The organism is Aciduricibacillus chroicocephali, assembly GCF_030762805.1.
GTDB classification, from domain to species: Bacteria; Bacillota; Bacilli; order Bacillales; family Amphibacillaceae; genus Aciduricibacillus; species Aciduricibacillus chroicocephali.
On the sequence record NZ_CP129113.1, the window covers coordinates 285,343 to 400,685 of the forward strand.

At 42.6% G+C, this 115,343-nt stretch carries 109 protein-coding genes, 1 tRNA gene, 1 pseudogene, 3 riboswitches and 1 other annotated feature (2 of these 115 only partly in view); of the genes and pseudogenes, 69 read left to right on the forward strand and 42 right to left on the reverse strand.

The features are described from left to right. Positions 1-670, reverse strand: the 5' portion of a protein-coding gene (locus QR721_RS01570; protein ID WP_348028505.1) for a catalase. It extends 914 nt beyond the left edge of the window; 670 of the gene's 1,584 nt are visible here — the first part of the coding sequence; its start codon is at positions 668-670; the stop codon falls past the left edge of the window. 195 nt (positions 671-865) lie between these two features. Here QR721_RS01570 and QR721_RS01575 point away from each other — a divergent pair, with 195 nt between their 5' ends. Both QR721_RS01575 and QR721_RS01580 read left to right on the forward strand, forming a co-directional pair. Continuing rightward, positions 866-1,315, forward strand: coding sequence for a MarR family winged helix-turn-helix transcriptional regulator (locus QR721_RS01575; RefSeq protein ID WP_348028507.1), 450 nt, complete (start codon positions 866-868; stop codon positions 1,313-1,315). Next, positions 1,315-3,888 carry an MMPL family transporter gene (locus tag QR721_RS01580; protein WP_348028509.1) on the forward strand — a complete coding sequence of 858 codons (2,574 nt, stop codon included), beginning with the start codon at positions 1,315-1,317 and terminating at the stop codon, positions 3,886-3,888. Before QR721_RS01575 ends, QR721_RS01580 begins: the two co-directional genes overlap by 1 nt. A 21-nt stretch (positions 3,889-3,909) precedes the next feature. Here the strand turns inward: QR721_RS01580 and QR721_RS01585 are convergent, their stop codons facing one another. Next, positions 3,910-4,275, reverse strand: coding sequence for a winged helix-turn-helix transcriptional regulator (locus QR721_RS01585; protein ID WP_348028511.1), 366 nt, complete (start codon positions 4,273-4,275; stop codon positions 3,910-3,912). A gap of 151 nt (positions 4,276-4,426) precedes the next feature. On the opposite strand from QR721_RS01585, the gene QR721_RS01590 reads away from it, so the two are divergent. Both QR721_RS01590 and cypC read left to right on the forward strand, forming a co-directional pair. After that, the gene (locus QR721_RS01590) at positions 4,427-5,026 is read left to right on the forward strand and encodes a nitroreductase family protein (protein WP_348028513.1); all 600 of its coding nucleotides are present in this window, start codon (positions 4,427-4,429) and stop codon (positions 5,024-5,026) included. Positions 5,027-5,115: 89 nt separating this feature from the next. Beyond that, positions 5,116-6,381, forward strand: coding sequence for a CYP152 family fatty-acid peroxygenase CypC (gene cypC, locus QR721_RS01595; protein WP_348028515.1), 1,266 nt, complete (start codon positions 5,116-5,118; stop codon positions 6,379-6,381). Between the two features lie 68 nt (positions 6,382-6,449). Here cypC and ribH read toward each other — a convergent pair whose 3' ends face one another. The 6 genes from ribH to QR721_RS01625 all read right to left on the reverse strand — a co-directional run bounded on the left by ribH (position 6,450) and on the right by QR721_RS01625 (position 11,153). Then, positions 6,450-6,917, reverse strand: coding sequence for a 6,7-dimethyl-8-ribityllumazine synthase (ribH, locus tag QR721_RS01600; protein WP_348028517.1), 468 nt, complete (start codon positions 6,915-6,917; stop codon positions 6,450-6,452). Between the two features lie 28 nt (positions 6,918-6,945). Further along, on the reverse strand, positions 6,946-7,560 hold the full coding sequence (gene ribB / locus QR721_RS01605) for a 3,4-dihydroxy-2-butanone-4-phosphate synthase (RefSeq protein ID WP_348028519.1): 615 nt from the start codon (positions 7,558-7,560) through the stop codon (positions 6,946-6,948). A gap of 3 nt (positions 7,561-7,563) precedes the next feature. Next, positions 7,564-8,229 (reverse strand): riboflavin synthase, encoded by a 666-nt coding sequence (gene ribE, locus QR721_RS01610; protein WP_348028521.1) that lies wholly within the window; start codon positions 8,227-8,229, stop codon positions 7,564-7,566. A 147-nt stretch (positions 8,230-8,376) separates the two neighbouring features. Then, a riboswitch (FMN riboswitch) is annotated at positions 8,377-8,524 on the reverse strand. Between the two features lie 63 nt (positions 8,525-8,587). Further along, entirely contained in the window at positions 8,588-9,538 is a 951-nt protein-coding gene (gene corA, locus QR721_RS01615; RefSeq protein WP_348028523.1) for a magnesium/cobalt transporter CorA, read from the reverse strand. Between the two features lie 215 nt (positions 9,539-9,753). Further along, entirely contained in the window at positions 9,754-10,326 is a 573-nt protein-coding gene (locus tag QR721_RS01620; RefSeq protein WP_348028525.1) for a MerR family transcriptional regulator, read from the reverse strand. A 122-nt stretch (positions 10,327-10,448) separates the two neighbouring features. Beyond that, positions 10,449-11,153: a phosphatase PAP2 family protein gene (locus QR721_RS01625; RefSeq protein WP_348028527.1), complete on the reverse strand. Its 705-nt coding sequence runs from the start codon at positions 11,151-11,153 to the stop codon at positions 10,449-10,451. Between the two features lie 161 nt (positions 11,154-11,314). On the opposite strand from QR721_RS01625, the gene QR721_RS01630 reads away from it, so the two are divergent. Continuing rightward, positions 11,315-13,039 (forward strand): ABC transporter ATP-binding protein, encoded by a 1,725-nt coding sequence (locus QR721_RS01630; RefSeq protein ID WP_348028529.1) that lies wholly within the window; start codon positions 11,315-11,317, stop codon positions 13,037-13,039. After that, positions 13,036-14,853 carry an ABC transporter ATP-binding protein gene (locus QR721_RS01635; RefSeq protein ID WP_348028530.1) on the forward strand — a complete coding sequence of 606 codons (1,818 nt, stop codon included), beginning with the start codon at positions 13,036-13,038 and terminating at the stop codon, positions 14,851-14,853. Before QR721_RS01630 ends, QR721_RS01635 begins: the two co-directional genes overlap by 4 nt. 138 nt (positions 14,854-14,991) lie before the next feature. On the opposite strand, the gene QR721_RS01640 is transcribed toward QR721_RS01635, so the two are convergent. Further along, positions 14,992-16,332, reverse strand: a complete 1,341-nt coding sequence (locus QR721_RS01640; protein WP_348029762.1) for an Nramp family divalent metal transporter — start codon at positions 16,330-16,332, stop codon at positions 14,992-14,994. Positions 16,333-16,619: 287 nt separating this feature from the next. Between QR721_RS01640 and QR721_RS01645 the strand changes: the two genes are divergently transcribed. Continuing rightward, a complete protein-coding gene (locus QR721_RS01645; protein WP_431189510.1) occupies positions 16,620-17,963 on the forward strand; it encodes a TrkH family potassium uptake protein in 1,344 nt (447 codons plus the stop codon). A gap of 115 nt (positions 17,964-18,078) precedes the next feature. Beyond that, entirely contained in the window at positions 18,079-18,912 is an 834-nt protein-coding gene (locus QR721_RS01650) for an STAS domain-containing protein (RefSeq protein ID WP_348028534.1), read from the forward strand. Positions 18,913-18,914: 2 nt separating this feature from the next. Here the strand turns inward: QR721_RS01650 and QR721_RS01655 are convergent, their stop codons facing one another. Then, positions 18,915-19,598: a DUF3298 and DUF4163 domain-containing protein gene (locus QR721_RS01655; protein WP_348028536.1), complete on the reverse strand. Its 684-nt coding sequence runs from the start codon at positions 19,596-19,598 to the stop codon at positions 18,915-18,917. A 38-nt stretch (positions 19,599-19,636) separates the two neighbouring features. Further along, on the reverse strand, positions 19,637-20,437 hold the full coding sequence (gene pdxK, locus QR721_RS01660) for a pyridoxine/pyridoxal/pyridoxamine kinase (protein WP_348028538.1): 801 nt from the start codon (positions 20,435-20,437) through the stop codon (positions 19,637-19,639). A gap of 457 nt (positions 20,438-20,894) precedes the next feature. Here pdxK and qoxA point away from each other — a divergent pair, with 457 nt between their 5' ends. From qoxA to qoxD, 4 genes are read left to right on the forward strand one after another with little or no spacing between them, the layout of a single operon-like run. Beyond that, on the forward strand, positions 20,895-21,827 hold the full coding sequence (gene qoxA / locus QR721_RS01665) for a cytochrome aa3 quinol oxidase subunit II (protein WP_348028540.1): 933 nt from the start codon (positions 20,895-20,897) through the stop codon (positions 21,825-21,827). A gap of 52 nt (positions 21,828-21,879) precedes the next feature. Further along, positions 21,880-23,841 carry a cytochrome aa3 quinol oxidase subunit I gene (gene qoxB / locus QR721_RS01670; protein ID WP_348028542.1) on the forward strand — a complete coding sequence of 654 codons (1,962 nt, stop codon included), beginning with the start codon at positions 21,880-21,882 and terminating at the stop codon, positions 23,839-23,841. Then, the gene (gene qoxC / locus QR721_RS01675; protein WP_348028544.1) at positions 23,831-24,427 is read left to right on the forward strand and encodes a cytochrome aa3 quinol oxidase subunit III; all 597 of its coding nucleotides are present in this window, start codon (positions 23,831-23,833) and stop codon (positions 24,425-24,427) included. The genes qoxB and qoxC overlap by 11 nt, the downstream gene beginning before the upstream one ends. 1 nt (position 24,428) lies before the next feature. Then, on the forward strand, positions 24,429-24,719 hold the full coding sequence (gene qoxD, locus QR721_RS01680; RefSeq protein WP_348028546.1) for a cytochrome aa3 quinol oxidase subunit IV: 291 nt from the start codon (positions 24,429-24,431) through the stop codon (positions 24,717-24,719). A 50-nt stretch (positions 24,720-24,769) separates the two neighbouring features. Here qoxD and QR721_RS01685 read toward each other — a convergent pair whose 3' ends face one another. Continuing rightward, positions 24,770-25,954 (reverse strand): YflT domain-containing protein, encoded by a 1,185-nt coding sequence (locus tag QR721_RS01685; protein WP_348028548.1) that lies wholly within the window; start codon positions 25,952-25,954, stop codon positions 24,770-24,772. A 148-nt stretch (positions 25,955-26,102) separates the two neighbouring features. On the opposite strand from QR721_RS01685, the gene QR721_RS01690 reads away from it, so the two are divergent. Then, positions 26,103-26,249 carry a hypothetical protein gene (locus QR721_RS01690; protein WP_348028550.1) on the forward strand — a complete coding sequence of 49 codons (147 nt, stop codon included), beginning with the start codon at positions 26,103-26,105 and terminating at the stop codon, positions 26,247-26,249. Positions 26,250-26,297: 48 nt separating this feature from the next. On the opposite strand, the gene QR721_RS01695 is transcribed toward QR721_RS01690, so the two are convergent. Both QR721_RS01695 and QR721_RS01700 read right to left on the reverse strand, forming a co-directional pair. Next, entirely contained in the window at positions 26,298-27,476 is a 1,179-nt protein-coding gene (locus tag QR721_RS01695) for a CynX/NimT family MFS transporter (RefSeq protein ID WP_348029763.1), read from the reverse strand. A 427-nt stretch (positions 27,477-27,903) separates the two neighbouring features. Beyond that, positions 27,904-28,698: a carbonic anhydrase gene (locus QR721_RS01700; RefSeq protein ID WP_348028552.1), complete on the reverse strand. Its 795-nt coding sequence runs from the start codon at positions 28,696-28,698 to the stop codon at positions 27,904-27,906. A 243-nt stretch (positions 28,699-28,941) separates the two neighbouring features. Here QR721_RS01700 and yfkAB point away from each other — a divergent pair, with 243 nt between their 5' ends. Then, entirely contained in the window at positions 28,942-30,069 is a 1,128-nt protein-coding gene (gene yfkAB, locus QR721_RS01705; protein WP_348028554.1) for a radical SAM/CxCxxxxC motif protein YfkAB, read from the forward strand. Between the two features lie 41 nt (positions 30,070-30,110). On the opposite strand, the gene QR721_RS01710 is transcribed toward yfkAB, so the two are convergent. Together QR721_RS01710 and QR721_RS01715 are read right to left on the reverse strand one after the other, a co-directional pair. Then, on the reverse strand, positions 30,111-30,281 hold the full coding sequence (locus QR721_RS01710) for an asparagine synthase (RefSeq protein ID WP_348028556.1): 171 nt from the start codon (positions 30,279-30,281) through the stop codon (positions 30,111-30,113). Positions 30,282-30,366: 85 nt separating this feature from the next. Then, positions 30,367-31,134, reverse strand: coding sequence for a DUF3891 family protein (locus QR721_RS01715; protein ID WP_348028558.1), 768 nt, complete (start codon positions 31,132-31,134; stop codon positions 30,367-30,369). A gap of 139 nt (positions 31,135-31,273) precedes the next feature. Further along, positions 31,274-31,529 (forward strand) — a binding site (T-box leader). Between the two features lie 69 nt (positions 31,530-31,598). On the opposite strand from QR721_RS01715, the pseudogene QR721_RS01720 reads away from it, so the two are divergent. Continuing rightward, positions 31,599-32,723: pseudogene (locus QR721_RS01720) on the forward strand (2-isopropylmalate synthase); the annotation flags it as partial. A gap of 83 nt (positions 32,724-32,806) precedes the next feature. Here the strand turns inward: QR721_RS01720 and QR721_RS01725 are convergent. From QR721_RS01725 to QR721_RS01735, 3 genes are all read right to left on the reverse strand, one after another. After that, entirely contained in the window at positions 32,807-33,433 is a 627-nt protein-coding gene (locus tag QR721_RS01725) for a MarC family protein (protein ID WP_348028560.1), read from the reverse strand. Positions 33,434-33,499: 66 nt separating this feature from the next. Next, the gene (gene splB / locus QR721_RS01730) at positions 33,500-34,528 is read right to left on the reverse strand and encodes a spore photoproduct lyase (protein ID WP_348028562.1); all 1,029 of its coding nucleotides are present in this window, start codon (positions 34,526-34,528) and stop codon (positions 33,500-33,502) included. Continuing rightward, positions 34,521-34,781, reverse strand: coding sequence for a transcriptional regulator SplA domain-containing protein (locus tag QR721_RS01735; protein WP_348028564.1), 261 nt, complete (start codon positions 34,779-34,781; stop codon positions 34,521-34,523). The genes splB and QR721_RS01735 overlap by 8 nt, the downstream gene beginning before the upstream one ends. A 104-nt stretch (positions 34,782-34,885) precedes the next feature. On the opposite strand from QR721_RS01735, the gene QR721_RS01740 reads away from it, so the two are divergent. Continuing rightward, positions 34,886-35,290 (forward strand): VanZ family protein, encoded by a 405-nt coding sequence (locus tag QR721_RS01740; RefSeq protein WP_348028566.1) that lies wholly within the window; start codon positions 34,886-34,888, stop codon positions 35,288-35,290. 29 nt (positions 35,291-35,319) lie between these two features. On the opposite strand, the gene QR721_RS01745 is transcribed toward QR721_RS01740, so the two are convergent. After that, the gene (locus QR721_RS01745; RefSeq protein ID WP_348028568.1) at positions 35,320-35,817 is read right to left on the reverse strand and encodes a QueT transporter family protein; all 498 of its coding nucleotides are present in this window, start codon (positions 35,815-35,817) and stop codon (positions 35,320-35,322) included. Between the two features lie 8 nt (positions 35,818-35,825). Then, a riboswitch (PreQ1 riboswitch) is annotated at positions 35,826-35,870 on the reverse strand. Positions 35,871-35,971: 101 nt separating this feature from the next. Between QR721_RS01745 and QR721_RS01750 the strand changes: the two genes are divergently transcribed. Then, positions 35,972-36,376 carry a DUF1259 domain-containing protein gene (locus QR721_RS01750; RefSeq protein WP_348028570.1) on the forward strand — a complete coding sequence of 135 codons (405 nt, stop codon included), beginning with the start codon at positions 35,972-35,974 and terminating at the stop codon, positions 36,374-36,376. 51 nt (positions 36,377-36,427) lie between these two features. Here QR721_RS01750 and QR721_RS01755 read toward each other — a convergent pair whose 3' ends face one another. Continuing rightward, complete coding sequence (locus QR721_RS01755; RefSeq protein WP_348028572.1) at positions 36,428-37,291, reverse strand: alpha/beta hydrolase; 864 nt, start codon at positions 37,289-37,291, stop codon at positions 36,428-36,430. A 323-nt stretch (positions 37,292-37,614) separates the two neighbouring features. Here QR721_RS01755 and QR721_RS01760 point away from each other — a divergent pair, with 323 nt between their 5' ends. Then, positions 37,615-38,211 carry an integrase gene (locus QR721_RS01760; protein ID WP_348028574.1) on the forward strand — a complete coding sequence of 199 codons (597 nt, stop codon included), beginning with the start codon at positions 37,615-37,617 and terminating at the stop codon, positions 38,209-38,211. 94 nt (positions 38,212-38,305) lie between these two features. Beyond that, positions 38,306-40,009 carry a methyl-accepting chemotaxis protein gene (locus QR721_RS01765; RefSeq protein WP_348028576.1) on the forward strand — a complete coding sequence of 568 codons (1,704 nt, stop codon included), beginning with the start codon at positions 38,306-38,308 and terminating at the stop codon, positions 40,007-40,009. Between the two features lie 206 nt (positions 40,010-40,215). Here the strand turns inward: QR721_RS01765 and QR721_RS01770 are convergent, their stop codons facing one another. Next, positions 40,216-40,455: a YkuS family protein gene (locus QR721_RS01770; RefSeq protein WP_348028578.1), complete on the reverse strand. Its 240-nt coding sequence runs from the start codon at positions 40,453-40,455 to the stop codon at positions 40,216-40,218. A 274-nt stretch (positions 40,456-40,729) separates the two neighbouring features. Between QR721_RS01770 and uraD the strand changes: the two genes are divergently transcribed. From uraD to QR721_RS01820, 10 genes are all read left to right on the forward strand, one after another. Continuing rightward, positions 40,730-41,233, forward strand: a complete 504-nt coding sequence (gene uraD, locus QR721_RS01775; RefSeq protein WP_348028580.1) for a 2-oxo-4-hydroxy-4-carboxy-5-ureidoimidazoline decarboxylase — start codon at positions 40,730-40,732, stop codon at positions 41,231-41,233. Between the two features lie 102 nt (positions 41,234-41,335). After that, on the forward strand, positions 41,336-42,271 hold the full coding sequence (gene pucL, locus QR721_RS01780; RefSeq protein WP_348028582.1) for a factor-independent urate hydroxylase: 936 nt from the start codon (positions 41,336-41,338) through the stop codon (positions 42,269-42,271). A 267-nt stretch (positions 42,272-42,538) separates the two neighbouring features. Next, positions 42,539-43,519, forward strand: a complete 981-nt coding sequence (gene pucL / locus QR721_RS01785) for a factor-independent urate hydroxylase (protein WP_348028586.1) — start codon at positions 42,539-42,541, stop codon at positions 43,517-43,519. Between the two features lie 256 nt (positions 43,520-43,775). Further along, positions 43,776-44,756 carry a factor-independent urate hydroxylase gene (gene pucL, locus QR721_RS01790; protein ID WP_348028589.1) on the forward strand — a complete coding sequence of 327 codons (981 nt, stop codon included), beginning with the start codon at positions 43,776-43,778 and terminating at the stop codon, positions 44,754-44,756. A gap of 416 nt (positions 44,757-45,172) precedes the next feature. Continuing rightward, positions 45,173-46,150 carry a factor-independent urate hydroxylase gene (gene pucL / locus QR721_RS01795; RefSeq protein ID WP_348028591.1) on the forward strand — a complete coding sequence of 326 codons (978 nt, stop codon included), beginning with the start codon at positions 45,173-45,175 and terminating at the stop codon, positions 46,148-46,150. 362 nt (positions 46,151-46,512) lie between these two features. Continuing rightward, complete coding sequence (gene pucL / locus QR721_RS01800) at positions 46,513-47,496, forward strand: factor-independent urate hydroxylase (protein WP_348028593.1); 984 nt, start codon at positions 46,513-46,515, stop codon at positions 47,494-47,496. Between the two features lie 143 nt (positions 47,497-47,639). Continuing rightward, positions 47,640-48,080, forward strand: coding sequence for a nucleoside deaminase (locus QR721_RS01805; RefSeq protein ID WP_348028595.1), 441 nt, complete (start codon positions 47,640-47,642; stop codon positions 48,078-48,080). Positions 48,081-48,393: 313 nt separating this feature from the next. After that, a complete protein-coding gene (gene uraH, locus QR721_RS01810) occupies positions 48,394-48,747 on the forward strand; it encodes a hydroxyisourate hydrolase (RefSeq protein ID WP_348028597.1) in 354 nt (117 codons plus the stop codon). Between the two features lie 298 nt (positions 48,748-49,045). After that, positions 49,046-50,392 (forward strand): nucleobase:cation symporter-2 family protein, encoded by a 1,347-nt coding sequence (locus tag QR721_RS01815; protein ID WP_348028599.1) that lies wholly within the window; start codon positions 49,046-49,048, stop codon positions 50,390-50,392. Between the two features lie 183 nt (positions 50,393-50,575). Continuing rightward, positions 50,576-51,412, forward strand: coding sequence for a sugar phosphate isomerase/epimerase family protein (locus QR721_RS01820; RefSeq protein ID WP_348028601.1), 837 nt, complete (start codon positions 50,576-50,578; stop codon positions 51,410-51,412). Positions 51,413-51,509: 97 nt separating this feature from the next. Here the strand turns inward: QR721_RS01820 and QR721_RS01825 are convergent, their stop codons facing one another. After that, positions 51,510-53,162: a PucR family transcriptional regulator gene (locus QR721_RS01825; protein WP_348028603.1), complete on the reverse strand. Its 1,653-nt coding sequence runs from the start codon at positions 53,160-53,162 to the stop codon at positions 51,510-51,512. Between the two features lie 347 nt (positions 53,163-53,509). Here QR721_RS01825 and allC point away from each other — a divergent pair, with 347 nt between their 5' ends. From allC to QR721_RS01840, 3 genes are all read left to right on the forward strand, one after another. Beyond that, a complete protein-coding gene (gene allC, locus QR721_RS01830; protein ID WP_348028605.1) occupies positions 53,510-54,742 on the forward strand; it encodes an allantoate deiminase in 1,233 nt (410 codons plus the stop codon). Positions 54,743-54,775: 33 nt separating this feature from the next. Further along, positions 54,776-56,014 (forward strand): pyridoxal-phosphate-dependent aminotransferase family protein, encoded by a 1,239-nt coding sequence (locus QR721_RS01835; RefSeq protein WP_348028607.1) that lies wholly within the window; start codon positions 54,776-54,778, stop codon positions 56,012-56,014. Positions 56,015-56,102: 88 nt separating this feature from the next. Then, positions 56,103-57,365 (forward strand): M20/M25/M40 family metallo-hydrolase, encoded by a 1,263-nt coding sequence (locus QR721_RS01840; protein ID WP_348028609.1) that lies wholly within the window; start codon positions 56,103-56,105, stop codon positions 57,363-57,365. A gap of 43 nt (positions 57,366-57,408) precedes the next feature. Here QR721_RS01840 and QR721_RS01845 read toward each other — a convergent pair whose 3' ends face one another. Next, a complete protein-coding gene (locus tag QR721_RS01845) occupies positions 57,409-57,843 on the reverse strand; it encodes a hypothetical protein (RefSeq protein ID WP_348028611.1) in 435 nt (144 codons plus the stop codon). 137 nt (positions 57,844-57,980) lie between these two features. Between QR721_RS01845 and QR721_RS01850 the strand changes: the two genes are divergently transcribed. Continuing rightward, a complete protein-coding gene (locus QR721_RS01850; RefSeq protein ID WP_348028613.1) occupies positions 57,981-58,901 on the forward strand; it encodes a DMT family transporter in 921 nt (306 codons plus the stop codon). Here QR721_RS01850 and QR721_RS01855 read toward each other — a convergent pair. Together QR721_RS01855 and QR721_RS01860 are read right to left on the reverse strand one after the other, a co-directional pair. Next, entirely contained in the window at positions 58,887-59,342 is a 456-nt protein-coding gene (locus tag QR721_RS01855; RefSeq protein ID WP_348028615.1) for a YaiI/YqxD family protein, read from the reverse strand. The two genes, QR721_RS01850 and QR721_RS01855, sit on opposite strands and share 15 nt — an antisense overlap. A 36-nt stretch (positions 59,343-59,378) precedes the next feature. Continuing rightward, on the reverse strand, positions 59,379-60,296 hold the full coding sequence (locus tag QR721_RS01860; RefSeq protein WP_348028617.1) for an urea transporter: 918 nt from the start codon (positions 60,294-60,296) through the stop codon (positions 59,379-59,381). A gap of 88 nt (positions 60,297-60,384) precedes the next feature. Between QR721_RS01860 and QR721_RS01865 the strand changes: the two genes are divergently transcribed. The 8 genes from QR721_RS01865 (at position 60,385) to QR721_RS01900 (ending at position 68,102) form a co-directional block, all read left to right on the forward strand. Next, positions 60,385-61,233 carry a DUF72 domain-containing protein gene (locus QR721_RS01865; RefSeq protein WP_348028619.1) on the forward strand — a complete coding sequence of 283 codons (849 nt, stop codon included), beginning with the start codon at positions 60,385-60,387 and terminating at the stop codon, positions 61,231-61,233. Positions 61,234-61,446: 213 nt separating this feature from the next. Continuing rightward, on the forward strand, positions 61,447-62,733 hold the full coding sequence (gene uraA, locus QR721_RS01870) for a uracil permease (protein ID WP_348028621.1): 1,287 nt from the start codon (positions 61,447-61,449) through the stop codon (positions 62,731-62,733). 199 nt (positions 62,734-62,932) lie between these two features. Beyond that, complete coding sequence (gene metA, locus QR721_RS01875; RefSeq protein ID WP_348028623.1) at positions 62,933-63,841, forward strand: homoserine O-acetyltransferase MetA; 909 nt, start codon at positions 62,933-62,935, stop codon at positions 63,839-63,841. A gap of 97 nt (positions 63,842-63,938) precedes the next feature. Then, positions 63,939-64,499, forward strand: a complete 561-nt coding sequence (locus QR721_RS01880) for a chromate transporter (RefSeq protein ID WP_348028625.1) — start codon at positions 63,939-63,941, stop codon at positions 64,497-64,499. After that, positions 64,496-65,026: a chromate transporter gene (locus QR721_RS01885; RefSeq protein ID WP_348028627.1), complete on the forward strand. Its 531-nt coding sequence runs from the start codon at positions 64,496-64,498 to the stop codon at positions 65,024-65,026. The genes QR721_RS01880 and QR721_RS01885 overlap by 4 nt, the downstream gene beginning before the upstream one ends. 183 nt (positions 65,027-65,209) lie before the next feature. Continuing rightward, complete coding sequence (locus QR721_RS01890; protein WP_348028629.1) at positions 65,210-66,199, forward strand: ABC transporter substrate-binding protein; 990 nt, start codon at positions 65,210-65,212, stop codon at positions 66,197-66,199. Positions 66,200-66,324: 125 nt separating this feature from the next. Next, positions 66,325-67,305 (forward strand): ABC transporter permease, encoded by a 981-nt coding sequence (locus QR721_RS01895; protein WP_348028631.1) that lies wholly within the window; start codon positions 66,325-66,327, stop codon positions 67,303-67,305. A 2-nt stretch (positions 67,306-67,307) separates the two neighbouring features. Beyond that, positions 67,308-68,102: an ABC transporter ATP-binding protein gene (locus QR721_RS01900; protein WP_348028633.1), complete on the forward strand. Its 795-nt coding sequence runs from the start codon at positions 67,308-67,310 to the stop codon at positions 68,100-68,102. Between the two features lie 55 nt (positions 68,103-68,157). Here the strand turns inward: QR721_RS01900 and QR721_RS01905 are convergent, their stop codons facing one another. Beyond that, complete coding sequence (locus QR721_RS01905; protein WP_348028635.1) at positions 68,158-69,381, reverse strand: AI-2E family transporter; 1,224 nt, start codon at positions 69,379-69,381, stop codon at positions 68,158-68,160. A 193-nt stretch (positions 69,382-69,574) separates the two neighbouring features. On the opposite strand from QR721_RS01905, the gene QR721_RS01910 reads away from it, so the two are divergent. From QR721_RS01910 to QR721_RS01920, 3 genes are all read left to right on the forward strand, one after another. Further along, positions 69,575-69,961 (forward strand): GntR family transcriptional regulator, encoded by a 387-nt coding sequence (locus tag QR721_RS01910; RefSeq protein WP_348028637.1) that lies wholly within the window; start codon positions 69,575-69,577, stop codon positions 69,959-69,961. Next, positions 69,961-71,079, forward strand: coding sequence for a DUF1648 domain-containing protein (locus tag QR721_RS01915; RefSeq protein ID WP_348028639.1), 1,119 nt, complete (start codon positions 69,961-69,963; stop codon positions 71,077-71,079). The genes QR721_RS01910 and QR721_RS01915 overlap by 1 nt, the downstream gene beginning before the upstream one ends. Before the next feature lie 94 nt (positions 71,080-71,173). Continuing rightward, positions 71,174-72,370 carry a class I SAM-dependent rRNA methyltransferase gene (locus QR721_RS01920; protein ID WP_348028641.1) on the forward strand — a complete coding sequence of 399 codons (1,197 nt, stop codon included), beginning with the start codon at positions 71,174-71,176 and terminating at the stop codon, positions 72,368-72,370. Positions 72,371-72,418: 48 nt separating this feature from the next. Here QR721_RS01920 and thrB read toward each other — a convergent pair whose 3' ends face one another. From thrB to QR721_RS01935, 3 genes are read right to left on the reverse strand one after another with little or no spacing between them, the layout of a single operon-like run. After that, on the reverse strand, positions 72,419-73,315 hold the full coding sequence (gene thrB, locus QR721_RS01925) for a homoserine kinase (RefSeq protein WP_348028643.1): 897 nt from the start codon (positions 73,313-73,315) through the stop codon (positions 72,419-72,421). After that, positions 73,312-74,385: a threonine synthase gene (gene thrC / locus QR721_RS01930; protein ID WP_348028645.1), complete on the reverse strand. Its 1,074-nt coding sequence runs from the start codon at positions 74,383-74,385 to the stop codon at positions 73,312-73,314. Before thrC ends, thrB begins: the two co-directional genes overlap by 4 nt. Further along, complete coding sequence (locus QR721_RS01935) at positions 74,382-75,686, reverse strand: homoserine dehydrogenase (RefSeq protein ID WP_348028647.1); 1,305 nt, start codon at positions 75,684-75,686, stop codon at positions 74,382-74,384. Before QR721_RS01935 ends, thrC begins: the two co-directional genes overlap by 4 nt. Before the next feature lie 196 nt (positions 75,687-75,882). On the opposite strand from QR721_RS01935, the gene QR721_RS01940 reads away from it, so the two are divergent. Beyond that, a complete protein-coding gene (locus tag QR721_RS01940) occupies positions 75,883-76,350 on the forward strand; it encodes a low molecular weight protein-tyrosine-phosphatase (protein ID WP_348028649.1) in 468 nt (155 codons plus the stop codon). Positions 76,351-76,385: 35 nt separating this feature from the next. Then, the gene (locus tag QR721_RS01945; RefSeq protein WP_348028651.1) at positions 76,386-76,988 is read left to right on the forward strand and encodes a DedA family protein; all 603 of its coding nucleotides are present in this window, start codon (positions 76,386-76,388) and stop codon (positions 76,986-76,988) included. Positions 76,989-76,991: 3 nt separating this feature from the next. Here the strand turns inward: QR721_RS01945 and QR721_RS01950 are convergent, their stop codons facing one another. After that, the gene (locus QR721_RS01950) at positions 76,992-77,771 is read right to left on the reverse strand and encodes a phosphatidylserine decarboxylase (RefSeq protein WP_348028653.1); all 780 of its coding nucleotides are present in this window, start codon (positions 77,769-77,771) and stop codon (positions 76,992-76,994) included. Between QR721_RS01950 and pssA the strand changes: the two genes are divergently transcribed. Then, positions 77,770-78,369: a CDP-diacylglycerol--serine O-phosphatidyltransferase gene (gene pssA, locus QR721_RS01955; RefSeq protein WP_348028655.1), complete on the forward strand. Its 600-nt coding sequence runs from the start codon at positions 77,770-77,772 to the stop codon at positions 78,367-78,369. The genes QR721_RS01950 and pssA overlap by 2 nt on opposite strands. Before the next feature lie 46 nt (positions 78,370-78,415). On the opposite strand, the gene QR721_RS01960 is transcribed toward pssA, so the two are convergent. Then, on the reverse strand, positions 78,416-79,576 hold the full coding sequence (locus QR721_RS01960; protein WP_348028657.1) for an MFS transporter: 1,161 nt from the start codon (positions 79,574-79,576) through the stop codon (positions 78,416-78,418). Between the two features lie 352 nt (positions 79,577-79,928). Here QR721_RS01960 and QR721_RS01965 point away from each other — a divergent pair, with 352 nt between their 5' ends. Then, positions 79,929-80,753: a squalene/phytoene synthase family protein gene (locus QR721_RS01965; RefSeq protein WP_348028659.1), complete on the forward strand. Its 825-nt coding sequence runs from the start codon at positions 79,929-79,931 to the stop codon at positions 80,751-80,753. 31 nt (positions 80,754-80,784) lie between these two features. Further along, on the forward strand, positions 80,785-81,252 hold the full coding sequence (locus tag QR721_RS01970) for an acyl-CoA thioesterase (protein ID WP_348028661.1): 468 nt from the start codon (positions 80,785-80,787) through the stop codon (positions 81,250-81,252). Positions 81,253-81,298: 46 nt separating this feature from the next. Here the strand turns inward: QR721_RS01970 and QR721_RS01975 are convergent, their stop codons facing one another. Beyond that, the gene (locus QR721_RS01975) at positions 81,299-83,281 is read right to left on the reverse strand and encodes a methyl-accepting chemotaxis protein (RefSeq protein WP_348028663.1); all 1,983 of its coding nucleotides are present in this window, start codon (positions 83,279-83,281) and stop codon (positions 81,299-81,301) included. Between the two features lie 211 nt (positions 83,282-83,492). Between QR721_RS01975 and ytxJ the strand changes: the two genes are divergently transcribed. From ytxJ to QR721_RS01995, 4 genes are all read left to right on the forward strand, one after another. Beyond that, on the forward strand, positions 83,493-83,831 hold the full coding sequence (gene ytxJ / locus QR721_RS01980; protein ID WP_348028665.1) for a bacillithiol system redox-active protein YtxJ: 339 nt from the start codon (positions 83,493-83,495) through the stop codon (positions 83,829-83,831). A 108-nt stretch (positions 83,832-83,939) separates the two neighbouring features. Next, positions 83,940-84,677, forward strand: a complete 738-nt coding sequence (locus tag QR721_RS01985; protein WP_348028667.1) for a MerR family transcriptional regulator — start codon at positions 83,940-83,942, stop codon at positions 84,675-84,677. A 104-nt stretch (positions 84,678-84,781) separates the two neighbouring features. Further along, positions 84,782-85,501 carry a class I SAM-dependent methyltransferase gene (locus QR721_RS01990; RefSeq protein ID WP_348028669.1) on the forward strand — a complete coding sequence of 240 codons (720 nt, stop codon included), beginning with the start codon at positions 84,782-84,784 and terminating at the stop codon, positions 85,499-85,501. Between the two features lie 130 nt (positions 85,502-85,631). Next, positions 85,632-87,035, forward strand: coding sequence for an MDR family MFS transporter (locus QR721_RS01995; RefSeq protein WP_348029764.1), 1,404 nt, complete (start codon positions 85,632-85,634; stop codon positions 87,033-87,035). 167 nt (positions 87,036-87,202) lie between these two features. Here QR721_RS01995 and QR721_RS02000 read toward each other — a convergent pair whose 3' ends face one another. The 8 genes from QR721_RS02000 to QR721_RS02035 all read right to left on the reverse strand — a co-directional run bounded on the left by QR721_RS02000 (position 87,203) and on the right by QR721_RS02035 (position 94,927). Beyond that, positions 87,203-87,697 (reverse strand): HPP family protein, encoded by a 495-nt coding sequence (locus QR721_RS02000; RefSeq protein ID WP_348029765.1) that lies wholly within the window; start codon positions 87,695-87,697, stop codon positions 87,203-87,205. A gap of 384 nt (positions 87,698-88,081) precedes the next feature. After that, positions 88,082-88,154: transfer RNA gene (locus QR721_RS02005), tRNA-Ala, on the reverse strand. A 196-nt stretch (positions 88,155-88,350) separates the two neighbouring features. Then, positions 88,351-89,316 carry an ornithine carbamoyltransferase gene (gene argF, locus QR721_RS02010; RefSeq protein WP_348028671.1) on the reverse strand — a complete coding sequence of 322 codons (966 nt, stop codon included), beginning with the start codon at positions 89,314-89,316 and terminating at the stop codon, positions 88,351-88,353. Positions 89,317-89,350: 34 nt separating this feature from the next. Beyond that, complete coding sequence (gene argD, locus QR721_RS02015; RefSeq protein WP_348028673.1) at positions 89,351-90,502, reverse strand: acetylornithine transaminase; 1,152 nt, start codon at positions 90,500-90,502, stop codon at positions 89,351-89,353. Beyond that, on the reverse strand, positions 90,499-91,281 hold the full coding sequence (gene argB, locus QR721_RS02020; RefSeq protein ID WP_348028675.1) for an acetylglutamate kinase: 783 nt from the start codon (positions 91,279-91,281) through the stop codon (positions 90,499-90,501). The genes argD and argB overlap by 4 nt, the downstream gene beginning before the upstream one ends. A 13-nt stretch (positions 91,282-91,294) precedes the next feature. Continuing rightward, complete coding sequence (gene argJ, locus QR721_RS02025; protein WP_348028677.1) at positions 91,295-92,497, reverse strand: bifunctional ornithine acetyltransferase/N-acetylglutamate synthase; 1,203 nt, start codon at positions 92,495-92,497, stop codon at positions 91,295-91,297. Positions 92,498-92,530: 33 nt separating this feature from the next. Further along, entirely contained in the window at positions 92,531-93,568 is a 1,038-nt protein-coding gene (gene argC / locus QR721_RS02030) for an N-acetyl-gamma-glutamyl-phosphate reductase (protein ID WP_348028679.1), read from the reverse strand. Between the two features lie 333 nt (positions 93,569-93,901). Next, positions 93,902-94,927, reverse strand: a complete 1,026-nt coding sequence (locus QR721_RS02035) for a YeiH family protein (protein ID WP_348028681.1) — start codon at positions 94,925-94,927, stop codon at positions 93,902-93,904. Between the two features lie 105 nt (positions 94,928-95,032). Between QR721_RS02035 and QR721_RS02040 the strand changes: the two genes are divergently transcribed. The 14 genes from QR721_RS02040 to metE all read left to right on the forward strand — a co-directional run bounded on the left by QR721_RS02040 (position 95,033) and on the right by metE (position 111,609). Further along, positions 95,033-95,932 (forward strand): LysR family transcriptional regulator, encoded by a 900-nt coding sequence (locus QR721_RS02040; protein WP_348028683.1) that lies wholly within the window; start codon positions 95,033-95,035, stop codon positions 95,930-95,932. Positions 95,933-96,046: 114 nt separating this feature from the next. Then, on the forward strand, positions 96,047-97,033 hold the full coding sequence (locus QR721_RS02045) for a diaminopimelate dehydrogenase (RefSeq protein ID WP_348028685.1): 987 nt from the start codon (positions 96,047-96,049) through the stop codon (positions 97,031-97,033). A gap of 271 nt (positions 97,034-97,304) precedes the next feature. Further along, positions 97,305-97,469 (forward strand): YezD family protein, encoded by a 165-nt coding sequence (locus QR721_RS02050; protein ID WP_348028687.1) that lies wholly within the window; start codon positions 97,305-97,307, stop codon positions 97,467-97,469. A 30-nt stretch (positions 97,470-97,499) separates the two neighbouring features. Beyond that, positions 97,500-98,105 carry an adenylyl-sulfate kinase gene (gene cysC, locus QR721_RS02055; RefSeq protein WP_348028689.1) on the forward strand — a complete coding sequence of 202 codons (606 nt, stop codon included), beginning with the start codon at positions 97,500-97,502 and terminating at the stop codon, positions 98,103-98,105. A 53-nt stretch (positions 98,106-98,158) separates the two neighbouring features. Further along, positions 98,159-98,857, forward strand: coding sequence for a phosphoadenylyl-sulfate reductase (locus QR721_RS02060; protein ID WP_348028691.1), 699 nt, complete (start codon positions 98,159-98,161; stop codon positions 98,855-98,857). Between the two features lie 52 nt (positions 98,858-98,909). After that, positions 98,910-100,739 (forward strand): assimilatory sulfite reductase (NADPH) flavoprotein subunit, encoded by a 1,830-nt coding sequence (locus QR721_RS02065; protein WP_348028693.1) that lies wholly within the window; start codon positions 98,910-98,912, stop codon positions 100,737-100,739. A 24-nt stretch (positions 100,740-100,763) separates the two neighbouring features. After that, positions 100,764-102,485 carry an assimilatory sulfite reductase (NADPH) hemoprotein subunit gene (gene cysI, locus QR721_RS02070; RefSeq protein ID WP_348028695.1) on the forward strand — a complete coding sequence of 574 codons (1,722 nt, stop codon included), beginning with the start codon at positions 100,764-100,766 and terminating at the stop codon, positions 102,483-102,485. Between the two features lie 19 nt (positions 102,486-102,504). Then, the gene (sat, locus tag QR721_RS02075) at positions 102,505-103,653 is read left to right on the forward strand and encodes a sulfate adenylyltransferase (protein WP_348028697.1); all 1,149 of its coding nucleotides are present in this window, start codon (positions 102,505-102,507) and stop codon (positions 103,651-103,653) included. Between the two features lie 54 nt (positions 103,654-103,707). Further along, on the forward strand, positions 103,708-104,475 hold the full coding sequence (gene cobA, locus QR721_RS02080) for a uroporphyrinogen-III C-methyltransferase (protein WP_348028699.1): 768 nt from the start codon (positions 103,708-103,710) through the stop codon (positions 104,473-104,475). Between the two features lie 20 nt (positions 104,476-104,495). Then, positions 104,496-105,248 carry a sirohydrochlorin chelatase gene (locus QR721_RS02085; RefSeq protein ID WP_348028701.1) on the forward strand — a complete coding sequence of 251 codons (753 nt, stop codon included), beginning with the start codon at positions 104,496-104,498 and terminating at the stop codon, positions 105,246-105,248. An 8-nt stretch (positions 105,249-105,256) separates the two neighbouring features. After that, positions 105,257-105,901 (forward strand): precorrin-2 dehydrogenase/sirohydrochlorin ferrochelatase family protein, encoded by a 645-nt coding sequence (locus QR721_RS02090; RefSeq protein ID WP_348028703.1) that lies wholly within the window; start codon positions 105,257-105,259, stop codon positions 105,899-105,901. Positions 105,902-106,037: 136 nt separating this feature from the next. Next, positions 106,038-106,145: riboswitch (SAM riboswitch) on the forward strand. Positions 106,146-106,247: 102 nt separating this feature from the next. After that, the gene (locus QR721_RS02095; protein ID WP_348028705.1) at positions 106,248-107,378 is read left to right on the forward strand and encodes an aminotransferase class I/II-fold pyridoxal phosphate-dependent enzyme; all 1,131 of its coding nucleotides are present in this window, start codon (positions 106,248-106,250) and stop codon (positions 107,376-107,378) included. Further along, positions 107,375-109,237 (forward strand): bifunctional homocysteine S-methyltransferase/methylenetetrahydrofolate reductase, encoded by a 1,863-nt coding sequence (locus QR721_RS02100; protein ID WP_348028707.1) that lies wholly within the window; start codon positions 107,375-107,377, stop codon positions 109,235-109,237. Before QR721_RS02095 ends, QR721_RS02100 begins: the two co-directional genes overlap by 4 nt. An 80-nt stretch (positions 109,238-109,317) precedes the next feature. After that, the gene (gene metE, locus QR721_RS02105; RefSeq protein ID WP_348028709.1) at positions 109,318-111,609 is read left to right on the forward strand and encodes a 5-methyltetrahydropteroyltriglutamate--homocysteine S-methyltransferase; all 2,292 of its coding nucleotides are present in this window, start codon (positions 109,318-109,320) and stop codon (positions 111,607-111,609) included. 36 nt (positions 111,610-111,645) lie between these two features. Here the strand turns inward: metE and QR721_RS02110 are convergent, their stop codons facing one another. Next, complete coding sequence (locus QR721_RS02110; RefSeq protein WP_348028711.1) at positions 111,646-112,089, reverse strand: YueI family protein; 444 nt, start codon at positions 112,087-112,089, stop codon at positions 111,646-111,648. 274 nt (positions 112,090-112,363) lie between these two features. Here QR721_RS02110 and ilvE point away from each other — a divergent pair, with 274 nt between their 5' ends. Beyond that, positions 112,364-113,272, forward strand: coding sequence for a branched-chain-amino-acid transaminase (ilvE, locus tag QR721_RS02115; protein ID WP_348028713.1), 909 nt, complete (start codon positions 112,364-112,366; stop codon positions 113,270-113,272). A 622-nt stretch (positions 113,273-113,894) separates the two neighbouring features. Beyond that, positions 113,895-115,343: the 5' portion of a biosynthetic-type acetolactate synthase large subunit gene (gene ilvB / locus QR721_RS02120; protein WP_431189528.1), read on the forward strand. The gene runs 270 nt beyond the window's last position; the window shows 1,449 of its 1,719 coding nt (coding positions 1-1,449); the start codon lies at positions 113,895-113,897; its stop codon lies beyond the right edge, outside the window.

Here is a 115,343-nt window from a genome sequence, read left to right on the forward strand (position 1 = left end):
CGAGAACACCCTCGCCGTCTTTATTTACCCATTTATATGTGTTTACGCCTGACCCTTGCATTTGGCGATAGTTCGCAGGAATGCCCCAAGGTGAATAGATGAACGTCACCATATGGAAGGATTCAGGAGAATTCGCACAGAAATCGAAGAAACGCTCTGCATCCTGAATGTTTGTAATCGGGTCTGGCTTAAAGGCATGGATCATATCTGGGAACTTGATCGCATCGCGGATAAAGAAGATTTTCAGGTTGTTACCAACTAGATCCCAGTTGCCATCTTCTGTGTAAAATTTCACCGCAAAACCGCGGGGATCACGTAATGTCTCGGGAGAATGCCCGCCATGAATAACGGAAGAGAAACGCACAAATACAGGTGTTTGTTTGCCTTTTTCCTGGAATAATTTTGCTCTTGTATATTTGGAGACAGGCTCATCACCGACTGAACCATATGCCTCGAAGTAGCCATGTGCCCCTGCACCTCGTGCATGTACAACACGTTCTGGGACGCGTTCTCTATCAAAATGGCTCAGTTTCTCAAGGAAGTGGTAGTTTTCCATTGTTGCGGGACCGCGATTGCCGACAGTTCTAAGATTCTGGTTGTTCGTAATAGGGTGTCCCTGTCTGTTTGTCAACTTCTGCTCATTGTTTTTATTGCCTTTATGATCAGCCATTTATAGATTGCCTCCTAAGACATACAGAATTTTTGCCTAGGAATACTATTTCCAAGTATTGGTTTTAACAAACGTCCATTGGGGGAAAACATTGAGTTTGTAACAAAAGATTTACTTTCAAAACCTTTGACTTTAATATAACTTAGTACTAAGCTAAAATAAGTTGGAAGGTATTGGATGAGGAGGCTGAAGACGATGGATGAGCAAAGAAGGAAGGATCTGATCGAGATTCAGGAGCTGTTCAATGCCCTTACAAAGAATGCAGCATTGGATTGGCATCACCATGATGAGACAGGTCTCTCACTCAATCAGGTATTCATACTGGAACTTCTTGAAAGAGAAGGGCAGACACGGCCTTCTGATCTTGCTTCAGTTATGCAAATTACGACTGGTGGGATTACAAGTCTCTGCCAAAGGCTTGTTGAGAAACAATTTATCGTAAAAGTGGCGGATCAGGAAGATCGCAGGGTTATCCGCCTCGCTGTTACAGAAAAGGGAAAAGAAGTGCTTAAGAAAGCGTTGCTTGCCCGGGATATGATGGTTGATCGGCTTTTTGGATCACTTGAAAAGTCTGATATTGATTACTTGAAGAGAATTGGGAAGCAATTACTTCGCGCTTCTCATGTAAGGGAGGAAAGCAACTGATGAGACAGGTCATCCGTTTTCGCTGGTTTTTCGCCGTATTATGGATTGCGCTAGCAGCGGGTCTTTTCCTGCTCGCTCCAAATCTGCAGGATCTTGTCCGTGACAAGGGGAATATACAGGTTCCGGAAGAGTACAATTCACAACAGGCTGATAAATTGCTTGAGAAAATCAGCGGTGATAAGAGCGAGGATACGGCAAGTGCCGTGCTTGTTTTCAATGACAAGAACAAGCTTGGCAATGGAGAGAAGAAAGATATTAAGAGGATCATTGACAAGCTTGAAAAAAACAAAGATAAGCTTGGAGTATCAGACATTCTAGATTATACAAAGGATCAGCAGATTGCTGATCAGACTGTTTCCAAGGATGGCAAAACAGTCCTCGTACCGTTCAATGTCTCGCTGAAGAACCAGGATATTGGCGAAACACGGGAAAAAATCGAAAACGAGGTAAAGGATGCAAAGGTAGATCATTACCTTACGGGTCAGCAATATATCGAGCAGGATATCATTTTGAATTCTGAAGAAGGGCTTAAGAAGACTGAATTGATCACCGTCGGATTGATTCTCGTCATTCTCTTTATTGTTTTCCGTTCATTTGTTGCACCATTCATACCGCTTCTTACTGTAGGGGTCAGCTATCTTGCTGCACAGTCAGTTGTAGCGATACTGGCAAATACAGTGAATTTCCCGCTCTCTACATTTACTCAGATTTTCATGGTCGCGGTCATGTTCGGCATCGGAACGGACTATTGCATTCTGATCATCAACCGCTTCAAGGAAGAATTGGGCAAACATGATAATGCGAAAGAGGCTGTGCTAACGACTTACCGTTCAACGGGGAAGACATTCATGTTCGCAGGTCTCGCTGTTCTGATTGGTTTCTCGGCCATTGGACTCTCAACATTCTCACTTTATCAGTCTGCCGTCGCAGTTGCGGTTGGAGTTGCGGTCATGTTGCTAGCTATTTTGACACTTGTACCGTTTTTCTTGGCAACACTCGGTTCCAAGCTATTCTGGCCATTCCATAAAAATGTTGCTCATAAGGAGAGCGGCATTTGGGGAACGATGGGCAAGTATGCCTGGAAACGCCCGATGGTAGCAATTTTAATCGTCGCTGTAATTACTATTCCATTCTTACTAACATACAGCGGTTCAAAATCTTATAACAGTCTTGATGAAATCGGTAATAGTTATCCATCGGTAAAAGGATTTAATCTCATTGCTGACAGCTTTGGAGCAGGACAGATCATGCCGATGACTGTTGTTTTGCAGACGAAGGATCACAAAGTAAGTTCAACAAAGGATTACCAGGATATTGATCAAATTACAAATGAACTTTCCAAAATAAAGGGTGTGCACAGTGTTAGAAGTGCAACCCGTCCAGCTGGAAAGATCATTGATGATTTCCGTCTGAAAAACCAGGCGAAGAAGCTTGCTGAAGGGCTTGATAAAAGCGGAGAAGGTCTGAACAAGATCCAGCAAGGGCTTGGTAATGCATCCGGCCAGCTGCAACAAGCCGGTCCAAGTCAGGAACAGCGAGTACAAATGGAGCAAATGCAACAGGCACAAGCAGCACAGCAAGCTTCAGGAACTCAAGGTGGGCAGGCGGCACAAATGCAGCAAGCTCAGATGCAACAAGCGCAAACTCAGATGGAGCAGCTCGGTCAATTGCAAAAAGGCCTAGGAGAAAGTGCTAATGGCCTTGGGGAAATTGGCAAAGGACTCGACCAGACGCAAGCCTATTTGGAAGAGATCAGCAAGAACGCCGATCCTTCTTATGTTTATATTCCAGAAGATGCAATTAAGGACAAAGGTTTTAAGCAAGGGACGGAAATGTATCTTTCCAATGATAAGAAAATCACCAAATTTGAAGTGATTCTTGATTATAACCCTTACTCCAAAAGTGCGATGAATCTTGTTGGAAAGGTTAAAGACAGGGTAGACACAACGAAAAAAGGAACTGTGTTTGCCGATAGCAAGACGAAAATCGGTGGTGTCAGCAGCATGAACCATGATTTGCAGCAAATATCTGATGAGGATTATTCACGTACAGCGGTGCTTATGATTGCTGGAATCTTTATTATCCTTGTCATCTTGTTGAAATCACTCGTCATGCCACTATACTTAATCGGTTCATTATTGCTCACTTACTTCACTTCAATGGCAATTGGAGAAGTGATTTTTACAGATATCATGGATTACAGTGGTATGACATGGGCAATTCCATTCTTCGCTTTTGTCATGCTCGTAGCACTTGGAATTGACTATAGTATTTTCCTCATGGGTCGCTTTAATGAAACGAGAACAGGCGATATCATGAATACATTCCTGCAATCGATGAAAGATATGGGGACTGTCGTCATCTCGGCAGCTGTCATTCTTGGCGGGACATTTGCAGCAATGCTGCCGTCAGGTGTCCTCTCGTTGCTTCAGATTGCAACAGTTGTCATCACAGGGCTCTTCTTGTACGCCTTAATCATTTTGCCTCTATTCATTCCGGTTATGGTCCGCCTGTTCGGTCCATTCAACTGGTGGCCATTCAAACGAGAATCAGGCAAGAAGCAGACAGAATAAAAAAACAGCCGTTCTTCCATATTAGGAGGAACGGCTGTTATCTGTTTCAGTTTCTTTGCTTGCCATATGGGCAAGATGGTTTGCACCCCATTCGTGCATCGCTTCCAGGATGGGTCCGAGTGTCTTACCGTATTCTGTAATGGAATATTCGACTTTCGGTGGAACTTGAGCATACACTTCGCGATGGATAATATCCTGCTCCTCAAGCTCGCGCAAATGCATCGTTAGCATACGCTGTGTAATATCAGGGATGTTGCGGCGAAGTTCATTAAAGCGATAAGGTTTGCCTGACAAAAGTATATGCAGTATGACCGGCTTCCATTTGCCGACAATTGCATCCAGGGCGACTACAGTTTGACATTGCATCGGGTTTTTGTCATTTTTCATCTGAAAGGCCTTCTTTCGGTATATTTTTTGATACTATATAACAAAAAACTGCCTACTTTTATTTTTGATATGCAAGGATATAATAAGTATATAGTTGTTTATGTGACACTGAATAAGCATAACATATTTTTTAAAAGAGAGAGGGCAAAAAATGAATTTGCATTTGGACGAAGCAATCAAAAATAGAAGATCATTCTATGGCCTCAGCAAAGAAGCTGTAGCTACAGATGAAAAGATAAAGGAAGTAATCGAATTTGCGGTTGCAAATGCACCAACAGCATTTAATTCCCAAAGCGGACGCGTTGTTGTCCTCCTAGGTTCCGAGCATGATGCATTCTGGGGTCTTACTTCAGATACATTGAAAGAACTCTCTGGAGATAAAGACTTCTCCCAGACTGAATTGAAGATGCAGGCTTTCTCTGCAGGTTATGGAACAGTCCTTTTCTTCGAAGACATGAATGTTGTAAAAGGTTTGCAGGAACAATTCCCTTCTTATAGCGAAGCATTCCCTGGTTATTCTCTACAGTCTTCAGGCATGTTGCAATACATTGTCTGGACTAGCTTGGAATCTCTTGGCTTTGGAGCTTCTTTGCAGCATTACAACCCACTTGTTAACGCTGCAGTCCAGAAAAAATGGGATCTTCCTGAGAGCTGGGAACTAATTGCCCAAATGCCATTCGGCAAGCCAACAGCTCCAGCTGGGGAGAAAGATGTCCAGTCATTGGAAGGCCGAATTAAAGTATTCAAATAATCATCTCTAAAACGCTTTGCATCAATTATGATGCAAAGCGTTTTTTCATTTGGCTTTAAGGCAATAATCAATGTATTAACAAAAAAAGGGTGAGTGTCTTGAAACAGCAGAATTGGATGCCGGAAGAAGAGGGAATCGACCATACGGCAGGAGTCATCAGAGAAGGTTATATGTATATTCCGAATCGGATTCGCAGTTACCAGACACCTGTTTTCAAAACAAAGATTCTGGGAGCCGATGCAATTTGCATGAGCGGACAACAGGCGACCGAGCTTTTCTATGATACGGAGAAGTTTGAACGCAGTAGTGCCGCGCCTCAGCGTGTGTTGAAAACACTATTCGGTAAAGACGGTGTCCAAACACTCGATGGAGACGAGCATCGTAATCGGAAAGAGATGTTTATGTCTCTGATGACGAAGGAGCGGTTAGAGAAGCTCCGGCAATTGACGACCCTTAGATTTGAGGAGAAATTAAATGATTGGAGCTACAAAAAGGAAATTGTTCTGTATGAAGAAATGAAGAAGATGCTTACGCGCATTGCCTGTGAGTGGGCTGGCGTACCACTTTATGCAAGTGAACTTGAAAATCGGACAAATCAACTTGCCAAGCTGTTTCAAGATGCAGCTTCAATCGGCATTGGGTATCAAAAATCGGTCAAGAGCCGATCCTCTGCTGAAAAGTGGATTCGCGGACTAATCGAAGATGTAAGAGAGGGGAAATTGAACCCTGAAGATGAAACCGCACTAGCTGTCATGAGTCGTCATAAAAATCTTAATGGTGAGCTGCTTGAGACTCAGACAGCTGCAGTAGATCTACTAAATATTTTGCGACCGATCGTAGCAATTTCAATTTTTGTCAATTTCACTGCACTGGCAGTCTACCATTACCCGGAAGAAGCAGAGAAGCTATATGATGGCAATGAAGATAAGCTTCAACGTTTTGTCCAGGAAGTACGGAGATTCTACCCGTTCTTCCCATTTATACCGGCGAAAGTCCGTCATGATTTTTCATGGAAGCAATTTGAATTCAAACAGGGGACACTCGTCTTGCTTGATGTATATGGAACGAACCATGATCCTACACACTGGGATAACCCAAGTTTATTCAAACCGGATCGTTTCAAAGAGTGGGAGGATAGTCCGTTTGGATTTATCCCTCAGGGAGGGGGAGATTACTCGTTCGGACACCGCTGTGCCGGTGAATGGGTCACAACCGAGATTATGAAAGTTTGTCTCGATTTCCTTGCGAACAGAATGACATTCGACGTACCAAAGCAGGATCTGTCATTCAGCTATGTAAACATGCCTAGCATCCCGCGCAGTAAAGTCGTTCTAACGAATATCCGGAAAAAATGAAGCGCCAAGCCTTAAATAGGCTTGGCGCTCTTTCTGTAACTGGACTATCTAAATCTAATAATGAGGACTTAACTAAATTGCTTCAGCAAATTAGCCATTTCGATTGCGGCTGTTGCAGATTCCCCGCCTTTATTACCGGCTTTTGTACCAGCACGTTCAATAGCCTGTTCAATCGTTTCAGTTGTTAGCACACCGAAGATGACAGGTGTTCCACTTGCAAGTGCTGCATTGGATGTCCCTTTAGCCGCTTCATTGCAAACATAGTCAAAGTGAGGTGTTGCCCCGCGGATAACTGTACCTAATACGATAACAGCATCATAGCGACCGCTATCAGCCATCTTTTTTGCGATAATAGGCAATTCAAATGCGCCTGGAACCCAGGCGACGTCAATGTTTTCTTCTTGTACACCATGTCGCTTCAAAGTATCTTCTGCACCTGAAAGCAGTCTGCTTGTAATGAAGTCATTGAACCTCGCTACGGCAATGCCGATTCTTAAGTCTGTCCCAACAAGATTTCCTTCAAAAGTTTTTCCCATATCTATTCTCCTCCTACAGGTTCGCCGCTCAGTATGCTGAGATGGCCTGTTGTTTTTTATAATTCACGAGTTCTTCTATTGTAACTAGCTTCAAGTCCCATTCAGACGCCAGCTTCATTAAATCAGGGAGTCTAGCCATGGAGCCGTCTTCCTTTATAATTTCACAAATAACCGCTGCTGGTGCTGCATTGCTTAATTTAGCAAAATCGACTGCGGCTTCCGTATGGCCTCGTCGTTCGAACACACCTTCGTCCTTGGCAATCAAAGGAAAAACATGTCCCGGACGTTTGAAATCTTCTGGCAAGCTTTGCGGATCAGCGAGTGCTCGAATCGTGAGTGCTCTCTCATCTGCACTGATGCCGGTCGTTGTACTTGCATGATCAACACTAATAGTAAAAGCTGTACCGAGCGGATCTGTACTGTTCTCAGTCATCATGGGCAGGTTCAGGTGTTTTGCGATCTGGCTATTGATAGCTGTGCATACGAGGCCTTTGCCATGAGTAATCATGAAATTAATCATCTGTCTGTCAATTCGGTCGGCAAGCGCAATGAAATCTCCTTCATTCTCTCGATTTGCATCATCCGCGACGATGATTGCTTTACCTTTTTGCAAATCAGCAATTGCTTCCTCAATCGTATTCATCTTCTACAGGCCTCCTTCAAGAAATCCGGCTGCGGCAAGATTTTGACGGGTAATCGTGCTATCTGATTCTTGAGAATGCTGTCGGTCAGTCATTTGCCAAACATGTTTTGCCAGCATGTCACATTCAATGTTGACGATATCACCTTTTCGTTTGCTTCCGAGCGTCGTTTCAGCCGCTGTATGAGGGATGATCGAGATGCTGAATGAATCAGGATCTACATGGAACAGGGTAAGGCTGATACCATCGACTGCAACCGAACCTTTTCGTAGAAAGTATTTCGCAAATCCATCTGGAATGGAAATATTGAATATAATGGCGTTTTCTAATGGTTGTTTATCGAGAATCTTAGCAGTGCCATCTACATGCCCTGAGACGAAGTGGCCGCCAAATCTACCATTCGCAGACATTGCGCGCTCAAGATTCACTTCTGAACCGGAAATAAGTTTTGCCAAATTCGTAGCATGATAGGTTTCCGGCATTATATCTGCCTTGAAAGACGCTTGATCAAATGCTGTAACGGTAAGACATACACCATTAATGGCGATGCTATCACCGAGAGAAATGTCCTCCATAATGCGCTTTGCTCCAATTTCAATTTCATAGGCGTGCGCTGAACGCTGTACAAGACGTCGCACAACACCTTTCTCTTCAATAATTCCTGTAAACAAAAGTATCCACTCCCTTATGTTGAAACTCAAAAAGCCCTTGAAGTCGGCTTCAAGGGCATAAGGGCAGAATATTTCAAAAGAATGAATGCTGAAAAACACAAACAAACCACAGAAAATAGTGATTTTTGCGTACGCAAACAAGCTTTTCAAATCCTTCTCCCATCCAGACTTTAACTGTCGGCTCCGGAATTGCACCAGATCCACCGCTTGGCATAAAGCCGCACGGGTCACGGACTAAGAAGCACATGGCTTCATCACCGCCGGTTGGGAATTACACCCGACCCCGAAGGAATAAACGTGTATGAAATTGTACATCTAAACCTTAAATGAATTGTTCAGAAATGTCAAATGCAATCATTCAGCCAAACCAGCCTCGTTTTTTGAAAATGACAATCATGACTACTGTAATAAACAGCATCGCAATCATGGCAATTGGATAGCCGTAATGCCAATGCAGTTCTGGCATATTTTCAAAATTCATGCCATAAATACCGGCTATGAAAGTTAGTGGCGCAAAAATAGAAGTGATAACAGTTAGTACTTGAATTACCTTATTCTGTTGATAAGAGTTAATTGAAATAAAGTTATCTCTTATGTCATTTGTAATTTCACGATTAGAATTTGTCATATCTGCCAACCGCAAAAGGTGATCATAGATATCCATGAAATATTCGCGCCGATCTTGTATGCCTTGTAATCTGTGGGAGTAAAGAATTCTGTAGAATAGATCACTCAAAGGGTTGATCGCATGCCGTAATTCAAGCAACTGATGACGCAATTCAAATAAACGCTCCAATAATTGATCCATTGGCTCTTCATTCGGGTTCTCTTCGACGAGGTTGATTTCATCCTCCAAATGGGCAAGTATAGGGAAATAATCATCAACAACATTGTCCATTATTTCATAAAAGACTTTGTAGGTATCCCATTGTCCGATATTCTTTAGCGCCTGCAGTTTTTTCCATGTTTCATTCACTTCTTCAAGGTCTTCATAATGGAAGGTGACGATATAATTCTCACCGAGGAAGAAGTCGATTTCATATTCGTTGTAGGCCTCGGGGCCAGGAAGATGGGTGACAAAGAAGGAGAAGTCGTCATAATAATCAAGCTTCGGACGCTGCATGCTGTAAACGCAGTCTTCAATGGCTAGCGGATGGAAGTGAAGAGAATTTCTCAATTCCTGTGTTTCAGCTTCACTCGGTGAATTGAAGTCAATCCAGCACCATTTGTAATCTTTAATGTTCAAGTTATGTATTGTTAAATTTTCAACTAAACAGTCATTACTGTCTATTGCTGCTATGCGAATCATTCGTTTTTCTCCTTGCTTGCATTTGTTTCTCACATGATAGCATGATTCTCGTATTGAATCATGAAAGGCCTCATGAAAAAGCATGAGGCCTCCGACGGACATGTCGCATTTCAGCTTCAGTTGCTTACATTGTCTACTATGGATTGGAGCTTGCTTGTGACAGAGTACTCCATTTATTGTTCCACAATGCGATTCAATTCAAACAGGGTGTCACTTTAGTTGATTCGTCGTATATTCTTAATCCGGTAATACTTCCTCTCTACGCTTGTGAGGGAACGGTTCATGCTTTTTGCGATATCTTCTAATGGTTTGTTGGATTTCATCTGTTCCAGCAGTTGCCGTTCTTCCTGGATCGTCCAAGGTTTATAGCGGGTTTCTTTCCGTTGCATGCGAAGTGGTTCAACCCAACCTGGCTCAGGCGGAAGGGCATGACGTTCAATTTTTGAAAAGTCTACTTTTTCTTTGTAATCATAAGCCCATTCCCAGAAATCGTTTGTATCAACGAAGTAAAATGTTTTCTCTCTTTTCGTCTTTCGTTTTTGGTAAGGCAGGCCATAACGATCAGCCCAATGTTTTACTGTATTTCTATCAACGTTGAGAAGACGAGCTAATTCTCCCATTGTCATGAGGCCGACCTGATCGCGTGTATTGGCAATTCCCATTCTTTTCATCTTCAGCTCCACACTAATGACAGTCCTATTCAGCTTTTTTGCGATAGAATCAATACGCGTCATTCCTGCTTGCTGTGCCAAGTATGCTTCTTCTTCCCTCGTCCAATTTCTCCGCAATGTCATTACCTCCCCATTGATGCCTGATATTGACCCATTCCCGGAATTGTCAAGAAGTATGCGCTTACAAGTAAAGACAAATAAAAAGATGCTGTCGTTAAATACGACAGCATCTTTTTCGGTTAACTGACATGACGTGAAGGCTCTGTTTTCAAGCTTTCGTCTTTCAAATTAAACTTTATAAGCAAATTATGCAGTGGTTTACGCGCGTACAGATATACGCTAATAGAGATGAACACTGAAGCGGAACCGAAACAGAAACCTGCAAGGACATCTGTAGGGAAATGAACACCAAGGTAAATACGGGTCGCCAGAATGAACCAAATAAAGCAGAACGCAACGAGACCGATTACAACTCGCTTCAAAACAGTTCTTGCCGCTAGGAAAAGAGCGAGAGCAATCATGCCATAGAATACTGTTGTGCCTGTTGCGTGACCGCTCGGGAAGCTTTCGCTAGTTTTTGAAACAAGTTGATGAAATTCAGGACGATCTCGATTAATTGCCGATTTTAGCAATTTAGTGGCAATTGCACCGCAAAATAGAATTGTACCGCCGAACCAAAGGCCGTCAGCGAATCGTTTTTTTATAAATAGCACAATCGCAATCACGATTGTAAGGGCGATGACAAGGCGCATATTGCCAAGTTCTGTCGCAACGAGAATAAAGGATGTTGTACCTGATGAAATATGTGACTGGATGGCATCAATCCAGTAAAGGTCAAAAGTCTTAACCCAGGCGGAATTCGTTACTACACCAAAACAGATGATGCAGAACAGAGCCAGGAAGACGAGGCCGATCAGCAATAGGGAATTTGATTGTTTTCTCATGTGCTTGTTAATCCTCTCTTGGTTGAAATCTATTCTTCATCATAACAATTTGTGGAGGACATGCAAGCAAAATAATGCGAGTATGACCTTCAGATTCGCGAAAACAGGACTGCTTTGCTAATCTGATAATAGAGATTTATTGAGGAAAGGAGACCAAGTGCATGTTGCGGATTTTCAGACGGCTTAAGGTTTATAAATGGTTTGTACTCGGCAGTTTTTTATTCATTTTCATTCAGGCGATGACAGATTTATTCCTGCCAACTTTAATGGGTGATATCGTCGACAACGGTGTTGTGAAAGGCGATGTCGCTTATATATGGAGAATAGGAAGTATCATGCTGGGTATCGCGGCTGTTGGAATCTGTGCCTCCATTACAGCTAGCTATTGTTCTTCCAAGGCAGCAATGGGACTTGGTCGGGATTTGCGGCGCAATGTTTTTACTCATGTCGAAAATTTTTCTCTTGAAGAGTTCGATGAAATTGGTACAGCTTCATTGATTACTAGAAATACGAATGATATTACTCAAATTCAGCAAGTAACCATTATGGTTTTGCGGATGGTCGTCATGGCTCCGCTCATGTTTGCCGGAGGGCTAATCATGGCTGTATCTAAAGATGCCAAGCTTTCACTCGTTATTCTTGCCATTACTCCATTCCTTGCTGGAGGTATTTTGCTTATTCTGAAAAAAGGTGTGCCGTTGTTCAGAATGGTACAGAAGAAGCTTGATGCGCTTAATTTGGCGATGCGTGAGAATCTCACTGGAATCAGAGTCATCCGAGCCTTTAACAAGGAAGACTATGAAAAGAAGCGTCTAAGGAAGGCCAACGGTGAGCTCACAGATGTATCAATTCGTGTGAATAAGCTGATGGCCTTCATGATGCCGCTTATGATGCTGATCATGAACTTGACGACTGTGCTCATCATTTGGTTCGGCGGTATTCGTATTGAAAGTGGTGGTATGCAAATTGGGGATCTGATGGCATTTATCCAGTATGTAATGCAAATCATGTTCGCCCTTATTATGGCTTCAATGATGTTCATTGTTATTCCACGTGCAAGTGTTTCGGCCAAACGAATTAATGAAGTCCTTGACTTGCAGCCTGGTGTAAAAGATAGCGGTACAGAAAAAGCCAGTGAGGAACACGGTACATTGGAATTTGAACATGTTTCATTCAGCTATCCGGGGGCAGAGGCACCAGTAATATCTGATATTAGTTTCCGTGCAGAACCAGGTGAAGTAACAGCAATTATTGGAGGAACTGGATCAGGTAAAACAACACTCGTTCAGCTCATTCCGAGATTTTTTGATGTTACGAGTGGAGCAGTTCGGGTAAATGGCCGGAATGTGAAAGATTATGAACAGGGAGCTTTACGCTCTATGATCGGCTATGTGCCTCAAAAGGCACTGCTTTTCAGCGGAACGGTTGCCGACAATATCCGTTACGGTAAGGAGGGTGCGACAATTGAAGAAGTCCAGCATGCTGCAGAGGTTGCCCAGGCATCTGGCTTTGTAGAGGAAATGGAGCAAGGTTATGAAACACATATAGATCAAGGTGGTAAGAATGTATCCGGAGGACAGAAACAACGTCTTTCAATTGCACGGGCAATCGTCCGCAAGCCGGATCTCTATATATTCGATGACAGCTTTTCGGCATTGGACTATAAGACGGATGCCAAGCTGCGCCAATCGTTGAAAGATGAGACGAAAGAGGCGGCAGTACTCATTGTCGCTCAACGCGTCAATACAGTTCAGCATGCTGATCAGATCATCGTTTTGGATAAGGGGAAAATAGCCGGAATCGGTACGCATGAACAGTTGCTTGAGAACAATGGCGTATATCAAGAAATCGTCAAATCGCAAAACGGAGAGGAGGGGATTGCATGAGTCCGAGAGGCGGAGGTCATGGAGGCATGATGATTCAAGGGCGGAAACCGAAGAATTTTAAAGGTACGCTGCGTCGTCTGCTTTCATATCTCAAACCAAGGCGCAAGAGGATTACTGCTGTTTTCATCGCAGCGATTTTCAGTACTCTTTTTGCCATAATTGGTCCTAAAGTGATGGGGGAAGCGATCACCGTCCTTTTCGAAGGTGCGTATGCAAAATTTCAGGGAAATGGTACAGGAATCGATTTTGGTAAAGTCGGTCGTCTCCTCGTCATTCTGGTGATCCTTTATGTATTTAGCAGTCTTTTCAACTTCCTGCAGCAATATTTGATGGCAAGTGTTGCACAGCGTACAGTATATGACTTGCGCGAGGCGGTTTTTGCCAAGCTTGATCAATTGCCAATCCGCTATTTCGACGAGCACTCCACAGGGGACACATTGAGCCGTGTTTCAAATGACATCGATACAATCGGCACAACATTGCAGCAAAGCCTTACTCAGCTTGTCACTTCCATTGTGACAATTGTCGGTATCATCGTCATGATGCTGACAATTAGTCCATTGCTGACTTTGATTGCAGTAGTCAGTCTGCCGCTGTCCATCTTTGTCATCCAACCGATTCTGAAGCGCTCACAGCGACAGTTTGCTAAGCAGCAAAAGACTCTTGGCGAACTGAATGGGCATGTGGAGGAAATGTACACCGGACACCAGGTTGTTAAGGCTTTTGGCAGAGAAAAGCAGGCAATCGATAAGTTTGACAGTGTGAATGAGCAGTTGTATGACGCTGGGAGAAGGGCACAGTTCATCTCTGGGGTAGTACAGCCTATCATGACTTTTATTGGAAACCTTAGCTATGTCCTTATCTCTATAGTTGGCGGAATCCTCGTAACGAAGCGAGCGATTTCCATTGGAGATATACAGGCGTTCATCACATATTCGAAACAGTTTAATCAGCCCCTTAGTCAGACGGCGAATATTGCCAATATCATTCAATCAACGATTGCAGCGGCGGAACGGGTCTTTGAACTCCTTGATGCGGAGGAAGAGCAGCCTGCTCCAAAAGAGGAGAGTACTGGGAGAATAAGTGGCTCAGTCGAATTTGAACATGTCGCTTTCGGTTACGGCGATACAATGCTCATGAAGGATTTGAACATCCATGTTGCATCAGGCCAGACAGCGGCAATTGTTGGACCGACGGGAGCGGGAAAAACAACGCTGATTAATTTGCTCATGCGCTTTTACGACGTAAATAGCGGAACAATTAGTATTGATGGTAAAGACATTCGTAAAATGAGCCGGATTGACTTGCGTAGGCATTTCGGAATAGTCCTGCAGGATACATGGCTTTTCAAAGGAACGATACGAGACAATATTGCTTACGGTAAGGAAAATGCGGCAGAAGAAGAAATTAAGCAGGCGGCAGAAGCAGCACATGCAGACCATTTCATCAGGACATTGCCAGAAGGCTACGATACTATTCTAAATGAAGAGGGTACGAACCTTTCCCAAGGACAGAAACAGCTGCTTACCATTGCCCGGGCAATACTGGCGGACCCTGAAATCATGGTTCTTGATGAAGCAACATCAAGTGTTGATACAAGAACAGAGCTGTATATTCAACAGGCAATGAATCATTTGATGGAGGGACGAACGAGCTTCGTCATCGCCCATCGTCTATCAACCATTCAGAATGCCGATCTTATACTCGTCATGGATAAGGGAGATGTGATCGAGCAGGGAACGCATGAAGAGCTGCTAGAAAGAGGCGGATTTTATGCAGATTTGTACAACAGTCAATTTGAAGATGCCGGATAAATTAAAAACCTTGGAGAGCTGACTTTATATCAGCCCTCCAAGGTTTTTAATTTACTAGCTTTGCACTTCTATAAAAAATGTTTTACTTCACCAAAATTATAAAAGAGCTGTATCAAAAGCGATACAGCTCTTTTATAGTTATCCAATGTCGTGCCCAGTCACTACGATATAAGCAACAAGGAAAATATTCAGCATGATAATTACAGCGGTAATGAGCCATGCGATAATCTGTGCAGGAATCTTATTGGCGAATTGCCCCATTTTCTTCTTACTGCTAGTGAACAGGACAAGGGGGACTACAGCAAATGGCAGTTGCAAGCTAAGAACGACCTGACTCCAGAGCAACAGCTCGCCTGTCCCTTTTGAGCCGGCAATCCAAGTTACGACCAAAGCTGGAATAACAGCAATTAAACGTGTAATTAGACGGCGCAGCCATGGGGAGATTCGCAGTTTAACGAAACCTTCCATGACAATTTGTCCAGTCAAGGTGCCGGTGATCGTTGAATTCTGGCCTGAAGCCAGTAAGGCAACTGCGAAAAGTGTACTCGCAATACCTACACCAAGTGTCGGGCTAAGCAGCTTATAGGCTGCTTCAATTTCAGATACATTCAAATTCGTTCCATAAAACGCAGCAGCACCAAGAATAAGGATTGCTGAGTTGATCAGAAAAGCAGCTGTAAGAGATAGCGTAGAATCCAAATAAGAGAACTTCAATGCTTCTTTTTTTCCAGAATCTGTTCTCTTATACTGCCTTGTCTGGACAATGGATGAGTGTAAATACAGATTGTGAGGCATAACGGTAGCACCAAGAATACCTAGAGCGATAAACAGCATACCGGGGTCTGTCACAATCTCAGCATGAGGCACATAACCTTTGAAAACGTCTGCTACAGCTGGTTTGGAAATAAATACTTCAAAAGCAAAAACGACGAATATGGTCGTCATCAGAACGATAATGATCGACTCGATGATCCGGAATCCTTTTCTCTGCAGCAAAAGGAGAAGAAGAACATCAAGAGTTGTAATAGCAATTCCGGCAACGAGTGGAATGCCGAAAAGCAGACTTAGGGCAATGGCTGAACCGATTACTTCCGCAAGGTCTGTTGCGATGATAGCAAGTTCTGTAAGAATCCAAAGAAATACAGAAAGCTTTTTGCCAGTTGCGTCTCTTGTTGCCTGTGCGAGATCACGTTCAGTCACAATGCCAAGCTTGGCCGACAAAGATTGAAGGAACATGGCCATCAGATTGGCAATGAGAATGATGGAAAGAAGCAGATAGCCGTATCTGGCTCCCCCTGCTATGGAGGTCGCCCAGTTGCCGGGGTCCACATAACCGACAGCGACGAGTGAACCTGGCCCTGCAAAGGCGAGGAACTTGCGCCAGAATCCTGCCCCTTTTGGGATGCGTACGGTACTATTCGCCTCTTCCAAGCTGATATTAGTGCTTTTTTGAAGCCAGCCGCCAGCCTTTTCCTTTATAGACTCATGGCTCTGTGTTTCATTAATATTTTTATTATTTACCAAGGTGTTCACCTCTTTGACGAGTTGGAATTCTAATATGTTTTAGGAAAGATCCGATTTAATATGGATACCTTCATCATAATAGCTCTAACGGAATAAAATCAAACGAAAAGATAGCCAAAGGAACTTATTTTTTACTTGCGCAAATTAAAAGGTTTTTATTTACAAATCAAAATTTAAATTGACACTTGCCAACAAGGGGCGTAAATTATGTTTACTAATTAACTGAAGCTTCTGGCAAGGAGATGAAATGCCTTATGAAAGGCAAATGGCAGAGAAATATGATTCGGCTCAGTCCGCCCCAGCTACTCGCGGCCGGTTTTATGCTTATGATTCTGATCGGTGGGTTGTTATTAAAGTTACCCGCTGCCGGAACAGAACATGTTTCATGGATTGATGCTTTTTTTACTGCAGTATCTGCTACGACAGTAACCGGTCTTGGTACAGTTGATATTGGAAGTACTTTCAGTTTATTTGGTGAGATTATCATTATGGTGCTTGTACAGCTTGGTGGATTAGGCCTTATGACTTTCGCAGTCATGGCTCTCATCATGCTTGGACGAAAAATTGGTCTTAAACAGCGCCTGCTTGTCCAAGAGGCATTTAATCAGACATCAATTGGCGGTATTATCCGGCTCGTCAGGACACTATTTCTCTTTTCCATTATCATTGAGGGAATTGCTTTTCTTTTGCTTTCAGAACGTTGGGTTCCGGAATATGGCTGGAGTAAAGGAATGTACTATAGTCTGTTTCATACGGTTACAGCTTTTAATAATGCAGGATTCTCTCTTTGGCCGGACAATTTAGCCCGATATGTCGGTGACCCGGTTGTCAATATTGTCATTAGTGGTCTTTTCATTATTGGGGGATTGGGTTTTACAGTGCTAATCGATTTGTGGAGGAAACGGGATTTCCGTTCCTTGACATTGCATACGAAATTAATGCTTGTCGGTACATTTATTATAAATTTATCGGCAATGGGTTTGATCTTTGTAATGGAATATGGAAATCAGCGTTCATTTGGCGGCCTGTCATTGCATGAACAGCTGTTTGGCTCCTTGTTCCAGGCAGTTTCACCTCGTACTGCAGGGTTCTTAACAATCCCGACATCTGATTTGACGGTATCTTCAATTTTACTTATCATGGTTCTTATGTTTATCGGAGCCGGAAGTGCATCCACTGGGAGCGGGATCAAGCTGACGACATTTATTGTCGTTTTGCTTACAACCATTTCATTTCTGAAGGGGAAGGATGAAGTCGTCATATTCAGAAGAACGATCAGAAAGGCGACAATTCTCCGTTCTCTTGCGATCATTGTAGTGAGTCTATTGTTCGTTCTTGTAAGCCTATTTTTACTTACGATGACGGAGAATAAACCATTTTTGTCATTGCTTTTCGAGGTGTTGTCAGCTTTTGGAACGGTTGGTCTGACTTTGGATCTGACACCTCACCTTACTACTCCGGGCAAAATCATTATTATGGGTCTTATGTTTATTGGACGTGTCGGACCATTGGCTTTCGCTTTTATTTTTGCAACAAGAAAGTCATCAGCGGTAAAGTATCCAGAAGAAGATATTTTCACAGGATGAAACAGCGGATCTCCGTAATTTTGTTTGTTATAGCTTTTTAAGGAATATATTTAGTTAAATGGGGTATAAGAAACTATTCGGAAGATATTATCTTAAACTGCTAGGAGAAAAGACGATGAATTGCGATACTAAATTATACGAATATATATTGGATAAATCTTGGCAATTGACAGAGGAATGGTATACTTCCATAAATAAAGAAGAGACGGCAGGGGTTTATTTATCGGAAAATCCAGCGGCTGTTGAGCGTTTGAAGAAACAGAATAATGAATTCCATAAAAAGTTTGCAGAAATTTTTATTAAACAGGATACAGAGTTTCTTGAAATTTTTGAAGAGTGGGTTATTGGTCTTGTTCATGATGAGGGACACTTAGAAACACCATCTTATTTAATAACGGGAGAGTTTTTCCGAACACAGAAGCAGTATATGACCCTTGTCGATGAATTCTTTGAAATTTGCGAGGGCTGCACGAATGAAGACTTGAATAGATGGAAGAACATGATTGGTGAGGGGATAGGAAGAGTCATCAGCTGGTTTTTGAAAGAGCAGCATGATTTTACAAACCGGCAAAGCCGCGAGCAGCAGCAGACGATCAATAAACTCAGTTCGCCCATTATTTTGTTAAATAAACGGGTTGGCCTACTGCCGCTTATCGGCAAAATTGATGATGTGCGTGCGGAATTCATGTTGGAAAACACGCTTGAAGTGTGCAGCAATAGAGGATTGCGACAATTGCTAATCGATTTGTCCGGGGTAGTGACTGTCAATACTTTTGTCGCTCATAAAATATTCGAGCTAATTGATGCTCTTGCTCTTATTGGGGTAGATGCTATTCTTTCAGGTATTCGTCCTGAGATTGCTCAAACAGCGGTACAATTCGGTGACCGTTTCAGTCGCATGACAATCGTTACGAACTTGGAAAAAGCGATCGACCTTTATTTGAAGTGACATCAAATACCACTTGATAATGTGGCGAGGGGCCCGTCTTGATTAAGAATTGGCTCGAGAGAATATGCAGGAAGCGGAAAAGTAGGCAGTCCCGCATAGCCTGGAGCTATTTCGTAAGCTTGGAAGTAAATGACGAGTGTCTGATCGGCTAAATAAAAATCTTGGTTTTTCCGGACGTTGATTTTATCATTTAGGAGTGGTATGTTTCGGATGGAGGCCTGTTTTTCAATTAGAAGAGACAGGTAACTTTCGTAATTGATATCGGAGCGAAACAGATTGTTTAGATTGTATAGTTTTCCGTTGTCAATTGAGAAGGTGAGCGATTTTGCCAAGTTGAGTCCATGTGCGTGTTTTGGCGCATAGGCATAATTGGTGAAGACAATGCTTAAGATGCCACGCTGGTTATTTTTCACCTCAAATGTTCCGAGCATCTCCTGGAAGTAAGGAGCAGGATCCTGCTCCGCGTGTTGTGCTTCAACGAGCTCGCTGACAACGGATCGGATTAGGCTGTTCATATGATTTTGAGCGGTTGTATTGGAGAGCCCATAAACAACAGGATACATAATTGTTGTGTTTCCTTTTTCTATACGTGCAACTCGGATAGGGGCGTATGCATTCTTAACCATGAGATCAGCTTCTTTCACTTTTTCACAATAGCCTATTCGAGCAACTGCATTCGTGTACATACAAAAAACGCTGCGTATAACTACGCAGCGTTTTGTTTTTAGCGGTTGTTATTGTATGCACCATGCATGACGGGACCGACAAATTCATTCAATTTCCAGCCGTGCTTAATTGCAGCAGACACGAAATCTTTTGCAGCAGATACAGCATCTTTTACAGATTTGCCATGTGCCAAATTCGCTGTTATTGCCGCAGCAAACGTACAGCCGGCGCCATGATTGTAATTTGTATTGATTTTATCACTTTCAAACAGCGTATACTCCTTGCCGTCGTAGAATAGGTCGGCTGCTTTCTCGTGTTCAAGATCACTGCCACCTTTGATGACGACATTTTTTGCGCCTAGTTCAATAATTTTGGCAGCTGCTTCTTTCATTCCGTGAACAGTCTTAATTCTCCCTGTACCAGCAAGCTGTCCTGCCTCAAACAAATTCGGTGTTGTAATGAGTGCACGCGGAATAAGCAATTCGCGCATAGCATCTGTATTCTCTGGCTGCAAGACTTCATCTTCACCTTTGCAAACCATGACCGGATCGATTACAACGTTCTTCAAGTTGTATTCGTCAATTTTCTTTGCACCAAGTTCGATGATCGGAACAGAACCGAGCATGCCTGTTTTCATGGCATCAATTCCGACAGAAAGAATCGTATTCAGCTGTTTTTCAACAATTTCCGTGTCAATTGGATAAACGCCATGGCTCCAGTTATTGGCGGGATCCATGGTTACAATGGATGTGAGGGCTGTCATGCCGTATACGCCATATTCCTGGAAAGTCTTCAAATCCGCTTGAATGCCTGCACCGCCGCTTGAATCGGAACCGGCGAGCGTCAATGTTTTTTTCATTTTTTTGAACCCTCCAGCTATAAAGTATTTTTTTTAGATTAACGTATTATGCCGATTCTGAAAAGTAAAATGCGTAAATTCGACAGCATTCCGAACATTCCATGCTTGCTCGCTTGCCGATATGACTGATAATTACGAATCTTAGTGTTGGTTTAGAGAATCGTACATGTTTGTCGGTAAGTGGGGAAATATGAGAAAAGAGTTTAAAACGAAAGGGAAATGAAGCTGTTTTTATAATGGATTGAATAGCCGGAATTTTCGTCCATTTTCCGTCACATTCTGTACACAAATTCATTAAAAAAAGCCGTCATTTAACCTTTCTATATTGTGTTTCAATGTGCACAGTTTTAAAATGTAAATTGTAATTGTGATAATCCTCACATTATTAATTGAGGGGATTACAAACGGCTGTTTGTCCAATTCAATCACCAGGAAACATACTGAAAGGGGTAGCCTAATGAGGAAGAAATGGTTTTTGGCTTTGCTTGGGGTTCTGATTGTACCAATGCTTTCAGGCTGTAATCTGCTTGTTCTGAATCCGCAAGGCCCAGCAGCAGCGACGCAAGCAAAGGTCATTATAACTTCAATTGTGACAATGGCATTTATTTTGCTCGTTGTATACTGTCTTTTTATTTTCATGCTTGTCAAATACCGGGCATCAAAACAGGAGCCTGGTTATAAGCCGCCTCATATTGAGGGGAGCAAGGTACTTGAGACAATCTGGATCGTTATTCCAGTTTTGATCGTTACATTCCTTTCCATCGTGACAATCAAGTCTACAAGTGATGTTGAGGCAACACCTAAGTCATTGAAGGATGAGAAGCCGCTCATCATCTATGCTGCTTCTTCTAACTGGAAATGGCATTTCAGTTATCCGGAAGAGGATATTGAAACAGTGAACTACGTCAATATCCCGACGAACCGTCCTGTTGAGTTCAAATTGTATTCCTTCAATACAATGACGAGCTTCTGGGTACCACAGCTTGCAGGTCAGAAGTACGCCATGGCGAACATGGTTAACACACTTCACCTTGCAGCGGACCATCCAGGTTCATACTTCGGCCGTAACTCCAACTTCAGTGGCGCAGGATTCGCTGAAATGGAATTCGAAGTACAGGCAATGAGCAAGAAAGATTATGCCAAGTGGGTATCTGACGTTCATGCCACAGCAAAACCTTTGAAAGAAAAAGAATTCAACAAGCTGCTTGAAGATGGACATCTTGGTCGTAAGACATACACTGGAACTCACCTTGGTTTCAACCCAGCGCCAATGAGTCACCAACATAGTGGTGGCCATGAGCAAGGTGATATGACAAAAGAAGAGATGAACCATCACAAGAACGATAAAGAGAAACATGAAGACATGCCAGGAATGGAGCACGGAGAGTAATTCTCTTTGCTCCGCATGACTTACAAAATATCAAGAAAAGAAGGGTTGCAACATGAAGGAGTACTTCTCCAGATTTGCGCTAGAGAATGGCGATGACCCAATGATCATCGGTTCGCAAATTGCGATTGCTGTAGTTTCGATTGCAATCATTGTCGGCCTTACGTACTTCAAGAAGTGGGGCTATCTGTGGCGCAACTGGCTCACTACAGTTGACCATAAGAAAATCGGTATCATGTATATCCTCGCAGCGCTGCTCATGCTCTTCCGTGGGGGAGCTGACGCAATACTAATGCGTGCACAAACAGCTGTTCCGAATAATGGATTGCTGGATGCGCAGCATTATAACGAAATTTTCACCACACACGGGGTTGTCATGATTTTGTTCATGGCGATGCCATTTATCATCGGTTTGATGAACGTTGTTACTCCTTTGCAGATTGGTGCAAGAGACGTCGCATTCCCGCGTTTGAACGCTATCAGTTTCTGGCTGTTCTTCTTCGGAGCGATGCTGTTTAACCTTTCATTCGTAATCGGTGGTTCACCTGATGCCGGCTGGACAGCCTACTTCCCGTTGGCGAGCAATGACTTCAGCCACACAGTAGGGATTAACTATTATGCAATTGCAATCCAGATTGCAGGTATCGGTACTCTGATGACAGGTATCAACTTCATTACGACAATCATGAAAATGCGTGCCCCTGGTATGACATTGATGAAGATGCCAATGTTTACTTGGTCTATCTTGATCACGAACTTGATTATCGTATTTGCATTCCCGGTACTTACAGTAGCGCTTGCACTCATGACCATGGACAGACTGTTCGGAACAAACTTCTTCTCTATTGCCAATGGCGGTATGGATATGCTTTGGGCGAACTTGTTCTGGGTATGGGGACATCCGGAAGTTTACATCGTTATTCTCCCGGCATTCGGTATCTATTCCGAAATCATCTCCACATTTGCACAGCGTAACTTGTACGGTTACAAATCAATGGTATTCAGTATGGTTGCCATCAGTGCCCTTTCATTCCTTGTATGGACGCACCACTTCTATACAATGGGTCACGGTGTAATGGTTAACGGAATCTTCTCTGTCACAACAATGGCGATAGCCGTGCCGACGGGGGTTAAGATATTCAACTGGCTGCTCACGCTTTACAAAGGAAGTATTAAATTTACAGTGCCGATGCTTTGGGCAATGGCATTTATTCCAATTTTCACAATCGGTGGTGTAACTGGTGTCATGCTTGCAATGGCAAGTGCCGACTATCAGTATCACAACACAATGTTCCTAGTAGCTCACTTCCACTATGTATTGATTCCAGGTACAGTGTTTGGTGTGCTTGCCGGCTTCACATTCTGGTGGCCAAAGATCTTCGGCTTCAGCCTTAATGAGAGAATTGGTAAATGGGCATTCTGGTTCATCGCTATTAGCTTTAACGTTGCCTTCTTCCCATTGTTCCTTTCTGGTTTGAATGGACAGGCACGTCGTATGTACACTTATTCCGAAGCTTCTGGATTCGGTATTTACAACTTGATTTCGTTCATCGGTGCAATCGGTCTTGCGATTGGATTCCTGTTGATTGTTTATCAAATCTACTGGAGCACTCGCTACGCACCACGTCATGTGGATGGAGATCCTTGGAATGCACGTTCGCTTGAATGGGCTACACATAGTCCAGTTCCGGAATACAACTTCGCAATTACGCCGACAGTTGATTCCATCGAAGCTTTCTGGGATAAGAAAGAGCATGGCAAAGAAATCTTCAAAGGCAAGATTGAAGAAATTCACATGCCAAATAACAGCGGCTTGCCAATCATCATGAGTGCGATCTTCTTCGTATTCGGCTTTGCGCTTGTCTTCTCAATGTGGATCGTCGCTATTGTGTCATTGATCGGTATCTTCGTATGTATGGCTTACCGTTCGTTTGAAATTGATCATGGTCACCATATCCCTGTCGAGAAGATTAAGGAAACTGAAAGAAAGAGCGGGGTGACTTTTAATGAAGATTGATCATTCAGTCCCTAAAGAGTATGCAACTGAGGAAAACAGACTGAAAATCTTCGGTTTCTGGATTTTCATCGGTGCTGAAGTTGCCTTGTTCGGAACGCTTTTTGCCACATTCTTCACCCTGGTGGACCATACAGCTACTGGTCCAACAGGGCATGAAATATTCGAACTGCCACCTGTTTTGATTGAAACGTTTGTCCTTTTGACATCAAGTTTCACAATTGGCCTTGCAGTTAACGCGATGCGTCTTGGTGCCAAGAAGGCGATGCTCGTATTCATGGGTATTACACTTCTTCTTGGTCTTGGGTTCTTGAGTGTTGAGATTTATGAATTTACAACATATGTTCATGAAGGAGCGAGCTTGCAGACAAGTGCCTTTACTTCTGCATTGCTCACATTGCTTGGAACGCACGGAGCACACGTTACACTAGGTTTCTTCTGGGGCTTGTTCATCATGATTCAAGTTGCTAGACGTGGCATTACACCAGAAACAGCGAATAAGTCCTTTATCTTCTCGTTGTACTGGCACTTCCTAGACGTTATCTGGATTTTCATCTTCAGTTTCGTCTACTTGAAAGGAATGATGTAAGATGACTTTTAAAGAACTGTTTCCAACGAAGCACCTTACAGGATTCATTTCTTCGCTAGTCCTTACAGGTGTTGCCCTTCTGGTATTGTACCTTGATGTCTCCATGAAGACAGGTGTCGTAATCCTTCTGATTACCGCATTCATGCAGGCTGGCATTCAGCTAGTCATGTTCATGCATGCTGGTGAATCTGAGGATGGTACAGCGATTTATACGCATACGTACTATGCAGTATTTATTGCGCTTGTCACTGTACTCGGTACATTGCTTACAATGGTCTGGGGTTACCAGTAAAAATAAATGCCCGTCAATCCATAAAAGGGATTGACGGGCATTTTATTTATTTAAATGGAATTGTCATCTTTTAGACGATGGTCAAGTTCCTGGTCATTTTCTTTCCTCTTTTTAGCCATTTCTTCTGATAGCCGATCACCGACCTGCACATCTTCCTTATCAACCCATTCGCCTGAAGCGGCTTTCTTCAAAGTACTGTCATCATGAGTAGAAACTTGGTTGTTTGCTGTTTCATAGTTGGTTGTAAGCCTGTGATCAAGTTCTTCGCCTTGTTTGTTTTTATTGACCATCTCTTCAGAAATACGATCCCCAGCTTGGACATTTCGCTTATCGACCCATTCACCAGCCGCTGCCTTTTTCAAGTTGCTGTCATCGCGAGTTGAGAGATTGCGTCCTGTTTCAGTATTTGTCGTCAGTCTATGATCAAGTTCTTCGCCTTGTTTGTTTTTATTGATCATCTCTTCAGAAATACGATCTCCAGCTTGAACGTTCTGCTTGTCGACCCATTCGCCTGCAGCGGCCTTTCTTAATGTATCATTGGCTGGATTTGTATTAATATCGGCTCTGGTTTCGGCTGTGCTCGTGGTCAATCTATGGTCTAAATCTGCATGGTGATTTCTGTCTGATTCAATTACTTTTCGAGATATATCGTCTCCAGTATTTACTTTATTCACTGGAACTCGCTCACCTGAAGCAGCCCTTTCAAGTGTATCCTTATTGCTTTTCACAAGATGCGGACGAGTAGTGCCATTGTTTAAATCAAGATTTTCATGATTTAAAGCAGTAGCTGGCTCAGCTCCTACGTTCGTTTTAAAGTAGTCCTCATCAGAACGGTACGGAGAAACTCCCAGCTCCTTATTAAGGTGCTTATTGTTCTTTCCAGCATGATTTCGCATATCAAGCTCTCTGTCAATGAAGAGAAGCATGCCGCCTTTTTTGGCTTCAGCATAATAGCGGTTCGCTTGTTCCTGAGAATAGCCCATTTTTTCAAAAGCACCTGTTACAGGCTCTTCTCCCATGATGAAATGTTTAACCTTTTCAAGCCAGTTTTCATCTCCTGCTGATTCTACTTCAGCATCTGTACGACCGCGGATCATACGGATATCTTGTTCATCATTTGTAACAACATACATGTCTTTCTCTGTGTGACCTTGTTTCTTCAATGCATCCATTGCTTCAAGCAATTCTCTTTGACTATAGAAAGTTCCCATATATTTTTTGTCTGGTGTTGCCATGTCAAAAGATGCCTCCTTTAAGAATATTGGTCCTTGAATATTTCCCGTATGCACTGACTTTCAAACGGAAGTCCGCATTGGAGCAGTATAGGAGTCGACAATAATCGGCAAACTATAAAGGATCAGCGTATGGGAGGAGGAAGCGAATTTGAGCAAACAGGATCGATTCAACAACCAGTTCAAAGAGCGCGAGAACAGTGGCGAAAAGCGTAATGGACGAAAGGCGCAATATAAAAATCATAATGCAGAAGGCGGCAACACGCCGAACGAATATATAAGCAGAAAAGAAGATTAAAAAAACGGCCCTGTATGCTTTCGAAACATACAGGGCCGTTTTTTTAAACTATTGTGCTTTTGCATGATTGTGCACTTTTCCCGGCTTGGCAGCACCAAGTCCTGCATAGAAGAACACGAGAATATTGACAAGCAGCATGATAATGGGGACTGTCCAATTGTGTGTAAGGTCATGGAGAGCGCCGAAAAGAACTGGTCCGAGAGAAGCGAGCAAGTAACCGAATGATTGTGCCATTCCGGAAAGCTCTGCCGATTCACCACTATTATCCGTACGCAGTGTAAAGAACATCATGGAAAGACTGAAAGCACTACCGCTTGCAATCCCAATGAAGATAACACAGATTATAGTTAGCACCTGATTCGTAAACAGCAGTCCACCGATTCCACAAAAATAAAAAGCAGCTGTAATGATCGCTAGAGGCTGTTGGTTCTTCATCCGATCAGCAATGACAGGAATGAAAAAGGTGACGGGAATCAATGCGAACTGCATGAGAGAAAGCATCCAGCCAGCTGCATTATTACTATAACCACGTAACTGCAACAATTCAGGAAGCCATGTCATCATTGTATAGAAGATGAGAGACTGAGCTCCCATGAAAATTGTCACTTTCCATGCAAGAGGCGATTTCCAAATGCTTTCACTTTCAAACGCTGCATCCTTCCAATTACGTGGCTTCGGTGCTTTGACGAGTTGAGGAATCCAAATGATAATCGCAATTACAGCGAGTAAGACCCAAAAAACGAGAGCGCCTTTCCAGCCAAACCCATGCCATTCAGATAGCGGTACACTAATTCCGGACGACAAGGCTCCGAAAAGATTCATGGCTACAGAATAGATTCCGGTCATGATGCCGACACCACGCGGGAATTTTGTTTTAATAAAGCTAGGCAATAGGACATTACTGACTGCTATGGCACAGCCAATAAGAATCGTACCTGCGAACAAAAGAGTAATGCCGTTCAATGAACGAAGAATCATACCCGCGGCGAGGAGGAATAAGGAAAGGAAGATTGCCTGCTCCATGCCCCGTTTCTTAGCGAGTTTCGGTGCGAGAGGGGATATTAGGGCAAAAGCAAGCAGGGGAACAGTTGTGATTGTACCAGCTATAGCATTTGAAAGATGAAGATCGGTGCGAATATTGGCGATTAGCGGTCCGACAGCTGTGAGGGGAGCACGCAGATTGGCTCCGATGAAGATAATTCCAAGCAGAAGCAATATTGTATTCATAACAGTTTTTCTTTTAAATGAAGCACGATACAATTCCACAGTAGGACCTCCGTTCTCATGATGTATTAATCCCTGCTTTTAGTATTACCCATTAATTGTGACAAAAAAGCAACAATCCCCATTAGAAAAGGATACCACTCTGATTAAAAGCCTGTAAAGAATTGGGGCTTGAAAGAACTTGAAAAAAGTCTAGCAAACGAATCTGGAATATCCACTTTAGAAACTACTGTGTAAAAATGGGGGGAATTCCCTTTTTTTTAAAGGTTCGATTACAATTTGCGGAAGGGTTAATTTCTATAGTCCGGGCGGGTTAGTTGTTGTGCAGGTTTTTTTGTAACGAAGTTAAATGGGAAAGTAAATAAAAAATATTAAATCTCAAAAGGCCTCGTTCATAAATGACGAGACCTGAAGGTTGTTGAAAATACATTTATTTAGCTGTTGAATGTTCCAAAACCGGCCTATCTCCAATTGGCTGAATGTCACGATTGTTGTCATTGTAATAAGTACCGAATTTTTTAATTTGTGCAGCCGAAACTTCTACTGGTTGGTTCAATACATACCACTCTACATTTTCACTTAATGGAGGTGTCGTTAATGAACCTAGATAATGATAATAGTCTTGTTGATTATTTGGCAGCATTTCTGCAATATTAACTTTCTCCGTCTTCTCGACCTTTTTGCCTTTTTTAATGTTTTTCAATATATCTCCAAAAGCTTTGTTTTCTTTACCTTCTTTAAAGAAGACACCGATAACTGCTAGACGACCATTTGTAGATTGATGTACAAAATGGGCTTCTAAAGGAAAATGCTTTCCTTCTAATGTGTGTTCACTTTCAGCGTGAAAATGCACTTGTTTAAAATCGAAAGTGCGTCCGTTAATCTTGGCTGCTCCCTTACCGCCAACTTGTATGCTATGTCCATTATCTTCTATGTAGGATACAACCGGGTCAAACTGTAACTTCAATTTCCCTTGTTCTGTCATTTTTTGCACGGTCTTGGAACGTAAGTCGATGGGAGATTGCATCTTACCTGAATCCATCGGCCACTTTTTCTGTTCTTCATAGTTCCAGTTGTCGTCTTCTTCAATTTTTTTTCCTTTGGCAGTTTCCTCTTTATTTTGCTTTTCTTTCGTTGGTTCAGCAGATCCACATGCAGATACAGTTAACACGGTAGCTAAACAAAGCAAAGCAATAACGCATTTCCGAAAGCTTGATAGAATCATTTGATATTCCTCCTAAGAATTGTTTTCTCGTTCATCTTAGCATAATTTACCAAAACAATTAACTAAAGTTATACAAAAATATGCATAACTATTAATATTTGTTCCTACACAGAAATGCTGCCGGAATTATATGATTTCGACGGTTTTTCTAATTATTTCATAGATTTCTGCATGCATTTCAATCTGATAAACTATTATAGTGAATAGGCATGATTGTGTCTGGTCTAGAAAGGATTTGTTTTAATGCATACTAAAGATAGCTTAGAAGAAATTACTCCAACGTACGACCCTTGGGAAGCTTATATGGATGTTGAAGAGTTTGGAAAGATGACGCTGACGAATGTAGAGTTTACAACGACAACACTTTGCAATATGCGCTGTGCTCACTGTGCAGTAGGATACACGCTACAAATGAAAGATCCGGATGCTTTGCCAATAGAGCTTATGATAAAAAGGCTTAACGAAATCCCTCATTTGCGCACACTCTCTATTACAGGGGGAGAGCCAATGATGTCAAAGAAGTCTGTACGTGAATATGTAGTACCTTTGCTACAATATGCTCATGAGCGCGGTGTGCGGACCCAAATTAATTCAAATCTCACTTTGCCATATAGCCGCTATGAAGAGATTATTCCGTACTTGGATGTCCTTCATATTTCTCATAACTGGGGGACAGAAGAAGAGTTTGCCGAGATTGGTTTTGCACGCATGGAAAAGAAGCCTACGGAAGAAAACAGGAAGAAATTCTTTGAGCGGATGGTGGAAAACTCACAGCGACTTTCTGCAGAAGGTGTGATGGTCTCTGCTGAAACAATGCTTAATCGGCGTACTTTCCCGTACTTGGAGAAAATACATCGGCACGTATTGGAAATGGGGTGCAGACGGCATGAAATCCATCCAATGTATCCGGTAGATTTCGCCAGCGCTCTTGAAACGTTAAGTTTGGAAGACATGAGGACAGCCATCACACGTCTGCTTGATGAAAGAGATGAATCGACATGGATGCTTTTTGGTACCTTGCCTTTTTATCCTTGCAGTGGTGCTTCTGAAGATCTTTCTTTGCTGCAGCGTCTGTATAAAGAGAAAAATGTTACAGTTCGCAATGACCCTGATGGCCGTTCACGATTAAATGTAAATATTTTTAATGGAGATATCATCGTCACAGATTTTGGTGATGATGGACCGGCGCTTGGCAATATTCAGGATACGAAGCTTCAGACTGCCTATGAACGGTGGATGGATTCTGCTACAGCCAAGTCAATTAACTGTCATTGTCCGGCAGTCAAATGTCTTGGGCCGAATATTCTGGTGAAAAATACATATTATCAGGATACTGATTTTACAAAACGAAAATCCAATCTTTCATTATAATGAAAAAATCCCTGCACAATACTGTACAGGGATTTTTCTTACTATCTGTGCTGAATAAGATCGATGACTCCTAGGACTACATGCCCCAGCCCAAAGCCGACAAGTGTATCAGCGACCATATGGTTTGAATCGTCTTTCTGCTTCATCAGATAGCCTGTTGCGGTAACAGCTGAACCTAGTGCAGTCGGGATGACACCTTCACGAATAATCATGATTGAACCACTCCACTTCCCGGTTATTTGTTATATTGCAACATGAATAGCTTGCACAAAAAAATAACATTCATACACCTGGGTTTTATTCAACAAAAGAGGCGTGTATGTTCTTGGGTTCAGTTTCCAAATAGCTCTTAATTAGACCTTTTTTTCTAATCAAATCTTTTGGTAAGATGCGTTGCCTTAGTGCGAAAGGTGTTTCTGTCTTAAAGGGGAAAGGTGACAACTTGACCTTGTTATCATCAATCCATTCCAAATTGAATTTATTATGATCAAGTATTTTTAAGTCACCAGGAATTGGAATGCCATCTTTGAACAAAGGATGTTCCTCTTCTTTACTTGTTCCTGGTTCATTCAGACAAACAAATAGTGAAAAATTGTCACATATAGCTAACAGGGCATAATGATATTCGAATAATTCCGCAACGAATCCTTCAATTTCTTTAGCGAGACGTTCACGCCGTTCTAGCTCATTATTGATAAATGTCTTCGCTTCCTCATACTCGGAGTCTCCAATTACAAGATGAGAGTAATGCCTGCTCGCAAGCATGCCTGCATACGGGTTCAAATTTTCGAGCTCATCAATACCGTTCTTATAAAAAACAAGTTTCGGAATGGAAGGGAAATCCATGAAATTGTAGGGTGCGTTTGTTTCATCGTTCCAAAATGGCATTTTGTCGAATTCTTTCCATCCAAAATCGTGGTTTGTAATAGCATATCGGATAGCGTCGGTGAATTGATCACCCCGCAGTAATTCATCCTTCCAATTGGCAAAACAGTCCCCGGAAATGACTGAGTGATCTGCTTGCTCAATCATAACGTATTCGTTTTCACGTTCTCTAATAATCATGAATCAATGCCTCCTAGCAGAAATCCTATTGCCTTATATTACCCGTAACAATGATTTACTAAAGGTGATTGACTAAATAAATTAGAATCTATTGACAATTCGTTTTCCTTCGGTTAGGATTGTAAACAATATTCAGAAGTCAACGGCTGTGACAAGGACCAGGCTGGAGCTTACGATCTTACAGAGACAATACGGTGCTGAGAGTATTGGATCGCCTCCTGCCAACTCCCCTTGTAGCCGGTTTCCTGAAATTTTAAGTAAGGAAACCCGCACACCCTGCGTTATGAGGGTATTAATGAAGACTCTTCGCTGATTATGTCCTTATTTGGATTTATTCATGTACAGAGTGAATTAGGGTGGTACCGCGTCAGAAGCAAACTCCTGTCGCCCCTTGCTTATTTGCAAGTGGCGACAGGAGTTTGCTTTTTTGTCTGTCATAAAAAATATAGAGAGGGGATGGCAATATGAGAAAAGTGGATATTTTTGAAACAACTTTACGTGATGGCGAGCAATCACCGGGGGTTCATTTGACACTGGAAGAGAAAGTGGAGATTGCGAAGCAGCTGGAGAATCTTGGTGTTGACCGGATAGAAGCAGGGTTTCCAATTGCGTCACCTGGAGAAGTGAAAAATGTGCAGGCCATTGCAAGAGCAGTTCGCAATACGAGCATTGCTGCCTTGTCAAGGGCCCGCCAGAAGGATATTGATGCTGCGCTTGAAGCATTGCAAGGTGCTGCAACACCTTGCTTGCATATTGTTCTTGCGACATCACCAATACATCGCAAATATAAACTAAAGATGTCCAAAGCGCAAGTTGTCGAAGCCGCTGTGGATGCAATCCGCTATGGAAAACGAAAATGCACAGAGCTTGAGTTTTCTCTTGAAGATGCAAGCCGTACGGAGCCTGAATTTATGTACGAAGTGGTGGAAGAGGCGATAAAAGCTGGAGCAACAGTAATTAACTTGCCAGACACTGTTGGATTTGCCACTCCAGAAACGTTTGGCGACATGTTCCGTGGAGTGAGAGAACATGTTCCTGCGGCAGATCGTATTAAATTAAGTACGCACTGTCATAACGACTTGGGCATGGCTACAGCAAATACTCTTGCTGCTATACGTGGAGGAGTCGACCAGATTGAAGGAACAATCAATGGCATTGGCGAACGTGCGGGCAATACAGCAATAGAAGAAGTTGCACTTGCTTTGGCCACAAGGCCTGATGTGTATGGGGCAGAGACAAATATAAATTTTGAAGAAATTTACCGTACAAGCGCAATGGTACGTGAGATGACCGGGGTTGTCGTCCAGCCGAATAAGGCAATTGTCGGCTCAAATGCTTTTGCTCATGAATCTGGGATTCACCAGGACGGAATGCTTAAGAATCCAGCAACATATGAAATCATTCGACCAGAGACAATTGGTGCACCTGGGACTTCCATGGTATTAGGGAAACACTCCGGTCGACATGCATTGAACAAAAAGTTGGAGCAGCTCGGGTGTGAAGTCGGTGAGGAACAGCTTGCTCGCATCTTTGAAAACTTTAAAAAGGAAATTGATAAGAAGAAGCATTTGACTGATGAAGAGTTGAGGGATTTGGCTGTTTATGGAACACCATGGTTCGCTTAATAAAAAAGGGATGCTCACGTGTTTGTAACGTGAGCATCCTTCTTACGTTAATGGAACATTGTTGGAAATAGTCCGTGAATACCTTCTGCAATCATTTGAATTGCCATGACGGCAAGTATAAGACCCATAAGGCGGGAAATGACATTCAAACCGCTCTTGCCAAGACGCTTCAAGATGATACTGGAGTAACTGAACAAAATGAATGTCGCGGCCAATATAATTGTATAGCTGATAAAAATGCCAAACATTGCACTTGGAGTGTTTGCTGAATGAGACATCACAGTAGCGATCGTCCCAGGACCAGCAATAATTGGGAGTGCGAGCGGTGTGACCGAGATATCATCTTTTTGCTGGGCTTCTGCACGTTCATCACCATGAGGGTGCTGAGCACCTGTTGGCTTTGCGTGAAGTAGGCCATAGGCAATTCCGAAAATGAGTATGCCGCCTGCAATTCTGAAAGCATGAATTGTAATTCCGAATGTTGAGAAAATAATTTTGCCGACAAGCAGGAATACAGTCAGGATAATGAGTGAGATAAAGGTAGCCTTGCGCGCAGCAGCTTTTCTCTCTTTATCTGTATAATCACTTGTCAGTGAGATGAAAATTGGAATATTCCCGAGCGGGTTCATGACCGCAAAAAGGGAAACTGTCAATTTAATGATTAATCCGATCATGGGCAACACCTGTCTTTGTTTTTTGTTAGAAGTGTTCCCGGCATGCCGAAAAGAAAACCATTCATATTACGTGAAGTACTCAATACGAGCTTCGGGGAAGAGCTTATTGATATAACCGCCAAGTGTATCTTTAATATCCTCCTGCTGATCATCCTGGTATACATATTTGCCAATCCCATAACGTCCCCATTTCCACTTGCGCTTAGTTTCGTCAAGCTCAAGCTTCGTCATCGGGTAGTTCTCCTGTATAACACGCTTAGCAGGTTTTGTGAAACGATGTTGGATCATTTCAAACGTAAGGTCCTTACGGGCAAAGGCAGGGAGTTCAGCTTCAAGACGTTCGAACATTTCCTTATATCCTTCTTGCCAGCCATCATGCAAATAAATCGGTGCGACTATGAAGCCGAGCGGATAGCCTGCCTCTGCAACTTTTACCGCAGCTTCAATTCTTTCCTTCAAACGAGAAGTTCCCGGTTCAAAATATTTGATGATGTAGTCATCGTTGATGCTGAAGCGGAAACGGGTACGACCTTTATGCTCTGCATCAAGCAAGTGGTCGACATGAGCGAACTTCGTCACAAAACGAAGCTGGCCGTATTTAGATTTCCCGAAATGTTCAATAGCGTGCTTCAATGTATGTGTTAGATGATCTACACCGACGATGTCAGAAGTACAAGATGCCTCAAAGCGAGTCATTTCAGGAGCGCGCTCCTCCATATACTGATCTGCCGCATCGAAGATCTCTTCGACATTTACATATGTACGAATATATGGCTTGGAGCCCATTGTTGTCTGGAGGTAGCAATAATGGCAATGTCCCATGCAGCCAGTTGCGAAAGGGATTGCATACTCTGCGGATGGTTTGGATGTATCGAATTTCAATGTCTTTCTTAAACCTATGACTAAGGTCGATTTTGCCATGCGATATTTCTGGAAGTGATTATCACCGGGCAGATTGCGAATTTGATTATGGGATGTTGTCTGTCGAATTTCGATACCCATATCGGTGAATTTATTGACCAGTTTTTTCCCGAGCGGGTATTCAAGTGCTTTTGGCTCTACATAGACGAGCTGGGGGACGAATGGCTTAACCATAGAAATCCTCCCTGTCCTCGGCAAGGCCAAACGCGTCCTGGTATGCAGCTTCAGCTTCGGCTTCTGTCGGATAAATCGCGAATTCGTCAGTCAGTGGATAATACGTTTCGTATAGAAACAGTGCGAGGCCGTCCGGATTACTTGGATCTTGAACAACAGCAGCGTGTTGAACATTTGCGACATCCTGGGCGTGGGGATTCCGAATAATGCAATAAACGATATCTCCCGGATTGTATTGTTCATGGATGGACATATCTTCACCTTGCTTTCATTATGATACTCTTAAGCATTGCCGGATTGTCTGCTTTTCATAACAGTGTTGAGTTTGTATAATGAAAGGATGAAAGCGGGGGGAACATGAAGAGAATCTTATTTATCATCGCGGCCATCGCTATTTGCGTCGGAATTTTCCTTGTGACAAAGTCGCCTGCTGCGACTGGCGGAAATACATATGAGTGGATTGCCCATAAGCTTCCTGTCACAGCAGATCAAGTCCCTTGGGTGAACTATTTCTTCAGGAAGGGGATGCATTTGCTCTCTTTCAGCTCACTTGCAGTCCTGCTAGCGCTGTTCCTGCCGAAGCGGCCATATCTTTTTGCATGGCTCTTTGTAACTGCATATGCAGCAACAGATGAGTGGCATCAGCTTCATGTGCCGGGACGGACGGGGTCTATAGCGGATGTAATGCTTGACTCTTGCGGAGCCTTGATTGGACTTGGGTTACTTTACTTAATTAAGAGGAAAAGAGGCATCCGCCATTAAGACGGATGCCTCTTTTCGAATTATAACAACTATATAAGGTCCTTGAAGTGAAGACGCTTGTCCAACGCATACATAATTGGAATGCCGATTGCCATAACGATGAATTCCCCTGCCGCGAGAATACCCCAAAGTGGCATGAAAGCATCATTTGCAACGTTATGCATATTGACAAGAACGATTTCCCAGGCAATGATGACCATTGTAGCTGTGAAAATTAGTGTATTCACAGTCATCAGTTGCAGTTTGTTCTTAATGAAAAGACCTATGAGCATTGTAAGAGCTAGAGCGATAATGGATTGGCCCACTCCAAAGAAAAGGTCCAGTACACCGTTCGGCGAAAATAGATTCGTGATGAAAACACCGATGACTATACCATAGAAGTATTTATTATTATAGACAATGAGCAAGTTAAGCATTTCTGGAATCCTTAACTGTACAGGCCCATATGCAAGTGGTTGAATCATAAAAGAAACGGCAATATAAAGAGCTGCGAGCAGTCCATTTGCAACAAGTGTTCTAGTATTCATTTGAATTTCTCTCCTTAGTTTTTTATCGTGGGATGGTTTCGAACCACGTTTGTGCAACTCTCATATTATATAGAGGACTGGAAAGAAAGGCAATATGAACATGATGGGGTTGCCTGCGTATTGTAATTACAGAATGCAATATGGAGGGATGAATTTGGACCACTCATCAATTTGCAGGAAGTTCGGTGAAGTCTTCGGAGCGAAAGCGAAGTATGAAAAAGGTGTTTGTATGGTTCAATTGGTACGGAATTTTGATGTTCATTTAATGGGAAAGAAAAGCAATTCGGCAAAGGGAAACGCAGTGTTTTTTGAATCATTGGATGAGAAGGGGGATGCACTTAATCTCTCTGAAACGGTTATCGAGGAGCGGGAGTTGCCAGCTTTTACTCAGGCAATAACTAAACAAGGGCTGATCATTGGTGCTATACACAATCATTGGATTTATGACAATCCAAAACTTATGTATGTTCATGTTCAATCTGTTGAACCGCCACTTAAGTTTGCAAGAAAAATGGCATATGCTTTTTCTAAACTTGCAAGCAAGCCGATGCCAAAATGATTAGAACCGGCGTGCTTTTCGCTTTTCATTAGGCATACCGGTTCATTCAATCTATAGATGCATCTTTAGAAAATCAAGCACTTCAATGAATGTTTCTTTAACTTCTGGCTTGTCCATCTCAAGGTCGAATTGATGGGCGCCATCTGGAATTGTAATCAAACTGCTGTCAACGCCGAGTTCTTGAAGTTTCTCATTCATGTTAACTGATTCGGAATACGGTACATCGTCATCAGCATCTCCATGCAGGAGCAGTGTAGGCGGGTAAGAAGTATCTGCAAGATCTATTGGACAGTATTGTTTCAAGCGATTCATTTCAAGAATTGGGCTCATACCGGTCACGTAGTCGAGCCATTTGCCTTGTTGCCGGCAGAATAGATAGATGCCATAGCGCTTTTCTATCGGAGCCTCCGAAATTGGTTGATTTCCAATTAATTGGCGAGCAAGAGGTTCGGGGACCTTTTTGTCCTTATTGAAATAACGGCTTGGCATACGGTACCAGCCACCAAGAATATTGCCGTAGCCATAGAATGAAATAATCGCTTTCGGCTTTACGGGAAACGTGCCGCTTAGTAAAGAAAGGTAGCCACCTGCAGAACTGCCGATTACAGCAACGCGTTCACGGTCGTAGTTCATTTCAGCCGGAGCATCTTCTTGAACCCAACGCATACAGTCGGCAAGATCTGTTGCAATTTCTGGCAACTTTGTTTCGGGAGCAAGTCGATAATTGATCGAGAATACATTATATCCGGCTTCATTATATAGATGAAGTTGTTCATTATTCAGATCTTTCTTTGATCCCCAAATTAGTCCGCCTCCATGAATATATATGAGGAGTGGGGCATTTTTTGATCTGGCAGGATAAAAGTCTCCAGTAATTTCAAAACCGGAGTTCGTCTTATAAGTAAATGTTTCCATATTATAATAGACCCCTTTTAATAATCATTAAGATACCAATAATATTGTTGATAAGTATAATTATACAGGTAATTTAATGACTTCACAAAAAGTCCAAAAATCCTTTAAGCCTTTACTTATAGCCAGTCGGAAAAGGATAAAGACGGAAAGTTCATGTTTTAATAAAAAAGACTGTTGTCAAAACAAGGTTTAAACACATATAATACCGTTATTAAGAAATATGACACTATATCACTTTCGATCTACTATAATATCCCCTAATACCACATCTACCCGTCATTTTTCCAATTCAAACTAATTTATTGAAGAAAGAATGATGATAGTTGAGTAAAAGAATTGAAAAAAAGAGAATCCGAAAGCTTATCGAAAATACTATTAAGACAGTTCAAATGAAAGTTCCAACAGGGATACAGAGAACGGGCGTTAACATGAGCTATGATTATATTGAGGATCGTGTTTATGTTGATTGCGAACGCGTTACCAAGGCGCATTCAGAAATGAAAGCCCCTGTACTTCTTGAGGAATATATAAAAACACTTACTATTCATGAGCTCGGCCACGCGATAGATCGTGATTCGCTGTTGTCCTCCATGAACAGAATGATTGAGATTGCCAAGCTGAAGAGAAAACATGCTTTTATTGAACGGCGCGAAAAGCTTGAACTTTTTTCCGTTGATATTGAAGCTCATGAAATGGACATTGAATTCGAAAAAACGGCTTGGAACAATGCACGCCTATTAAATAAGAAGTATCACGTTGTAAGTGAGGAAGTTTTTGATCAGATTGAGGCTCACAGTATGTCCAGCTACATGAATTTTTACGAGAAGGATCTAATTACGTATAAGAGACTTGTCGCTGCAGAAAGAATGAAAGAAAGACCAATAGAAACAATTGAAATAACAGGGCAAATTCCAGTATGAAGCATATGCATCTTACTGGAATTTGCTTTTTTTCTACATCTTTTTCAGAAATTGACGATAATAGTAAAAACAATGTAAATAAGGAGGAAAATCTTTGGGTAAGTCTGTTGGTAAGAAACTTGGTATTATATTTGCTGTTTTCATGATTGTCATTTTACTGATCAGCGTTGTCGGAATCATCAGCACATATAAGCTGAACAGCAACGCCAGGGAAATGAGCGAGAAAGTGTTGCCAAAACTTCAGCTTGCAGAGAATCTGGAAAAGAAAGCAAGTGACATGCTATCTCTTGTACAGCGTCATATTCTCTCAAAAGATGCTGAATTTGAACAGAAGTACGAGGCACAGATTGATGAAACGGTAAATGATTTGGATAAAACTTTTACAGATTATAGCAGACTCGTTTCAACTGATAAAGAAAGAACATTGCTTCAGGATGCTGAGAAATCGTGGAATGAGTATCAGAATCAAATTGGTTCTATAATTGAAAAAAGCCGTGCTGATAATGACAAGCTGGCAATAGAGCAGAACTATGATGCAGCAGTACTACTTGATAATCTGGAAGCATCCGTAGGAGAATTGAGCAAACTTCATCAGAAAGATACTGATGATGCAGCTGCCGAAGGGGATGCTATTTATAGAATAGTACTATGGATACTAGGTGTGAGTGCAATTGTCGGTCTTAGCATAGCGATCATTATGACACGTTTCCTCCGCAATACGATTCAAAAGCCGATCGTTATCCTATCTGACAGATTTCAAAGTATGGCACAGGGCGACCTTTCTGTTGAACCGGTTAAGATTGTTACAAAAGATGAAATTGGCAATTTAGGTGAGCATTTTAACTATATGCTTGATCGGTGGAGATATCTGATTCATTCCTTGCATGTTCATATCGAAACAGTTGCCTCAACATCAGTTGAACTTACTACAAGCGCTGAAGAAACAAGCAAAGCGGCAGAGCAAATTGCTGAGTCGATATCCTCTGTCTCGGAAGACGCATCCGAACAGATGACGAGTGCACGGACGAGTCATTCCATTATTGAAGATATCGCAAAAGGGATGGAGCAGACTGCCTCTTCCATACATTCCGTATCAGAACTGTCCAATTCAGCGACGGAGTTCACCAATACTGGTAAAAAACTTATGGACGACACGATTGAAAAGATGTCCGAAGTTCAGCATTCAACTGAAACGACATCTAGCGTTGTACATTCGCTAAGCAGCAAGTCACAAGAAATCAGCACAATCGTCTCGCTGATTACGAATATTGCCAACCAGACGAATCTCCTTGCACTAAATGCATCCATTGAAGCAGCAAGAGCGGGAGAGCAAGGCAAAGGCTTTGCAGTTGTAGCCGGGGAAGTCGGAAAACTTGCTGAAGAGTCCGGAAAAGCAGCTCATCACATTAGTGAATTGATTGAATCAATTCAAAAAGAAGTTGAGGAAGCTATAGATGCAATGGATATTTCCAAAGGCTTCGTTGATGAAGGACTAACACTAATGAAGGAATCTGGTGAGCGATTCTTTGAGATATCGGGGAAAGTAGATACAGTATCTGAAGAAGCGGGAGAAATATCTACTATTGCAGTACAAATTAACAATAGTACGCAAAATGTTAAACAGCTTGTGGATGAGTTTGTTAAAATGTCTGAAAACACAGATGAACAAGCACAGTCTGTTGCAGCGGCTGTTGAAGAACAGAATGCAACAATGCATGAAATGGCCTCTGGATCCGCCAAATTGCAATCCATGTCTGAAGAATTAAAGAATCTAATCGACGAATTTAAGCTCGATTAATACAAAAAACCCCGAACTTCTACAGAAGTCGGGGTTTTTCACATGTTGTTCATAAAGTTGCTCACATCTTATTAACAAGCTGTGTACTGATATATAAGGTCTAAAGTAAGTTATCAACATTATCCACAGACATATCAACAATTTTCCACACTTTTATGAACATTCACTCTGGATATATGGCTATTGTGGATATTTTTTTGTATGAATTAGTTGAAACGACTCAGACGCTGTTCGACTTCATTCACAACATCGTCGACAGATTTCCCGTGAGCGATTACAAACGGCACTTCTGAATCTCCTTCATCAAACTCATTCATATGACGGACGACACCGAGGTCCACATTTTTAATTTCATTATTATCAATGAACATTTTTACTTCATGACCCTTTTCCTCAAGGGCTTTCTGAATATCATCGAACGGTTCTTCAACAGCGATTTTAGCCATTTCACATACCTCCTATAAGTTTTGTGCACAGTTATTCTTCCCTTTTTGTGCGGAAAAAAACATCAGCTTTTCAAGTGTAAATTTTTAAAGAGTGGGAACATTATTTATGTGTGAGTGCTGCATTCCACCTTTTGTTGAGAGAAGAGCAGAAAATGCATTCTTTCAAATTTTGTTATACAATAGATAGGTAATGTTGCGAATTGCCGGAATAAAGTTCGGCCCAGCATTAAAAATCTATTGTAAAGCATCGGCTTTGAAAGGGTGGAGTTTAGGAATGGCATACACTTTGGAAGAATTGAATCAGAAAGATCAGCAAGGATTCGTTGATGCAATCGGCTCAATTTGGGAGCACTCTCCTTGGGTTTCAGAACAAGCTTGGGGCAAGCGTCCATTCTCTTCTGTAGATGAGTTGTTCAACGCAATGGAAACAGAAGTAGATGAAGCTCCGATGCAGAAGAAACTTGATCTATTGAACGCTCACCCAGACTTGGGTGGTAGAGTAAAAATGACAGACGAATCTGTGCAGGAACAAAAAGGTGCAGGCCTTGACCAGTTGTCTCCGGAAGAGCATGCAGAGTTCCTTGATTTGAATAAGCAGTACACAGAAAAGTTCGGCTTCCCGTTCATCATTGCAGTTAAAGGACACAACAAAGATAGCATCAAAGCTGCTATGCAAGAGCGTGTCAAAAATGACCGTGACACTGAACTAGAAACTGCACTGAAGGAAATCTACAAAATAGCTCGTTTCCGTTTGGACGATCTGGTTGAAGCTGCATAAGCAAATTTATTTGCAAAAAATCCATAATCCCTGATTTCAGAGAGTATGGATTTTTTATATGCAAACCGGTATTGCCGGAAAACAATCAGGAGGTTGATCATCATGTCAAACAGCAAACGCCCAATTCAGCATTATGGTAAGAAAGATGTGTTCGTATATCGCACTTATGCGAAACCGCTCACTGTAGATAAGATTCCGGAATCTGATTTTACAAAGAGAAACAACACACTGCTTGGAATTGACATTCAAGTAGCTTTACACGGTGAAGCTTTCTTAAAGAACTATACTGATGGCGACAACACAGATCTTATTGCAACAGACTCGATGAGAAACTTTATTGAATTGCATGCGGCAAAACTTGAGTATTCAACTATTGATGGCTTTCTTACAGAAGTGGCGAAACGCTTCCTTGAAAAGTATCCGCAGATTGAGCAGGTGGATATGGCCGGCCAATCAGTGAACTTTGGTGAAGTAGCGGTTGATCAAAACGGGACGATTAAGGATAGCGGAATTATTTTCCGTCCGGTGAAGACCGAACGCCCACGTGCCGCAGTTTCTGTAGTGCGTAAAGGTAGCGGAACAGAGATCATCAACTATACTTCAGGTATTCAGGACATTCATATGATGAAAATTACAGGAAACTCCTTCTATGGCTTTGTACAAGATGAGTATACTCGTCTTCCTGAGAAGAAAGACCGTAACTTGTTCATCTATGTTGATATGGACTGGACGTATAATAACCCAGAAGATGGAGCAGTTGAAGGATCAGCCAAATATGTACCAGCTGAACAAGTTCGTGATATTGCAGCGAAGATTTTCTTCGAGCTGCAAAACAACTCAATTCAGCATCTTGTTTATCATATTGGCCTAAAGGTGCTGGAACGATTCCCTCAATTGAAAGATGTAAGCTTCTTTACGAACAACCGTACTTGGACAGAAGTTGCGGATGCAGAGCAAGGTAAAGGTAAAGTATATACTGAACCTACACTTCCGTATGGATTCCAGGCGTTCACAGTTACACGTGATGATTTGAAGTAATTGCGTGTGAAGCAGCATTCCTTTAAAGGAATGCTGCTTTTTTTTGTGCAAACTAAACAAAAGCTTGTGCAAAATGCATGTATGATACAAGTTTTTTGGCCAGATTAGACAAGGCTTTATATATTTTTTGTGTTTAAGTTCAATGACACTTATTTCTGGCAGTTATAAAATGTAACTACATTGATCCGACAGACTTCGACAAAATTCTTGGAGCCCAGCCGAACCGATGTAAATACTATAATTTATTTACAATAGGGGGATAACATAATGCCAAGCACAGCTAATTTGCACGGCCAGATTACAGGTAACGCTTCTTCAGCTAAGCGCCCAACAATGCACTACGGTAAGAAGGACGTATTCGTATATCGCACATACGCAAAACCATTGAAAGCAAACAAGCAGATTCCTGAGTCCAACTTCCAGGAAAGAAAGAACGTTCTTTTCGGAGTGGACGTACAAGTTGCATTGCACGGTGAAGCTTTCCTAAAGAACTATACAGAAGGCGACAATACTGATCTTGTTGCAACTGACTCAATGAGAAACTTCATCGAGCTTTCAGGTGGTAAAATCGAGTACTCTACAATTGATGGTTTTCTTTTCGAAACTGCTAAAGGTTTCTTGAAGCAATGGCCACAAATCGAGCAGGTTGATCTTGCAGGCCAGTCTGTAGAATTTGATGATGTTGCTGTAGAAAAGGACGGCAAGATTGAGAACAGCGGTATCATGTTCCGCCCACGTCATACTGAGCGCCCACGTGCATCTGTTTCTGTTCGCCGCAATGGTGATGATTTCGAAATCGTAAACCATATTTCTGGTATTACTGACATTCACTTGATGAAAATCACAGGAAGTGCTTTCAAAGGCTTCGTTCAGGATGAATACACTCAGCTTCCTGAAAAAGAAGACCGTAACCTATTCATCTATGTTGACATCGACTGGACTTACAACAACCCTGAAGACGGTGCGAACCTTGACACGTCCAACTACGTGCCGGCTGAGCAGATCCGAGACATCGCGGCTACTGTCTTCCATGAGTTGAAAAACAACTCTATCCAGCACTTGGTTTACCATATTGGTCTTCGCATCCTTGAGCGCTTCCCACAGCTTAAAGATGTAACTTACTATACTAACAACCGTACACTTAAAGAAGTATCAGATACTGTTGATGGAAAAGGCATGGTTTACACTGAGCCAACTCTTCCATACGGCTTCCAGGCATTCACAGTTACACGCGATGATTTGAAGTAATTGCGTGTGAAGCAGCATTCCTTTAAAAGGAATGCTGTTTTTTTGTGCAAAGTGTATAAGCCATAGTACATTGTGAACAACTTTCAGATATTTTATGGACAACCTGTACAAAGGTGTTTAGATAATTTGTTACTAGTTACAGTGACAGGGGGATTCGACAGATATAGAATAAAAGTACATTAGCTCGACGGACTTCGCAAAAGAGGCCATGCCGAACCAATGAAACCATTATATTTATAATTAGGGGGATTTCATCATGCCAAGCACTTCTTCATTGCACGGCCAAGTAACAGGAAACGCGTCTTCTACAGACCGCCCAACAATGCACTACGGTAAGAAGGACGTATTCGTATACCGTACATACGCAAAACCATTGACAGTTAACAAGCAAATCCCTGAATCTAACTTCCAGGAAAGAAAAAATACACTTTTCGGTGTAGACGTACAAGTTGCGTTGCACGGTGAAGGATTCCTTAAAAACTACACAGACGGTGACAACTCTACATGTGTTGCTACAGACACAATGAGAAACTTCATCGAGCTTTCTGGTGGTAAAATCGAATACTCTACAATCGATGGTTTCCTTGCTGAAACTGCTAAAGGTTTCTTGAAGCAGTGGCCACACATCGAACAGGTTGACCTTGCTGGCCAGTCTGTAGAATTTGATGATGTACCAGTTGAAAAGAACGGCAAAATCGAAAACAGCGGCATCATGTTCCGCCCACGTAAAACTGAGCGTCCACGTGCATCTGTTTCTGTTCGCCGCAATGGTGACGATTTCGAAATCGTAAACCACATTTCTGGTATCACTGATGTTCACTTGATGAAGATCACTGGAAGCTCATTCAAAGGCTTCATTCAGGACGAGTACACAAAACTTCCTGAAAAAGAAGATCGTAACCTATTCATCTATGTTGATATCGACTGGACTTACAACAACCCTGAAGACGGTGCAAGCCTTGATACTTCAAACTACGTACCTGCTGAGCAGATCCGTGACATCGCTGCTACAATCTTCCATGAGTTGAACGACCAGTCTATCCAGCACTTGGTTTACCAAATCGGTCTTCGCATCCTTGAGCGTTTCCCGCAGCTTAAAGATGTAAGCTACTACACTAACAACCGTACACTTAGCGAAGTTGCGCCAACTGATGATGGCAAAGGTAAAGTATACACTGAGCCAACACTTCCATACGGCTTCCAGGCGTTCACAGTTACTCGTGACGACCTTAAGTAATTTGATTTATAAAAAGCATATAATCTCCGAACATTCGGAGATTATATGCTTTTTTGCGCTTTAGTTAATAGTATTAAAAAAGAATAGGCTAGGAATCAACATTTGAAAAAAGTAAAACTAAATATATGAACAGAATTAGAAGAAGATAGGATTTTAATTGTTTAATGTGTAGTTAATGAAGAAGTCATCTGTGTTTGTATATTATGCACATATATTCAGATATTTTAAACAAATAGCCTTAAAGTCCTGTACAATATGGCTAATGAAACTTGTGCAATTTGTATAAATGAAATGATGACGCATAAATCCCCGTCGCTTATTATATATTTAACAACAGGTTAGACGTTCTTCAAAAGAGGAACCGGCAACTTAGAAATTATAACCATTTTAAACATATAATTAGGGGGATTTTTATTATGCCAAGTACAGCTTCTTTGCACGGTCAAGCAACAGGAAACGCATCTACAACGAATCGTCCAACAATGCATTATGGTAAGAAGGACGTTTTCGTATATCGCACATATGCAAAACCATTGAAGGCAAACAAACAGATTCCTGAGTCCAACTTCCAGGAAAGAAAGAACGTTCTTTTCGGAGTGGACGTGCAAGTTGCGCTACATGGCCAGGAATTCCTTAAAAACTATACAGACGGTGACAACTCTACATGTGTTGCGACTGACTCCATGAGAAACTTCATCGAGCTTTCAGGCGGCAAGATCGAGTTCTCAACAATCGACGGTTTCCTCGTTGAAACGGCTAAAGGCTTCTTGAAGCAGTGGCCACATATCGAACAGGTTGACCTTGCTGGCCAGTCTGTAGAATTCGATGATGTACCAGTTGAAAAGAACGGCGTCATCGAGAACAGCGGCATCATGTTCCGCCCACGCAAGACTGAGCGCCCACGTGCATCAGTATCTGTTCGCCGCAACGGTGACAACTTCGAGGTCGTGAACCATGTATCCGGTATTACAGATGTTCACTTGATGAAGATCACTGGAAGCTCCTTCAAGGACTTCATCCAGGATGAGTACACGAAGCTTCCTGAAAAAGAAGACCGTAACCTATTCATCTATGTTGATATCGACTGGACTTACAACAACCCTGAAGACGGTGCGAACCTTGACACGTCCAACTACGTGCCGGCTGAGCAGATCCGTGACATCGCGGCTACAGTCTTCCACGAGTTGAACGACCAGTCCATCCAGCATCTTGTATACGTAATCGGTCAGCGCATCCTTGAGCGTTTCCCACAGCTTAAAGATGTAAGCTACTACACAAACAACCGTACGCTTAGCGAAGTTGCTGAAGCATCCAACGGACAGGGCAAAGTATACACTGAGCCAACACTTCCATACGGTTTCCAGGCGTTCACAGTTACTCGTGACGATCTCTAAAATAGAAATAACGAAAAACGCCGACCTCCGATGTACGGAGGTCGGCGTTTTTTATTGGAAATAAACAGATTAAATTAATTAAATGTCATATTTTGCAAACGTCTTGTAAACGACAAAAAATATTTATAAAAGAATAATTGTACAGTTTGCATATAAGGTTGTATATGTTTAACAAAAGTCGAAAGTTGACTATACAATTTGTACAAATTGAATTGTAAGAATTGTTATTTGGTGATGATGACTCAAGCTCAACCTATCTAGTATTATGTAGTTACATCAAGTTGAGAGTTCTTCCAAGTAAGAACCAGCAACTTAGACCTTTTTGATTCTAAATTAACTACTCAATTAGGGGGATTTTTATTATGCCAAGCACAGCTTCTTTGCACGGTCAAGTAACAGGAAACGCGTCTTCTACAGACCGCCCAACAATGCACTACGGTAAGAAAGATGTATTCGTATACCGTACATATGCAAAACCTTTGAAAGCTAACAAGCAGATCCCTGAATCTAACTTCCAGGAAAGAAAAAATACACTTTTCGGTGTGGACGTACAAGTTGCGTTGCACGGTGAAGCATTCCTTAAAAACTACACAGACGGTGACAACTCTACATGTGTTGCTACAGACACAATGAGAAACTACATCGAACTATCTGGTGGTAAAATCGAATATTCTACAATCGATGGTTTCCTAGTTGAAACTGCTAAAGGTTTCTTGAAGCAGTGGCCACACATCGAGCAGGTTGACCTTGCTGGCCAGTCTGTAGAATTTGATGATGTACCAGTTGAAAAGAACGGCAAAATCGAAAACAGCGGCATCATGTTCCGCCCACGCAAAACTGAGCGCCCACGTGCATCTGTTTCTGTTCGCCGCAACGGTGACAATTTTGAAATCGTAAACCATGTATCTGGTATTACTGATATCCACTTGATGAAGATCACTGGAAGCTCATTCAAAGGCTTCATTCAGGACGAGTACACAAAACTTCCTGAAAAAGAAGATCGTAACCTATTCATCTATGTTGATATCGACTGGACTTACAACAACTTCGAAGACGGTGCGAACCTTGATACTTCAAACTACGTACCTGCTGAGCAGATCCGTGACATCGCGGCAACTGTTTTCCATGAGTTGAACGACCAGTCTATCCAGCACTTGGTTTACCAGATCGGTCTACGCATCCTTGAGCGTTTCCCACAGCTTAAAGATGTAAGCTACTACACTAACAACCGTACGCTCAGCGAAGTTGCACCTGCTGACAACGGAAAAGGTAAAGTATACACTGAGCCAACACTTCCATACGGCTTCCAGGCGTTCACAGTTACTCGTGACGACCTTAAGAAGTAATAATTAGATGAATCCCAAGAACATCTTCCCAATCCAATTTGGGAAGATGTTCTTTTATATTCAAGTCAATATATAAAAGAAGATAAAAGTCTTTGAAGTATTATTATATTATGGAATCATGAATAAAAAGGGGAGAATTTCATATGAACCAATTTATGAAAAGGGCATTGGAATTGGCAGCTCTTAATGCTCGAGATGGCGGGCAACCTTATGGAGCTGTTATCGTTAAAGAGAATAAAATTGTAGCAGAAGGAGTGAATACACTCCACAAAATATATGATATAAGTGGACATGCGGAATTGTTGGCAATGCGTAAACTTCAGGAAGAAATCCAAACGAATGATTTATCAGCTTACACAATGTACGCGAGTGGAGAGCCTTGCAAGATGTGCCAAAGTGCTATGTATCTAGCCGGATTACGCGATATTTATTACTCGCAATCAATGGAGGATGCGCTGGATCATGGTTTTCCAGAAGAAGATTGTCTAACTTATGATAAATTGAGAGAATTAGCTGCTCATATGAAAAGAATTCCCTTAGAAGAAGGGCAAGAAGATCCTATGGTAGTATGGGAAAATATATAAGCAATTAATTGTGCACATTGCATAATATTATGTACAATGTAAATAAAAGATGTCATATTTTTGTCAAAATCGACAATATGTTTTGTCTCTTTTTGTCTGAATTTACTAGTGACGGCTCGTCATAGGTAAGTTATTATAATATTACCAAATTAATTGAAAACGCTATCATCCTTACCAATACTGGTAGTAGGTGCTGGCGGCTTGATAGAAGTAGCAGCTTTTAGTAGAATGAACATTGGGAGTACTGAAGTTTCAGTAAAATCTTCAACCCCCAACATCTGCCAAAGGGCATACATAAAAGGAGTGATAGTCAATGAGCTTGAGCACACACGTATTGAACGCTGCAAACGGTATTCCGGCTGAAGGTGTGAAGATTGAACTTCACAGCATTGATGAGAGTGGTAACCGCAGCCTAATCAAAGAAGTAGTTACAAATGATGATGGTCGTGTAGATCAGCCAATCTTGTCAGCTGATGAGTCGAAGAAAGGCACATATGAACTTGTTTTCCATATTGGAGACTATTTCCGTGGCCGTGGAGAGAAACTTCCTGAGCCTGCGTTCATCGATGTAGTACCTTTGCGTTTCGGTATTTCAGATCCTGAAAAGCATTACCATGTACCACTTTTGGCTTCTCCTTGGACATACAGCACTTACCGCGGAAGCTGATTGCTGATTCAGTCTAATGTTTTTTAATGATTTAAGGGCATCTTACTTGTGAAGAAAAGGGTAACCTGTCCACTTCCGAAGAAGATGCCTTTTTTTCGCCCTTTCGCTGTCGAAAAATGCACTAATAGATAATTTTTTGTCGAAAATAACGTATTCTCTCTTGCTAAAACAAAAGGAAAGCGTTATCATTTTTTTAAGTCATAATTAAAGCGTTTACATTTTTGAAAGTTCAGGGCGTTTAAGCACTTGCAGCTGATAAATCTGAAAAAAATCTTTTACTACTATGGGGGGTTTCACCATGAGCAAAGTTGATGAAAAACTTGGCTTTGGCCAATCTACTATTCTTGGGTTCCAACACGTAGCAGTCATGTATGGCGGAGCGGTAGTTGTTCCAATCTTAATCGGTTCAGCAGTTGGGCTGACTAAGGAACAGCTTGTATTCCTAATTTCATATGACTTATTAACTTGTGGTATTGCTACTTTAATCCAAGCACTCGGTATTGGGAAGTTGTTCGGTATTAAATTGCCTGCATTAATGGCCATTTCCTTTGTTGTTGTAGGACCGGCAATATCGATAGGTAAGCTTTACGGTATACAAGGTATATTTGGAGCTGTTATTGTTTCAGGTTTAATTGTAACCCTTTTATCTCAGTTCGCTACGAAACTAGTTAAGTATTTCCCGCCAATTGTCACAGGTAGTGTTGTTCTGATCATCGGTGTAACCCTGATGCCAGTTGCAATGGCAAATGCAGCAGGTGGTAACGGTGCTGCTGACTTTGGTAGTGGAAAGAACCTTGGAGTGGCAGCGTTTACATTCGTTGCATTCCTCCTATTGAATCACTTTGGTAAAGGTTTCATGAAAAACGTTGCAGTTCTTATTGCACTAGTTGCAGGTACAGTATTTGCTTCGTTCTTCGGCATGGTTGACCCGACAGTTGTAAAAGATGCTGCATGGTTCACAGCAGTTAAACCATTCCACTTTGGTTTCCCGACATTCCATTTGTCAGCGATTCTGACAATGACTTTAATTGGTATTATTATTATGGTTGAGAGTACAGGTGTATTCTTCGCTCTCGGTGAAGTTGCAGATAGGAAAGTAACTGGAGAAGATGTTAAGAGAGGTTTGCGTGCTGAAGGTATTGCAGCTGTATTCAGTGGTATGTTCAACTCATTCAACCATTCAACATTCTCTCAAAACGTTGGACTTGTATTGCTTACAAAGGTAGTAAGTCGCTATGTAGTCGCTACTGGTGGTGTTATTTTGATCATCATCGGTCTTGTGCCTAAAATTGCAGCCGTAACAACGATGATTCCATCTGCTGTACTTGGTGGAGCTATGGTGCCAATGTTCGGTATGCTCTTGTCAGCAGCAATTCGGATGATTATGAAAGATGATCTTTCTAAGGCGTCCAACCAGCTTGTTATTGGTGTTGGTGTTGGTGTTGGACTTGCATGCGCAGGAGCTCCAGAAGCATTCAAGAACTTCAGTGATACTGGAAAGCTTCTTCTTGAAAGTGGTCCGGTTATGGGGGCAGCAGCAACCTTCCTATTGAACTGGTGGTTGAATGGTCCAAGTGATCACGCTGAGATTAAAGAAGAAAATGTAACTTTGCAAAATACTCAAACGGCTGAACATTCTGCTTAATTTCTAGAAATATGCCGATTTAAATGACCGGAAGTTAGGGAGGCATTCTCCCGGGCTTCCGGTCATATGTTTATTAAACAACTAAATTTTCGAGAATCTATTGGAAGGTTCATTTAATAATAAAACTATCAATTGAGCGTAAAATCATGTATATTTAGAATAAAAGATTAATGGGGTGTATGTATGAAAAAAGGTTTTAGCGACGCGATGTTCGTCCCAAAGTGGAGTACGAAAAAGTTTCTTGAACTGTCCGGCAAAGCTGGCTTTGATGGAGTAGAACTGAATTTCCGTGAAAACGGCGGGGATCTTACTGACGATACAACCCTTGCAGACGCTAGAGAGATTGCTGATATGGCAAAAAGCTACGGTCTTGAAATACCTTCCATCACGACGAGTCATCATAATGTATATGCGATTTCTGCAGGCGATCAGAAACTGCGCCAACGAGGCATTGACATTGCACGTAAGATGATGGAATTTGCTGCTGCGATGGACTGCCCAGTTATTCAAGTAGTACCTGGTGTTCCTTATGTTGACACACCGTATCAGAAAGGCTATGAATTGGCCCAGGAAGCACTTCGTGAACTAGGTGATGAAGCGAAATCCTTAGGTGTAACAATCGGTCTTGAGAACGTGTGCAACAACTTCTTGCACAGCCCACTAGAATTTTCCCGCTTCCTCAATGAAATCAACCATCCGAATGTGAAATTCTATCTCGATAATGGGAACGCTCTGAAAACTGGTTTCCCTGAACACTACATGGAATTAATGGGCGATCAGCTCTGCTGTGTCCACTTCAAAGATTACCGTATTAAATCAAACGATAATGTCGCACTATTGGACGGCGATATTGACTGGATTTCCCAAATGGAATGGCTTAAAAAGGTTAATTACGATGGTTATGTCATCAACACACCTGCTACACCATTTACTTATTGCCAAGAAAGACTTGTTGAGCAGTCTGCACAGGACTTGAAGGCCGTACTGGGTCTACTTGAAAAAGTTGAAAATCCATCCTAATATTTATCTTCAGCAGGGACAATTTTAAGTACAATTGTTCGAAAATACGATATATTTAGCAAAAAGAGACACGCCATCAGAGTTGGCGTGTCTCTTTTTATTTACGCGGTACATCAAGCAAAGAACCGATTAGGAGTGCTACCCTTACGCGAAGTGAATCGGAAGGATCCTGGAAAGAAAGTTCAGTAATGGCTTCTGTTTTTTCAATTCGATATTTTACGGTGTTTCGGTGAATGTATAATTTTCTGGAAGTCTCGGAAATCTCGCATTGTGAATCAAGGAAGACTTGAATAGTCTTAAGAAGTTCCTCGTCTTCTTTTGATTTAGGATAGGCGAGAGTCTTGAGTGTACTCTCATACAATTCCCGCAAATTGTTCATAGGAATCATACTCAAAAGTTCCTTGATTTCCCGTACCTTGTAGAAGCGGATAAAGCCATTCATCTTCAAATCATAACCGCTATTGATTGCCTCGACAGCTTCATGATAGGCAACAGGTATACTCTTTGGAGAGTGTACTTGATTGCTAATACCAAATGATAATGTGCAATCAGCTTCGATATGGCTTTGGGCCTTTTCAAGAAATGTTTTGATCAGTTGCATCTCATTATCCGTATACTCTTCAAACTGAAGGAGAAGAACAAAGTATTTCTCTTTTGTGAAGAGAGTACCGATGAGATCCATATGAATCATCTCGTCTTCCAGAAGGTCATAAATGCTGTTATGAAGTTCACTGACCATTTTTTCGTGATTGTGCAGGCTAGTGTAGTCATCATCAGCTGGATCAATATTGCAGACAATGCATATTGTTTTGAGATCACCTTTTAATCCGTAATAATCACAGCGGCTCAAAATCTCGTTCTCCGAATTAATTCTTCCCTCAATAAGGTCTGCGAAGAAGTTGTTTTTATAGAGGCGGGCATTTTCCTCAATTGCCTGCTCTTTAATGAGAGTAAATGAAATAACATTACATGCCTGCTCAATTGCCAACTGAGAAGAAGGATATGGCAATGACTGGGCATTTATGATGATTAGAATAGCCGGATGCTGGCGTTGTGTCTGGATGGGGAATGTTTTGACTGTCTTCTCCAGATCCGATGGAATATTAAAACTTGTTCCTTCTCTGGCAGCTGCTAGATTCTCGCGGATTTTGGATATGATCTCTTCTTCTGCCTGTTTCATTGAAGCCTTGCGGAAGTCATGCCCGTATGCAAGTTTCTCACCACGGTGGTTCAAAAGCAGAACTGGTCTCTTCAGGAAGTAGCCAAGCTGCTCAACAATTGATGGTAGGCTGAAACCTTTAATGAGCATATCTGAGAATTCGTTATGAACATGAAGAGCATAATAGAGCTGTTCAGCCTTATGGTTGTTAAGGAAGTTAAGAATATGATAGGAAACTTCCCCGAGCGTGTACTCCATTGGCAAATCGATAATCGGAAAAGATAGTTCGTTCGCCAACAGTCTTACTTCCTCCGGCAGCTCCAACAGGAAACGCTTCATCTTAATGACAAGACCTGAACAATTCAGAGCGTTCATTTGCCTGATTAGATCACAAAGCTTCTGAGGATCGTCTTTGAAGGCGTAAGCTGTTGTGAGAAGCAGGTGGTTCTCGTCTGAGAATTCGATGATGTCAGGGGCGTCGGAGATGTTGACGAATTGCACAGGGCGGGTGAGGCCACGGTGACCTGCAAGAACAGTCGCTTCTTCCATGCCTTCCAGAATAAACAGATCGTTAACTGTTTTTAACTTCATACGATTATCGCCTCGATATTAAAAAATTTGTTGAAAAGGAGGGAATGTATAATCTGACCTTTCTTGATGAAGGCCTTGTGAATTCTGAATAATGAAGCTGTTTTGTTTGAAATTCAGAGGTTTCTCATATAAAATATGAGATGAACACTCTTGATGCAGTACTATATTCCTGTCTCAAGTTTACGTCAAATTTGTACAAAAAGCAAATTGGATTTTGTTTAAAGTGAACAATGACAATTAGCTGAAATTTAAGTAAATTTAGGGGAGAGACTGCAGAAGCGTGTAAGTATCAGATAATTGGGATTTCAACTGATTATTACCTGTAATTGTGTGGAAGGAGTGATAACATGGGTGAATTGAACCTGGAAAAAGAAATATCGGATTTGGTAGAATGGCTTGCGAGCTATGGTGCAGATTCGAAAGGTGGCGTATCACGTCTTCTTTATGATGAGAATTGGGTTAAAGCACAAGATGCCCTTAAAGAACACTTTGAACAAATCGGAATGGTAACTAAATATGACGAGGTTGGTAACCTTTTCGGTAAAATGGAAGGCTCCGAGTTCAAAGATGAAACTGTAGCAACAGGATCCCATGTCGACTCTGTTAAATTTGGAGGCAAGTTGGATGGTGCGTTCGGTATTCTTGCGAGCTACCTGGCTGTCAAGTATCTTAAAGAGAAGTTCGGTCAGCCGAAACGCAACATTGAAGTCGTTTCAATTGCCGAAGAAGAGGGAAGCCGTTTCCCATTCACATTCTGGGGATCCAAGAACATTGTTGGCAAAGTTGACGCTAGCGAAGTCCGTGATATCAAGGACCAGGAAGGTGTCAATTTTGTAGATGCAATGAAACAGGCAGGATTTGGCTACAAAACATCTGACGAAGGTATTCCAGCAGACTGGAAGCAATGGCTTGAAATCCACATCGAGCAAGGCGGCGTCCTTGAAATCGAGAAGATTCCAGTCGGTATTGTACAGCATATCGTCGGTCAGAATCGCTACACTGTAGAGATTAAGGGTGAGGCGAACCATGCTGGAACAACACCAATGAAATATCGTAAAGATGCTGGTGTTGCTGCAGCAAAAATCATCACTATGATTCAGGAACAAGCGAAAGATTTTGGTGAGCCAATGGTTGCAACTGTAGGTTCAATCGAGTTCGTTCCGGGTACAGTTAACGTTGTTCCTGGACAAGCAAACTTCTCCATTGATATCCGTCATACGCATAAGGATCAAATCTCTTCCTTCGCGGAAAAAATGACAGAGAAAATGGAAAGAATTGCTGAAGAAGAAGGTTGTGAAATCAGCATTAACCTTTACATGGAAGAAGATCCGGTACCAATGGATCCAAGCATTGTCCAGACAATTGTGGATCAGTGCGATGGGCAGGGCCTTTCTTATAAATTGATGCATAGCGGCGCCGGTCACGATACACAGCGTTTTGCTCCACTCGTGCCATCGGCTATGATTTTTGTTCCAAGCCGCGGCGGCATCAGCCACAATCCAGCGGAATTCACATACCCGCGCGAAATGGCAGAAGGCGTCAAAGTACTTGCTCTCGCTTTGCATAAACTAGCTTACTGATTACATTAAGAATTCAAGGGGGAAATTGTTTAAATGGCATATTCTGAATTGGTAGTACCAAAACATTCAATCATGACACCAGGTCCAGTAGAGGCGGATCCACGCGTACTTCAAGCGATGGCTAACCCAATCATTGGTCAATTCGATCCAGCTTTGCTTCACATGATGGACGAAACAAAAGAATTGTTGAAGTATGTATTCAAAACAAACAACAAAGAAGCATTCCCAGTAAGTGGTACTGCGCGTTCTGGTGCAGAAGCTGTCCTTAACTCAATCATCGAGCCTGGTGATAAAGTTTTGGTTCCTTCATTCGGTCGTTTCGGTTACCTTCTAGCTGAAATGGTAGAGCGTAGCGGTGCTGATATGAAGCTTTTGGAACAAGAATGGGGTAAGATTTACGATCCGGAAGAATTGATTAAAGAAATCAAGGAATTCGGCCCGAAAGTCGTTGCAATCGTTCACGGTGAATCTTCAACAGGTGCATTGCAGCCACTTGAAGAAGTTGGTAAATTCTGCCGCGAGAATGACATTCTTTTCGTAGTAGACTGTGTGCCGACTCTTGGTGGTGTTGAATTCAAGACTGATGAGTGGAACATTGATGCAGCTATTTCTGGTACTCAGAAGTGTCTTGCAGTTCCAACTGGTTATTCTCCACTTACTTATAACGATCGTGTTGGTAAGATTCTTGAAGAACGTAAGAAGATTGAAATGGGTCTTGACTTGAAGTCAGAGAACCCACGCCGTATCCAGAGTAACTACCTTGACTTGAGCCAGATCCAGGAATACTGGGGACCAAGCCGCTTGAACCACCATACTGAGCCAACTACATTGCTTTACGGTCTTCGTGAAGGTCTTCGTCTAATCCAAGAAGAGGGCATTGACAACCGTATTAAGCGCCATACAATTCATGGTGAAGCTCTAGTTAAAGGTCTTCAAGCTTCAGGTGTTAAGATCTTCAACGATCTTGATACAAAAATGCCTGTTGTTACATTGGTTGAAACTCCAGAGGGCGTTGATGAAGCTAAAATCCGCGCTACAATGGTTAACGACTTCGGAATCGAAATCGCTGGTGGTTTCGGACCACTTGCAGGCAAAACATTCCGTATCGGAAACATGGGTTACGGTTGCCGCAAAGACAACATCCTTGGTTGCCTTGCTGCTCTTGAAGCTACACTTGTTTACCACGGTGCTAAAGGAATCAATGTTGGTGACGGTGTACAAGCTGCAATGGAATTCTACAAGAACCTTGGTGACGATCAGCCAGCAGTTTAATGTACGGAAAAAAGGAACCCACTATATAGTGGGTTCCTTTTCTATGAAACAATGGAAGGCATTACATCTCGGAGAAGGTGAATGATCCATGGGCTCTGCAATGACAGAAACGAAACAGCATATTTATGATTGGATAGATCAAGGACAAGAAAAAATCATTAGATTTGTTCAGGAATTGGTCTCTGTCCCATCTGATAATCCGCCGGGTGACTGCAGAGAAATCGCAGAGTTTATTGAACGTAAGCTAAAAGAGTTTGGTCTGGATAATACCCAAAAATTGGAAGTAGATCTTTCCGACGCAAAAGTACGCGGCTTGGCAAGTGCCCAAAATATAGTGTCAGTACATAAATTTGGCCAAAGCAACCATCCTGAAATTGTGCTAAATGCATACGGAGATACTGTGCCGCCCGGTCAAGGATGGACCCATGACCCGTATGATGGTGATATAGAGAATGGGGCAATTTATGGGAGAGGTGCAGCATTGTCGAAATCAGACATAGCAGCTTATGCTTTTGCTCTGATTGCATTGAAAGAGACAGTCTCAGATGATTTATCTGGAAAAGTGGGGCTGGCTATTACATTTGATGGAGAATCAGGTGGTTTTCTCGGTCCACAATGGCTTTTAAAGCAAAAATTCATTGAGCCGGATATGGCTATTACGTCTGGTTTTGCCCATTCGATCCTCAATGCTCACAGTGGATGTTTGCAATTAAGGATTGAAGTGAATGGACAATCAGCACATGCGGCATCTCAGGAGACGGCTCATGATGCGCTTGAAGCTATGACGGCAATTATGCAGGCATTTTATGACTATCGCAAAGGTCTTTCGAATATGAAGTCGGCAATTCGAGGAATTAAGTCTCCTACATTGGCTATTGGTCAAATTGAAGGTGGGACGAGTGCGAACGTTATTCCAGACCGTTGTGTAATTACAGTTGACCGCCGTTTTATTCCAGGAGAAAATGGGGAGGAAATTGAAGCGGAACTTCGTGATATTGCTGAGAAGGCATGTGAGCCTTACAAAGGGATTACTCTCATTGTTGAGCGGATTCTAATTGCAGATACGTTTGGCCCGACTTCGGAGACGACCCCTCTGATTCAAGCTTTAGGAGACAACTGGAAAGAGGTATTCAAAAGCGATAACCTAAAAATAGGCGGAATTCCGTTGTACGCTGATTCGAGATTCTATTCAAGGTATGGTATTCCGACTGTTATGTACGGAGCCGGTCCGCGAACAATAGAAGAAGCAAATGGCTATAGGGCAGATGAACATGTGCAAATAGATGATCTGATACGTGCTACAAAAGTTATCGCATCTACTCTATATGATTTGCTGAGCAATTCAAAATGACAATAAAAAGGAGCTTCTCATATGAACGAGGAGCTCCTTTCTACTACTCAATCACCTTATTGAAAATCTCTCCGCCATCACCAAGTTTAATAATTTTTAAGCGATTTTGCCTTTTGATAAAAATGGATTTGTACTCTTTTTGCTGATTAACTTTATAAAGGATTACACGCTTATTGGGATTATCCGTTTCAATGATAGGCTCGTACTTATCTAGATTTGGAATCTCTTTCTTTAAATTAGAATATTCCTTAAAGCCTTTCAGTTTATCCGCGCGATTGTTGGCATCCAATTCGGTAACCGATTTTTCATTGTTCAGTTCTTGGTTTTCTGCATTTTTCCCAGTGTGATTCTTCTGTTCTTCGGTAGCTTGCTGTTCATCGCCGGAGGATTCTGTTGTCTCTTTCTGTTTTCCGTCATTTCCGCATGCGGCTAGGATACCAAGACAGAGCATGGCCATTAGGAGAAAAATTCTCTTCATTTATTAACCTTCTTTCCATTGCTCGAGTTGAAATTGATTTCCGATTATATCGAATAGGGTAGTCTTGTGTCAAATATCCCATTTATTTAAGACCCTGTTTTTTAGCATTATCAAAAATTGATAGAAGGAGGATGGAAATGGGTGTGCTGTTTGCTGTATTATCTGCTTTTTCCTTTGCTATAAACAATGTCATTATTAAAAAGGGAGCCCGCGGTTCAAAGAGTAACAATGGATTCTATATAACGGTACTTATGAATGCAATATTACTCGGGATTTGCTTCTTTATCGCTGTTCTTATACAAAAGGAACCGTTCCAGATTAGCTGGCATGCTATTCCTTTCTTCATGCTCGCAGGTCTATGTACAACAGGCTTGGGGAGGATGACGCTTTATTCAAGTATTTTGCGTGTTGGTCCATCAAAAGCATCCGCAGTTCGGAACTCTACTCCGGTATTTACAACTTTGTTTGCGATTATTGTCTTACATGAAAAGATTTCCCTGATTCCGGGAATAGGCATGCTGCTATTAATTGGTGGAGTACTTATTGCGGGTTATGGCTTTGTGAAGGACGGCAATCGATCCAAAACAGATCTTGCAAATACTGATTTAAGCAAACAGGCTATGATTGGATATGGATTGGCCATTTTCTCAGCCGCTATTTTTGGAATCGGCCAAGGATTACGCAAACAAGGGCTAAATATTATGGACGATGCTTTTTTTGGAGCTTGTGCTGGAGCGATTACGTCTCTGATATTTATTATTTTGCTGCAGGCAGGGAAGGGCAAACTGAGGGAAACAATTGCAGGCGTCAAGAAAGATTTCAATGCGTACTTTCTGATTGCAGGGGCTTTAACAAGCATTGGACCGTTGCTATTCTTCCTTGCCGCCTCAACTCTTCAAGTTTCCTACGTTAGTGCAATTGCAGCTGCAGAGCCGTTGATTACAACAGTCGTCAGTGCTTTTTTCATCAAGCATCAGGAAACGATTACTCCTGGAACATGGCTTACCGTACTAATGATTTTCTCCGGAACTGCAATTATTGCTCTATTCGCTAGTTAATCTAACATCGAGCAACTTTTGCAAGAGCTGTCTGAACCTATTTCGTTCCTCGGCTGTAAATGGTTTTGGTCCTTTTGTACGCAAGCCACTGCGACGCATCTTCGCACTGAAATGTCTAGATTCCAACAATTGGCCGATGTTCTCCTGGGTGTATTCGAATCCACTATGATGGAGTACAGTACAACCTTTAGCCAGTGCCAGTGAAGCGAGACCATAATCTTGAGTGACAATAAGATCTCCTCTCAGGGCCAGTTGCATGATGCGATAATCTGCTGCATCGGCTCCAGTATCAACGTATACCACTTCAACTCCGTCGGGAGGCGGTTGATTGGAGAAATGCGCATAGCTTGTTACAAATATAAGGGGAAGATGGCGTTTCAACACCTCTTCTTGGACTATTGCTTTAACAGGGCAAGCATCAGCATCTACAAAAACTTTCAATCTATCACTTCCTTTGTAAATCTTTAGAGCAGTATCTTATAGTCCCGGCAGGACACGTCTTGCTGCAACCATAATCCATGTTACGAGTACAAACGGTAAAGTGAGTGCCGGTAAACCATACGGCTGCATGATTGCACTAACACTTGCAGTGATGAAGACAGTTAACGCTGCAGCAATGAATCCGGAGAGAATCGGCTTGTTCTTCGGCTGGGCTGCGGGCATTGCTATGGAAACAGCCATAACTGCAAGTATCGCATTATATCCATACAGTCCTTTCCCAATCAGTACCTGGTCAGCGCCCAAAAGAATGGCGACAGCAATTGCAACCAAATTGGCTCCTATGACAAAAAAGCCACTTCTCCATCCGGAAACGAATACAGCTGCCAGAATAAGAATGCATGAAAGATTGTGCTCTATAAAGAAAATCTGTCCATAACCGTTAATTAATGCTTCAGGCCAGTCAGGCACGGAAATTCTCGCTAGTTTTTCATGAGAGAGGAACTGTGGTACAAGTGCTGATGTCAAATTGAATGTACCGAGTCTGTATGACATCATGAGCATGGCCCACGTTAGAATGATGAATGGAAAAGTCAATGGAGGAAGTGTGGATTCCTTGAACATTTCCATGAATGCAGCTGTCACAATAACTGCGATTAAGGCTCCACAAATGGCAATCCACCATCTATTTGGTCCAGTCATAAATAGATAGAGTGCCATACCAGTCAGTATGGAATTGAAGCCGAGAAGTCCATGCTGAGTCAATGCGGAATCCGCCTTCAAAAAATATGCAGTTGCAGTGGCGAGCAGTGATGCAATTGCTGCGATTGTTCCAAGCTGCCAAGAAGAAATGAAAATACCCGCAAGGATGAGCAAACCTGAGAACGGGTTTTCAATTAGAATGACTTGGGAAATGTTTTTCAATGATGCGATCGTCAATCTCTGAATTGCTGCCATATTGTTTCCCTCTTTCCAGTAATTTAGTCTATTTCTCTATTATAAGAAATTAACACCAACCATCAATCTTTTTTAAGGAGGTGGATCAATGATCAAGATTGGAGTTACCGGCTGGGGAGATCATGACACACTTTACAAGCCAGGTACTAAGTCAACGGATAAACTGAAGGAATATGGTGCTCATTTTCCGATTGTTGAGCTTGATGCAAGCTTTTATGCCGTACAGCCAGAGCGTAATAATCGAAAATGGCTGCGGGATACACCTGATACCTTTCAATTTATAGTGAAAGCTTACCAGGGGATGACAGGACATCAACGCGGTGACATCCCTTTTAACACGAAGGAAGAGATGTTCGATGCGTTTAAGTTGATGATTGGTCCTTATGAAGAAACGGGCAAACTTGCTTGTGTGCTCTTCCAGTTCCCGCCATGGTTTGACTGCCGAAAGGAGCACGTAGATTATTTGCGCTGGTGCAAACGACAGATGAATCAAACGCCCTGTGCGCTTGAATTTCGTCACGAATCCTGGTATTTGCCTGGTAGAAGAGAGTCAACTTTGGAATTTATCCGCAAAGAAGGGTGGATTCATACGATTTGTGATGAACCGCAGGCAGGTGAGAAGTCAATTCCAATCGTTCTGGAGGCTGGAGCGGGTGATCGTGTGTTCGTTCGTTTCCATGGACGCAATGTTCATGGCTGGAATAAGGTCGGCAATGATCAGCATTGGCGAGAAGTACGTTATCTGTACAGATATAATGAGGCAGAGTTGAAAGACTGGGCGAATAAATTAAAGGAACTGGAAAGGCAATGTGGTAATGTTTATGCTGTTTTCAATAACAATTCGGGCGGCGACGCAGCTGACAATGCCAAGCAAATGATTGACTTGCTCGGATTGGAATATGATGATTTGGCGCCGAAACAGCTTGACTTGTTTTAGAAGCAATAACCATATTGACAGTGAATGCGAAATTTGCGATAATGAGTCGAATTAAATGATACGGATTGCCCTTTAACTCAGTCCTGTGAGGCTGACAAGGCTGCTTGCTTCATCGAACCATTGAAGCTGCACATCTTTGGGGAAGCACCTTGCCTGTTTGGGACAAGGTGCTTTTTGGCGGGAATGCCGGACATGAATGAAAGGAAGAATTTTATGGCTCAAAGAGAAATTCAAGTAGATGAAAGACCACCGCTTTTACAAAGTTTACCGCTCAGCTTGCAGCATCTGTTCGCAATGTTCGGTTCCACTGTGCTTGTTCCGGTGTTATTCGGTGTCGATCCAGCAACGATTCTACTTATGAATGGAATCGGTACATTGCTGTATATCTTCTCGACAAAAGGAAAAATCCCGGCTTATCTTGGTTCCAGCTTCGCATTTATCTCCCCGGTAACCGTCGTCTTGGGAAAATATTCTGGTTTAGAAGGATTCAGCTATGCGCTTGGTGGTTTCTTCTTCATCGGTGTCGCACTTGTAATCTTCGGAATTATTATTCGCTTTGTCGGTACAGGGTGGATTAGCGTTATTTTCCCGCCTGCAGCGATGGGAGCGATTGTAGCAGTCATCGGTCTGGAGATTCTCCCTGTCGGAGCCCAAATGGCAGGATTGATCAAGCCCGCGGGCGCTGGACAAAACTGGTCGCCGGATACTGCAACTATTACCGTGTCTTTGCTTACACTCGGCATTACGATCATTTGCTGGGTCACAATGCGCGGGTTCCTAAAAATTATTCCGATTCTTCTTGGTATCATCGCTGGTTATATCATTTCATTTTTCTATGGAATGGTAGATTTCAGTCAAGTTGCTGCTGCACCTTGGCTTACAACACCAACTTTCTATCATATCAAGTTCAATTGGCAAGATATCGCGATTATTTTACCCGCGGCCTTTGTGCTTCTGCCAGAGCATATTGGTCACCTAATCGTTACAAGTAATCTTGTGAAGAAAGATCTTGTTAAAGACCCTGGTCTTGACCGTTCCATTTTGAGCAATGGTGTATCTACGATGATTTCGAGCCTTCTCGGATCCACTCCGAATACAACGTATGGTGAAAATATTGGAGTGTTGGCCATTTCTCGCGTGTATTCAACTTGGGTTATCGGTGGAGCGGCAGTGTTTGCGATTCTGTTATCGTTCTGCGGCAAAATTTCTATGCTTATCAGGATTATTCCTGCACCGGTAATGGGAGGCATATCCCTACTGCTCTTCGGCATTATTGCAGTAAGCGGTTTGCGAATGCTCGTTGAAGCGCAGGTAGACTATAATAAGTCTCAGAATCTTATTTTGACATGTGTAGTACTTGCAATTGGTGTAAGTGGTGCGACAATCCATCTTGGTTCCGTCGAGTTGAAAGGAATGGGGCTTGCTACAATTGTTGCAATTGTTGTCAGCTTATTCTTCAAACTGCTGGAAGTATTCAAATTGACTAATGATGAATCTTGATTAAAAAAGCTGTTCAGGCAATGCTGCCTGGACAGCTTTTTTATTTAATTGAAAGAAAACTATACAGAGTGCAATTGTTGGGGAAAGTTGTTTGCTGAAATTTCGAATTAGTTATATAATGATTAGATATAATCTGTAATATTTTGCAAATCGGGCACCACCATGCCGATATAATTGCCAAGAAAGGAGAGACAGCGCGTTGCCGATTAATATACCAAAACAGCTGCCTGCAGGAGAGATACTAAGAAAAGAGAAAATTTTCGTCATGGATGAGTCTAGAGCGAATACACAGGATATTCGTCCCTTGAATATCATCATTCTTAACCTGATGCCGGAGAAAGAAAGGACGGAATTGCAGCTTCTGCGTCTTCTGGGCAATACGCCGCTGCAAGTAAACATCTCCTTTTTACATACGGCTACACATGAATCGAAAAATGTCAGCAAAACGCATCTTGATGCTTTCTATAAAACATTTGATGAAGTAAAAGAGCGCCGTTTCGACGGGATGATCATTACAGGTGCACCTGTCGAACACCTTCAATTTGAAGATGTGAATTATTGGGAAGAGCTCAAGGATATCATGGAATGGACGAATACGAACGTGACATCTGTATTCCATATATGTTGGGGTGCACAGGCAGCACTCTATTATCATTACGGTATCGGTAAGCACAGTTTGCCAGGAAAATGTACTGGTGTTTATAACCACCGGCTTAACGAACCGAAACTGGAGCTTGTCAGAGGTTTTGATGATGTATTTAAAGCGCCGGTCTCCCGTTATACATCAGTTCATAAAGAAGATATTGAACAGCATCCAGACCTCGTGCTCGTTTCCGATTCAGATGAGGCCGGTGTGTTTCTGATTATGTCTAAAGATGGCAAGCATATCATGGTAACAGGCCATCTTGAATATGATGCGGATACATTGCTGGAAGAATATAAGCGTGATAACGCCAAGGGACTGAATCCTTGTGTGCCGAAATATTATTTACCTAATGATGATGTGACTCAGGCGCCTTTGAATACATGGCGTTCGCATACACATTTGCTATATTCGAACTGGCTTAATTATTACGTATATCAGCTTACACCATTTAACTGGGAATGAAGCTTGCTGAGAGCATGTTTCCCGAAGTAGGGCGAAGATTCCTGAAGGGATCTTCGTCCTTTGTTGTTTTATATGAAACTATGAAAGGAGCAATGAGATGGCGAACAATAAAGAAATTTTCATGGCTTTCTTCCGAGCCGGGATGCTCGGTTTCGGAGGGGGACTTTCAGCAATTCCATTCATGCACCGGGAAGTTGTAACGAAGTATGGTTGGCTGGATGATGAAGAATTTGGAGATATATTAGCGCTGGCCAATACACTTCCAGGGCCAATTAATACAAAACTTGCCGGCTATATCGGTTGGCGGTTAACTGGATTTGGAGGGCTGATTATTGGGATAGCCGCTACAATTTTCCCGACAGCTATTCTCCTCATTCTCTTGCTTACAGTTCTGAACGCATACAAGGATCGAAGTTGGGTTCAAGGAATGGCACAAGGTGTCATACCTGTAGCTGGCGTCATGATCGGTGTACTCGCAATCGATTTTGCGAAAAAGTCAAAGAAGTCGATGGGGTGGATTCGGGCGATTACCCTGATCGCGTTCAGTATACTGATTATGCTTATTCTTGGTCTCCATCCAGCATTGCTTATAGTCATGCTTATTGCAGCTGCACTGCTGTCCCCGGGGAAAAAACGTGAAGAGCAGGTGGATAAATGATTTATTGGAAGATCTTCATGGCAAACTTTGTTGCGAATCTTCTTGGATATGGGGGTGGTCCTGCTACCATCCCATTGCTGGAACATGAGGTAGTAGAACGGTATGGCTGGTTTACGACAAATGAATTCAGCGAGCTTGTTGCCCTTGGAAATGGTTTGCCTGGTCCGATTGCGACGAAGATGGCCGCTTACATTGGATACGAGCAGGGTGGTATTCTTGGTGCATTGATTGGCCTGTTCGCAACTGTTGCTCCATCTATGATTCTCATGTTAGCTTTGCTCGGAATCCTCATGAAGTATAAGCATTCTCCTAAAGTTCAGCGTCTTGCTCAGTATGTGCGTCCGGCAATTGCAGTTCTGCTAGCTGTCATGGCTTATGATTTCTTCTTTAGCTCTTATGAAGTTGCCGGTTTCTGGCATATGGCTTTTATTGCAGTTGTCAGTTTCCTGTTGCTGGAGAAGTTCAAAGTAAATCCCGTTTTTGTCGTAATCGGTGCCCTTATTTATGGCGGAATCCTGCTTGGATAAAGAGAGTCCTAGATTCTTTAGAGTTAGTCATAGCAGGCTGACTTTTCCAGTCTAAAATGCCTAGTGAGTTATTGACTAACTTTAAGCCTGTGTTATAATTAAGTAAAATTTTCAGCAAGTTTGTATAATTATGACTACACATATTGCTGAATTGCCAAAAAGGCAGCAGGGGGAGCATGAATTATGAAGAATTGGGTGAAGTTGACTGCAGTCGCACTCGCGAGTACAGCTGTGCTCGGTGCTTGTGGCAAGAGTGATACAGACGGCAAAAGCAGTGGTTCAAAAGATGCGGATTACACGATTGGTGCTACTCAAATAGTAGAGCATCCATCATTGGATGCCGCATACAAAGGGTTCCAGGAAGCAATTAAGGACAAGGGGCTTAAAGTTAAATACGATTTCCAAAATGCACAAAATGATAAATCTAACGTAAATACAATATCAAATAACTTCGTTTCAAAGAAAGTAGACTTGATTTTTGCAAACTCTACACCAAGTGCGCTTGGTGCATTGCAAGCTACAAAGGAGATTCCAATTGTTTTCACTTCTGTAACTGATGCTGTAGAGTCAGGGATTGCCAAGTCGAGAGAAGACCATCCGGATAATATTACAGGTGTTCTTGATTTGCATCCTGATGCAATCAAGAAAACAGTCGATTTCATTAATGAAAACTTCAAGGGAGCAACTGTTGGGCTGTTGTACAATGCAGGAGAGCAGAACTCTGTTACACAAATCAAGCAGGTTGAGAAGGCAGGCAAGGGGACTGATTTGAAGTTCGAAAAACGAACAGTTTCTACATCTGCTGAAGTGAGCCAGGCTGCAAAGACATTGGCTGGAAAAGCGGACGTAATCTATGTTGTTACTGACAATACAGTTGTATCTGCGCTTGACAGTGTTGTTAAAGTGGCGAATGAGCAAAAGATTCCACTAGTCGTCGGTGAGCCGGAATCATTGAATAAAGGCGGATTCGCTACATTTGGAATTGACTACCATTCTATCGGCTATAGAGCTGGTGAAATGGCAGTAGATATCCTGAAGGGTGATAAAAAGACAAAAGATCTTCCTATTGAATACCCTCAAGATATGAAGCTTATGATCAATAAGAAAGCTGCTGAAAAACAAGGCGTTAAATGGAACAAAGCTTGGGACAAAAACGCTGAAATCGTAGACTGATTAAGTTGTCACTAATTTAAATATGAAGGGGAAGCGGAGTGTGAACCGCTTCCCCATTAAAAGTTTGCAGGTTATAAAGATTTTACATCAGAGAAAAGCTTTAGGCCGCGAGAAGGAGAATTGACATGTTTATTTCTTTATTTGGCGCTGTTGAATCCGGCATGATTTATGCAATTATGGCTTTGGGAGTCTATTTGTCCTTCCGCGTCCTTGACTTTCCGGATTTAACAGTAGACGGCAGTTTTGTAACCGGAGCGGCTGTCGGCACGGTTTCCATCATGAATGGTGTACCGCCGATCATGGCGACAATTTTAGCGGCGCTGGCTGGGTTTGTAGCTGGCTGCATTACCGGCATTTTGCATACGAAGGGCAAAATAAACCCATTGCTTTCTGGGATTTTAATGATGATTGCTCTTTATTCCATCAACTTGCGCATTATGGGACAGCCGACACTTTCAATGTTGAACGACCGGACATTTTTCAACCAGTTGCAGGATCTTTGGGCTAAGACTGGTATTGATAAGGCACTCAATAGTGGGCTGTCTGCAATTGGTTTAGACCAGCCTGGTACATGGTCAATCTTAATTTTGATGTTGGTTGTTACGCTTGCCATTAAATTCCTAACTGATTTCTACTTGAAAACAGAAGTAGGTCTGGCACTTAGAGCGACTGGAGATAACAAAAAGATGATTCGCAGTTTCTCGGCCAACACAGATCTGCTAATCATCTCAGGGTTGGGGCTTTCCAATGCGCTTGTTGCTCTCGCTGGCGGTCTTGTCGCTCAGCATGATGGTTTTGCTGATGCAGGCATGGGAATCGGTATGATCATTATCGGTCTTGCCTCTGTTATTATTGGTGAAGCGCTATTCGGTACGAAAAGTATTGCGAGAACAACACTTGCAGTAATCGGTGGAGCAATCATTTACCGGATCGTTGTGACGCTTGCTTTGCAAGTCGGTTTCCTTGAAACAGGAGATATGAAGCTGATTACAGCTCTGCTCGTTATTATTGCGCTCGTAGCTCCGAAGGTTGTTCAAGGACAGCGTGAGAAGAAGAGAAGAGCGAGAAAACGTCAAGAAATTGAACAGCAGGCAGAGGGGGCTTAACAATGCTGGATTTGCAAAACATCATGCTAACGTTCAATGAGGGTACACCAGATGAGAAGCGAGCTTTGCAAAGGCTTAATTTACATTTGGCTGAAGGAGACTTTGTAACAGTCATTGGTAGTAACGGAGCTGGTAAATCAACATTGATGAACGTCATTTCGGGTAATTTAGTTCCTGATGCAGGAAATGTCTTAATTGATGGGAAGCAGGTAGTGCACCTTCCAGAATACAAGCGTTCAGCATATATAGGCCGTGTTTTTCAAGATCCGATGGCTGGGACTGCTCCAACAATGACAATAGAGGAGAACCTCGCAATGGCTTATTCGCGTAATAAGCGCCGTACCCTCTCATTTGGAGTGAACAAGAAGCGCCGCGAATTGTTCGTGGAGTATTTGAAAACATTGCATCTTGGACTTGAGAATCGACTGACAGCAAAAGTCGGGCTACTATCCGGTGGAGAACGCCAGGCCCTTTCACTGCTTATGGCTACATTCACTGAGCCGAATATATTGCTGCTTGATGAACATACAGCAGCGCTGGATCCTTCACGTGCAGAGCTGATTACGAATTTGACGAAGGAGATTGTCGACAAGTTCCAGCTGACAACTCTAATGGTCACCCATAACATGCAGCAGGCCCTTGACCTTGGGAATCGCCTGATTATGATGGATAAGGGACAAATCATCTTTGAAGCTTCAGGAGCGGAGAAGCAGAAGCTGACGATCAATGACCTGATGAATGAATTCCAGCGTATTCGCGGCGTTCAATTTGAAAGTGACCGTGCTGTACTTGGTTAAATTATAGATAAACATAAAATCGGCTCTGTCCTTAGTAGGGACAGAGCCGATTTTATTATTTCTTGCGGAAAATGTGGTGATCTTGATCTTTATCATATGGATGATGAAATTCATCAGATAGCTGATATGTCCCTGCGTCGGCACCAAAGAATCGATTATAACGATCTTTGAATTTGCTATAGAGATACGTGACAATTACTTTCAGAATAGCGTAGCCAGGGATTGCTAGAATGACTCCGAAGACTCCAAACAGATTACCTGCAGTCAGTAGGACGAACATGATTGTAAGCGGGTGGATCTGCATTGTCTTACCCATAATGTTTGGAGAGATGAAATGTCCCTCAAGGAATTGGACGGCAGCCCATACAATCGCCATTTTAAGCAGCATAATTGGGGATGTGACAAGGGCTATGATAATTGCTGGTGTAACGGCTATCATCGGTCCCAAGTACGGTACGACACTCGTCACAGCTGCAATAATTGCTAACGTAATAGCATAGTCGAGATCAATAATGAGATAGCCGATATATAGCAGGATTCCTATGCATGTCGCTACGATGATCTGTCCCTGGATATAAGAACCTACTTGTACATCCATACGATCAAGAATATGATCGGCATCTGCACGGAACTTTGGAGGTAAGATCTTCAAAAAATATTCTTTGAAACGACCGCTGTCTTTCAATAGGAAGAATAGAACAAATGGGAATGTAATCAGAACAATAACGACATGTGTGAGCGTGCTGGCAAAGTTCATAATCCCTTCGGCAGCACCGCCAAAATAGTGGCTAATGTCTGCTGGCAGTCTATCCGCCTTTTTCATTACCCATGCATATCCTTGATCATAATAGGTTCCAAGGAAAGTGCCATCAATCCAAGTTTTGAATCCCATACCCATTTTTTCAATATAGGCTGGGAAGTTCTCACCCAGTTCCATTGCTTGAGTACGGATTGCTGGTACTGTTACAAAGCTGAGCCATGTAATTAATCCGATGATACCTAATATAAGTATCAGGATGCCCCATATACGTTTGATTTTAAATTTTTCCAACAAGTTTACAATTGGATTCAATAGATAATAGGCAATGAAAGCCAGAATAATCGGCGGAGCGATTGTTGACATAATGATAAGCAAAGGCTGGAAAACAAATGATACTTTATTGAATACGTAGACTGCGATTCCGATAAGTATCAGAATTAGCAGCATAAATAGAAGGTTATACCCACCGAGAAATCGAATCATTCTTGAGGAGGGTAATTGATTGCTGTTCTTCTCCATTGCATCACACCCGATTCTTAATTTAAGTTTTCTAGGTTTATTCCCTATTTTGACGAAAAAATAGCAATACTTAATTAGCATTATAGTGTAAAGACAGTATTGCTTCCACAAATAACAGAATTAAGCTGTCATTTGCTGCTTTGGATTATTTGTTATATTATATATATAACAGAACTGAGCAGGAGGCTTTATAATGTTCATTGAAATAAACTTTGAGGCAGAACAGCCAATTTATTCGCAAATTGTTCACCAGATTATTGGTGGTATTGCACGGAATGATTTATCAGCGGGGGAATCATTGCCATCTGTGCGAGCGCTGGCTGCTGATATTGGAGTTAATTTGCATACAGTAAACAAAGCGTATCAGCAATTAAAACAGGACGGCTATATAATTATCCATCGGCGTAAAGGTGTAACTGTTCATCCTGATGGACCGCCAATTGCAGATGAAGCATTTATAGAGTCATTAAAAGCTGAGCTGATGCCTAAAGTTGCTGAGGCTGCCTGCAGAAATTTGCAACAGGAAGAATTAATGGAGATTGTTAGAGATATATATAACAGTTTTAGGGGGACTGAGTAATGGATGGAACGATCTTATTGATTACGGTTTTATTAATGGTTCCTGTCAATTTCATTTTGGCAATCACTCCGTATATTACACGCCAGACGGAAGTGTTCGGAGTAATAGTCGGGGGCGACTATGTTAAAGACGCGCTTTTCCGTAAATGGCGCCGTCAGTTTGCTGTAACAGCGGGAATTGTACAGTTTCTTTTAATAATCGTTTTTGTAGGGGTAGAGGTTCTAGGTTCAATGGATGAAAACAGTATGGCAATTTTATTTTCTATCGTTCTGCTGTGCCAAATTATCGCTGTCGCAATTATATATATGATTTTCCACAAAAAAATGAAAGAACTAAAGAAGACCCAACCGGAACTGTTCCGTAATCATGAAAGAGTGCGTATTAGTACAAACTTTCGAAAGCAGAAACTTACTGTATCCAATTACTGGTTCCTAATTCCGACTTTCATAACTGTTGTTACAATCTTGGTGACATATCGTATGTACGGACAGATTCCAGATCGTATTCCGCTTCAATATAATTTGAACGGTGAGGCAGTTGAGTTTACGGAGAAGTCAAAGCAGACTGCATTCATGCTTCCAGCGATCCAACTTTCCATGACAGTCCTTTTCTTATTTATCAACATTATAATCCGGAAAGCAAAACAGCAAGTTGAAGGGCGAGATATGGAGGCAGACATGCAACGTAATGTGATATTCCGTTATCGTTGGTCTATATTTCTTCTATTCACGGCTGTATTATTGGTTCTTATGTTTGCGACAATACAAGCTTCACTTATCTGGACTATGCCTGAAAAACTATTAATTATTATGCCTTTCCTTTTTACAGCCATTATACTTGGAGCGACTATTTATCTTACAATTACAACAGGGCAGGGTGGAAGCAGGATACGAATTGAAGGAGAAACGGCATCTCCGGACAGCCCATATGTAGGGCGAGATGAAGATAAATATTGGAAGTTCGGTTTGTTTTATTTTAATAAAAATGATCCATCGATATTCGTTGAGAAACGTTTTGGCATTGGATGGACGAATAACTGGGCACATCCGATTTCATGGTTGTTTATCATTATTGTTATTATACTAGCTGTTGGTCTGCCTCTCTTCCTAGCGCTTTAGATTAGAATTATTGTGATATAATACGATTACGATAAAAGAACAGGATTCCCGCAATCAGGGTTTCCTGTTCTTTTTACAAAAGGGGCGACGGTCTATGAGGCAAGTGATTGATCTTCAAGCGGAGAAAAAGGCAACAGCACGCTTTGTGAAGGGGTACCCGCTAATTGAGAAGGATACTGTGCGAAATGAATCGAAACTTAAAGAAGAAGGAAGCATTATTCAGCTTATCGATTCTGAAGGTAAATTCCTTGGCAAAGGGTATTATGGCATACAAAATAAAGGAATTGGCTGGATTTTGACACAAAATCAAAATGAACAGATTGATGAGCCTTTTTTCAATAGAAAAATCTCAGAGGCAGTAGCCAAAAGAAGCAGCTTTTTTAAAGATGAAGAAACGACTGCATTTCGCTTATTCAATGGTGAGGGAGATGGCGTCGGCGGGCTGATCATTGATTACTATGAGGGATTCTGTGTCATTCAGTGGTATAGCGAAGGAATCTATTCTTTCAGAAAAGAGATTCTGTCTGCATTGGAGTCCGTCGTCCATCCAAGCGGCGTTTATGAGAAGAAGCGTTTTGAACATGGAGGTAAATATGTAGAGGACCGTGATCATGTACGTGGAGAGGAAGCGCCATCTCCATTGCTCGTTAAGGAAAATGGCAGAACTTATGCAGTCCATCTCGATGATGGCGCAATGGTCGGTATTTTCCTGGATCAGCGTGATGTTCGGCAGGCGATTTACATGCATTACGCCCAGCCAGATAGCAAGGTGCTTAATACATTCTCATATACCGGAGCTTTTTCCGTACCTGCAGCTTTGGCAGGGGCGCATACGACAAGCGTCGATCTCGCCAAGAGGAGCAGACCGAAGACAATAGAACAATTTGAAGTGAACGGTATAGATTCTGAGACGCAAGATATCGTAGTTATGGATGTATTTGACTACTTTAAATATGCACGTAGGAAGGAACTTTCTTTCGATATGGTAATTCTAGATCCGCCAAGCTTTGCCCGTTCGAAAAAGAGAACATTCAGCACTTCAAAAGACTATCCGGCTTTGCTCAAGGATGCAGCACTCATCACAAATGGGGACGGCTATATAATCGCCTCAACAAACAATGCTAGCTTTGGTATGGACAAGTTCAAGAAGTTCATAGCAGAAGGGATGAAGTCTGCCAATTTTAATTATAAAATATGTGAGACATTCAGTCTGCCGGATGATTTTACAGTCAATCGGAATTTCCGTGAAGGGAATTATTTGAAGGTAGTTGTATTACAGAAATTGAGCTAAAGCAAAAAAGCTGTATCTTCTCCAAGTGACGGAGAAGGTACAGCTTTTTTAGTCTAAATCTGATACTTGCAGGCCTTCTGTATCGATACGAAGAGCTGCAATTTCGTAATCTGGCAATAATGATTGCATTCTGCGAGCAATCTCTTCACCTTTACCGGACGGTGCGAAGGAAATCGTTGTTGGTCCAGCACCACTAATAACTGTTGCGTATGCACCGAGTTCACGAGCTTCAGGCTTAATCTCATCATAACGTGGAATGAGTCTAGCGCGGTATGTTTCGTGGAAGAGGTCACGTTCCATCATACGCCCTGCAAGATTGTAATCACCTTTCATGAAAGCGGCGATCATCATGCTGCTGATTGCACTCGCTCTTGTTGCTACCGCACGAGGGTAGGCATCAGGCAATACTCTGCGTGCATCTTCAGTTTTTAGCTCGAAATCAGGAATGTAGACAATCAGATCCACATCCAGCTCAGGAAGGATCAAGTAGTCCAGTTCTTGCTCAAACTGGACGGCTGTAATGAAGCCACCAAATAGAGCTGGTGCTACGTTATCTGGATGTCCTTCGATCTGTACGGCGTGTCGCAGTTTTTGCTCAGCAGTAAGATCTAGTTCTGCAAGTCTGTTCGCTAGCTCAATTCCAGCTATGATAGCGGAAGCGCTACTACCCATACCGCGTGCGAGCGGTATTTCTGTATCTACAGAAATACTTGCCGAAGACAATTCTTTACCGTGTTTCGCAGCAATTTTGCTTGCGATTTTAAAAATGAAATGTTCTTCGTGGTTTGGAACTTCAGGAAGGAGAGGGGAGCGGTGCTTGAACTCCCAGTCCTCTCCTGGTGTCACAGTAAGCGTCAAATAACGTTCAAGCGCGATGCCGACTGAATCAAAGCCAGGACCGATATTGGCTGAGCTTGCCGGCACTTTAATCATGAAGGGCTTCATGGTCTTGCCGCCGTTACAGCTTTCTCGATATAGTCAGAAATGATTTTTTCGTCATTTGGCAAAGAGACAGGATCGACTTTCAGGTGATTGACAGCTGTCTCAGGGTCTTTCAGCCCGTTTCCTGTAAGAACGGCAACTACTTTGCTGCCTTTCGCAATTGTGCCTTCTTTGACTTGCTGGATAACACCTGCAATGGAAGCGCAAGAGCCTGGTTCAGCAAAGATGCCTTCTCTTGCTGGCAGGAGCTTGTGCGCGGCAAGGATTTCATCGTCAGAAACTGAGCCGATGCGGCCGTTTGATTCATCACGTGCTGCAACTGCAAGCTTCCAGCTGGCAGGATTTCCGATACGGATTGCAGTTGCCACTGTTTCCGGCTCTGCAATAATTCTATCCTGAACAATTGCTGCTGCGCCTTCTGCTTCGAAACCGAACATTTTTGGCAGACCTGTTTGCTTAGCGTCGTTGAACTCCTTGAAGCCTTTCCAGTACGCGCTGATGTTTCCGGCGTTTCCGACTGGAATGCAGAGATAATCTGGTGCCTTACCGCCAAGTTGTTCAATGATTTCGAAGGCGGCTGTTTTTTGCCCTTCCAAGCGGTAAGGGTTCACTGAGTTTACAAGAGTAATTGGAAGCTTTTCACTTACGTTCTTAACGATGCGGAGAGCATCGTCGAAGTTGCCATCAATTTCAACAATTTCAGCACCGAGCATAATTGCTTGTGCCAATTTGCCGAGTGCGACTTTCCCTTTTGGAATGACGATGATTGCATTCATGCCTGCTTTTGCTGCATATGCTGCGGCTGCGGCTGACGTATTACCAGTAGATGCACAAATGACAGTTGAACTGCCGTCTTCCTTTGCTTTGGCTACTGCCATGACCATGCCGCGGTCTTTAAAGGAACCTGTTGGGTTGGCCCCTTCGACTTTTCCGTATAATTCAATGCCCAGTTCTTCAGAAAGATGCGGGAAGTGAATGAGCGGCGTATTGCCCTCATGAAGTGTCAATCTAGGTGTCTTGCTGGTTACAGGCAGATATTCTTCAAAGTGATTGATCAGACCAGTCCAGTTCATTGGGCAATCTCTCCTTCTACGCGGTAGTAGCTTTTTACAGTTTCAACGACATTCAAGTTCTCAAGTTCGCCAAGCGCCTTCTGGAATTTATCTAGAGAAGTCTTGTGTGTAACAAGAATGATCTCTGCAAGTTCCTGCTGCTGTTTGCGAGGTGTTTGCAAAATCTTCTCGAAGCTAATACCAATTTCATTGAATAGCTGGGAAATATTTGCGAATGCACCAACTTCGTCTTTCACATGAAGACGAACATAATATTGGCTGTAGCTATGAGTAGGCGGTGTAAGTTGCTTCTTGAAGCGCGGCTTGATGAAACGACGGCCGTTTACACCTAGGCGCATGTTCTTTATAACAGCAACTACGTCTGACATTACAGCAGTAGCGGTTGGCAGGCTGCCGGCGCCAGGACCATAAAACATTGTTTCACCGACTGCTTCACCATTTACGTATACGGCATTGAATTCATTCTCAACACCTGCAAGCGGATGGCTCTCAGCAAGGAAAGTAGGCTGTACGCTTACTTCAACTTGCTCATTCTCAAAGCTTGCAAAGCCGATCAGCTTCATTACATAGCCAAGCTTCTGGCCGTATTCAAGGTCGGAAAGTGCAATATTGGAGATGCCGCGAACTTCGACATCTTCCAGATCGAAGTCTGTAAGGAATGCAAGACGGGCAAGAATGACCATTTTACGTGCCGCATCCAGACCTTCTACATCTGAAGTCGGATCAGCTTCTGCAAAGCCGAGTTCCTGAGCCTGTTTCAATGCTGTATCGTACGGCATGCCTTCCTTATCCATCTTCGTCATGATATAGTTGGTTGTGCCGTTGACGATACCCATTACCTGATTGATACGGTCTGAAACAAGACCATCGGATAATGTACGTAGGAGCGGAATACCGCCGCCAACACTTGCTTCATAATAAAGATCGCAATTGTTCTTGCCGGCTGCATCTTCAAGTTCGGGGCCATGCAAGGCGATCAAGTCTTTGTTCGCAGTGATTACATGTTTTCCGTTTTCGAATGCTTTCAATATGTATTGGCGTGTTTCTTCAATACCGCCCATAACTTCGACGATGACATCGATATTAGGATCATCGATTACGTCTGTCGCAGAGGTTGTCAGAACAGCAGGGTCGATGTCTTTCTTGCGTGCCTTTTCAAGGTCGCGCACAAGAACACGTCCGACGCTTACACTGCACCCTAGCTGGTGCACAAGCTCTTCCTGGTGGTTGTTAATGATCTGGATAACCCCAGAACCAACAACTCCTAGGCCGAGCAGACCGACTGATATATTTTCTTTCACGTACGCCACCTCATTTTATAGTCCTTTTTGGAGCAAATCCGATAGAGGATTCGCTGATGCTTAATAGCCATTATAAACATGAATAGCCTGATATTTCAATAGTTTTCGGAAGTGATTGACTATTTGGTCAAATACACTGATGCAGTTTTCCCATTTTGTTGTTAATATGGAAGTATTATAGAAAGGATGTTGGAAAATGGTCAAAGTTGTTTTTGTCTGTTTGGGTAATATTTGCCGCTCGCCAATGGCAGAGGGGATTTTCCGTGATCTCGTAAAGAAAGAAGGATTGCAGGAGAAGATTTCTGTTGATTCTGCAGGAACTTCAGATTGGCATATCGGAGAGGAGCCGCATAAAGGAACACTCGGTATTTTTGAGAAATACGGCATTTCCGGAGAAGGCTTGAAAGCACGTCAATATGTACAAGAGGATTTGGAGAACTTCGATTATATTATCGCAATGGACACATCTAATATTGAGAACATGGAAGCGATCCAAGGCAGCAAATCTGAGAAGTTGATCCGCTTGCTTGATCTGCTGGAAGAAGAGAATAAAGACGTACCGGATCCTTACTTTACAGGTGATTTTGAGGAAACGTATCGACTTGTTACTGCAGGGTGCAGAGAATTATTGAATAAGATTAAAAGAGAGAACAACCTCAATTAAAGACAGATGCAGCAAAACCAGGGGGAGGCATTGCAATGCAGCAGTGGCATGAGTTGATTGCCCAGTATGGCTATATTTCCATCATTTTCATTCTAGGCATTGGGATTGTCGGCTTGCCAGTTCCTGACGAAGTGCTTTTAACGTATTTAGGCTATTTGACATCAGATGGGGATATGTATTTTATCCCTGCTTTTCTTTGTTCTTTAGCAGGAGCAATCTGTGGAATTTCAATTAGCTATATTCTTGGAAGCAAGCTTGGCGAACCGTTTCTGAAGAAGTACGGACCGAAGTTATTTATAAAGGAAGAGACTGTTCGGAAAACGCGTAAATTGTTTGGCAAATATGGTGCTTTTGTTCTTATATTTTGCTATTTTATCCCAGGTGTACGCCATGTAGCTGCCTATGTTGCCGGAGTCACTTCTTATTCGTATAAAAGATTTGCTGCAGTTGCCTATTTTGGTGCCGTTGCGTGGGTGACAGCATTTCTAGTGCTTGGCAATCGCCTTGGAAGCCACTGGAACTTGATTGCCCGACATCTGCATCAGTATATGTGGGGAATGTTGCTGCTTGGGGTGATCAGTATAGGCCTCGTTTTTCTATTTAAAAAGGCCGCCCTGTATAGACGAAAGCAGACATAGCTGTTAATTGCCATGTCTGCCGATAATTTGTCCCATACATATTTCTTGAAGGGGATGAATTTCCGGGATGAATCGGCTCTCTTTATCGAAGAAGAGGATGACAGTGGAACCGAAGGAAAAATAACCGGCTTCATCTCCTTTATTAAATTTGGAATTGCTGTTTGTTAGAACGATGCTGTTAATATTCAGAGCACCTACTTTGACGAGCGCGGTTCGGCCAAAGGATGAAACAAGTTCGGTGATGATTCGGTAATTTGTCGAAAAAGGCTTGTCTCCAAATTTTTCGCCAAGAGCATTTACTGGATAAGACTGCTCTCCAATCGCCCAGCGCTTACAGACTTCTCCGTTCACAGGATAATGAATTCTGTGGTAATGGGAAGGTGATAGATAGATTACAATGTAGTCTCCGCCTCTGAAACGGTTTGCAGTCTTATCGTCGCCAAGTAATTCATCGAGTTTGTATAATTGCTCTTTAATGTAGAAGTTATGATTCATATTCACTTTTCCGAATGTCTGTATGACACCGTCGACAGGTGAGATAATCGTATCAGGCTGATCGTCAATAGGGCGTGCCCCTTCGATGAGTCTGCGTGTGAATAGATCGTGTATAGACTGGTAGGATTTTATAGGTCTCTCCATTTCATTCTCATTAAGGCGAAACACTCTTGCAAACGGACGTACGAGTGGTTTACTCACTGGTGATTTTGAAAAATTGCGAAGAAGGCTAGAAGCCATTGGATTGCCAGTTAATTCGACAAATTTCTTAAAAAAAGATTTCATCATGATTGAAACACAGCCTTTTCTCATGGGATTGTCGAGTGATAGAATCTATGAAGGGAGTGGTTGGATGTTTTTAACGAGACTATTTGATTATACAAGACTGAAAGCGCATCTGGCGAACGGAATTACTTTAATGAACTTAAGTTGTGGCGTCATTTCAATCATGTTCATTATTAGAGGGGCGGCACATCTCGGTGTATTATTCATCATGCTTGCTGCCATCTTTGACCGCTTTGATGGAAAAGTGGCTCGCAAATATAATATAGAATCGGATTTTGGCAAGGAACTTGATTCATTATGTGATCTTGTATCATTTGGTGTTGCGCCTGCTATGCTCATTTACCAGGCTTCCTTAAGTTCAATGCCACATGTCGGTTTTACATTGACTGTTCTCTTTATCGTTTGTGGATCGGTTCGACTTGCCAGATACAATATTAAGGAATTTGATGGCGTCTTTTACGGGGTGCCAATCACTGCTGCCGGATTTATCATGGCGCTCGCGTTTTTCCTTGTACCATTTGTACCGACACTATTCTTTGTTTTGTTAGAGTCTGTGTTGACAGTTTCTATGATCAGCAATATCCGCATTGCTAAAATGTGAGAAAAGGCATCTCCTTCTGCTTAAGTGCAGAGGGAGATGCCTTTTCTCATACAATTGATGATGCAGCTGCTTTGCTTCTTTTCATTGAAACAAAAGCGCAAATCAGTGCAATAATTGCCAGACAGCCTCCAGCGAGAGGAGCTTGAATAAGTGCTGCTTCTTTAACAACAATACTACCGACAAAAGAACCAAAAGCTATTCCAAAATGCAAAGCTGAATTATTTAGACTTTGCTGAATCGCTGCTGTTTCCGGTGAGGCCTCAATCAAATAACTTTGCACAGCTGGCGTAATGGACCAGCTCATCATGCCCCAAATGATAAGGATCATCATGAAGGCAGGTATTGAAGTAAATGTCATAGGCAGCAGGAAAAGCGCACTGGTAAAAATGACAATGACAGTGAGTATGATTTTTCGTGAGCCGAAGCGGTCTGTCATTAAACCGCTCAAGCCTCCTCCTGAGACAGCAGCCACCCCGAATACGAAGTAAACAATACTTGTCCAGGTGCCATTAAAGTGCAAGTATGTTTTGACAAGCGGTGTGAGATAAGCATAGACTGCCAAATGCCCTGATAAATAGAAAAACATAGCGAGCTGAATGAAGAAGATCGGTCGGTTACGTAATGTCTGCAACTGTTCACGTAAAGGCACAGCGGGTGTTGGTGCAATTTTTCTAAGTGTGAGATAGACGCCGACCATTACAATTGCAGTTAGCAGCGCAATCATGATAAATGGTGCTCTCCAGCCGAATGAATTCCCAATCAGCAAGCCAATCGGAACACCAAGAACGAGAGAAGCGCTTGTACCCATTATGACAAGTCCAATGGCGCGCCCGGTATATTTCTTATCCACTACAGCAGGTGCTAGAACCATGCAAAGTACAGCTAGAAGTGCACCTGAAAGGGCTGATATGATACGAGCGATAAAGAGCATTGTGAAGTTCTCACTTGCAACAGCGATAAGGTTACTAATAAGGAATAGAGAAAGCGCTCCAAGCATGAGCCGTTTTCGTTCAATTCGCGCTGTAAAGAGCATGAGAAGAGGAGCCCCAATAGCGAAAACAAGTGAAAAAACAGTAATTAGCAGGCCGGCCTTGCTGATGGATACTTCCAAATCGATGGCGATCAGATCAAGAATTCCTCCGATGATCAATTCCGCCATCCCCACTACGAAAGAAACTATTGTAAGCAGATAAACCTGTTTATTCATTAGAAAATCCTCTCGAAATCATATGTACACTGTATAAATATATATTAATGTTGAACAGTGTTCAAGGTTATTAATGCTAAGTTATTCCAATTTTAATAAATAGTTTTTTAACTCACCTTTTGTTTGGTTAATTTCCAATCTTAATAAGAATAATGATTGCTCTTACTTGAATAGGGTGAATTTCCCAGAGTGAATTATAGAGTTAATTGTGAGACAGTGTCTAAACTTTCCTTATGAATTCACTTGTTTAATTGTAAACATGTTGCAGATTATTCCTGCAAGCTTTTGCCTGTCTATTTTGATATACTTGTCTCAAGGATATTGACCTCAGTCAAAAGAGGAGGAAACACGTGTGACGGACAGCAAGCTGTTGGAAAAACAGGCAATGGAAGTACTTAAGGAAACAAGCCGGACATTTTTTATACCGATTAAATTATTGCATAAGCCACTCCGCCTCACAGTCGGTTCAGCGTACTTATGCATGCGAGCAATAGATGAAATAGAAGACGATGAAAAGTTATCCAACGATATCAAAGAACAGCTGTTGATGGAGACAGCGCAACTCTTAAAAGAGCCTTTTGACAGCAAGGCATATAATGCATTATTGGAACCATACGCAGCAGGGCTGCCGGAAGTGACATTGCGTCTAGGTGACTGGATTGAAGTCTGTCCAGCAGAAATCCGTGCTAAAGTATTGGCGGCGACAAGTGAAATGGCTCAAGGCATGGCAAAGTGGTCGAGGAAAAATTGGTCTGTTCATACGGAAGCGGATCTTGATGACTATACGTATTATGTTGCGGGGCTCGTAGGTGTCATGCTTTCTGATATTTGGAATTGGCATGATGGAACTAAGACTGATCGTGATCAAGCAATTGCATTCGGCCGTGGTCTGCAGGCGGTTAATATACTGCGCAACAAAGATGAAGATATGGCAGAGCGGGGTGTAGGCTTTTTCCCAGATGGATGGGGAAGACAGGAGATGTTCGCATATGCTGAAAAGAATCTTGATATGGCAGAGCTGTACATCGCAGATATTGGAAACCGCAATATCCGTCATTTCTGTAAGATTCCACTCTCGTTGGCGCGTCGTACATTGAAAGCGCTCAAGCGTGGGGAAGAAAAAATGTCGCGCCGAGAAGTGGAAGAGGCAGTTGAAGAAGTACTGCATGAACAGTAGGTTGCTGTAACAAATAAGGAGCGTAGCGAAGATGAAGAAGCCAATTGCGGAATCGAGAACAGTACAGTCACGCCTTGTACTGCCGGCAAACACGAATCATATTGGAACGATATTTGGAGGCAATGTTCTCGCCTATATTGATGAAATTGGAGCAATTGCTGCAATGAAGCATTCGGAGAGTACGGTTGTGACAGCATCAATTGACTCGGTTAACTTTGTTTCTTCTGCGAAAACAGGTGATGTTCTTAATCTGGAAGCAATTGTAACCTACACAGGAACGACTTCAATGGAAGTTTATGTTCGAGTAAGTGCCCATAATCTGCTGGAGAACCGAGAACAGTTGACGACAGAATCCTTCCTTACTATGGTGGCAGTCGATGAGGAAGGTCATCCAAAGCCAGTCCCCAAGGTTTATCCCGAAACGCCTGAAGAGATACGCCTTCATGAAACGGCACCGGCCCGCAAGAAGCATCGGATACGCAAAGCAAAACTAAGATAAAAATACCGCAGCGCCTCAATTGAGGCGTCGCGGTATTTTTCTTTGCTTATCGTTTGAATGCAGCAATTCTATCCTGCAAATCACTCGCAAGACTGGCGAGTCTTTCAGCATTCTCCGCTGCATCGTGTACGGCTTGGTTAGAATGTAGGCAGGACGCGGATACTGATTCAGCTCCCGATGCTTGTTCTTCGGCTACCGTCGCAATTTGTTCCGATGCCTGTTTCATTCCCAAGCTATCCTCCCGCATGATCTCCAGGTGTTCGGAGAGTTCAGTGATTTCACTTAATATGTCATGTGCCGAACTGCGTATGGAGTTGTACGTAGTACCAGTGTGATGAACTTGCAATTTGCCTTCACTTACTTCTGAACAGCTTCTGGCTAGAGAATCAACCGCTTTAGATGCATTTGCTTGGATGGCTGCAGCAATTTCGGTTATTTCAGAAGTACTCGAGGAAGCTTGATCTGATAACTTTCCGACTTCTGCAGCAACGACAGCAAAACCTTTGCCCTTTTCACCAGCCCGAGTTGCTTCAATGGTGGCATTGAGGGCAAGGAGCCGAGTCTGTTCGGAAATTTTTTGAATCATTGATACAAGACGCCCTATTTCCTGTGTCTGGCCATTCAGTTTTTCTACCTGTTCCATGGACTCCTTAACAAGGCTGTCAGCCTTATCCATTTGGCTAATGGACTCTTCCATCATTACATTTCCTTTTTCGGTTAAAGAGAGAAGATTTTGAGAAGCAGCAGCGATTTCGAGCCCATTTGTGCTTGCTTTTTCGGTTCTTTCATGAACGTTTATAAGATCCAGGGACATTTTAGAAATCGTATTTGCCTGGATATCTGCAGCTTCAGTTGCTTCAATCATTGCAGCTGCAGTCTGATTGCTCCCATTAAGCATTTCACTTCCAGATTGTAGCATTTCCTCGCTTTTTTCTTGAACCTGCTCCGAGGCTTCTGCAATTAAGCAGACAACCTGTTGTAAATTGTCACGTAGCAGGATAGCGGTGTTGAACAGGGTGCCAATCTCGTCTTTTCGGTCAGTGCGTTCCAAAGAACTGCGTAAATCGCCTTCAGCAATCGTCTTCATGAATTTGGCGACTTTACGTACCGGTTTGGAAATGGAGCGACTCATTCTTATAGCTGTAAAGGTTACAAGAACAAGTAGTATTGCAATTGCAGCTAGTGAGATCTTCATCAGTTTCTGTTCAGTGGCAGCTATTGTGGATATATCCTTTTTGATGCCGATCATGCCAATGACTTGTGTTCCAGTCGGGTCTTTTAAAGGCAAGTAGGATTGAAGACTGGAACGTGTGTTGTCTGAAGCCTTTTTGCCTTCAGATACTTTGCGAATAATCTCAGCTTTTTTGAACGACTCACCGATTTTGCTGCTATCGGAAGAAATCATAACTTTGCCGGCATCATCATAGAAATTAAGCTCAACATTTGGCATTGATTTTTGCAGATTTGAAATAAAGCTTTCATCTATTCCAGTTTGTAGCGTTCCAATGATTTTATTACCTTGATAAATCGGGGCAAAGGCACGGATGGCGAGTCCACTATTGCCAAATTCAAACCCTGCAATTGTATCTCCAGAGAGTGCAGTCTGGATTGCGGGTTTATCGCTTTTATCATCATTGTATTTCTCGGGGTTGTGATCACGAAGAAATACTTTTCCGTCAACACGGCCAAATTCAAACACATCCACATGCTGCTCCTGTTTTAGGCGTTTAAAATCGCCTAAGGATTGTTTCAGCAGTTTTTCCCGGTCATTTTTTGAGAAAGAGTTAACAAATTGTCCCTTGCTTGCGTACTGTTCAGTCAGTCTGAGCAGATCATCAGCTACAGTAGACATATATGCATCAACTGCATCATTAGTCTCATCTTGATCTTTATCTGCTAGCTGTTGAAAACCTTTTTCCGCTGAGTAATAGAAAAACAGCAAGGTTGCGAAAAGTGGTATGATCGCGATGGCAAGGAAAGCAATTAGTAGTTTTATGCTAAGTCTTTTCATGTTCATGATTTGCTTCAAGATCCATTCCTCCTATAATCCATTTTTTAAGTTTTTGATATGTAGGAAATAATGACTAAATCAAATATAACTTGTTTTAAATCTAAATCGACATATTCTTGCAAATGTTTACAGAAAATTAACGCTAGTAGTTAAAAAGGGATTCAATTATTTGTTTTTGGGTAACGTAGTCTCTACAATGGGATTTAAATAATCAGTGGGAGGCTATTTCATGTCTGAATTGAAAGAACTGACAACAACTGAAGAATTTGATCAAGTGTGGGAGAAGTCCACAGAGGGACCGATTTTCGTTTTTAAGCACAGTACAACTTGCCCTATCAGCGCCAATGCGTTTGATGAGTTTCAAAAGTACGCTAATACAAATGGTAAAGAAGAGCCTGTATACTTCCTTAAAGTGAGAGAGAGCCGGGAAGTATCCAATCATATTGCAGATGTAACTGGTGTGAAACATCAGTCACCCCAGCTGCTTCTGATCCAGGACAAGGCGGTTAAGTGGAATGACTCTCATTCCAATATTACAATTGACAATATTGAAGAAGCTGCACTTTAAATAGCAGGTGAAAACAGTTCTCCGCATTGCCGGGGAACTGTTTTATTTTTTCCTTGACCTTGACGTAACGTCATTGCCTAAAGTGGTTTATGGAAGGGGGCAGAAGCTTTGTATATTAAGGAAGCTGCAGAGCAGGCCGGAGTCAGTATCAGGACTTTACACCATTATGACCAGATTGGCCTGCTTTCTCCGAGAACAGAAGAGCAAGGATACCGGGTTTATTCTGATGAGGATCTCATACAACTGCAGCAAATTTTGTTTTTTCGGGAGCTTGGTTTTAAGTTATCAAGGATTAAAGAAATGCTGAATGACCCGCAGTTTGACCGAGATGCTGCATTGCAACTGCAACGTCAAGCACTTATTGAAAAAAAAGAGCGGCTCGACCGTATTATCCAAACTATCGAAAAAACGATAAAGACTGAAAGGGAAGGTGGTACTATGACAAACGAGGAACGATTTGCAGGCTTTGACTTTAGCTCCAACCCATTTGAATCGGAAGCGATAGAAAGATGGGGAAAGGAAGCTGTGACGAAGATGAAAAAGAATACGGAAGACTTGCCGGTGAATAAACGCTTTGAGTTGGAAAAGAATTTAAATGAACTTTTCAGCAAATTGGCAAGGTGCATGTCTAAAGGACCTGCCTCTGATGAAGCCCAAACAAGTGTAGCAGAGTGGTATCGCTATTTGAATGTAATCGGCGATTATTCTCCTCGGGCTTTCAAAGGACTTGGAGCGATCTACGTAGAAGACGAGCGATTTCTAAGAAATATGGAACAGTACGGGCAAGGGTTTGCTCAATTCATGTGTGAAGCGATGGAGATTTATGCGGATGGACTTTTAAATTGATCTTTAGCGGGCTGTGCAGTTAAATGTATAGCCTGCTTTTTTTGTGCCGTTCAGGCTTTAGGATACATAAACTTTTAGAAGATTGTTTGAAAAGGAGAAATGTTATGTCTGGTGAATATATGAATTGTCTTGCCGCATATGGTGTAAGCAGTGCGCACCCAGGGAGTCTGGGACTGACGAGGAGAATGTTGGATAGGGAAAGGATTCATGCAGGCGCAAAGGTTCTTGATGCAGGTTGTGGAACTGGAGGGACTGCTGAGCTGCTTATTAAGAGTTATAAGACTGATGTTACAGCGCTCGATCTGCATCCGGTCATGGTTGAAAAGGCGAAACAGAGATTGATTGGGAAGCCTGTTGAAATCATCCAAGGTGATATAGAGAATCTTTCTTTAAAATCAGGAACGTTTGACCTTGTTCTATCTGAATCCGTACTTGCTTTTACAAAAGTTGAACAATCGCTCCACCATATCAGTCGTATACTCAAAAATGAGGGCGTACTGCTTGCAGTGGAGATGGTAAAAGAGGATGGGCTCTTGCCAGATCATATAAAGGAATTACGTGAATTCTATAGTCTTCCGGAACTTTACGGAGAAGGTGAATGGATTCATATGTTTAAATCAGCTGGATTTGATACAGTAGAGTGTTTATACGGACTTGATGGAATTTCTACAGAGGAGACAGAAATAACTCCTGAATTTATGCTCTCGGAAATACTTCTAGAAGAGCATCATGATACACTGGAGCGACATTTAGAGCTTAATGACCTTTATCAGGATCTGCTTGGGTTTAGAGTGTTTCGTTGTACAAAAAAGAATTTAAAATGAGCTGGACATGGGGAGAGCATTCGATTAATATGAGATGACGCAGATTTACAGTTAAGGAGGATACTATTTGAACCAGAATAAAAAATATGAATATCTAGCAGACGATCCAAAAGTAAAAGTATTGCCAATTATGCTTTCCATGGTCATAGGTGCATTTTTTGCAATATTGAATGAAACATTGCTCAACATTGCCTTGACTACCCTCATGAAGGAGTTTGGGGTTTCTGTCACAACAGTTCAGTGGATGGCCACTGGTTTTATGCTTGTGATGGGAATTGTAATTCCAGCATCTGCTCTTCTGACACAATGGTTTACTACAAGGCAGATGTTCCTTGGGACAATGATTATTTTCACCCTTGGGACAGCAATTTGTGCAATAGCTCCGAATTTCCCAGTACTTGTTGCAGGACGGCTTCTTCAAGCTGTAGGAACAGGACTTCTTATGCCTATCATCTTCAATACTTTCCTGCTGATCTACCCGCCGCATAGAAGGGGAGCGGTCATGGGAGTTGTCGGACTTGTCATAATGTTCGCTCCAGCCATTGGCCCGACACTCTCCGGTGTTATAGTCCAGCATCTAGGCTGGCGCTACTTGTTCATTACAGTTATACCTTTCGCTGTCTTCTCCATTCTTTTTGCATTCAAATTCCTTAGAAATGTAGGAGAAGTGACGAAACCTAAAATCGATTTCATTTCCTTAATCTTTTCTACTATTGGTTTCGGAGCATTAATCTATGGATTTAGCTCCGTGGGGGCTAAGGAGAAAGGATTCCTTGATCCTGTTGTAGACATTTTCATTGCAGTTGGCTTAATTGCTATTGTTTTGTTTGCTCTTCGTCAATTGAAATCTGACTCACCGTTCATGGATTTGCGCGTATTTCGCTATCCGATGTACCGGCTTGGTGTCCTATTGTTCGTCCTGATCATCATGCTCATGTTCGCGTCAGAAATTGTTCTTCCCCTTTATATGCAGGGCCCACTTGCCCTTACAGCTTCTGCAGCCGGTCTTGTTCTGCTACCGGGAAGTATTCTGAATGGGATGCTGTCACCAGTGATGGGGAAGCTGTTTGATAAATTTGGCCCGCGTCCGCTTATGATACCTGCGACAATCGTGCTCGTGCTTATGATGTTCGCATTTAGCAGACTTGGCACAGCAACAAGTATCGGATATATTACAGTATGTTATTTGTTATTGATGGTATCAATCTCAGCTATCATGATGCCGGCACAGACAAATGGGCTTAATGAATTGCCAAAGTCACTTTACCCACATGGTACGGCTGTCATGTCGACACTTCAGCCGGTTGGAGGTGCAATTGGTGTATCGGTATTCATCAGCATAATGAATGCACGCCAAGCGAAAGTCCTTGAAACGAAGGACACGGCGGAGCCGGCAATGGTTATTCATGCTATGGTCGCAGGCGTAGAACTTGTATATTTCATAGGTATTGCACTTGCGATTCTCGCTGTGATTATTGCGCTCTTCATCAAGAGGGCAAAGCCCGCAATAGAGCAGACGAGTGAGAAGGCATAAAGAGAGAAAAGCTGCAGCCGGCTAAAAGGCTGCAGCTTTTTCTTTTGAGTTGCTTATAAAAAGACACGTCGTATAAGAGAAAAAACATAAGAAGTTTATTTCGCTCAATTAAAGTAAAATCCCTTCAGTCATAAAACTGAAGGGATTTTACTTTAATTATCTTAATTTCATATCCAAAATACTGGATAATTTCTTCCATTTCGCAGATTATTAATGAATAATGCGACCAGTACAATGGAAATAGAGCCTATTAGTACTGAAGTAAATAAAAAATCCCAATTATAAGTACCGAGGATTACAATAATCGGATCAGCCCCTGCCGGAGGATGAGTTGTTTTGGTTAACATCATTGAACTGATAGCTAAACCAACTCCTAAGGCGAGAGACCAAGGCTCATCACCAAATATATGATATATGATTATTCCGACTAAAGTTGATATGAAATGCCCACCGATAATATTTCTTGGTTGTGATAAAGGCGAGTTCCAAAGAGAAAAAGCTAATACACAACTTGCCCCAAATGAAGCTATTAATAATGGTGAAGATGTAAAAAGTGATAAAATATACAAAATAATAATCGTAGAAGTTCCGCCTATAAAGCCAGTTATAATATCTTTCGCATTTACTTTTAAAGGGCTCCGGCCGTTTCCTCTCATTTTCATGAGGTAGGAAGGTATCTTGATTTGAGTGATTTTTTCCGCTTGGTCTTTTTTTACTAGATTTCCATCATTAATCAAATAACTTTTCCTCATCTCTGTAAAAATTTTTACAAATTATATTATTATTTTTTAAATATGTAAAGTGGTAAATAATAACAACGTTCTAGGAACAGATAATCATAGAGGCTGCTCAACTATGTTAATTACAAGATTTTAAATTGATAGAAGAAAAATTAGAGACGGAGATTTTAAAAGGAGGACAGACGAGCTATAAACTTTTTTAATTTTATTGGCAACCATAAGTTTAAGACAGCAGAATATATGGGAGTTCTAATTTAAAAAACGTAAAACGCCTACAAGCCTTTGCCTGTAAGCGTTTAAGTGTGATGGAGCATAGCGGGATCGAACCGCTGACCTCTTGCATGCCATGCAAGCGCTCTCCCAGCTGAGCTAATGCCCCATATGTAATCAACAAGTACATTATACTCATTTGTTGTTTGTTTGGCAAGACTATAATCCAGATATAGCGGGATAGCTTGTGTACAACGTGTACTCGCTAATGAGGTATTAGGTCAGCAAAGAATCGCTGAAATTTTATTGAACCATTTAAGGGATAAAAAACACTTCCGATATGACATCGGAAGTGTTTTAAATTATTAATCAGCCAGCAAAGCGGCAAGAATCGCTTTGTGTGCATGAAGACGATTTTCGGCCTGATCAAACACGACTGAATGGGACCCGTCAATGACTTCAGCGCTTACTTCTTCGCCTCGATGAGCAGGGAGGCAGTGGAAGAACATGTAGTCTTCGTTCGCATTTTTAACAAGGTCTTCATTAACCTGATAATTGCGGAAAACGCCTTTTCTTTCTTCGGCACTATCTTCAAAGCCCATGCTTGCCCAAACATCCGTATAAACGATATCAGCGTCCTTGAGACCTTCTGCTGCATCTGTTGTCTGGTAAACTGTGCAACCGCTCTTCTTAGCTTTCTCTTCAGCCTTTTCCATGATGTCCTTATGAACTTCATAACCTTCAGGCGTAACGATTGTACAATCGATTCCTACTGTAGCGCAGCCGAACAGGAGGGAGTGAGCCATGTTGTTTCCATCACCGACATAGACGAGCTTATTGCCAGCAAATTTTCCGGTTTTTTCATAAATTGTGATCAAATCAGCAAGTACTTGTGTCGGGTGGTAGTCGTCTGTTAGTCCGTTGATAACAGGAACGCTCGCATTTGCAGCTAGTTCTTCCACAATGTGATGACCGAATGTGCGGATCATGATGCCGTCAACAAAACGAGACATTACATTTGCTGTATCAGAGATCGTTTCACGCTTGCCCATTGAAATCTCATCACGGCTAATATAAAGGGCATGGCCCCCAAGATGATACATAGCTGCTTCGAAAGATACACGCGTGCGCATAGATGACTTTTCAAAAATCATAGCAAGTGTTTTGCCCTCGAGATATCGATGCGGAATACCTTTCTTCTGTAAATCTTTTAGCTTGATTGCATATTGGACAAGATATTCAATTTCATCTTTTGAATAAGTATCCAAGGTAAGAAAATGCTTATTTTTAATTTTGCTTTTATCTAAATTCGGGTCTACTGTTTTAGTCATTGCAGGTCACTTCCTTTTTTGATAAGTGGCTGTTTTAAGCTGTAGTGTTCGTTTTCAAACACTGACCAATTAGCTTAACTGCTTCATCTATTTCTTCATTCGTAACGATGAGTGGGGGAAGAAGGCGAAGTACATTTGGTCCGGCATTTAGGACGAGCAAACCTTGTTTCATAAGTTCTAATACCGCTGGAAGAACTTCGTTTTTGCATTCAATGCCGATCATTAGGCCTTTGCCTCGAATGTCGGTGATATTATCATTGCCCGCCAATTCAGTTTGGAGCTGCTTAAGCAGATACTTGCCTTTATCCTCAACTTCTTGTAGGAAGTCAGTATCAAATGCAAGCTCAAGAACTTTGTTTGCAGCAGCCATAGCAAGTGGATTGCCTCCGAATGTAGAACCATGGCTTCCTGGTCCGAAATAATCTCCAAGCTCTTTTTTTGCAATCATTGCACCGACTGGAAGCCCGTTGCCGAGTCCTTTGGCGGAAGTGATGATATCTGGATAAACACCGTAATGCTGGTAGGCGAAAGGTTTTCCCGTCCGGCCTATACCAGTCTGGATTTCATCGACAATGAGGAGAATACCTTCCTCTGCTGCAAGAGCAGCGACTGCTTTGAAAAATTCAGGTTCGGCTGGCAGCACACCGCCTTCACCTTGTACTGATTCAATCATGATTGCAGCTGTGTTGCCATCAATTGCCTCTTTAACACTCTCTATATTGTTATATTCTACGTAAGTGAATGTTTCAAGCAGAGGTCCAAAACCTTGTTGGATTTTTTCTTGACCAGTTGCGGACATTGTGGCAAATGTTCTGCCATGGAATGATTTTTGGAAAGTGATGATCTTTGTTTTGCCGGTCGCTTTGCGTGCAAGCTTAATCGCCGCTTCATTCGCTTCGGCACCACTATTGCCAAAAAAGACATAGTCGCCAGAACTGTTTGCTGTCAGTTTCGAGGCGACTTCTTCTTGTAGCGGAATATGATACAAATTGGACATATGCCAGTATTTCTGAAGCTGATTCTCTACTGCTGTCTGAACGGCAGGGTGGCGGTGTCCAAGGTTCGCCACTCCAATACCAGATCCAAAATCAGTATAAAGATTTCCATTAGTATCCCATACTTTTGTTCCTTCTGTCTTATCTATTTCGATGTCGAATCTTCCGTATGTCGGGAATAATGCAGTCATTGTTTGATCACCTCTACTGTTTTTCTGATGACGGTGCCGACGAGTGATGTATCTGTCGCGAGTGTGGATTGTTTGCCGTCAACGATCATCACTTCTTCCAATGAGTCTGAGAGGCTTTCAAGTGCAGCCCTCACTTTGGGAATCATGCCGCCGTGCACAACGCCGGACTGGATGAACTCCTCGATTTCTTCCTGGGTAACGGATTCGAGCAGTTTCTCTCCGTGCAGAATACCAGGTACGTCGGTTACGAAGACGAGTTGTTTCGCGTCAAGTGCACGTGCTACAGCCGCCGCCGCAGTATCAGCGTTAATATTAAAGCGTGTGCCATCCTCGGAAAGGGCGACAGGGGCAATGACTGGCATGATATCCATATCAAGCAGCTGCATGAGCAGATCTGTATTTACATAGTTGATTTTGCCGACAAACCCATAACGTTCAATGTCAATTGCCTCGGCTCTGAGCAGGTTTCCGTCTGAGCCGGATAAACCCATTGAGTTGATTCCTGTTTCATTCAGTTTTCTTACGAGTGCCTGGTTTACTGTTCCGCTGAGGGCCATTTCGACTACATCCATCACTTGTTCTGTCGTTTTGCGCAACCCATCTACAAAGTCTGCTTCAATATTCAATTTGTCAAGCATCTCTTTTATGGCAGGTCCGCCTCCGTGAACGATGATCGGTTTCAATCCCGCTTGTTTCAGTTTGCAAATATTTGCATAGAAATGATCAGATAATTGGTCAACCGTACTTCCTCCACACTTCAGGACAATGATGTCGTGCACTTGGTTTTCCTCCTTATGAACGATAGCTTGCGTTGATCCTCACATAATCGTAAGTCAAATCGCAACCCCAGGCTTTTCCGGAACCTTCTCCGTTTTTTAAATCAATGGTAATTAGAACAGTATCCTGTTCCATATAAGCAGTAGCTTCTTCTTCAGAAAAATCCAGTGGCTGACTGTCTTTTAACATCTGTATATGACCGATTGATGTATCAATTGTATCGGGGTTGACTGAGGCACCACTATAGCCAATTGCAGCGATAATGCGTCCCCAGTTGGCGTCTGTTCCATATACCGCCGTTTTAACAAGGGAGGAACCGACAACGGATTTTGCGACTTGTACGGCTTCCGTATCACTGATCGCGCCTTGTACATCTACTTCAATGAGCTTCGTAGCGCCTTCGCCATCTCGAGCTATGAGCTTTGCCAGGTCTTCACATGCAGATTGGATCAGCTTGGTGAACGTTGGCCAATCGGGATGATCGGGCGTCAGTGAATCATTGCGCGCAAGACCATTTGCCATAACAATAACCATGTCATTTGTTGAAGTGTCACCGTCTACGGTAATACAGTTGAATGTGGTGTCTGTAGCTTCCGAAAGCGCCTGCTGCAAATATTGCGGCTCAATTTCAGCGTCCGTTGTAAGAAAGCCGAGCATTGTTGCCATATTCGGCTTAATCATGCCAGAGCCCTTGGCGGTTCCGGCAAGTGTCACCTTTTTTTCTGCGATTTCTGCTTCATAGCAGGTTGTTTTGGCGAATGTGTCAGTTGTCAGAATGGCCTCTGAGAACTCTTCAGCGCCATCTTTTTCGGGTACAAGTTTTTCAATGGCTGGCTTAATAATATCCATTGGCATCGGCTGACCGATAACGCCAGTAGATGCAACAGCAACAAGATTTGATTGTATGTTAAGGAGTGAAGCAGTTGCCTCTTGCATTGTGAGAGCGTCAGCATCACCTTGCGGACCAGTACATGCATTGGCGTTGCCGCTATTGGCTATGATTGCCTGCACTCGACCTGTTTCTCCGATGTTCTCCTTTGTAAGGCGGAGAGGCGCCGCTTTAATTGCGTTTAATGTATAGACAGCAGCTGCTGAGGCAGGCTGCTCAGAGATAATTAGTCCGAGATCTTTTCGTTCTTTTTTGACGCCGGAATGAAGTCCGGTTGCTTTGAACCCGAGCGGGGTTGTTATGTTTCCGGATATTTTCTTAATAGTCATTGCAAATTCTCTCCCCTGGTTCAATTCTCTCTATTATGGATAGATTGGAAGGAAGTCAAGCCCTGTTGTCTCATCAAGTCCGAATTGTACATTCATATTCTGTACAGCCTGCCCGGCTGCTCCCTTCATGACATTGTCGATGACAGACACAACTGTAATTCTTCCAGTACGCTCACAGTAGGCAAGGCCGATATCGCAGAAGTTAGAGCCGCATACTTCTCGAGTTCCCGGGAAGAGGCCTTTCTCGCGGATACGTACAAAATAGTTATTTGCATATGTCTCTTTGTATAAATCATGGAGTTTATCAATATCAAAATCTTCAGTCGCTTTAGCGTACATTGTTGTCATAATGCCGCGTGTCATTGGGACAAGATGTGTCGTGAAACTGACAGGACCAGTTAAGGCATTGAACCTTCCAAGAGTCTGTTCAATCTCAGGAATATGCTGGTGCTCATTCACCTTGTATACTTTCAAGTTGTCATTCATCTCGGGAAAATGAGCGATAGGTGAAGCGCCCCTGCCAGCACCACTTACACCTGATTTCGCATCAATGATAATGGAGTCCAAATCAATAATTCCATTCTTTACGAGTGGAGCGAGTCCAAGAAGTGTGGCGGTAGGGTAACATCCGGGATTAGCAACGAGCTGTGCATCTTTCACATCATCTGCGAACCATTCTGTTAAACCATAGACGGCTTCAGCAACTCTCTTTTGGTCACCGGCTGGCTTTTTGTACCATGATTCATAAGTTTCAGTATTTTTAAGGCGGAAATCACCTGATAGATCAATTACTTTTGCTCCTGCGTCCATCAACTGAGGGATAAGCTTAGAGGAAACCCCTGAAGGCGTCGCTGCAAAAACGACATCCGTCTCATTGGCGATCTTTACCGGGTCAATGTCTTCAAGCTCCAAATTAACAGCATCTTGAACATGCGGATAACTCGTGTGGAGCGGTTTCCCTTGCTGGCTCGAAGAATGAATGGAGTGGATTGTTGCTTCCGGATGCTGATGCAAGATACGAATAAGTTCCGCACCTCCATATCCAGTTGCACCAATAATTGAAATCTTCATCTATTCTTCTCCCCTCGGTAATAATTAGTTGCTTTTTATTATAAAACTGTATAAAAATAAAATCAATAGTATATTTATAAAAAGACTGAATTGTATCAAAAGCTTGATTTGTTAAGGTTATTTTATGAGTAACATGAATATGCATTGCATAAAAGATTAATATATACATGTTTTATACAATTTCCATACGTGTTGGCATTGTGAAACATAATTAGTGGAATTACTGTATTCTGTTAACTGTTTTCCTAATTTGAATTTTCCTAAACCTCTTTAAGCTTGTCAGTTAAACAAAAAAACTGCCGATTCAGGGGTGAACGGCAGTTTTTACAATGACTATGCAAGGAAGTATGCGATGGTAGATACAAGGATAGATGTAATAATCATGGCGATTAGCGGGCGAAGAGCTTTTGTCCGCAAATCTTTTAAGTTTACGTTTAGACCAAGACCTACCATTGCAGCTGTAAGGAGCCAAGTTGTTACATTGGCGACTACTTCGAATGTGCCAGCTGGGATTGGTATGATGTGTCCTAATACATACGAGCCTAGGAAGCTTAGCAAAATGAAACCAAGCAAGAAGTACGGGAATTCAACTTTTGCCGTTTCTTCATCGTCTTTATTTTTACGCTTCATAATGAGAATAAAAATGAAGCAGACAGGAATGAGTAGGAACACGCGGCCGAGTTTGGCAAGCAGGCCGATAGCAAGGGCATCTTCTCCAGCTGGTGCAGCCGCTAGGGCAACATGGGCAAGTTCATGCAAGCTCATGCCGGACCATATGCCGTACTGGATATCTGTAAGTCCGATAATCGGGTGGAGCAATGTATAGCCTACAGAGAAAACTGTGCCAATGAGCGCAATAATCCCGACACCGATTGCTGTATCTTCATCCTTGGACTTCACTATCGGTGCAACTGCGGCAATGGCTGCAGCACCGCAGATCCCAGTTCCTACACCGAGAAGTAGAGAGATCATTTTGTCAGCTTTGAGTAGTTTGGCAAGCCAAATAGTGAAAAAGATTGCGAAGATAATGATGACTGCGTCACGGAGCAGCAGACTGAGCCCATCGTGAAATACAACATTCATATTTAATTTTAGACCGTAAAGGATAATAGCAAGCCGCAACAACTTTTTAGATGAAAATTCTATGCCTGATCTGAATAATTCAGGATATCCGGCAAACTGTCTGTAGACAACGGCTATAATGATGGAACAGGCAAGCTGGCCGACATGGTCGAAGCCAGGAACTTTTGCAAGCAAATAGCCAAGAAGAGCAATTAAGAAAGTAAAAGCAACTCCGCCAAGCCATTTTGATATTGGAGATGGTTGTTTCTTTGATTGATGATACGCTGTTGTGTCCATAAATATACGCCTCCTGACTTCAATAATAGGGGAGAACCTAATATAAGAAAAATAAATAATAAATATAATAATGATAAGTAAATCGCAATGAACGGAGGCTGATGCATGGATCAGCAATTAAAAGTATTTGTAACGGTAGCTGAAAAGAAGAGTTTTTCGCGTACAGCAGAGGAGCTGCATATGACTCAACCTGCTGTGAGTCAATACATCCGGGCTTTTGAGGAGACGATGGGGACACGCTTGCTGGAACGCACAAATAAGTACGTAAGATTGAACAAAGCTGGAGAAATTGTTTACCATCATGCTAAAGAAATTATTGGTTTATATGAGAAGATGCATAACCTCGTCGATGACTTGACCAAGAAAGCGAGAGGACCGCTCACAATTGGGGCGAGTCATACATTTGGAGAGTATGTACTACCGTGGATCATTGCAACTTTGCAACGGGAATATCCGGATATCGAGCCTGAGGTGATCATTGGAAATACTACCGAAATTGCAAATCTTGTCGATACACATCAGCTTGATGCAGGGATAGTAGAAGGCAAGTTGCTGAATCACCACTTGGAACTGCAGCCTCTTGGAAATGACTTTATGTATGCTGTAGCTTCACCGGATCACCCGATATTTAATCATGGAAATGAACTTTTGGAACTTGAGGCAACAAAGGATATGGTTTGGATTGCGAGGGAGAAAGGCTCTGGTACTAGAGAAGCTATGGATGAGATGTTCGAACAATTTGAATTTGAACCGGTTCGACTTATGCAGTTCGGGAGCAATCAGCCGATCAAGGAGGCGGTCAAAGCTGGACTTGGCATCAGCCTTCTATCCAGGTGGGCTATACAAAAAGAATTAGAATACGGTGAGCTTAAAATGGTAAAGATTGCAGGTTTGCCATTTGAACGCCAGTTTTCAATCATCACAAACTCACCTTTTCAGACGAAGGCTCTGGAGGTTTTCACTGCTCTGCTCCGGAGTCATCAGTTGCTCCGTGCATTCGAATAATTTGGTTGTTTAGGAATTCAGGAATTGCACATGCAAATAAAAAAAGATAGTATATAAACAAGTCAAAGGGACTTGCTTTGAATGCATCTTTATACATTTTGGAGGAATGAATCCATGAGTGAGAAAATAAGAATCGGCATACTTGGTTACGGAAACCTTGGAAAAGGAGCCGAAGCCTCAATTCAACAACAACCAGACATGGAACTTGTCGCTGTCTTCTCAAGAAGATCTCCTGAGAGCGTAAAGACAGTCAATCCGAATACTAAAGTTATACACGTGGACGATGCTGAAAAGCATGTAGACGATATTGATGTTTTGCTTCTATGTGGAGGGTCGGCTACAGATTTGCCAGAACAAGCTCCAGAATTCGCAAAGCTGTTTAATACAGTAGACAGTTTTGACACGCATGCACGCATCCCTGAGTTTTTCGAGAATGTTGATAGCTCAGCAAAGCCGAATGGCAAAACAAGCATTATTTCAGTTGGTTGGGATCCAGGTCTTTTCTCAATCAATCGTGTATTGTCAGAGAGCTTCCTTCCAGAAGGCGAGACATATACGTTCTGGGGTAAGGGGCTTAGCCAAGGACATTCTGACGCTGTTCGCCGCATTGAAGGTGTTAAAAATGGTGTCCAGTACACAATTCCATCTGAAAAAGCGATTGAGCGCGTAAGAAATGGTGAAAATCCTGAGCTTTCCACTAGCGATAAGCATACACGTGAATGCTTTATCGTTGCAGAAGATGGAGCGGATAAAGCGAAGATTGAAGAAACAATCAAAACAATGCCTAACTACTTCGATGAGTATGAAACTACTGTTCATTTCATCAGTGAAGATGAATTGAAGCGCGACCATAACACAATGCCGCATGGCGGTTTTGTTATCCGCAGCGGAAAAACAGGCGAAAACACAAATCAGATTGTGGAATTCAGCTTGAAATTGGAAAGCAATCCTGAATTTACAGCGAGTGTGCTTGTTGCGTATGCGCGAGCAGCTCACCGCATGAACAAAGAAGGTCTTACAGGTGCAAAGACAGTCTATGATGTTGCACCAGCATACCTTTCACCACAGAGCAATGCTGACCTTCGAAAAAAATATTTGTAAGATAAAAAAACACGCCATAATCTGGCGTGTTTTTTTATTAACTCATAAATCATATCAACTTTATCGGGAAAAGTGTCTTGACATGCTGACTTTAGCAATGTAGTATCTATTTAACTCAAAAATATTCTGTCTATTCACAAGTTTTGAAACGTGGGTGGAATCCCCTGGCTTAGAGAGAGCATTCATTGGGATGGAATATGCCTAAAACCAAGTAATTTTATAGGTTATTTATAAATTGACGTTGACGCGAGGCTTTGCAATGGAGGTTACCATGGCGAAAGTTGATGAGAAGAAACTCCAATATATACTATCGGTAATTGAAGAGCTGGAATATGGAGCAGTGAGCATTACAATTCATGAAAATGAAATAACACAAATTGATTCAACAGAAAAAAAGCGTTTCCCGGTTGCCAAGAGAGAAGTAAGGCATAGGTAATGTTTTAATCAATGAAAGAGGTGTCTGGAAATGGGAGAGTCCACTAATATTGTTTGGCATGACTCCGAGGTGACAAAGAAGGATCGTCAGCAGAAAAATGGCCATAAAGGTGCGGTTATCTGGTTCACTGGCCTTTCGGGTTCAGGCAAATCGACAATTTCTGTAGCTTTGGATAAAGCTCTGTTTGATAAAGGGATTAGGGCATATCGCCTGGATGGTGACAACATTCGTCACGGGTTGAACAAGAATCTTGGTTTCAGTGAGGAAGACCGAACAGAGAACATTCGTCGTATCGGAGAAGTGTCCAAACTACTCATCGATGCTGGATTATTTGCCCTTACTGCTTTCATTTCACCTTACCGTGCGGATCGGAATCAAGTCCGGGAATTGCTGGAAGCTGACGAGTTTATAGAAGTTTATGTGAAGGCAAGTGTTGAGACATGTGAAGCGCGTGACCCAAAAGGCCTCTACAAAAAGGCGCGTAACGGGGAAATCAAGAATTTTACTGGCATTGACGCTCCATATGAGGAGCCATCAAATGCTGAAATCATTCTAGATACCGACGCTCTCAGCGTAGAAGAATGTGTGGATCAGCTAATTAATCATCTTGAGAATGCTGGTTATTTTACTGCTTAATCTGGCATTAAACCCTGTGTAAAGAGATAGATTACCTGGAAGGAGAGAGTGGCATGGCAAAACCGACATACGAGGACTGGCATGAAGAGGATGGCTTTGCGATTGACAATGCTACGAAGGGTGCCTTGAATGTATTGAAATGGGCTTATGACAACTATGATGATGAGTTGATCTATGCATGCAGTTTTGGGGTGGAAGGCGTTGTTATGCTCGACTTGATTACAAAGGCAAAAGCCGATGCGAAGGTAGTTTTCCTTGATACAGGACTTCATTTTCAAGAGACATACGAGCTGATTGACAAGGTGAAAGAACGCTATCCTGATTTGAAAATTGAACTGAAAAAGCCAGAGCTTACAGTTGAAGAACAAGGGGAGAAGTTCGGAGAAAAGCTATGGGAAGTCCAGCCGAACCGATGCTGCTATTACCGCAAAGTTGTTCCGCTCCAGGCGGTGTTGAGCGGTGCGACTGCTTGGCTTTCCGGTTTGCGTCGTTCACAAGGACCTTCGCGGGCGAACACGAACTTTGTCAACCTTGACGAGAATTTCCAATCTGTCAAAATTTGCCCGCTTATTCATTGGTCTTGGGAGGATATTTGGGACTATGTGAAGGAACATAATCTCCCTTATAACCCTCTACATGACCAGGGGTACCCGAGTATTGGCTGTGCACCATGCACGTTGCCGGGTGACGGCCGTGATGGACGCTGGGCAGGCAAAGGAAAGACAGAATGCGGACTGCATATTAAGCAATAAACAGCCATGGCAACAATGTTTGCAAATATATATTTCATGGGGTGGAAGAGAGATGCGATTGCAAGTAACGAACAGCCCTTTCAGCCAGGAGCAGGTCGATTTTCTTAATAAAATCCTGCCCGGGCTAACGGGTGAACAGCGTTTTTGGCTCAGCGGTTATTTGACTGCTGCACCATTTGAAGGGCTTGCTGAAGCTGGTGCTGCGCTTCAAACAGTGCCCGCACCTCAGGCGTTAGTGCCTGTTGCAACAAAAGAGATTACCGTTCTGTATGGCACACAGACTGGGAATAGTCAGGGACTTGCTGAACAATTTTCGCAACAACTTGAAGAACGCGCTTTTGACGTGAAGACTAGTTCTATGAGCGACTTCAAGCCGCGTGATCTCAAGAAGCTGTCTAATCTTATTATTATCGTCAGTACACATGGTGAAGGGGATCCGCCAGATGATACATTGCAATTCCACGAATTCCTGAAAGGCAAACGTGCTCCGAAACTTGAAGAGCTTAACTATTCTGTTCTTGCATTGGGAGACAGTTCTTATGAATTCTTCTGCCAGACAGGGAAGGAATTCGATGAGCGCCTGGAGGAACTGGGAGCAAGCAAACTCGCACCACGAGTTGACTGTGATCTTGACTTTGATGAACCGGCAGCAGAATGGTTTGCTGCTGTACTTGGAAAGTTGGAAGAACAAAGTGGTGGAGCTGTCGGTAGACCGGTTGTTGGTGAAGCAAATCTTGGAACTCCAGCGATTTCTTCATACTCAAGGACAAATCCATTCCAGGCCGAAGTTCTTGAGAACATTAACCTGAATGGACGAGGTTCCAATAAAGAGAACCATCATATCGAGCTTTCCCTTGAAGGGTCCGGATTGACGTTTGAACCTGGGGATAGTATCGGTATCTATCCGAAAAATGACCCTGTTCTTGTCGATGAGCTCATTGCTGAATTCGGTTGGGATCCCGAAACACCAATTAGTATTAAGGCAAATGAACCGGAATGTTCGCTGCGTGATGCACTTCTATCACACTATGAAATTACGGTTGTTACAAAGCCACTTCTTCAGAAAATTGCTGAACTTACTTCTAATGAAGAAATCAAACTTCTCCTTGAAGCTGAGGATGATAGTGAATTGCGCGAGTACATATATGGTCGCGATCTGCTTGATGTTATCCGCAACTACTCATTGCAGAGCATTCCGGCTGACAAGCTGACAAGCATTCTTCGCAAAATGCCGGCACGCCTGTACTCTATTGCAAGCAGCTATCAGGCGAACCCGGATGAAGTGCATCTGATTATTGGAACAGTTCGTTACGAAGCACATGATCGAGATCGTTCCGGAGTATGCTCAGTGCATGTCGCCGATAGAATTGAAACGGGCGAGACATTGCCGATTTACGTTCAGAAGAATAATAATTTCCGTCTTCCGGAAAATCCTGACACACCGATTATCATGGTTGGACCAGGGACAGGGATTGCTCCGTTCCGTTCATTTATGGAAGAGCGCGAAGAAATCGGAGCTGGCGGAGATTCATGGTTATTCTTCGGAGATCAGCATTTTGTCACGGACTTCCTTTATCAGGTTGAATGGCAAAACTGGCTCAAAGATGGAGTGCTCACAAAGCTTGACCTTGCTTTCTCTCGCGATGGAGATGAGAAGGTATACGTTCAGCATCGCATGAAGGAAAACAGCAAAGAGTTTTATGATTGGCTTGAAAGAGGTGCTGTTCTTTATATTTGTGGAGACGAAGAACATATGGCTCATGATGTTCATCAGACCTTGCTTGAAATCGTTGAAAAAGAAGGCGGCAAGACACCTGAAGAGGCAGCAGAATATGTATCCAATCTACAAGCGGAAAAGCGTTACTTACGTGATGTTTACTAAGTTTCAGAAGGAAGGAGCATGAAGATGTCAGACATTAAAATCGACCCGAATATCGATCATGGACCACCAAGTGATGTTGAAGAAATTAAAGTCGAAAGTAACTATTTGCGCGGTTCTTTGGCAGAAATGATTAAGGAGCCAATCAGTGCTGGCATACCAGACTGGGATAATAGGCTCATGAAATTCCACGGCAGCTACATGCAGGATGATCGTGACTTGCGTGCTGAACGTGCTCGTCAGAAGCTTGAGCCTGCGTATCAATTCATGTTGCGAGTACGTGCTCCAGGTGGTGTAGCAACAGCAGATCAATGGCTCGTCATGGATGACTTGGCACATAAATACGGCAATGGCACTCTCAAGCTAACTACACGTCAGGCATTCCAGATTCACGGAATCCTTAAATGGAATATGAAAAAGACAATTCGTTCAATCAATGATGCTCTGATGGACACACTGGCAGCTTGCGGTGATGTAAACCGTAACGTCATGTGCAATCCGAATCCTTATCAATCTGAAATTCATCAGGAAGTGTATGAATGGTCAAGCAAGCTGAGTGCATACTTGTCACCACGTACTAATGCCTACCATGAGATTTGGCTTGATGGAGAAAAAGTGGAAGACACAAAAGAAGAGCAGGAGCCAATGTATGGCAAAGTGTATTTGCCGCGGAAGTTCAAAATTGGCATTGCTGTCCCACCTTCTAATGATGTGGACGTATACTCGCAAGATCTTGGCTATATCGCCATCCTAGGTGATGACGGCAAGCTCGAAGGCTTCAACGTAACTGTTGGTGGCGGAATGGGAATGACACATGGGGATACGGCAACATATCCACAGCTCGGCAGACTGATCGGCTTCATCACTCCTGAGCAGATTGTAGAAGTGTCGGAAACGATTATTACAATTCAACGCGACTATGGTAACCGCTCGGTACGTAAAAATGCACGTTTCAAATATACGATTGATGCACGTGGCCTAGATTGGCTCAAGAATGAACTGCATAGCCGCCTTGGGTGGGAACTTGCTCCAGCGAAGGATTTCCACTTTGACCATAATGGTGACCGTTATGGTTGGGTAAAAGGTGTGAATGACAAGTGGCATCTCACGCTATTTATCCAAAACGGCCGTGTGAAGGATGAGGAAGGCTATCCGCTTATGACTGGCCTGCGCGAAATTGCAAAAGTACACAAAGGTGACTTCCGTCTGTCGGCGAACCAGAACCTGGTTATTGCCAATATTCCGGAAGATCAAAAAGATCTTATTGATGGGCTAGCTCAAAAGTATAATTTGACAGCGGGAGAACATTTGTCAGCATTGCGTCGCAATTCAATGGCTTGCGTAGCACTTCCGACATGTGGTCTTGCAATGGCAGAGGCAGAACGCTATTTGCCGGAACTGCTTACAAAGATTGAAGCGGTTATTGATGAGAACGGTCTTACAGAAGACGAGATTGTCATTCGTATGTCAGGCTGTCCAAACGGCTGTTCAAGACCAGCACTTGGGGAAATTGCCTTCATAGGGAAGGCGCCTGGTAAATATAATATGTACCTTGGTGCAGGTTTCAACGGAGACCGCCTGAACAAGATGTATCGTGAGAATATTGGTGAGAAGGAAATTCTTAGTGAACTAGGAACACTTCTTAAGCATTATGCGAAAGAACGAGAAGACGGAGAACGCTTCGGAGACTTCACAATCCGCGCCGGTTATGTGAAGGCGACAACCGATGGAACGAATTTCCACGAATAGACCAAGGGGGATTAAAGCAATGGCACTAAGCGAACCACATGGCGGAGTTCTCGTCAACCGTATCGAACTTGGAAAAGATTTGTCTTCAATTGAGCAGACAATTGAACTGGATGCAATGGCACTGAGTGACTTGGAGCTTTTGGGTACAGGTGCATACAGCCCTCTTACAGGATTTATGAATAAAGAGGATTATGATGCAGTTGTTAATGATATGCGACTTTCCACAGGTGAGCCTTGGAGCATACCTATTGCGCTTCCGGTTACGGCTGAGAAGCAGAAAAGCCTTAAAATCGGCAATGAAGCAAAGCTAGTTTATAACGGTGAAGTATACGGCTCAATCCGTATTACGGATAAGTTTGCTCCTGATAAGCAGAAGGAAGCAGAGCAAGTTTATCGCACAACTGAGCTTGCTCATCCAGGTGTGAAGAAAATGCTTGAGCGACCTGACTTCTATATCGGCGGTGAAATAACACTTGTCAAACGTGTTGATGATCCGGAATTTGCTTCTTATTATTTCGATCCAGCAAAAACTCGCGAAATTTTCCAGGAGAAGGGTTGGAATACGGTTGTCGGCTTCCAGACGAGAAATCCTGTCCACCGCGCTCATGAGTATATTCAGAAAACAGCTCTCGAAATCGTTGATGGTCTATTCTTGAATCCGCTCGTCGGCGAGACAAAGTCTGACGATATTCCAGCGCCAATCCGACTGGAAAGTTATGAAGTCCTTCTTGAGAACTACTACGCGGAAGACCATGTTTTCCTTGGTGTTTTCCCTGCGGCGATGCGTTATGCGGGTCCGCGTGAAGCGATTTTCCATGCGATGGTCCGTAAGAACTTTGGCTGCACACATTTCATTGTTGGAAGGGATCATGCAGGTGTAGGTGACTATTACGGCACATATGACGCACAGAAGATTTTCAGTCATTATACGAAAGAAGAACTGGGGATCACACTGCTGTTCTTTGAACATTCCTTCTACTGCGAAGCATGCGGGAACATGGCAACTGCAAAAACTTGCCCGCATGACAAGGAAAAGCATGTGATTCTGTCAGGTACAAAAGTACGCGGCATGCTAAGAAATGGAGAATATCCACCGGCTACATTCAGTCGTTCGGAAGTTGTTGAAGTGCTTATAAAAGGAATGCAGGGAACAGAAGTTCATTCCTGAATGTTTTGAAGGTCACTGCGTCATAGCGCATGAACCTGAGGGGAGAGGGAGCAGATGAGTAAAGTATATCTTGTTGGAGCGGGTCCTGGAGACGCGGAGCTGATTACGGTGAAAGGTCTCAGAAGCATAGAGGAAGCAGATGTCATTTTATACGATCGGCTGATCAACAGAGAGCTGCTGGATCATGCGAAGGAAGGGGCCCAGCTAATCTACTGTGGCAAACTCCCCGACTATCATGCGATGAAGCAGGAGACGATCAATCATTTCCTCGTCAAGCACGTGAAAATGGGGAAAGTCGTCACGAGATTAAAAGGCGGCGATCCATTCATCTTCGGAAGAGGAGCGGAAGAGGCGGCAGCATTGCGTGAGCACGGCATTCCTTTTGAGATTGTGCCGGGCATCACTTCAGGCATTGCCGCCCCGGCTTATGCCGGAATACCGGTTACACATCGTGAGCTCAGTTCCAGTTTTGCAATTGTAACAGGACATTCGCGTGAAGGCAGGGAAGAGGCTATTAAATGGGAAAGCCTCGCAAAAGGGATTGATACACTTGCAATTTATATGGGGGTCGGGAATCTCCCGTATATTTCCGAACAGCTTATCCGTCATGGTAAAAATCCAGAAACACCTGTAGCGCTTGTACATTGGGGCACAACACGCAATCAGGAAACTGTTGTTGGAACACTTGATAATATTGTAGAAATTGCTGCATTAAAGAAAGTGAAAAATCCAAGCATGATTGTTGTTGGAGAGGTTGTTAAGCTTCGCGAAGAGCTTCAATGGTTTGAAGAACAAATTGCCGAGAATGAAGCAATGATCTGAATGCAAGGAGGGAAGCGAAGATGGAAGCAGTACTATATATAGGTCATGGAACTAGGGTCCCCCAGGGGGTCGCAGAGGCGCTTGATTTTATAGATAGAGGCAAGGAAGGTGTCGAAGCGCCAATCCAGGAATCTTGTTTTTTGGAACTTGTCGAGCCAGATATTCTGGAAGGAATCAAACGATGTGTTGACCGGGGGGCAACGTGTATCTCGGTTGTTCCAATCTTATTGTTGACGGCAATGCACGCCAAAAAGGATATTCCTGATGAATTGAAGAAGGCTCAAAATCTTTATCCTCATATTGAATTCAAATATGGTCGTCCATTCGGTATCCATAAAAAAATTACGAATGCACTTTTAGACAGGGTTAAGGAGAAAGGCGAACCCGGCTATGAGGATATGGTTCTTCTAGTTGGAAGAGGCAGCAGTGACCCTGAAGTGAAACGGGATCTAACTAGTATTGCTGAGGATTTGCAAAGCTTGCACCCTTTTAAGGAAGTTGCAATCAGTTTCATGTATGGTGCCAAGCCAAAGCTGCGGGAAGCACTTCTGACAGCTCAAGAGAGCGGTGCGAAGAGAGTGTTCATCGTCCCTTATCTATTGTTCAGTGGCCTTGTCATGTATGAAATTGAGGAAGAGCTTGAAAAACTTCCAGACTCCGAGCAAGAGTTCATCCTTTGTGAAAGTCTTGGCTATCATCCAAGCATTGCAGAGGTTCTTCAGGAACGGGCAAATGAATTGCTTGATTCCAAGACGGCTTTTGAAATGGTTTAAGGTACATTATGGATACTTATCCCATAACACTGCATATCTCTGGAAAGACCGCCGTTGTAATAGGAGGCGGTTCTGTAGCCCGGCGCAAAATTCAGCGTCTTCTCAAATCAGGAGCCGTTGTGAAGGTTGTCAGCCCGGATGTTTGCCGGGAGGTATACGAACTTCATGAACAAGGTCAGTTGGAGTGGCAGCAAAAACTCTTTGAGCCGGCTGATTTGGATGGTGCCTTCATAATCATGGCGGCTTCCGGTAACTCTGAGGTAAACGAGCTTGTCGCTTCAGCTGCAGCTCCCCACCAGCTTGTCAATATTGCTGATGATCCGCATGCTGGTAATTTCCATGTGCCAGCATCACTAAATCGAGGGAAATTATCCATTTCCGTAGCTACAGAAGGGGCGAGTCCCATTCTTGCTCGTAAAGTACGTGATGAAATAGCTGATCATTTTGGTCATGAATTCACTGAATACATGGAATTTCTTGAAACAGTTAGAAAAAAAACTGTCCACGAACTTTCGCTATCTTCCGATTTAAAAAAATATGTATTGGAACAAGCAGCGAGCAACGAGTGTCGAAATTCGGAAGTCGCCCGCCAATCACTTCTCTTTTATCTCCATCTCCTTTCACTTGTTGAGAGTTCTGCACATTCTGTATAAAACATATACATAGCGTGTAAATTCGGGATATAAACAATCTATTGAATTTTTTAAAAAATTTACAAAAAGGTATTGCGTAAATATAAGAAAACAGATATGATATATTAAATTTCATATTTAGTTGAAAGATTCAATTTTCTTATCGAGAGAGGTGGAGGGACTGGCCCTTTGAAGCCTCGGCAACCGTCTGCATTATGCAGTCAAGGTGCCAATTCCAACAAGTTGATAACTTGGGAGATGAGAGGAGTCCTTGATTATACATATTAAAGGTCGCCTTTTTTCCCGAAGGTGGCTCTTTTTTTGCAGGATTTCCTCCTTCAAAGAATAGTGAGAGGGGTTGGAGAGAATGACATTACGGACAGAAACAGAACTGGTACAGATCGGCAACAGAAGAGAAGAACCGCTCCGTTCTATTAATACGCCAATCTACTTCTCGACCGCGTATAGACATGAACATACGAAGGACGACACTGCGGCTACTGGATACGATTATATTCGTACAGGTAACCCGACACGTGATGTGCTTGAAGATGCAATTGCAAGATTAGAGAATGGGGATAGAGGCTACGCTTGCAGTTCAGGAATGGCAGCTATGCAATTAGTTTTCTCATTATTTGAAAAAGGCGCACATTTTGTCGCTTCTCGTGATTTGTATGGAGGCTCATATCGTCTGTTTGAACTTTATGAGAAAAACTATGGATTTAGCTTTGATTACTGGGCCAATGATGATTACGGTGAGCTGGAAAGCCTGATCAAGAATGATACAAAGGCACTTTTCATTGAAACACCTACAAACCCACTCATGAGTACTGTCGACATCAGTGAAGTCGTTAAAGTAGCTAAAAAACATGGAATTTTGACAATAGTTGACAATACATTATATACACCACTTCTGCAAAAGCCGTTGGAAGAAGGTGCAGATATCGTCATTCATAGCGCTACAAAGTATCTCGCAGGACATAACGACGTTCTTGCCGGACTTGTTGCAGCAAAGGGTGAGGAATTGTGCGAAGAGCTGTTCCACCTCCATAACGCAATCGGAGGCGTTTTAGCGCCATTTGATTGTTGGAGCACCATTCGAGGCATGAAAACACTTGCACTTAGAATGAGGCAACATGAAAGCAACGCAAAGCAAATCAAGGAATTCTTAGAGTCCCATCCGCAAGTACAGAAGGTTTTCTATCCAGGAAAGGGAGGCATGCTCAGCTTTGAAGTCAAACAGGAAGAACAAGTGGTGCCATTCTTGCGTGCTATCAGACTGTTTACTTTTGCTGAAAGTCTCGGCGGTGTCGAAAGTCTGATTACATATCCGGTAACTCAGACTCATATGGATATACCTCGTGAAACAAGAGAAGCTTACGGTCTTTCAAATACATTGCTCCGTGTCTCTGTCGGCATTGAAGATGCCCGTGATCTAATTGATGATCTTGACCAGGCATTGAACAAAGTCGGAGCCAAGGAAGTGCAAAACAATTGAAACTGCTGGAGGCAATGAAAGAACGAATCCTTATTGGCGATGGAGCGATGGGAACGCTGCTCTATTCTTATGGCGTCGATCGCTGCTTCGAGGAATTGTGCTTGACGCATCCGGATCAGGTTTTGAATGTACATCGCGCCTATATTGAAGCTGGGGCCGATGTGATCCAGACGAATACGTACGGGGCGAACTATATTAAGCTAGCCAGATATGGTCTCGAGGACAAAGTAAAGCAGATCAATGAAGCAGCTGTCCAACTTGCTAGGAAGGCAGCTGGTGATGAGGCATTTGTCGTTGGAACAATTGGTGGAATTCACGGTACACAGTCTTTGCTCGGTTCTAAAGAAGAGATTAAAAGAAGTTTCCGCGAGCAACTTTATTGTCTGCTTATGGAGAAGGTCGATGGCATTCTTCTTGAAACTTATTATGATCTTGATGAACTGATCATGGTACTCGATATCGCAAGAGAGATAACAGATATTCCGATTATAGCTAATGTATCCATGCATGAAGCCGGAACTTTGGAAAATGGCATGCCACTTGCAAAAGCATTACAAGAACTGGAGAAACATGGAGCGGATGTTGTAGGAATCAATTGCCGTCTTGGCCCATATCATATGGTTCGTTCACTGGAAGAAGTTCCGTTGCTTGATCATGCTTTTCTTGCAGCATATCCGAACGCTAGTCTTCCAGCCTATAGCGAGGGTAAGTTGGAATATGTTAATCATCCTGACTATTTCCGAAAATGTGCTCAGGACTTCAGGGATGAAGGTGTTCGGCTGATTGGCGGATGCTGTGGTACAACGCCTGAACATATTAGAGCTCTTGCTGAAGGAGTGCGTGGTGTTACACCACTTGCTGAGAAGCAGGTTGAGGAGAAACCGCACCCGGTTGCAATAAGGGAAAAACGAAGCAAGAAGGAAAAACCGCTTCATGAAATTGCGAAGAAACGCCATTCTGTAATTGTAGAACTGGATGCACCTAAACACTTGCATACAGAGGAATTTCTGGATGGGGTAAGAGCTTTGAAGGCGTCTGGAGTCGATGCGGTCACACTTGCTGACAACTCTCTTGCCAGTCCTCGTATATGCAATGCTGCAATGGCGACCTTGGTAAGACAGGAATGTGATATGAGACCACTCGTCCATCTCACTTGCAGGGACCGTAATCTGATTGGATTGCAATCTCATTTGATGGGACTGCACACACTCGGAATGCATGACATTTTGGCAATAACTGGCGATCCGACGAAAATAGGTGATTTCCCAGGTGCTACTTCCGTGTTCGACGTCACTTCATTTGAACTGATCAAGCTGATCAAACAGTTCAACGAAGGAACTTCCTTCTCGGGCAAGTCGCTAAAAAAATCGACGAATTTCTCAGTAGCTGCTGCATTTAACCCAAATGTCAAAAATATGGAGCAGGCAGTAAAAAGACTTGAACGTAAGATCAGTTTTGGAGCTGACTATTTCCTGACGCAGCCTGTCTATAGCAAGGAAACAATCATAGAACTTGCTAACGCAACGAAACATATTGAAGCTCCAATCTATATAGGCATCATGCCACTTACCTCATCAAGAAACGCTGAGTTCCTTCATAACGAAGTGCCAGGCATCAAGCTGACTGATGATGTAAGAGATAGAATGGCGTCAGCTCGCGGAGACAAAGATAAATCAATAGAAATTGGCATTGATATTTCCAAGGATCTTTTGGATACCGCACTGGAATATTTTAAAGGAATTTACCTTATCACGCCTTTCATGCGCTATGACGTTAGTGTCAAACTTGTTGAATATATAAACAGCAGACTAAACAATGACTTGAAGGGGGTGCATGCCGGCGATATTCAGCATACATGATCAACTTCAGTAAAATAGATGCCCATCAGCATTTTGAACATAGCATTCTCAAAAAAATAGAAATCAGGGAGGAAAATAATATGTCTAAAGTTATCAGCTCAAGCTTGGGTTACCCGAGAATCGGTGAAATGAGAGAGTGGAAGAGAGCTCTTGAGAATTATTGGAACGGGGAAAGCACACAGGAAGAACTTATTGCAAAGACAGATGAAATCCGTCTAAACAACTTGAAGAAACAAAAGGAATTCGGCCTCGATCTAATTCCTGTTGGCGAATTCTCTCTATATGATCATGTGCTTGATACGTCAGCTACATTCGGTATTGTTCCAGAACGCTACAACTACAAAGGCGGAAAAGTGGACGTTGATACATACTTCGCTATGGCTCGTGGTGTGAAAGATGCAGTTGCATCTGAAATGACAAAGTGGTTCAACACGAACTACCATTACATGGTTCCTGAGCTTGATCATGCTAAGCCTGAACTTGTTGAAAACCGTGCACTTGCTTACTACAAAGAAGCTAAAGAAAAGCTTGGCATTGACGGAAAGCCGGTTATCCTTGGCCCAATCACATACTTGAAACTTTCTAAAGGTTATGAGCCGGAGCAGTTTGCTTCTCTTCTAAACCAGTTCGTACCACTATATGTACAGATTCTTAAAGAACTCGCTGAAGCTGGCGCTACTTGGGTTCAGATTGATGAGCCAATCTTCTCTACAAATGCTTCTAGCGAAGTAATTGAATATGCTAAAGAGGTATACGGAACGTTCAGCAAGGAAGTCCCTGGAATTAAGATTATCTTCCAGACATACTTCGAGCGCTTGTTCAACTACAAAGAAATCACTGAACTTCCGGTTGCGGCGATTGGTATTGACTTCGTTCACGGAAAAGAATCTCTTGCGCAGCTTAAAGAAAATGGCTTCCCGAAAGATAAAGTACTTGCTGCCGGTGTAATTGATGGACGTAATGTATGGCGTGCAGATCTTGATGCGAAATTCGACCTTGTCGAAGCAATTAAGGAACATGTTTCTGAAGACCGTTTGATCATCCAGCCATCATGTTCTGTACTTCATGTACCAGTTTCTAAAAAACCTGAAGAAAAGCTTGATTCTGTTATCCTTGGAGGCCTTTCATTCGCTGATGAAAAACTTCAGGAAATCGTTTCTCTTACAAAAGCTGCAAACGAAGGCAGAGAAGCTGCAAAAGCAGCATTCGAAGATAGCAAAAAAGCTCTTGAAGCTGTAAATGCAAGCCATCGTTCTAATGAAGATGTTAAGAAGAGCACAGCTAACCTTACAGCAGCAGATGCAGAGCGTGCACAACCATTCGCAGAGCGCATCAAAGCACAGGATGAGCGTTTCAACTTGCCGCTTCTTCCTACAACAACGATTGGAAGCTTGCCTCAGACGGCTGTTGTTAAGCAGACTCGTACTAAGTGGCGCAAAGGTGAAATTTCTGACGCACAGTACGAAACATTCGTTAAAGACAACATCAAGAAGTGGGTTGAAATCCAGGAAGAGCTTGATATCGATGTTCTTGTACATGGTGAGTTCGAGCGTAATGACATGGTTGAGTACTTCGGTGAGAAGCTTAAAGGCTTTGGTGTTACACAATACGGCTGGGTTCAGTCTTACGGTTCCCGTTGTGTTAAGCCACCACTAATCTTCGGAGATGTTTATTGGGAAGAGCCAATCACAGTTAAGGAAAGTGTTTATGCACAGTCACTTACGAGCCGCCCAATGAAAGGTATGCTTACTGGTCCTTGCACAATCCTAAACTGGTCATTCGTACATGATAATGCTTCTGAAGCAACAGTCATGAACCAGATCGGTTTGGCAATTCGCAAAGAGATCGAAGCACTTGAAGAAGCGGGAATCAAAATTATCCAGGTTGATGAACCAGCACTTCGTGAAGGTCTTCCACTAGACAAGACTAAGTGGGAAGAGTACCTTGATGCTGCGGCTTACGCGTTCCGCTTGTCTACTGCAACTGTTCAAGCTGACACGCAGATTCATACGCATATGTGCTACTCGAACTTCAAAGATATCTTCGATGCAATCGATGCGCTTGATGCTGATGTAATTTCTATTGAAACTTCACGCAGCCATGGTGAACTCGTTCAGACATTCGAAGATAACACATACACAAAAGAAATCGGTCTTGGTGTTTATGATATCCACAGCCCACGCGTTCCAAGTGTCGGAGAAGTGAAGCACAACATCACACGCGCTTTGAACACAATTTCACCTAAGCAGTTCTGGGTTAACCCTGACTGTGGTCTAAAAACTCGTAAAGAAAAAGAAACAATCGATGCATTGAAAGTAATGGTTCAAGCAGCGAAAGAAGCTCGCGAAGAAGTACTTCAGGAACAGAAATAATAAAAAACCCCCTCGACACGAGGGGGTTTTTTATATTTATGATAGCCAGCTTTTGATTTTTTTTAAGAGTGATTGCTGCTTCGGTGCATTGTTTGTTTCAAGAGCAGGCTCTTTTTCCTGTAAGAAAATATTCTCACGATCAATCGCTTTATCAAGAGTCAGGACAGCACCGATGTCCGTATTCTTTTCTTCGTTTGTTATCGAAGTGAATGGAATATTATTTTTCTTGGCAGCAGCCTTAATATCTTTGAAGTACTGGTGTGCTATTTCTCCATTCAACAGCAATGAGGCATCTGGATGAGCATTCATCTCACGTTCCAATTCAACCAGCCCTTTGCCCTTCATAACTTGTCCAGTCGTAAGTGCAAGCAATATTCGCTCACGCAAGGTGCCGAGGAAGCGATCGCGTTCACCTTGTTTAGGTAATTTCGTTCCATAAATCCCTTCTTTGATATAGTCTTCTGTGCTTTTTCCACTCATCAGTTCCTGCTCCTTTATAATCCGAATTCTCATAATGATCTACTTATATTGTACAATTTTTATTAGCTGTTTTGTAACAAAAGAGATGTCATAGAATTAAATATTTAGAAAAATCCCAACTATACATATTGACTGTTTAATCAAAAAGCTGTATGATTAACGGAACATAGCGAACAACACTACGCGCCTTTATCGTTAAGGGCTGGGAGTGTTGTTTTATCAATCCATTTTAAATTTTTCTAAAAATTTAAAATAAAGAAAGGAGTGCTTACGTATGACCGATCAATGGATCTATCTGGATAACAGATTCGTCAAAAAGGAAGATGCTGTTGTCTCTGTATTCGATCATGGTTTCCTTTACGGAGACGGTGTGTTTGAAGGCATTCGAGTCTATAGCGGAAACATCTTCCGTCTTGACGAGCATTTGGATCGCTTGTATGCATCTGCACATTCCATCATGCTGAATATCCCCTATACTAAGGAGGAGTTTACGCAGATTATTATCGACACCGTTAAGAAAAATAAACTCTACAGCGCGTATATCCGCGTAGTTGTTTCGAGGGGAGCCGGCAACCTCGGACTCGATCCCCGGAATTGCCCGGCACCAAGCGTTATCGTGATTGCGGAAGCACTTTCCATATACGCTGAATCTCTATATGAAAATGGACTAAAAATGGCATCTGTAGCTACAAGAAGAAACCGGGCAGACATTTTAAGCCCGCAGGTCAAGTCACTAAACTATCTGAACAATATTATCGTGAAGCTTGAATCAATCCAGGCTGGGGCAGATGAAGCTTTAATGATGAACTCGGAAGGTTATGTGACGGAAGGTTCTGCAGATAACATTTTTGTTGTCAAAAATGGCAAGATTAAGACACCGCCTGTCTATCTTGGAGCATTGGAAGGTATCACACGCAATGTAATCATTGACCTTGCTAAAGAAAATGGTTATGTCTTGGAAGAGACACCATTTACACGTCATGATGTATATATTGCTGATGAAGTTTTTCTAACTGGTACAGCGGCGGAAGTTATTGCCGTAGTCAATGTAGACCAGCGTGTAATTGGTTCAGGCAAGCCTGGCCCAGTCACAAACAGTCTGCTTAAAGTTTTCAGACAAGTCGTTGAAACCGACGGGGTTAAATGCTATACAGAAAGCGAAATTGCAAAATTAGTCAGATAATTTCGTTTTAATGGATGTCAATATGCGACAAATTATGTATAATGAAAATACAGCGGATTACAATTTATAATCATTATACCCGCTTGGCGATTTTTTATACCGCATAAACCTTTTTATTTTTCATAGGAATTAGTGAAAGTATGAATTAATAATTCTGAAAACATGAATTATTGCAATCATATCTGACTCTTCGAAATAAAGAGTTATTACTATATGAATAATCTTAAAATGATGACGGGAAACGATTTGAAACAAAGACAGGAACAGAGAGTCGGAGATTGCTGAGATTCCGGCGCTGTCTGTTACAAGTCCATCCTCCCTGAGTGCCGGTCTGAAAGGATACGTCCGAATAAGCCTGGCCAGGTGCCTTCGCACCTGTTACCAAAACGAACCCGGTTTATTTATTACCGGTTCATAAGACAGTTACTGCAAGGTTACTGAAAACTTGGGTGGTACCGTGGAACGAGTAAACTCTTTTCGCCCCAAAAATTCCGAATATATTTGAAAGCGCGAGAATTTAGGGGGAGAAGAGGTTTTTTATTTTATTAGCAGAAGCCGAAAGAAATTTAGTTGTGGCTTGCACTATAGAGGCTGACCTACAACAAGGAGGAAGTGAGTGGGAATGGAAATGAAGCGGGAATTGAACGAAGCGAATCAACCTAAGAATGGTGCCGATCTCTTTGTCTGGTCATTGGTTGATGCGGGTGTAGACACGCTCTTCGGATATCCTGGCGGTGCTGTACTACCGATTTATGACGCCTTGTACAGAAATCAGGCTCCATTCAAACATATCCTTTCAAGACATGAGCAGGGCTCCATCCATGCTGCTGAAGGGTATGCGCGTACAACAGGAAAGCCTGGAGTTGTCCTGGCTACGTCCGGACCGGGGGCAACAAACCTGATCACTGGTATTGCAGATGCGATCATGGATTCAATTCCGCTCGTAATCTTCACCGGGCAGGTTGCCCACCAGGTAATTGGAACAGACGCCTTCCAGGAATCGGACATCATGGGGATCACAACACCGATTACTAAATACAATTATCAAGTAGAGAAACTTTCAGATTTGCCTCGTGTAATCAAGGAAGCTTTCTACATTGCTACAACAGGACGTCCAGGTCCGGTATTAATTGATATACCGAAGAATATTTCCGAAGAAATCTCCGGGAAAGAATTCGACAGTGATTTCTATTTACCGGGATATCAGCCAACGACTAAGCCAAATCCTTTGCAAATTGTCAAATTGGCCGATGCACTTTCAAAGTCTAAGAGACCAATTGTTCTTACCGGTGCAGGAATTCAATTTGCGGGAGCATCAGAAGAGCTTCGTCAATTCGTTCGGAAATACAATTTGCCTGTGACGAGCACATTACATGGTCTAGGAGTATTCCCTGGAACAGATGAACAGTTCCTTGGCATGGCCGGAATGCATGGCACATATACTGCCAATATGGCTCATTATGAGTGTGATTTGCTTATTAATATCGGAGCAAGATTCGATGACAGATTAACAGGCAAGCTCGAACACTTTGCGCCAAACGCTAGAATTGCTCACATCGACATCGATCCTGCTGAAATTGGCAAGGTTATACCGACTGAGATTCCAGTCGTGGCTGATGCCAAAGAAGCGCTTAACGCTCTGATTGGCAGCAATATCAGCATGCCGGATCATGGAGAATGGATTGATAAGCTCCAGAAATCCAAAGAGGAATATCCACTTTGGTATAACCGTTCAGACGAGGCAATCTCACCGCAGTGGATGGTTGAACAAGTTTACAAAGCATCCAAAGGAAACGCGATCGTAACTACTGATGTAGGTCAACATCAAATGTGGGCTGCTCAGTTCTATAAGTTCGACGAACCGAATCGCTGGGCTACTTCCGGAGGATTAGGCACAATGGGCTTTGGCTTCCCGGCAGCAATCGGAGCACAGCTTGGAGCACCTGAGGAGCTTGTAGTTTCAATTGTAGGAGATGCAGGGTTCCAGATGACTTTGCAGGAACTTGCTGTTGCGCATGAACGCAATCTTCGAGTGAAAGTCATCATCTTAAACAATTCGGCATTGGGAATG

Excerpts from the sequence above, each read along its gene's own strand:
- QR721_RS01645 (WP_431189510.1), top strand. The coding sequence starts at position 16,620 with ATGAAATGCCTTATGAAAGGCAAATGGCAGAGAAATATGATTCGGCTC.
- pucL (WP_348028591.1), top strand. The coding sequence starts at position 45,173 with ATGCCAAGTACAGCTTCTTTGCACGGTCAAGCAACAGGAAACGCATCT.
- argJ (WP_348028677.1), bottom strand. The coding sequence starts at position 92,497 with ATGACTATTAAGAAAATATCCGGAAACATAACAACCCCGCTCGGGTTC.
- QR721_RS01805 (WP_348028595.1), top strand. The coding sequence starts at position 47,640 with ATGAACCAATTTATGAAAAGGGCATTGGAATTGGCAGCTCTTAATGCT.
- metE (WP_348028709.1), top strand. The coding sequence starts at position 109,318 with ATGTCTAAAGTTATCAGCTCAAGCTTGGGTTACCCGAGAATCGGTGAA.
- QR721_RS01900 (WP_348028633.1), top strand. The coding sequence starts at position 67,308 with ATGCTGGATTTGCAAAACATCATGCTAACGTTCAATGAGGGTACACCA.
- cysI (WP_348028695.1), top strand. The coding sequence starts at position 100,764 with ATGTCAGACATTAAAATCGACCCGAATATCGATCATGGACCACCAAGT.
- QR721_RS02050 (WP_348028687.1), top strand. The coding sequence starts at position 97,305 with ATGGCGAAAGTTGATGAGAAGAAACTCCAATATATACTATCGGTAATT.
- QR721_RS01575 (WP_348028507.1), top strand. The coding sequence starts at position 866 with ATGGATGAGCAAAGAAGGAAGGATCTGATCGAGATTCAGGAGCTGTTC.
- qoxC (WP_348028544.1), top strand. The coding sequence starts at position 23,831 with ATGAAGATTGATCATTCAGTCCCTAAAGAGTATGCAACTGAGGAAAAC.
- QR721_RS01895 (WP_348028631.1), top strand. The coding sequence starts at position 66,325 with ATGTTTATTTCTTTATTTGGCGCTGTTGAATCCGGCATGATTTATGCA.
- thrB (WP_348028643.1), bottom strand. The coding sequence starts at position 73,315 with ATGAAGCCCTTCATGATTAAAGTGCCGGCAAGCTCAGCCAATATCGGT.
- QR721_RS02095 (WP_348028705.1), top strand. The coding sequence starts at position 106,248 with ATGACATTACGGACAGAAACAGAACTGGTACAGATCGGCAACAGAAGA.
- QR721_RS01915 (WP_348028639.1), top strand. The coding sequence starts at position 69,961 with ATGGATGGAACGATCTTATTGATTACGGTTTTATTAATGGTTCCTGTC.
- pucL (WP_348028582.1), top strand. The coding sequence starts at position 41,336 with ATGTCAAACAGCAAACGCCCAATTCAGCATTATGGTAAGAAAGATGTG.
- QR721_RS01960 (WP_348028657.1), bottom strand. The coding sequence starts at position 79,576 with ATGAATAAACAGGTTTATCTGCTTACAATAGTTTCTTTCGTAGTGGGG.
- QR721_RS01715 (WP_348028558.1), bottom strand. The coding sequence starts at position 31,134 with ATGATTATTAGAGAACGTGAAAACGAATACGTTATGATTGAGCAAGCA.
- QR721_RS01735 (WP_348028564.1), bottom strand. The coding sequence starts at position 34,781 with ATGTCCATCCATGAACAATACAATCCGGGAGATATCGTTTATTGCATT.
- QR721_RS01840 (WP_348028609.1), top strand. The coding sequence starts at position 56,103 with ATGGGCTCTGCAATGACAGAAACGAAACAGCATATTTATGATTGGATA.
- cobA (WP_348028699.1), top strand. The coding sequence starts at position 103,708 with ATGAGTAAAGTATATCTTGTTGGAGCGGGTCCTGGAGACGCGGAGCTG.
- QR721_RS01580 (WP_348028509.1), top strand. The coding sequence starts at position 1,315 with ATGAGACAGGTCATCCGTTTTCGCTGGTTTTTCGCCGTATTATGGATT.
- qoxA (WP_348028540.1), top strand. The coding sequence starts at position 20,895 with ATGAGGAAGAAATGGTTTTTGGCTTTGCTTGGGGTTCTGATTGTACCA.
- QR721_RS02040 (WP_348028683.1), top strand. The coding sequence starts at position 95,033 with ATGGATCAGCAATTAAAAGTATTTGTAACGGTAGCTGAAAAGAAGAGT.
- pdxK (WP_348028538.1), bottom strand. The coding sequence starts at position 20,437 with ATGAAAAAAACATTGACGCTCGCCGGTTCCGATTCAAGCGGCGGTGCA.
- QR721_RS01945 (WP_348028651.1), top strand. The coding sequence starts at position 76,386 with ATGCAGCAGTGGCATGAGTTGATTGCCCAGTATGGCTATATTTCCATC.
- QR721_RS02000 (WP_348029765.1), bottom strand. The coding sequence starts at position 87,697 with ATGAAAATGAGAGGAAACGGCCGGAGCCCTTTAAAAGTAAATGCGAAA.
- QR721_RS01990 (WP_348028669.1), top strand. The coding sequence starts at position 84,782 with ATGTCTGGTGAATATATGAATTGTCTTGCCGCATATGGTGTAAGCAGT.
- QR721_RS01740 (WP_348028566.1), top strand. The coding sequence starts at position 34,886 with ATGAAGAGAATCTTATTTATCATCGCGGCCATCGCTATTTGCGTCGGA.
- QR721_RS01585 (WP_348028511.1), bottom strand. The coding sequence starts at position 4,275 with ATGAAAAATGACAAAAACCCGATGCAATGTCAAACTGTAGTCGCCCTG.
- allC (WP_348028605.1), top strand. The coding sequence starts at position 53,510 with ATGGGTGAATTGAACCTGGAAAAAGAAATATCGGATTTGGTAGAATGG.
- ytxJ (WP_348028665.1), top strand. The coding sequence starts at position 83,493 with ATGTCTGAATTGAAAGAACTGACAACAACTGAAGAATTTGATCAAGTG.
- cysC (WP_348028689.1), top strand. The coding sequence starts at position 97,500 with ATGGGAGAGTCCACTAATATTGTTTGGCATGACTCCGAGGTGACAAAG.
- argC (WP_348028679.1), bottom strand. The coding sequence starts at position 93,568 with ATGAAGATTTCAATTATTGGTGCAACTGGATATGGAGGTGCGGAACTT.
- thrC (WP_348028645.1), bottom strand. The coding sequence starts at position 74,385 with ATGAACTGGACTGGTCTGATCAATCACTTTGAAGAATATCTGCCTGTA.
- QR721_RS02060 (WP_348028691.1), top strand. The coding sequence starts at position 98,159 with ATGGCAAAACCGACATACGAGGACTGGCATGAAGAGGATGGCTTTGCG.
- QR721_RS01650 (WP_348028534.1), top strand. The coding sequence starts at position 18,079 with ATGAATTGCGATACTAAATTATACGAATATATATTGGATAAATCTTGG.
- pssA (WP_348028655.1), top strand. The coding sequence starts at position 77,770 with ATGATTGAAACACAGCCTTTTCTCATGGGATTGTCGAGTGATAGAATC.
- QR721_RS01920 (WP_348028641.1), top strand. The coding sequence starts at position 71,174 with ATGAGGCAAGTGATTGATCTTCAAGCGGAGAAAAAGGCAACAGCACGC.
- QR721_RS01820 (WP_348028601.1), top strand. The coding sequence starts at position 50,576 with ATGAAAAAAGGTTTTAGCGACGCGATGTTCGTCCCAAAGTGGAGTACG.
- ribH (WP_348028517.1), bottom strand. The coding sequence starts at position 6,917 with ATGGGAAAAACTTTTGAAGGAAATCTTGTTGGGACAGACTTAAGAATC.
- QR721_RS01885 (WP_348028627.1), top strand. The coding sequence starts at position 64,496 with ATGATTTATTGGAAGATCTTCATGGCAAACTTTGTTGCGAATCTTCTT.
- pucL (WP_348028593.1), top strand. The coding sequence starts at position 46,513 with ATGCCAAGCACAGCTTCTTTGCACGGTCAAGTAACAGGAAACGCGTCT.
- QR721_RS01880 (WP_348028625.1), top strand. The coding sequence starts at position 63,939 with ATGGCGAACAATAAAGAAATTTTCATGGCTTTCTTCCGAGCCGGGATG.
- argF (WP_348028671.1), bottom strand. The coding sequence starts at position 89,316 with ATGACTAAAACAGTAGACCCGAATTTAGATAAAAGCAAAATTAAAAAT.
- QR721_RS02045 (WP_348028685.1), top strand. The coding sequence starts at position 96,047 with ATGAGTGAGAAAATAAGAATCGGCATACTTGGTTACGGAAACCTTGGA.
- QR721_RS02090 (WP_348028703.1), top strand. The coding sequence starts at position 105,257 with ATGGATACTTATCCCATAACACTGCATATCTCTGGAAAGACCGCCGTT.
- splB (WP_348028562.1), bottom strand. The coding sequence starts at position 34,528 with ATGGTTAAGCCATTCGTCCCCCAGCTCGTCTATGTAGAGCCAAAAGCA.
- ilvE (WP_348028713.1), top strand. The coding sequence starts at position 112,364 with ATGACCGATCAATGGATCTATCTGGATAACAGATTCGTCAAAAAGGAA.
- QR721_RS01970 (WP_348028661.1), top strand. The coding sequence starts at position 80,785 with ATGAAGAAGCCAATTGCGGAATCGAGAACAGTACAGTCACGCCTTGTA.
- QR721_RS02110 (WP_348028711.1), bottom strand. The coding sequence starts at position 112,089 with ATGAGTGGAAAAAGCACAGAAGACTATATCAAAGAAGGGATTTATGGA.
- QR721_RS01865 (WP_348028619.1), top strand. The coding sequence starts at position 60,385 with ATGATCAAGATTGGAGTTACCGGCTGGGGAGATCATGACACACTTTAC.
- QR721_RS01635 (WP_348028530.1), top strand. The coding sequence starts at position 13,036 with ATGAGTCCGAGAGGCGGAGGTCATGGAGGCATGATGATTCAAGGGCGG.
- uraD (WP_348028580.1), top strand. The coding sequence starts at position 40,730 with ATGGCATACACTTTGGAAGAATTGAATCAGAAAGATCAGCAAGGATTC.
- QR721_RS01815 (WP_348028599.1), top strand. The coding sequence starts at position 49,046 with ATGAGCAAAGTTGATGAAAAACTTGGCTTTGGCCAATCTACTATTCTT.
- ribB (WP_348028519.1), bottom strand. The coding sequence starts at position 7,560 with ATGAATACGATTGAGGAAGCAATTGCTGATTTGCAAAAAGGTAAAGCA.
- QR721_RS01890 (WP_348028629.1), top strand. The coding sequence starts at position 65,210 with ATGAAGAATTGGGTGAAGTTGACTGCAGTCGCACTCGCGAGTACAGCT.
- QR721_RS01625 (WP_348028527.1), bottom strand. The coding sequence starts at position 11,153 with ATGAGAAAACAATCAAATTCCCTATTGCTGATCGGCCTCGTCTTCCTG.
- QR721_RS01905 (WP_348028635.1), bottom strand. The coding sequence starts at position 69,381 with ATGGAGAAGAACAGCAATCAATTACCCTCCTCAAGAATGATTCGATTT.
- QR721_RS01950 (WP_348028653.1), bottom strand. The coding sequence starts at position 77,771 with ATGATGAAATCTTTTTTTAAGAAATTTGTCGAATTAACTGGCAATCCA.
- QR721_RS01590 (WP_348028513.1), top strand. The coding sequence starts at position 4,427 with ATGAATTTGCATTTGGACGAAGCAATCAAAAATAGAAGATCATTCTAT.
- QR721_RS01910 (WP_348028637.1), top strand. The coding sequence starts at position 69,575 with ATGTTCATTGAAATAAACTTTGAGGCAGAACAGCCAATTTATTCGCAA.
- pucL (WP_348028589.1), top strand. The coding sequence starts at position 43,776 with ATGCCAAGCACTTCTTCATTGCACGGCCAAGTAACAGGAAACGCGTCT.
- sat (WP_348028697.1), top strand. The coding sequence starts at position 102,505 with ATGGCACTAAGCGAACCACATGGCGGAGTTCTCGTCAACCGTATCGAA.
- corA (WP_348028523.1), bottom strand. The coding sequence starts at position 9,538 with ATGATTCGCATAGCAGCAATAGACAGTAATGACTGTTTAGTTGAAAAT.
- QR721_RS01710 (WP_348028556.1), bottom strand. The coding sequence starts at position 30,281 with ATGATTATTCGTGAAGGTGTCATCCCGACTGCACTAGGTTCAGCTGTT.
- QR721_RS01770 (WP_348028578.1), bottom strand. The coding sequence starts at position 40,455 with ATGGCTAAAATCGCTGTTGAAGAACCGTTCGATGATATTCAGAAAGCC.
- argD (WP_348028673.1), bottom strand. The coding sequence starts at position 90,502 with ATGACTGCATTATTCCCGACATACGGAAGATTCGACATCGAAATAGAT.
- QR721_RS02085 (WP_348028701.1), top strand. The coding sequence starts at position 104,496 with ATGGAAGCAGTACTATATATAGGTCATGGAACTAGGGTCCCCCAGGGG.
- QR721_RS01685 (WP_348028548.1), bottom strand. The coding sequence starts at position 25,954 with ATGGCAACACCAGACAAAAAATATATGGGAACTTTCTATAGTCAAAGA.
- yfkAB (WP_348028554.1), top strand. The coding sequence starts at position 28,942 with ATGCATACTAAAGATAGCTTAGAAGAAATTACTCCAACGTACGACCCT.
- QR721_RS01630 (WP_348028529.1), top strand. The coding sequence starts at position 11,315 with ATGTTGCGGATTTTCAGACGGCTTAAGGTTTATAAATGGTTTGTACTC.
- QR721_RS01940 (WP_348028649.1), top strand. The coding sequence starts at position 75,883 with ATGGTCAAAGTTGTTTTTGTCTGTTTGGGTAATATTTGCCGCTCGCCA.
- uraA (WP_348028621.1), top strand. The coding sequence starts at position 61,447 with ATGGCTCAAAGAGAAATTCAAGTAGATGAAAGACCACCGCTTTTACAA.
- pucL (WP_348028586.1), top strand. The coding sequence starts at position 42,539 with ATGCCAAGCACAGCTAATTTGCACGGCCAGATTACAGGTAACGCTTCT.
- QR721_RS01845 (WP_348028611.1), bottom strand. The coding sequence starts at position 57,843 with ATGAAGAGAATTTTTCTCCTAATGGCCATGCTCTGTCTTGGTATCCTA.
- QR721_RS01725 (WP_348028560.1), bottom strand. The coding sequence starts at position 33,433 with ATGATCGGATTAATCATTAAATTGACAGTTTCCCTTTTTGCGGTCATG.
- QR721_RS02065 (WP_348028693.1), top strand. The coding sequence starts at position 98,910 with ATGCGATTGCAAGTAACGAACAGCCCTTTCAGCCAGGAGCAGGTCGAT.
- QR721_RS01995 (WP_348029764.1), top strand. The coding sequence starts at position 85,632 with ATGCTTTCCATGGTCATAGGTGCATTTTTTGCAATATTGAATGAAACA.
- QR721_RS01825 (WP_348028603.1), bottom strand. The coding sequence starts at position 53,162 with ATGAAGTTAAAAACAGTTAACGATCTGTTTATTCTGGAAGGCATGGAA.
- QR721_RS01860 (WP_348028617.1), bottom strand. The coding sequence starts at position 60,296 with ATGGCAGCAATTCAGAGATTGACGATCGCATCATTGAAAAACATTTCC.
- uraH (WP_348028597.1), top strand. The coding sequence starts at position 48,394 with ATGAGCTTGAGCACACACGTATTGAACGCTGCAAACGGTATTCCGGCT.
- qoxD (WP_348028546.1), top strand. The coding sequence starts at position 24,429 with ATGACTTTTAAAGAACTGTTTCCAACGAAGCACCTTACAGGATTCATT.
- QR721_RS01695 (WP_348029763.1), bottom strand. The coding sequence starts at position 27,476 with ATGAATACAATATTGCTTCTGCTTGGAATTATCTTCATCGGAGCCAAT.
- QR721_RS01755 (WP_348028572.1), bottom strand. The coding sequence starts at position 37,291 with ATGGAAACATTTACTTATAAGACGAACTCCGGTTTTGAAATTACTGGA.
- QR721_RS01835 (WP_348028607.1), top strand. The coding sequence starts at position 54,776 with ATGGCATATTCTGAATTGGTAGTACCAAAACATTCAATCATGACACCA.
- QR721_RS01700 (WP_348028552.1), bottom strand. The coding sequence starts at position 28,698 with ATGATTCTATCAAGCTTTCGGAAATGCGTTATTGCTTTGCTTTGTTTA.
- QR721_RS02035 (WP_348028681.1), bottom strand. The coding sequence starts at position 94,927 with ATGGACACAACAGCGTATCATCAATCAAAGAAACAACCATCTCCAATA.
- qoxB (WP_348028542.1), top strand. The coding sequence starts at position 21,880 with ATGAAGGAGTACTTCTCCAGATTTGCGCTAGAGAATGGCGATGACCCA.
- QR721_RS01850 (WP_348028613.1), top strand. The coding sequence starts at position 57,981 with ATGGGTGTGCTGTTTGCTGTATTATCTGCTTTTTCCTTTGCTATAAAC.
- QR721_RS01655 (WP_348028536.1), bottom strand. The coding sequence starts at position 19,598 with ATGTACACGAATGCAGTTGCTCGAATAGGCTATTGTGAAAAAGTGAAA.
- QR721_RS01745 (WP_348028568.1), bottom strand. The coding sequence starts at position 35,817 with ATGAATACTAGAACACTTGTTGCAAATGGACTGCTCGCAGCTCTTTAT.